The sequence below is a fragment of the Stenotrophomonas sp. Ker107b genome (assembly GCF_053847245.1).
Genome location: NZ_JBSPHX010000002.1, coordinates 166,317 through 281,659, shown reverse-complemented (window position 1 = coordinate 281,659; position 115,343 = coordinate 166,317). Strand labels below are relative to the sequence as shown.

At 67.1% G+C, this 115,343-nt stretch carries 95 protein-coding genes and 2 pseudogenes (2 of these 97 cut by a window edge); 61 read left to right on the top strand and 36 right to left on the bottom strand.

Going from position 1 to position 115,343, the window contains the following annotated elements; genetic code table 11:
* The 8 genes and pseudogenes from ACWV8V_RS11255 to ACWV8V_RS11220 form a co-directional block, all read left to right on the top strand.
* Positions 1-364, top strand: partial view of a ShlB/FhaC/HecB family hemolysin secretion/activation protein gene (locus ACWV8V_RS11255; protein ID WP_455899767.1) — the end only. It extends 1,358 nt beyond the left edge of the window; 364 of the gene's 1,722 nt are visible here — the last part of the coding sequence; its start codon lies off the left edge, out of view; its stop codon occupies positions 362-364.
* Between the two features lie 37 nt (positions 365-401).
* The gene (locus tag ACWV8V_RS11250; RefSeq protein WP_455899766.1) at positions 402-12,245 is read left to right on the top strand and encodes a hemagglutinin repeat-containing protein; all 11,844 of its coding nucleotides are present in this window, start codon (positions 402-404) and stop codon (positions 12,243-12,245) included.
* Positions 12,246-12,248: 3 nt separating this feature from the next.
* Entirely contained in the window at positions 12,249-13,085 is an 837-nt protein-coding gene (locus tag ACWV8V_RS11245; RefSeq protein WP_293979392.1) for an Imm49 family immunity protein, read from the top strand.
* A gap of 45 nt (positions 13,086-13,130) precedes the next feature.
* Positions 13,131-13,421, top strand: a complete 291-nt coding sequence (locus ACWV8V_RS11240; RefSeq protein ID WP_293979390.1) for a hypothetical protein — start codon at positions 13,131-13,133, stop codon at positions 13,419-13,421.
* Positions 13,422-13,665: 244 nt separating this feature from the next.
* Positions 13,666-14,298 carry a hypothetical protein gene (locus ACWV8V_RS11235; RefSeq protein WP_455899765.1) on the top strand — a complete coding sequence of 211 codons (633 nt, stop codon included), beginning with the start codon at positions 13,666-13,668 and terminating at the stop codon, positions 14,296-14,298.
* A gap of 273 nt (positions 14,299-14,571) precedes the next feature.
* Positions 14,572-15,417 carry a hypothetical protein gene (locus ACWV8V_RS11230; protein ID WP_455899764.1) on the top strand — a complete coding sequence of 282 codons (846 nt, stop codon included), beginning with the start codon at positions 14,572-14,574 and terminating at the stop codon, positions 15,415-15,417.
* 784 nt (positions 15,418-16,201) lie between these two features.
* On the top strand, positions 16,202-16,963 hold the full coding sequence (locus tag ACWV8V_RS11225; protein ID WP_455899763.1) for a hypothetical protein: 762 nt from the start codon (positions 16,202-16,204) through the stop codon (positions 16,961-16,963).
* A gap of 81 nt (positions 16,964-17,044) precedes the next feature.
* A pseudogene (locus ACWV8V_RS11220) lies at positions 17,045-17,206 on the top strand (helix-turn-helix domain-containing protein); the annotation flags it as partial.
* Between the two features lie 36 nt (positions 17,207-17,242).
* Here ACWV8V_RS11220 and ACWV8V_RS11215 read toward each other — a convergent pair.
* Positions 17,243-17,416, bottom strand: coding sequence for a hypothetical protein (locus ACWV8V_RS11215; RefSeq protein WP_455899762.1), 174 nt, complete (start codon positions 17,414-17,416; stop codon positions 17,243-17,245).
* A 72-nt stretch (positions 17,417-17,488) separates the two neighbouring features.
* Between ACWV8V_RS11215 and ACWV8V_RS11210 the strand changes: the two genes are divergently transcribed.
* From ACWV8V_RS11210 to ACWV8V_RS11190, 5 genes are all read left to right on the top strand, one after another.
* Positions 17,489-18,373 carry a hypothetical protein gene (locus tag ACWV8V_RS11210; RefSeq protein WP_455899761.1) on the top strand — a complete coding sequence of 295 codons (885 nt, stop codon included), beginning with the start codon at positions 17,489-17,491 and terminating at the stop codon, positions 18,371-18,373.
* Between the two features lie 66 nt (positions 18,374-18,439).
* The gene (mutM, locus tag ACWV8V_RS11205; RefSeq protein ID WP_455899760.1) at positions 18,440-19,252 is read left to right on the top strand and encodes a bifunctional DNA-formamidopyrimidine glycosylase/DNA-(apurinic or apyrimidinic site) lyase; all 813 of its coding nucleotides are present in this window, start codon (positions 18,440-18,442) and stop codon (positions 19,250-19,252) included.
* A gap of 65 nt (positions 19,253-19,317) precedes the next feature.
* Positions 19,318-19,881: an ECF-type sigma factor gene (locus ACWV8V_RS11200; RefSeq protein ID WP_123730990.1), complete on the top strand. Its 564-nt coding sequence runs from the start codon at positions 19,318-19,320 to the stop codon at positions 19,879-19,881.
* A gap of 30 nt (positions 19,882-19,911) precedes the next feature.
* Positions 19,912-22,788 carry a protein kinase domain-containing protein gene (locus tag ACWV8V_RS11195; RefSeq protein ID WP_455899759.1) on the top strand — a complete coding sequence of 959 codons (2,877 nt, stop codon included), beginning with the start codon at positions 19,912-19,914 and terminating at the stop codon, positions 22,786-22,788.
* A 48-nt stretch (positions 22,789-22,836) separates the two neighbouring features.
* A complete protein-coding gene (locus ACWV8V_RS11190) occupies positions 22,837-24,438 on the top strand; it encodes a glucan biosynthesis protein (protein ID WP_346468099.1) in 1,602 nt (533 codons plus the stop codon).
* Here ACWV8V_RS11190 and ACWV8V_RS11185 read toward each other — a convergent pair whose 3' ends face one another.
* Positions 24,439-25,059 carry a thymidine kinase gene (locus ACWV8V_RS11185; protein WP_123730993.1) on the bottom strand — a complete coding sequence of 207 codons (621 nt, stop codon included), beginning with the start codon at positions 25,057-25,059 and terminating at the stop codon, positions 24,439-24,441.
* Between the two features lie 130 nt (positions 25,060-25,189).
* On the opposite strand from ACWV8V_RS11185, the gene ACWV8V_RS11180 reads away from it, so the two are divergent.
* Entirely contained in the window at positions 25,190-27,166 is a 1,977-nt protein-coding gene (locus tag ACWV8V_RS11180) for a UvrD-helicase domain-containing protein (RefSeq protein WP_259260667.1), read from the top strand.
* Positions 27,167-27,239: 73 nt separating this feature from the next.
* Positions 27,240-27,773 (top strand): GNAT family N-acetyltransferase, encoded by a 534-nt coding sequence (locus ACWV8V_RS11175; RefSeq protein WP_455899758.1) that lies wholly within the window; start codon positions 27,240-27,242, stop codon positions 27,771-27,773.
* 55 nt (positions 27,774-27,828) lie between these two features.
* Here the strand turns inward: ACWV8V_RS11175 and ACWV8V_RS11170 are convergent, their stop codons facing one another.
* Positions 27,829-28,497 (bottom strand): YceH family protein, encoded by a 669-nt coding sequence (locus ACWV8V_RS11170; protein WP_259260665.1) that lies wholly within the window; start codon positions 28,495-28,497, stop codon positions 27,829-27,831.
* A 111-nt stretch (positions 28,498-28,608) separates the two neighbouring features.
* Here ACWV8V_RS11170 and ACWV8V_RS11165 point away from each other — a divergent pair, with 111 nt between their 5' ends.
* On the top strand, positions 28,609-29,532 hold the full coding sequence (locus tag ACWV8V_RS11165) for a 5'-nucleotidase, lipoprotein e(P4) family (protein ID WP_455899757.1): 924 nt from the start codon (positions 28,609-28,611) through the stop codon (positions 29,530-29,532).
* The gene (gene pyrF / locus ACWV8V_RS11160; protein ID WP_455899756.1) at positions 29,529-30,254 is read left to right on the top strand and encodes an orotidine-5'-phosphate decarboxylase; all 726 of its coding nucleotides are present in this window, start codon (positions 29,529-29,531) and stop codon (positions 30,252-30,254) included. The genes ACWV8V_RS11165 and pyrF overlap by 4 nt, the downstream gene beginning before the upstream one ends.
* Positions 30,255-30,279: 25 nt before the next feature.
* Here the strand turns inward: pyrF and ACWV8V_RS11155 are convergent, their stop codons facing one another.
* On the bottom strand, positions 30,280-30,405 hold the full coding sequence (locus ACWV8V_RS11155) for a hypothetical protein (RefSeq protein WP_259260662.1): 126 nt from the start codon (positions 30,403-30,405) through the stop codon (positions 30,280-30,282).
* On the opposite strand from ACWV8V_RS11155, the gene ACWV8V_RS11150 reads away from it, so the two are divergent.
* On the top strand, positions 30,404-31,372 hold the full coding sequence (locus tag ACWV8V_RS11150) for a hypothetical protein (protein ID WP_259260660.1): 969 nt from the start codon (positions 30,404-30,406) through the stop codon (positions 31,370-31,372). The two genes, ACWV8V_RS11155 and ACWV8V_RS11150, sit on opposite strands and share 2 nt — an antisense overlap.
* On the top strand, positions 31,372-34,086 hold the full coding sequence (plsB, locus tag ACWV8V_RS11145) for a glycerol-3-phosphate 1-O-acyltransferase PlsB (protein WP_455899755.1): 2,715 nt from the start codon (positions 31,372-31,374) through the stop codon (positions 34,084-34,086). The genes ACWV8V_RS11150 and plsB overlap by 1 nt, the downstream gene beginning before the upstream one ends.
* 57 nt (positions 34,087-34,143) lie before the next feature.
* Here plsB and ACWV8V_RS11140 read toward each other — a convergent pair whose 3' ends face one another.
* Complete coding sequence (locus tag ACWV8V_RS11140; RefSeq protein ID WP_429000540.1) at positions 34,144-34,338, bottom strand: YdcH family protein; 195 nt, start codon at positions 34,336-34,338, stop codon at positions 34,144-34,146.
* A 105-nt stretch (positions 34,339-34,443) separates the two neighbouring features.
* Between ACWV8V_RS11140 and ttcA the strand changes: the two genes are divergently transcribed.
* The 3 genes from ttcA to ACWV8V_RS11125 are packed head-to-tail and all read left to right on the top strand — an operon-like array spanning position 34,444 to position 37,154.
* Positions 34,444-35,352, top strand: coding sequence for a tRNA 2-thiocytidine(32) synthetase TtcA (gene ttcA / locus ACWV8V_RS11135; RefSeq protein ID WP_259260657.1), 909 nt, complete (start codon positions 34,444-34,446; stop codon positions 35,350-35,352).
* Between the two features lie 50 nt (positions 35,353-35,402).
* Complete coding sequence (locus tag ACWV8V_RS11130) at positions 35,403-36,308, top strand: recombination-associated protein RdgC (RefSeq protein WP_121043899.1); 906 nt, start codon at positions 35,403-35,405, stop codon at positions 36,306-36,308.
* A 57-nt stretch (positions 36,309-36,365) separates the two neighbouring features.
* On the top strand, positions 36,366-37,154 hold the full coding sequence (locus tag ACWV8V_RS11125) for a M48 family metallopeptidase (protein WP_455899754.1): 789 nt from the start codon (positions 36,366-36,368) through the stop codon (positions 37,152-37,154).
* Positions 37,155-37,191: 37 nt separating this feature from the next.
* Here the strand turns inward: ACWV8V_RS11125 and ACWV8V_RS11120 are convergent, their stop codons facing one another.
* Positions 37,192-38,064 (bottom strand): methylglyoxal synthase, encoded by an 873-nt coding sequence (locus ACWV8V_RS11120; RefSeq protein WP_259260650.1) that lies wholly within the window; start codon positions 38,062-38,064, stop codon positions 37,192-37,194.
* A gap of 173 nt (positions 38,065-38,237) precedes the next feature.
* Here ACWV8V_RS11120 and ACWV8V_RS11115 point away from each other — a divergent pair, with 173 nt between their 5' ends.
* Positions 38,238-38,534 carry a hypothetical protein gene (locus ACWV8V_RS11115; protein ID WP_455899753.1) on the top strand — a complete coding sequence of 99 codons (297 nt, stop codon included), beginning with the start codon at positions 38,238-38,240 and terminating at the stop codon, positions 38,532-38,534.
* 26 nt (positions 38,535-38,560) lie between these two features.
* Here the strand turns inward: ACWV8V_RS11115 and ACWV8V_RS11110 are convergent, their stop codons facing one another.
* The 3 genes from ACWV8V_RS11110 to ACWV8V_RS11100 form a co-directional block, all read right to left on the bottom strand.
* On the bottom strand, positions 38,561-40,006 hold the full coding sequence (locus tag ACWV8V_RS11110) for an FAD-dependent oxidoreductase (RefSeq protein WP_259260647.1): 1,446 nt from the start codon (positions 40,004-40,006) through the stop codon (positions 38,561-38,563).
* A gap of 90 nt (positions 40,007-40,096) precedes the next feature.
* Complete coding sequence (gene gltB, locus ACWV8V_RS11105) at positions 40,097-44,551, bottom strand: glutamate synthase large subunit (protein WP_455899752.1); 4,455 nt, start codon at positions 44,549-44,551, stop codon at positions 40,097-40,099.
* A gap of 171 nt (positions 44,552-44,722) precedes the next feature.
* Complete coding sequence (locus ACWV8V_RS11100) at positions 44,723-45,124, bottom strand: I78 family peptidase inhibitor (protein ID WP_123731007.1); 402 nt, start codon at positions 45,122-45,124, stop codon at positions 44,723-44,725.
* Positions 45,125-45,259: 135 nt separating this feature from the next.
* Between ACWV8V_RS11100 and ACWV8V_RS11095 the strand changes: the two genes are divergently transcribed.
* Positions 45,260-46,324, top strand: a complete 1,065-nt coding sequence (locus ACWV8V_RS11095; RefSeq protein WP_346471625.1) for a DNA topoisomerase IB — start codon at positions 45,260-45,262, stop codon at positions 46,322-46,324.
* 9 nt (positions 46,325-46,333) lie between these two features.
* Here the strand turns inward: ACWV8V_RS11095 and ACWV8V_RS11090 are convergent, their stop codons facing one another.
* Positions 46,334-46,675, bottom strand: a complete 342-nt coding sequence (locus ACWV8V_RS11090) for a hypothetical protein (RefSeq protein WP_123731009.1) — start codon at positions 46,673-46,675, stop codon at positions 46,334-46,336.
* A gap of 216 nt (positions 46,676-46,891) precedes the next feature.
* Here ACWV8V_RS11090 and ACWV8V_RS11085 point away from each other — a divergent pair, with 216 nt between their 5' ends.
* The 3 genes from ACWV8V_RS11085 to ACWV8V_RS11075 all read left to right on the top strand — a co-directional run bounded on the left by ACWV8V_RS11085 (position 46,892) and on the right by ACWV8V_RS11075 (position 50,540).
* On the top strand, positions 46,892-48,013 hold the full coding sequence (locus ACWV8V_RS11085) for an SDR family oxidoreductase (RefSeq protein WP_455899751.1): 1,122 nt from the start codon (positions 46,892-46,894) through the stop codon (positions 48,011-48,013).
* A 271-nt stretch (positions 48,014-48,284) separates the two neighbouring features.
* A complete protein-coding gene (locus ACWV8V_RS11080; RefSeq protein WP_346468083.1) occupies positions 48,285-48,671 on the top strand; it encodes a BlaI/MecI/CopY family transcriptional regulator in 387 nt (128 codons plus the stop codon).
* A 3-nt stretch (positions 48,672-48,674) separates the two neighbouring features.
* Positions 48,675-50,540: a M56 family metallopeptidase gene (locus tag ACWV8V_RS11075; RefSeq protein WP_455899750.1), complete on the top strand. Its 1,866-nt coding sequence runs from the start codon at positions 48,675-48,677 to the stop codon at positions 50,538-50,540.
* 5 nt (positions 50,541-50,545) lie between these two features.
* Here ACWV8V_RS11075 and ACWV8V_RS11070 read toward each other — a convergent pair whose 3' ends face one another.
* From ACWV8V_RS11070 to ACWV8V_RS11060, 3 genes are read right to left on the bottom strand one after another with little or no spacing between them, the layout of a single operon-like run.
* Positions 50,546-50,881, bottom strand: a complete 336-nt coding sequence (locus ACWV8V_RS11070) for an I78 family peptidase inhibitor (RefSeq protein WP_259260643.1) — start codon at positions 50,879-50,881, stop codon at positions 50,546-50,548.
* A 48-nt stretch (positions 50,882-50,929) separates the two neighbouring features.
* The gene (locus ACWV8V_RS11065; RefSeq protein WP_455899749.1) at positions 50,930-52,024 is read right to left on the bottom strand and encodes a ribonuclease H-like domain-containing protein; all 1,095 of its coding nucleotides are present in this window, start codon (positions 52,022-52,024) and stop codon (positions 50,930-50,932) included.
* Positions 52,021-54,501 carry a DEAD/DEAH box helicase gene (locus ACWV8V_RS11060; RefSeq protein WP_455899748.1) on the bottom strand — a complete coding sequence of 827 codons (2,481 nt, stop codon included), beginning with the start codon at positions 54,499-54,501 and terminating at the stop codon, positions 52,021-52,023. Before ACWV8V_RS11060 ends, ACWV8V_RS11065 begins: the two co-directional genes overlap by 4 nt.
* Positions 54,502-54,687: 186 nt before the next feature.
* On the opposite strand from ACWV8V_RS11060, the gene ACWV8V_RS11055 reads away from it, so the two are divergent.
* Positions 54,688-55,170: a hypothetical protein gene (locus tag ACWV8V_RS11055; RefSeq protein ID WP_455899747.1), complete on the top strand. Its 483-nt coding sequence runs from the start codon at positions 54,688-54,690 to the stop codon at positions 55,168-55,170.
* Between the two features lie 54 nt (positions 55,171-55,224).
* Here the strand turns inward: ACWV8V_RS11055 and ACWV8V_RS11050 are convergent, their stop codons facing one another.
* The 9 genes from ACWV8V_RS11050 to ACWV8V_RS11010 form a co-directional block, all read right to left on the bottom strand.
* The gene (locus ACWV8V_RS11050; protein WP_455899746.1) at positions 55,225-57,042 is read right to left on the bottom strand and encodes a hypothetical protein; all 1,818 of its coding nucleotides are present in this window, start codon (positions 57,040-57,042) and stop codon (positions 55,225-55,227) included.
* On the bottom strand, positions 57,039-59,216 hold the full coding sequence (locus ACWV8V_RS11045; protein ID WP_455899745.1) for a hypothetical protein: 2,178 nt from the start codon (positions 59,214-59,216) through the stop codon (positions 57,039-57,041). The genes ACWV8V_RS11050 and ACWV8V_RS11045 overlap by 4 nt, the downstream gene beginning before the upstream one ends.
* Entirely contained in the window at positions 59,213-60,331 is a 1,119-nt protein-coding gene (locus tag ACWV8V_RS11040) for a BatA domain-containing protein (protein WP_455899744.1), read from the bottom strand. Before ACWV8V_RS11040 ends, ACWV8V_RS11045 begins: the two co-directional genes overlap by 4 nt.
* Positions 60,328-61,224, bottom strand: a complete 897-nt coding sequence (locus ACWV8V_RS11035) for a DUF58 domain-containing protein (RefSeq protein WP_455899743.1) — start codon at positions 61,222-61,224, stop codon at positions 60,328-60,330. The genes ACWV8V_RS11040 and ACWV8V_RS11035 overlap by 4 nt, the downstream gene beginning before the upstream one ends.
* Before the next feature lie 10 nt (positions 61,225-61,234).
* Positions 61,235-62,218 (bottom strand): AAA family ATPase, encoded by a 984-nt coding sequence (locus tag ACWV8V_RS11030; protein ID WP_455899742.1) that lies wholly within the window; start codon positions 62,216-62,218, stop codon positions 61,235-61,237.
* Positions 62,219-62,281: 63 nt separating this feature from the next.
* The gene (locus tag ACWV8V_RS11025; protein ID WP_455899741.1) at positions 62,282-62,983 is read right to left on the bottom strand and encodes a DUF4159 domain-containing protein; all 702 of its coding nucleotides are present in this window, start codon (positions 62,981-62,983) and stop codon (positions 62,282-62,284) included.
* Positions 62,984-63,050: 67 nt separating this feature from the next.
* Positions 63,051-64,385, bottom strand: coding sequence for a TldD/PmbA family protein (locus ACWV8V_RS11020; RefSeq protein WP_455899740.1), 1,335 nt, complete (start codon positions 64,383-64,385; stop codon positions 63,051-63,053).
* A gap of 20 nt (positions 64,386-64,405) precedes the next feature.
* Positions 64,406-66,040, bottom strand: coding sequence for a TldD/PmbA family protein (locus ACWV8V_RS11015; protein WP_455899739.1), 1,635 nt, complete (start codon positions 66,038-66,040; stop codon positions 64,406-64,408).
* A 132-nt stretch (positions 66,041-66,172) separates the two neighbouring features.
* Positions 66,173-67,801 (bottom strand): TldD/PmbA family protein, encoded by a 1,629-nt coding sequence (locus tag ACWV8V_RS11010; RefSeq protein ID WP_455899738.1) that lies wholly within the window; start codon positions 67,799-67,801, stop codon positions 66,173-66,175.
* Positions 67,802-67,945: 144 nt separating this feature from the next.
* Between ACWV8V_RS11010 and ACWV8V_RS11005 the strand changes: the two genes are divergently transcribed.
* From ACWV8V_RS11005 to ACWV8V_RS10995, 3 genes are all read left to right on the top strand, one after another.
* Positions 67,946-68,569, top strand: coding sequence for a DUF938 domain-containing protein (locus ACWV8V_RS11005; RefSeq protein ID WP_455899737.1), 624 nt, complete (start codon positions 67,946-67,948; stop codon positions 68,567-68,569).
* Between the two features lie 92 nt (positions 68,570-68,661).
* Positions 68,662-69,300 carry a tetratricopeptide repeat protein gene (locus ACWV8V_RS11000; RefSeq protein ID WP_259260621.1) on the top strand — a complete coding sequence of 213 codons (639 nt, stop codon included), beginning with the start codon at positions 68,662-68,664 and terminating at the stop codon, positions 69,298-69,300.
* Between the two features lie 110 nt (positions 69,301-69,410).
* Positions 69,411-70,328 (top strand): AEC family transporter, encoded by a 918-nt coding sequence (locus tag ACWV8V_RS10995; RefSeq protein WP_455899736.1) that lies wholly within the window; start codon positions 69,411-69,413, stop codon positions 70,326-70,328.
* A gap of 10 nt (positions 70,329-70,338) precedes the next feature.
* Here the strand turns inward: ACWV8V_RS10995 and ACWV8V_RS10990 are convergent, their stop codons facing one another.
* Entirely contained in the window at positions 70,339-71,823 is a 1,485-nt protein-coding gene (locus ACWV8V_RS10990) for an AAA family ATPase (RefSeq protein ID WP_259260619.1), read from the bottom strand.
* Between the two features lie 132 nt (positions 71,824-71,955).
* Here ACWV8V_RS10990 and ACWV8V_RS10985 point away from each other — a divergent pair, with 132 nt between their 5' ends.
* From ACWV8V_RS10985 to ACWV8V_RS10945, 9 genes are all read left to right on the top strand, one after another.
* On the top strand, positions 71,956-72,588 hold the full coding sequence (locus ACWV8V_RS10985) for a ParA family protein (protein ID WP_123731026.1): 633 nt from the start codon (positions 71,956-71,958) through the stop codon (positions 72,586-72,588).
* A 13-nt stretch (positions 72,589-72,601) separates the two neighbouring features.
* A complete protein-coding gene (locus tag ACWV8V_RS10980) occupies positions 72,602-73,078 on the top strand; it encodes a SixA phosphatase family protein (RefSeq protein WP_123731027.1) in 477 nt (158 codons plus the stop codon).
* A gap of 42 nt (positions 73,079-73,120) precedes the next feature.
* Positions 73,121-73,678 (top strand): YceI family protein, encoded by a 558-nt coding sequence (locus ACWV8V_RS10975; protein WP_259260786.1) that lies wholly within the window; start codon positions 73,121-73,123, stop codon positions 73,676-73,678.
* Complete coding sequence (locus ACWV8V_RS10970) at positions 73,675-75,720, top strand: phospholipase D-like domain-containing protein (protein ID WP_259260617.1); 2,046 nt, start codon at positions 73,675-73,677, stop codon at positions 75,718-75,720. The genes ACWV8V_RS10975 and ACWV8V_RS10970 overlap by 4 nt, the downstream gene beginning before the upstream one ends.
* A gap of 19 nt (positions 75,721-75,739) precedes the next feature.
* Entirely contained in the window at positions 75,740-76,177 is a 438-nt protein-coding gene (locus ACWV8V_RS10965; protein WP_346468063.1) for a hotdog fold thioesterase, read from the top strand.
* Between the two features lie 181 nt (positions 76,178-76,358).
* Complete coding sequence (locus ACWV8V_RS10960) at positions 76,359-77,150, top strand: lysophospholipid acyltransferase family protein (protein WP_265309910.1); 792 nt, start codon at positions 76,359-76,361, stop codon at positions 77,148-77,150.
* Positions 77,151-77,207: 57 nt separating this feature from the next.
* On the top strand, positions 77,208-78,203 hold the full coding sequence (locus tag ACWV8V_RS10955; RefSeq protein WP_259260785.1) for a YheT family hydrolase: 996 nt from the start codon (positions 77,208-77,210) through the stop codon (positions 78,201-78,203).
* A 62-nt stretch (positions 78,204-78,265) separates the two neighbouring features.
* Positions 78,266-80,335 carry a tetratricopeptide repeat protein gene (locus tag ACWV8V_RS10950; RefSeq protein ID WP_259260614.1) on the top strand — a complete coding sequence of 690 codons (2,070 nt, stop codon included), beginning with the start codon at positions 78,266-78,268 and terminating at the stop codon, positions 80,333-80,335.
* 10 nt (positions 80,336-80,345) lie between these two features.
* Entirely contained in the window at positions 80,346-80,957 is a 612-nt protein-coding gene (locus ACWV8V_RS10945) for a YbhB/YbcL family Raf kinase inhibitor-like protein (protein WP_455899735.1), read from the top strand.
* A 135-nt stretch (positions 80,958-81,092) separates the two neighbouring features.
* Here ACWV8V_RS10945 and ACWV8V_RS10940 read toward each other — a convergent pair whose 3' ends face one another.
* Entirely contained in the window at positions 81,093-81,917 is an 825-nt protein-coding gene (locus tag ACWV8V_RS10940; RefSeq protein ID WP_455899734.1) for a DUF4377 domain-containing protein, read from the bottom strand.
* A gap of 71 nt (positions 81,918-81,988) precedes the next feature.
* Positions 81,989-82,783: an undecaprenyl-diphosphate phosphatase gene (locus tag ACWV8V_RS10935; RefSeq protein ID WP_123731036.1), complete on the bottom strand. Its 795-nt coding sequence runs from the start codon at positions 82,781-82,783 to the stop codon at positions 81,989-81,991.
* A gap of 277 nt (positions 82,784-83,060) precedes the next feature.
* Here ACWV8V_RS10935 and glnA point away from each other — a divergent pair, with 277 nt between their 5' ends.
* The 3 genes from glnA (at position 83,061) to ACWV8V_RS10920 (ending at position 86,600) form a co-directional block, all read left to right on the top strand.
* The gene (gene glnA / locus ACWV8V_RS10930) at positions 83,061-84,470 is read left to right on the top strand and encodes a type I glutamate--ammonia ligase (protein ID WP_123731037.1); all 1,410 of its coding nucleotides are present in this window, start codon (positions 83,061-83,063) and stop codon (positions 84,468-84,470) included.
* A gap of 339 nt (positions 84,471-84,809) precedes the next feature.
* Positions 84,810-85,148: a P-II family nitrogen regulator gene (locus tag ACWV8V_RS10925; RefSeq protein WP_019184907.1), complete on the top strand. Its 339-nt coding sequence runs from the start codon at positions 84,810-84,812 to the stop codon at positions 85,146-85,148.
* Positions 85,149-85,166: 18 nt separating this feature from the next.
* Complete coding sequence (locus tag ACWV8V_RS10920; RefSeq protein ID WP_455899733.1) at positions 85,167-86,600, top strand: ammonium transporter; 1,434 nt, start codon at positions 85,167-85,169, stop codon at positions 86,598-86,600.
* A gap of 122 nt (positions 86,601-86,722) precedes the next feature.
* Here the strand turns inward: ACWV8V_RS10920 and ACWV8V_RS10915 are convergent, their stop codons facing one another.
* The gene (locus tag ACWV8V_RS10915) at positions 86,723-88,174 is read right to left on the bottom strand and encodes a hypothetical protein (RefSeq protein ID WP_455899732.1); all 1,452 of its coding nucleotides are present in this window, start codon (positions 88,172-88,174) and stop codon (positions 86,723-86,725) included.
* Between the two features lie 297 nt (positions 88,175-88,471).
* Here ACWV8V_RS10915 and ACWV8V_RS10910 point away from each other — a divergent pair, with 297 nt between their 5' ends.
* The 9 genes and pseudogenes from ACWV8V_RS10910 to ACWV8V_RS10870 all read left to right on the top strand — a co-directional run bounded on the left by ACWV8V_RS10910 (position 88,472) and on the right by ACWV8V_RS10870 (position 95,477).
* Positions 88,472-89,218 carry an N-acetylmuramoyl-L-alanine amidase gene (locus ACWV8V_RS10910; RefSeq protein ID WP_455900122.1) on the top strand — a complete coding sequence of 249 codons (747 nt, stop codon included), beginning with the start codon at positions 88,472-88,474 and terminating at the stop codon, positions 89,216-89,218.
* Positions 89,215-90,390, top strand: coding sequence for a murein transglycosylase A (mltA, locus tag ACWV8V_RS10905; protein ID WP_455899731.1), 1,176 nt, complete (start codon positions 89,215-89,217; stop codon positions 90,388-90,390). The genes ACWV8V_RS10910 and mltA overlap by 4 nt, the downstream gene beginning before the upstream one ends.
* 5 nt (positions 90,391-90,395) lie before the next feature.
* A complete protein-coding gene (locus ACWV8V_RS10900) occupies positions 90,396-90,695 on the top strand; it encodes an immunity 53 family protein (RefSeq protein ID WP_455899730.1) in 300 nt (99 codons plus the stop codon).
* 22 nt (positions 90,696-90,717) lie between these two features.
* Positions 90,718-91,067 (top strand): annotated as a pseudogene (locus ACWV8V_RS10895) (VOC family protein).
* Between the two features lie 82 nt (positions 91,068-91,149).
* Positions 91,150-91,554, top strand: coding sequence for a hypothetical protein (locus ACWV8V_RS10890; RefSeq protein ID WP_455899729.1), 405 nt, complete (start codon positions 91,150-91,152; stop codon positions 91,552-91,554).
* Positions 91,555-91,636: 82 nt separating this feature from the next.
* A complete protein-coding gene (locus ACWV8V_RS10885; protein ID WP_455899728.1) occupies positions 91,637-92,695 on the top strand; it encodes a two-component system sensor histidine kinase NtrB in 1,059 nt (352 codons plus the stop codon).
* On the top strand, positions 92,688-94,139 hold the full coding sequence (gene ntrC / locus ACWV8V_RS10880) for a nitrogen regulation protein NR(I) (RefSeq protein WP_346468055.1): 1,452 nt from the start codon (positions 92,688-92,690) through the stop codon (positions 94,137-94,139). Before ACWV8V_RS10885 ends, ntrC begins: the two co-directional genes overlap by 8 nt.
* A gap of 94 nt (positions 94,140-94,233) precedes the next feature.
* A complete protein-coding gene (locus ACWV8V_RS10875; protein ID WP_455899727.1) occupies positions 94,234-94,800 on the top strand; it encodes a superoxide dismutase family protein in 567 nt (188 codons plus the stop codon).
* 53 nt (positions 94,801-94,853) lie between these two features.
* Positions 94,854-95,477, top strand: coding sequence for a superoxide dismutase family protein (locus ACWV8V_RS10870; protein WP_455899726.1), 624 nt, complete (start codon positions 94,854-94,856; stop codon positions 95,475-95,477).
* A 102-nt stretch (positions 95,478-95,579) separates the two neighbouring features.
* Here the strand turns inward: ACWV8V_RS10870 and ACWV8V_RS10865 are convergent, their stop codons facing one another.
* Positions 95,580-96,467: a hypothetical protein gene (locus ACWV8V_RS10865; protein WP_259260599.1), complete on the bottom strand. Its 888-nt coding sequence runs from the start codon at positions 96,465-96,467 to the stop codon at positions 95,580-95,582.
* A 92-nt stretch (positions 96,468-96,559) separates the two neighbouring features.
* On the opposite strand from ACWV8V_RS10865, the gene ACWV8V_RS10860 reads away from it, so the two are divergent.
* Complete coding sequence (locus ACWV8V_RS10860; protein ID WP_123731054.1) at positions 96,560-97,855, top strand: acetyl-CoA C-acetyltransferase; 1,296 nt, start codon at positions 96,560-96,562, stop codon at positions 97,853-97,855.
* Positions 97,856-98,031: 176 nt separating this feature from the next.
* On the opposite strand, the gene ACWV8V_RS10855 is transcribed toward ACWV8V_RS10860, so the two are convergent.
* The 3 genes from ACWV8V_RS10855 to ACWV8V_RS10845 all read right to left on the bottom strand — a co-directional run bounded on the left by ACWV8V_RS10855 (position 98,032) and on the right by ACWV8V_RS10845 (position 101,263).
* Positions 98,032-99,396 (bottom strand): heme biosynthesis HemY N-terminal domain-containing protein, encoded by a 1,365-nt coding sequence (locus ACWV8V_RS10855; protein WP_455899725.1) that lies wholly within the window; start codon positions 99,394-99,396, stop codon positions 98,032-98,034.
* A gap of 3 nt (positions 99,397-99,399) precedes the next feature.
* Positions 99,400-100,377 (bottom strand): uroporphyrinogen-III C-methyltransferase, encoded by a 978-nt coding sequence (locus tag ACWV8V_RS10850; RefSeq protein WP_123731056.1) that lies wholly within the window; start codon positions 100,375-100,377, stop codon positions 99,400-99,402.
* A 109-nt stretch (positions 100,378-100,486) separates the two neighbouring features.
* On the bottom strand, positions 100,487-101,263 hold the full coding sequence (locus ACWV8V_RS10845; protein WP_259260596.1) for a uroporphyrinogen-III synthase: 777 nt from the start codon (positions 101,261-101,263) through the stop codon (positions 100,487-100,489).
* A 43-nt stretch (positions 101,264-101,306) separates the two neighbouring features.
* On the opposite strand from ACWV8V_RS10845, the gene ACWV8V_RS10840 reads away from it, so the two are divergent.
* The 5 genes from ACWV8V_RS10840 (at position 101,307) to ACWV8V_RS10820 (ending at position 104,421) form a co-directional block, all read left to right on the top strand.
* Entirely contained in the window at positions 101,307-101,777 is a 471-nt protein-coding gene (locus ACWV8V_RS10840) for a YiiD C-terminal domain-containing protein (RefSeq protein ID WP_259260595.1), read from the top strand.
* 30 nt (positions 101,778-101,807) lie between these two features.
* Positions 101,808-102,242 (top strand): hypothetical protein, encoded by a 435-nt coding sequence (locus ACWV8V_RS10835; RefSeq protein ID WP_259260594.1) that lies wholly within the window; start codon positions 101,808-101,810, stop codon positions 102,240-102,242.
* Positions 102,243-102,320: 78 nt separating this feature from the next.
* The gene (locus ACWV8V_RS10830; RefSeq protein WP_088434820.1) at positions 102,321-102,758 is read left to right on the top strand and encodes a rhodanese-like domain-containing protein; all 438 of its coding nucleotides are present in this window, start codon (positions 102,321-102,323) and stop codon (positions 102,756-102,758) included.
* Positions 102,759-102,862: 104 nt separating this feature from the next.
* Positions 102,863-103,378: a protein-export chaperone SecB gene (secB, locus tag ACWV8V_RS10825; protein ID WP_019184891.1), complete on the top strand. Its 516-nt coding sequence runs from the start codon at positions 102,863-102,865 to the stop codon at positions 103,376-103,378.
* A gap of 17 nt (positions 103,379-103,395) precedes the next feature.
* Positions 103,396-104,421 (top strand): NAD(P)H-dependent glycerol-3-phosphate dehydrogenase, encoded by a 1,026-nt coding sequence (locus tag ACWV8V_RS10820; protein ID WP_259260593.1) that lies wholly within the window; start codon positions 103,396-103,398, stop codon positions 104,419-104,421.
* 686 nt (positions 104,422-105,107) lie between these two features.
* Here ACWV8V_RS10820 and ACWV8V_RS10815 read toward each other — a convergent pair.
* Positions 105,108-105,680 carry an OmpO family porin gene (locus ACWV8V_RS10815; protein WP_123731060.1) on the bottom strand — a complete coding sequence of 191 codons (573 nt, stop codon included), beginning with the start codon at positions 105,678-105,680 and terminating at the stop codon, positions 105,108-105,110.
* A gap of 276 nt (positions 105,681-105,956) precedes the next feature.
* Positions 105,957-106,595, bottom strand: a complete 639-nt coding sequence (locus ACWV8V_RS10810) for a response regulator (protein WP_455899724.1) — start codon at positions 106,593-106,595, stop codon at positions 105,957-105,959.
* Between the two features lie 74 nt (positions 106,596-106,669).
* Here ACWV8V_RS10810 and ACWV8V_RS10805 point away from each other — a divergent pair, with 74 nt between their 5' ends.
* Positions 106,670-110,242, top strand: coding sequence for an ATP-binding protein (locus tag ACWV8V_RS10805; protein ID WP_455899723.1), 3,573 nt, complete (start codon positions 106,670-106,672; stop codon positions 110,240-110,242).
* A 21-nt stretch (positions 110,243-110,263) separates the two neighbouring features.
* Here ACWV8V_RS10805 and ACWV8V_RS10800 read toward each other — a convergent pair whose 3' ends face one another.
* A complete protein-coding gene (locus ACWV8V_RS10800) occupies positions 110,264-110,653 on the bottom strand; it encodes a c-type cytochrome (protein WP_259260590.1) in 390 nt (129 codons plus the stop codon).
* 98 nt (positions 110,654-110,751) lie between these two features.
* Entirely contained in the window at positions 110,752-112,428 is a 1,677-nt protein-coding gene (locus ACWV8V_RS10795) for an electron transfer flavoprotein-ubiquinone oxidoreductase (RefSeq protein WP_259260589.1), read from the bottom strand.
* Positions 112,429-112,703: 275 nt separating this feature from the next.
* On the opposite strand from ACWV8V_RS10795, the gene ACWV8V_RS10790 reads away from it, so the two are divergent.
* Positions 112,704-113,867, top strand: coding sequence for an acyl-CoA dehydrogenase family protein (locus ACWV8V_RS10790; protein WP_259260588.1), 1,164 nt, complete (start codon positions 112,704-112,706; stop codon positions 113,865-113,867).
* Position 113,868: 1 nt separating this feature from the next.
* Here ACWV8V_RS10790 and trmL read toward each other — a convergent pair whose 3' ends face one another.
* Together trmL and ACWV8V_RS10780 are read right to left on the bottom strand one after the other, a co-directional pair.
* A complete protein-coding gene (gene trmL / locus ACWV8V_RS10785) occupies positions 113,869-114,348 on the bottom strand; it encodes a tRNA (uridine(34)/cytosine(34)/5-carboxymethylaminomethyluridine(34)-2'-O)-methyltransferase TrmL (RefSeq protein WP_123731066.1) in 480 nt (159 codons plus the stop codon).
* Between the two features lie 43 nt (positions 114,349-114,391).
* Entirely contained in the window at positions 114,392-114,883 is a 492-nt protein-coding gene (locus ACWV8V_RS10780; protein WP_259260587.1) for an XAC0231 family protein, read from the bottom strand.
* Between the two features lie 342 nt (positions 114,884-115,225).
* On the opposite strand from ACWV8V_RS10780, the gene ACWV8V_RS10775 reads away from it, so the two are divergent.
* A protein-coding gene (locus ACWV8V_RS10775) for a M16 family metallopeptidase (RefSeq protein ID WP_455899722.1) crosses the window boundary here: on the top strand, positions 115,226-115,343 show its start. Its footprint extends 2,771 nt past the window's final position; 118 of the gene's 2,889 nt are visible here — the first part of the coding sequence; its start codon is at positions 115,226-115,228; its stop codon lies off the right edge, out of view.

The following is a 115,343-nucleotide window of genomic DNA, read 5'->3' as shown; positions in this document are numbered from 1 at the left end:
GTGGACCTCCGACCCGCTGTACGGCGCCGAATTCATCAGCATTGGTGGCCGCTACACCGTCAACGGCTTCGACGGCGAAGTGATGATGGGTGGGGCGACCGGTGGCTACTGGCGCAACAGTCTCAACTTCAGCCTGCACCGCCGCTTCTCGCCTTACGTCGGCGTGGATGTGGGCCATATCGCCAGCAATGCGGTGCAGGGAATCGCCGGTGGCGACATGGTCGGTGCCCACGTAGGCGTTCGAGGCCAGGCGCTCAGCCTGGACTGGGATGTCTTTGTTGGTTTTCCGCTGGAAGCGCCACGTGCGATCCGCGCGCAGAGCGATGCGCGGGTAGTCGGGTTCCGGCTCGCAACACAGTTCTGAAAACGAAGTACCTCGCCTTACACATGGATGACCTGTCATGAAGACCCGCCTCGTTGACGTCCGTCGCACTGTTGCCCGTCCCATCTCCAGCTCCCGCTGGCGGATCGGCCTGCTGGCCGCCGTAGTGACCGTCGTTTTCGGCGGGCCCTTCAGCTCGTTCGCACAGGTGCAGCCGCAGGCCGGCAGCCAGGCACGGCAGGAGCAGGCGGCCAACGGCGTCCCGGTGGTCCAGATCGCCGCGCCGAACGCCGCCGGTGTCTCGCACAACCAGTACGAGCAGTACAACGTGGGGCGGCAGGGACAGGTACTCAACAACAGCGCGACCACCACACAGACCCAGCTGGCCGGCTATATCCAGGGCAACGCCAACCTGCAGCCTGGGCAAGCGGCGCGGCTGATCCTCAACGAAGTCACTTCCAGCAATCGTTCGTTGCTGCAGGGCCACGTGGAAGTGGCCGGCGCGGCCGCGCAGGTGATCATCGCCAATCCGAACGGCATCACCTGCGACGGCTGCGGCTTCATCAACACCACCCGTGGCGTGCTTACCACCGGCACGCCGCTGTTCGGCGGCGACGGGAGCCTGTCGGCGTTCCAGGTTGGCCGCGGCAGCATCCGCATCGAAGGCGCGGGGCTGGATGCAGACAACCTGCAGCGTATCGACCTGCTTGCGCGCGCCGTGGAAATCAACGCCGGCCTGTGGGCCAAGGACGCCAACGTGGTGGTGGGTGCCAACCACATCGACTACGACAGCCTTGCCACGCGCGCGATCCAGGGCGACGGTGCGGCACAGGGCTTCGGCCTGGACGTCGCCGCGCTGGGCGGCATGTATGCCGGCAAGATCCGCCTGGTGGGAACCGAGGCCGGCGTCGGCGTGCGCAGTGCGGGCGCACTGGTCGCCACGGGCGGCGACTTCGTCCTCACCAGCGCGGGTGACGTGCAGCTGACCGGTCGCACGGCGGCGGCAGGCAACATCATCGTCGACAGCGCTGGCACCCTCGCCGCCACGGGCGCGACGCAGGCCGGTGCGGACATGCGGCTGAGCGGTCGCGACGTACAGCTTGCGGGGACCGCATACGCGGCAGGCGTGCTCGATGCCCGCGCATCGCAGACCCTGGACGCCTCGGGCAACCTCCTTGCCGGGCGCCTGCAACTGGCTGCCGATGGCAACCTGCGACTGGCCGGGCAGGCCGAAAGTCGCGGCGACATCGACCTGCGCGCGGGTCAGCAGCTGCAAAATGCCGGGCAGGTGATTGCCGCAAACCAGTTGCAGGCGCGTGCCGCCAGCATCGTGCAGCAGCAGGGCGCGCGACTGGCGGCGCAGGGCGCGCTGCAGTTGCAGGCGAATGGCCACATCGACAACGCCGGCGTGGTGATTGGCAGCACCGGCACTCGCATCGAGGCCGGCAGCCTGGCCAACCGGGGACAGCTCTACGGCCAACGGGACGCCACGCTGGCGGTCAGTGGTCGGATCGACAACAGCGGGCTGATCGGCGCCGCGCAGACCTTGACCGTCACCGCCGGGGAGCTGCAGCAGGCCGCATCGGCCGAGCTTTCCGCCGGCACCGACGTCACCCTGGATGTTACCGGTGAGCTCGCCAACGCCGGCCAGCTCATCGCAGAGCGCGCATTGACCGCCCGGGCAGACCGCCTGACCAACACCGGCACCACGGCCGCCAGTGACACCCGCCTGACCGTGGGTGCACTCGACAACCGCGGCCTCGTGCTGGCCTCCGGCACGCTGGACATCGACGCCTCGCGCCGCATCGACAACGCGGCCGCCGCGCGCCTGCGCGCCGGCCAGACGATCAACCTGCGTGCCGCGCAGCTGGACAACGCTGGCGAGATCATCAGCGACGGCGACCTGCGCATCCGTGCGGACACCATCGCCAACCGGCAGCGGCTGGAAGCAGCGCAGCAGCTCCAACTCGATGCGCGCACCCTCACCCAGACTCGGGATGGCCTGGCGCTGGGTCGCCAGCTGACGGCCACCACCACCGGCCAGCTGGATAACGCCGGGCGTCTGCACGCCACCGAGCGCATGACGCTCAGCGCGGGCACCCTGGACAACACCGGTACCGTCTACAGCACCCGTTACCTGCGCCTGGACAGCAGCGGCACGCTGCGCAATGCCGGCATCATTGCCAGCGACGCAGCGGTCACGCTGCGTGCGCAGGCGCTGGAAAATCTCGCCAACGGCGACATTTCCAGCGCGGACCTGCTCGACATCGACGTGCTGCAGGCCGCCAGCAACGCTGGCAACCTTTACGCACGGCGCGCGCTGGAACTGCGTGCCGCGCGCATCGACAACAGCGGCGCCGTCTACAGTGCAGGACGTGCCGACTTGGTGGCCAACGACGTGCTGACCAACCAAGGCAGCCTGGTGTCCGTGCAGACGCTGGACGTGCAGGCTGCCTCGCTGGACAGCAGCGGCGATCTCGGCAGCGAGCAGTCCGACGTGCGCCTGACCACCACCGGTGATCTGGCCCTGACCGGCAAGACCATCGCCGCCGGACAGCTCAACGCCGAGGCGGGCGGCACGTTGCGCCAGAGTGGCAAAGCCTACGCTGCCACCGGCGTGACCCTGCGCGCCCAGCGTGACCTGCAGTTGGCGGGCAACCTGGACAGCAGCGCGGACATCACCCTGCATGCCGGCCAAGCACTTACCAGCGACGGCGATGTATACGCTACCGGTGGGATCAGCGCGGATGCGGGCACCGTCCTGCGCAACACCGGCAGCATGCAGGCCGCCGCTGTCACCCTGCAGTCCGCTGCGGTTGAGAACCGTGGCCGACTGCTGGCCAGCGGCAACGTCACCGTCAGTGGCGACACCGTCGACAACAGCGGCCAGATCGTGGGCGGCCTTGCGGCAAATGGCGTCTTGGGCAGCACCGGCCAGGTCAGCCTGACCGCGAACACCCTGCTGTTGCAATCCGGCAAAGTGCACGCCGGCCAGCGCGTGGCGCTGCAAGGCAGTGGCTTGGACCTGCGCAATGGCCTGGTGTGGTCGGGCGGCGAGCTGGTGGCACGCGCCACCGGCGGCACGCTGGACAACAGCAACGGCACCCTGGTCGCTACAGGCACGCTGCAGTTGGAAACCACCGGCGAACTGATCAACCAGCGCGGCTCGTTGCAGGCAGCGCGCCTTGGCATCCTGGCCGCAGCGCTGGACAACCGCGCCGGCGAGCTGATCCAGACCGGCAACGACGCATTGACGCTCGCCTTCACCGGTGCGCTGCGCAATGACGGTGGCCGCATTGCCGCCAACGCAACTGACCTGACCTTGGAGGTGGCGACCCTCCTCAACAACGGCGGGCGCATCGAGCACGCCGGCACCGGCACCGCGACCGTGCGCGCTGGCGCGCTGGGCAACACCAACGGCGGCCTGATTGTCGGCAACGGCGCCGTGTTGGTCGATGTCTCCGGCGACTTGACCAATACCACCGGCAGCCAGATCAGTGCCGGCCGCGGCGCCGACATCCGCGCGCGCCAGATCGACAACAGCGGCGGCCGCATCGATGCCGTCGGCAACCTGCAGCTGCGCGCCACCGAAGCCCTCCAGAACGTGGCCGGCACGCTGGCCCAGCGTCAGGCAGGCACCCTGCAGATCCAGGCGGCCAGCGTGGACAACCGCACCGGCCTGATCGGTGCCGAGGGCAATGCAAGCGTCATCACGGCCAGCCTGGGCAACCAGGGCGGCAACCTGTATGCCAAGCAGAACCTGACGCTGGACATCAACGGCGACCTGCGCAATGGCGGCGGTCTGCTGTATGCCGGCGGTCAACTGCAGCTGGACGCCGAGGGCGTGCTCGACAACCAGAGCGGCAGCATCGAAGCCTACGCAGCGGCCGGCATCACGGCGGGTGCGGTGGACAACCGCATCGGTCGCCTGGTGGTGGATGGCAGCAACACGCTGACCGTCACCACCGGCGGTGCGCTCGACAACAGCGATGGTGTGCTCGGCAGCACCCAAGGCAACATCGCGCTCAGCGCCGCCACCGTCAACAACCAGCGCGGCAAGCTGGTCGCGGGCCAGAGCGCCACCCTGCAGACCACCCAGCTGGACAACCGCAGCGGGCGCGTCCACGCCGGCGCCGACCTGACCTTGGACAACGCATCGGCCACCGTCCTCAATGGCGCAGGCGAGCTTTCCGCAGGCAATCTGTTCACCCTGCGCGCTGCCAGTCTGGACAACACCGGAGGCCGCCTGATTACCCGCAGCAGCACGCTATACCTTGGGGCGCTGAACAACGGCAATGGCGAAATCAGTGCCTACCAGCAGTTGTGGGCACAGCTGCAGACCTTCCAGGGCAACAATGGCCGCCTGTTCGGCGGCGCCGACCTGGAACTGCACCTGGCCGGGGACTACCTGCACCAGAACGCACAGCAGCTGCAGAGCAACGGGCGCCTGGCGCTGAACGTTGCGGGCACGCTGACCAACCAGGGCCGCATCGAGACCAGCGGCACCCTGGAGCTCAATGCCGCGCAGATCGACAACACTGCGGCGGGCACCATCAGCGCCGGCAACAGTGCCGGTACCGCAAGCGCGTCGCTGACCGCCAGCCAGGGCATCAACAATGCCGGCCGCATCGACGGGGACCGTGTGCAGGCCACCAGCAGCTGGTTCACCAACACCGGCACGGTGATGGGTGACCAGGTCACGCTGAGCGCCGGCACTGTCACCAACGGTCGCGAACTGGGCAGCACCGTGCCCGTGCGCGACTACAACGAAGGCCTGCTTGCCACCACCGGTACGTTGGCCATCAACGCCGACGTCTTCAACAACCTCGACGGCGAGCTGTACAGCATCGGCGACATCCGCATCGGCGGCCGCTGGGGCGGCAATGCGCAGGCGATCGTGAACCGCTCGGGCCGCATCCAGGCCGAGCGCGACCTGGTGCTGCTGGCGCTGGGCGTGCGCAACGAACGGCGCGTGATGCAGTACGAGCGCAAGACCTATACGGCGGCCGACCAGGCCGGCGATCCGGACGCTGGCGAGTTCTGGGAAGAGGGGGTTCCCAACGAGTTGCGGACGCAGTACTGCGAAGTCAGGGGATCGCGCTGCTTTATCTGGCGCCCGCACGGCACCACCCACACTGACACCGTGCTGGAAGGCACGCGGATCATTGCGGCAAGTGCTGCCAGCCAGCTCCTGTCCGGTCGCGACATGCTGATCAGCGGCGGCAGCGTCGACAACATCTACTCTGCGATCGCGGCGGGCACCAACCTGTCCATCAATGGCCGGGGGTCCTCCAACAGCGACAACCCGGCCGATTGGGCCGGCGTAGTGAACAACGTTGGCCTGACCGCCACCAAGACCATTCGCCGCGTGTCCACCGCGGAAATCGAATACCAGACGTGCCCGGACCGTACGACAGGCGTGACCTGCCAGGAAGAGCCAACCTGGGCGGTGGTGGAGCTGGGCACCAGCACCATCACCAAGGAAGTGGCACTGCCTGGCGGCAACGCCAGCATCACCGCAGGGCGCAACGTCACCATCGAGGCGCGCGACGTCAACAATACCGTGGTCAACACCGGTAACGGCGGCGCAGCGGCCGACATCGGCGGCTGGAACGGCGTGGGCGCGTATGTGCCCACCCTCGGCAACGGCAGCCAGGCCGGCGCGGCCACCGGCAACGCCGGCGCACCGGACCCGGTGACCGGCATTGCCACCGGCCCGGCCATCGGCACGGTCGGCGGCAACGGCCAGGGCCCGAACGTCGGCGCACCGGCACCGGGCACCAGCGGCGTGGTCAAGCCGCCGCAGGTAGTGGGCACCGCGCAGAATCCGCTGCCGGGCCTGCTGGCGCCGGACAGTGGCCTGTACACCGTGAACCCGGGCAACCAGCGTTGGCTGGTGGAAACCGATCCGCGCTTCGCCAATTACGGCCAGTGGCTGGGCTCGGACTACATGTTCGCCAAGCTCAACCTCAACCCGGACCAGCGCCTGAAGCGCCTTGGCGACGACTTCTACGAACAGCGCCTGGTGCTGGAACAGATCACCGGCCTGACCGGCCGCAAGTACCTCGATGCCGACCTCGACAACGGCATGGACCAGTACCGCGCCATGATGGATGGCGGCGTGTCCGAAGCCGGCCGCCTGCAGCTCACCGTCGGTATCGCACTGTCGGCCGAGCAGATGGCCGCGCTGGACGAAGACATCGTCTGGATGGTGGCCCAGAACGTCGGCGGCCAGCAGGTGCTGGTGCCGGTGGTGTACCTGAGCCAGGCCACCGCCGACCGCCTGCAGCTGGGCGGCGCGGCGATTGCCGGCGAGAGCGTGGACATCCGCGCCAACAACGTGAACAACCAGGGCATGGTCACGGCGGATTATCGGCTGTCAGTCGACGCCGGCAGCCTGCTGAACGACCGTGGCGCGATGACCTCCGGCGGCAGCCTACGGGTGTCTGCGGTTGAAGACATCATCAACAAGGATGGCCTGATCCAGGGCGGCAGCATCAGCCTGGTCGCCGGCCGCGACCTGCAGAGCGTGGCCAGCCTCGGCGTGGCACGCATCGAATCCACGGGTGGCCTGGAGCTGGTCGCCGGCCGTGACCTGTCGCTGGTGGGCGCTCAGACCAGCGCCAAGGGCAATGCCGCACTGCAGGCCGGGCGCGATCTCAACCTCACCACTCAGCAGAGCGGCGCCAACGGCGAGCTGTTCAACCGCACCACGCTGGATGTGGGTGGCAGCCTGGGCCTGCAGGCCGGCAACAACCTCACCCTTACCGCGGTGCAAGTGAAGGCCGGCAACGGTCTGAGCGCGGTAGCTGGCAACGACATCAACCTCAACGTGCTCAGCACCGAGCAGACCAGCCGCTACAAGAACACCGAGAGCACACGCCAGACCCTTCAGACCAGCGGCCTGGAAGCGGGCGGCAGCATGGCGCTGCAGGCCGGCCAAGACGTCAACCTCAACGCGGCCAACCTGACCGCCGGCAACGCGCTGGCCGTGGTGGCCGGGCGAGACCTCAACGTGGGCGAGGTCACCACCACCGACACCAGCTCGACCGACATCCGTCGCAAGCGCTATTCCCAGCAGACGCAGACGCTGGACCAGACCGTCCACGGCAGCACGATCAAGGCCGGCGGCGACATCGCGCTGGTTGCAGGCCAGGACGCCACGCTCACCTCGGCCGGCGTGTACAGCGATGGCGGTACCGTTGCCGTGTCCGCGGGACGCGACGTGGTACTGGCCACCGCCGATGAGGAGCACACGTTCGAGCAGGACACCTGGAAAAAGAAGAAGAAGACCTTCTCCAGCACCACCACCACCACCCGCGAAACGTCGTCGGACACCTACGCGGTAGGCACCACGCTCAGCGGCGACGGCGTGCAGATCGCGGCAGGCCGCGACATCAGCGCCACCGGCGTGCAGATCGGCGCCACCGGCGACGTGCTCCTGGCGGCCAACCGCGATATCACCGTGGAAGCGGCCACCGAGCAGCACAGCGAGTCGTTCGACCAGAGCAGGAACAAGTCGGGCCTGTTCGGCGGCGGCGGTGCCAGCGGCTTCGGTGGCATCGGCATCACCGCCGGCAGCCAGAAGGGCAGCACGTCCACCTCGCTGGAGCAGACCACGCGTTCCGGCAGCATGATTGGCAGCCTGGAAGGCAATGTCAGCATGATCGCGGGTGGCGACGTCACCCTCAGTGGCAGCGACGTGCTGGCCGGCCGTGCGGCCGACGACGTGCTGGGCTTGGGCGGCAACATCGCCATCCAGGGCAAGAACGTCACCATCAATCCAGCCGAGGAAACCGAGCACTACCGGGCAAGCCAGAGCAGCCGCAGCAGTGGCGTGTCCGCCGCGCTCACCGGCACACCCATCGACACCATCCGCAACCTTCAGCAGGTCAGCAATGGCTCCGGCAGCACCGCGGACAAGGCCGGTGGCTACATCAAGGAACTGGGCGCGGCCTCGCTGACCCTGCCCGGCATCAACGTCGGCTATGGCAGCAGCAAGAGCCAGGGCAGCGTTGCGGTGGACACTACCACCCAGCGCGGCAGCAGCCTCAATGCCGCTGGCAACGTCAGCATCCGTGCCACCGAAGGCGACATCACCGTGGCCGGCAGCTCCATCGCCGCCGGCGGCACCGCCACCCTCGATGCCCAGCGCCACGTGATGCTGCTCACCAGCATCGACACCCAGAACAACGAGCAGAGCGGCTCGTCCAGCACCAAGCAGTACGGTGCCAGCTCCATCTCGCTGGGCGACATGTTCCGCCACATCCAGGGCGGGCCGAACAGCAGCGGCGTGCGCATGTCGCCGTACAACAGCGGCAACAGCGACGGCAGCAGCACCCAGCAAGTGATCGGCCAGACCGGCAGCTCCATCAACGCCGACAAGATCAACCTCGTCAGCCGCGAAGGCGACATCACCCTGCAGGGCGCGCAGGTTGCCGCCGAGAACGCACTCAACGTGCTGGCCCAGAAGGGCGGCATCGAACTGCTGCCGGGTGAGATCACCCGGACCTGGCAGGAAACCCAGCGCAGCAAGCAGATTGGTGATCTCGGTGGCGACGGTTACACCGGCAGTACCGGCGTGCGCAATGAATACCATGACGTCAACGGTCGGCAGACTGACCAGAACAGCGTCCGCACCAGCCTGACCAGCAACAAGGGCGACATCAGCCTGGTCGCCAAGGAAGACCTGGTCGCGCGCGGTGCGGATATCGCCGCAGGCAATGACGTCACCCTGGTCGGCCGCAATGTCATCCTTGACGCTGCTACCGATACCCTCACCCAGGCCGAGCGCCACCGCGTGAACCAGGCCGGCGGCACCATTGCCCTGTCCGGGTATGGCGTGCAGGCCGCGCAGGCGGCCGAGTCGGCGCAGCGCGCCTCTCAAGCCGGCGACGACCGCCTGGCGGCGCTCTATGCGGCGCAGGCCGGCTACGCCGCCAAGGACGCCATGCAGGGCACCGGCGCAGCGGTGAAGGTCACCGCCAGCGTGGGCAGCAGCAGCGCCTCCAGCAGCAGCACCCTGCACCAGTCCATCGAACAGGGCAGCACGGTATCGGCCGGGCGCAACGTCACCGTCGTTGCCACCGGCGACGGCACTACTGGTGCGGATGGCTACGCAGCGAACGGCGACATCACCCTGCGCGGCGCGCAGATCAGCGCCGGCAACAACGCCAGCTTCGATGCCGCCCGCGACATCAACTTCCTGTCCAGCCAGAGCAGCAACCAGCAGGATGGCACCAGCAAGAGCGGCAGCGGCAGCGTTGGCGTGGGCTTCGGCCTGGGTGGCTCGCAGAATGGCTTCACCATCGAACTGGCTGCGTCTGCCGCGCAGGGCCAGATGCAGGGCAACGGCACCACCCACCAGGCAACCCAGGTGGAGGCGGGCAACCAGCTGTCACTGACCAGCGGCCGTGACACCACCCTGCAGGGTGCCCAGGCCATGGGCGACAGCGTGCTGGCCGACATCGGCCGCGACCTGACCCTGACCAGCAGCCAGGACCGCCAGTACTACGACCAGAAGGATCAGAACGGCGGCTTCGGCGTCTCGCTGTGCATTCCGCCGCTGTGCTTCGGCGCCAGCAGCGGCAGCGTGAGCTACGGCCAGACCGACATCCACAACAACTACAACAGCACCACCCAGCAGACCGGTATCGCGGCGGGTGCGGGCGGCTACCAGATCAATGTGGGCAACCACACGCAGCTGGATGGCGCGGTCATTGCCAGCACCGCTGACCCGTCGAAGAACCTACTTTCTACCGAGAGTCTGGGGGTGACGGATCTTTCCAACCAAGCCAACTACAGAGGCGGGAGCTTTGGCGGCTCGGTCGGATTCAGTGGGTCGATTGGTGATCAGAGCAATGGAGGCGCGAATGCGGGCGCACCGAACGAAACGCGTTGGAGTGGTCCGATTCCCGGTCCGAGCCTGGGTGTTCCAACGGGTGACTCGGCTAGCAGTGTGACCCGCAGCGACATTTCTGCCGGTACGGTCGTGGTGCGAAATGGCGATACCTCTGCTCTGACAGGCTTGGATCGCACTGCCACGGATCTGCAGCAGGAAGGTCTTGCGAACAAGTTTGATGCGGAGAAAGTGCAGCGCGACCTGATCGCGGCGCAAATCGCGAAGGAAGTGGCGTTCCGCGCGGCGGGCGATCTTGCAGAAGAAATGACGAGCAAGTATCGCGACGCCCAGGTGAGTGCAGCAGCTGCAGAGCGCGTGCTGAAAAGCGAAGGCGCTACGGAAGCGGACCGTGCCGCCGCGAGCGAGCTGTTGCGGCAGGCAAACGAAGTCATTGCCTCCAACCAGGGCCAGTATGACCTCTGGAAGGATGGTGGAACGGCCAAGTCAATCCTGCATGCAGTGACTGGCCTTGTGGTCGCGGGCGCCGGAAATGGCGACCTGCTCTCCGGAGCCTTGGGGGCAGGTGCAGCCGAGCTGGGACGGCCTCTTACGGACTCGGAATCGGCATGGGTCCGCGAGCTCGTCAGCGCCGCGATCGGGGCGCTTGTTGGCGGCGAAACCGGATCAGCGACTGCACTGGCTGGAGAGCAGTTCAACCGCCAGCTCCATCCGAACGAAGTGCAGTGGATCAAGGACAACGCGATTGCCTATGCGGAGATCTGCGGGTGCTCAGTGCAGGAAGCGGAGAAGCGCCTGTTTGCCGAGGCAGCACGAACGGTGGACAAGGAATGGAGCGATCTGTTCGACAAGGTGGGGGTGAAATCGGATGCGGACGCCTATGTGTTCCTCATCGAGGGCGCGATCCGAACCGGCGCGGGGGTAAATCGGCCAGGTGAGAGCCTGTTTGCGGCATCGCAAACGGCTTTTGAGAACCAGGATATCTACAAAGGCCTGATGACAAAGAATCCGCAGCTGCTCGCGAGCTTCGCGTCGTCCATGCTGTTGGTTGCCAGCGATTCGAAGGATGACAAGGCAGTTGAGTATGCTCTTTCGCAGCTGAGGCGCTACACGAATGATCGAGATTCCTTCCCTTGCGATGGAATGAACGATTGCGAACAGATGCACATGATGCGCCAGATGCTGAACGGCGACATGACCATCGATGAGTACAACTCGCATACAACCCAGCGGGGCGGCATCGGGACGGCTGCCGGTGTTCTGGTTGGCGGCGTGCTTCTGGCACCGGAAGTAATTGCCACGATTCGTGGAATCTGTATGAGATCGCCGGGCGCTTGCCAGAACGCGTACGCATTCGCCGCTGATGTGGCGGCAGGCGATGCACTGGGCGGCGCCTCCATTGGCGCAGGCTTCACGGCTGGGACCTCGGCGGCCGCAAAGGCCGAAGATCTCGCGGAGATTCTGACCAAGAAGTTTGGTGACGATGCTGCTAAGTCCGCAGCGAAAGCAGCAGAAGAGGCTGCTGAAAGTCGCGTCGCGCAGAATACTATTGCAGAAGCTCTCTCGTCCCCAGCGCAGGTGCCCACGGACAAGGGTTTCTTGAGCCGGACAAAAGTCTGCGATAACGGATGCGCCCTCTCTGTTACAGACGCCGCCGAGCAGGCCCTGGTCAAGAAGATCATTGACCATGGGGATCAAAGCGGTGTCCTGACAGAGGAGCTAGTGGAGCTTGTTGCGAAGCGCGAGGGCCTTGTATCGCTTCCTGGCACAAAGGTCGGGAGCAACAATGGGTTCGACCATGTTTTGCAGGATCCGGAGGGCATCACGACTGTCATCATTGACTCGAAGCAGATATACAATGGATCCATTCAACTTGGATCCAGCAACGCAGGCGTTCAGTTGTCAGATGCTTGGATTCTGGACGTTTTGAGTAGAATGGGCCCGGGGGCCACATCGAACGCGGTGCGCACCGCCATGGCGAACGGAACATTGAAGATCGCAGTAGCTGGCGTAAACAAGACTTCCGGTGAATTGGTTATGGTCACGCTTAGTCGATGGAAATGAATAATGAAAGATGACAACAATATGGCGAGCTTCGAAGCCGGAATCGAGCGTCTAAAGCTGTTTCTTGATCCCAACATTGGCCTCGACGCTGATGCGTACATTGCACACATCGAGAAGGGCACCGGTGATCCCTACATCTGTAAGGCGCTGCTGCACGAATACGCAATGGTGAGAGCCCTGCTGGCATGGTTTGAAGGCGGAGATATCAATGGGCTTAAGCAGTGGGCGTACGTATCGGGCAAGTTGAAGCGCATCACGTACCAACATGACCCGAAGGGCGTGTACTTCACTCCGGTGTACCTGATGCCACTGCTCTCCAACGAGCCATCTCTCATCGATTGGTTCGGCAAATTCGCCTATCCATTCTCGTTGGAGAGTGGCAGCCCTGCTTCTACTCGCCTCAACAATCCCCGGATGGATGAGTACTACCACTACAACACGTGGCTGGCACTTCGCGGCGACTGGAAGCCGCTCGCAGAGCGCTGCCGCGAATTCCTCAGCGACGTCCCGGCAAAACAGGCGGCGTATCAGGCAGATAGCCGTTTCCACCTTTCGCTGACGGAGGGCGATGTGGGTGGGATGGAGTCGGCGCTGGCCGAGCTCGTTGAACCGAAGCTGATGCGGCGTCGTCAACGCGAGGAGAGCGGCTACAGCCAACACTTGATCTGCACGTTTGCCATCGTCTACGCAAAAATCGCTTGGCGGCATGGATTCCAGGTCAACGTTGACTCGCCATTCGTTCCGAAGGAGTGGCTGCCCATCGCGCCGCTACCGAAGTACGAAGATGTGTTTGCGTTCATGGCGAAATCTGACGACTCGATACCCGTAGCACGCACCTGATGAACTTGATCGTGAGGCCAATGCGCCTCTACCAAGGAGCAACAGATGTCAGTCATCCGCTCGGGTCGCAGTCGCAGTGTTCTTGTCATTGCCCTGGTCATCTGTAGTCTCTCCGGCTGCGTGACGCTTTCCGGTACGTACGTCGTATCGGCCACCGATGCAGAGGGGCGTGAGCTGTCTTCCAACCTGCGCATGACCGCCGATGGAAGCCGCATCTACACGGCGCGCAATGCGCTATGTGCGGCCCACCCTGGTGCGGTGGTGCACATCAAGGACCTGCAGACGGGTGAAGAGCTGCGCTCGGAGGGCCCTTACACCTGCAATCCGGCGAAATGACGCGCGAGGTGGCTAAGGGTCACGGCCCCGATCAAGCTCAAGGTCACGGCGGACTACGGGAGCTTTGCCTATTGGGACGACGAGTGCCCGACTGGGCCCATCGATCCTGCACCGCTGCCACTGACGCCCGGGTTGGCCGAGGATGTGCAGCGGTTGGTGGACCTCCTCGAATCCATGCTCAACTGGGACGTTCCGCCTGAAAATCGACCCCAACCTGCTTCCAGCGCTACCCGAAAAGACCTGGATGAACGACCTACTCAATGATTGGCTAATGTTCTCCAAGGGTTTGCGCGAATTTGACAAATCGCACTTCCTTGGACTATTCAAACAAGAGCTTGATCAAGATCAGCTGCGCTCCATCTTCAGTGACGGCGCAGCGGGTACGGAGCTGCATCGTAGGACGAAGGAGGTGCTCGATGCTTCAAAATTGGATGATTACCTCTACTTCCAACCAAAAAGCCCCGATGATGCCGTGGTTCTACTGTCAGCCGCCAAGGCGTGGCTGGAAGAACTCGCTGCCTTCTGCAGCGAGCGAGGAAATGCAAGACTTCAAGGCATAGCGGAAGGAGCGCGCGTAGTCATCCGCGACCGGCGATCTTTTCAGCTTCCAAAAGACCCAGATTCGCCAGCGGGATGGATGCTTGCATTCATAGGCGATGAAGTGGACTTCGCCCTTGGAGATGTCGATCCTGTGATCGATGCGCTGATGGAAACGCTGTATGGGATCGCGGGCGATTACTATCTCTGTTGGTACGTCATCGAGGTGATGATTGAGCTCCCTCTGACCTTCGCGCCCTATCTATCCATCTGGCGCAATGGTGCTCGACCAGTGTTCGCTGAGGATGAGTTAGTACTTCTTGTTGAGGTTGATGGTTGAAAACTATTTCGCGAACATGGTGGCTGGCAATGAGTGAAGTAGTGACTCGGCATGGGGCTCGGCTTCTGACCTTCGTGCCTGCGCCGGAAGATTGAATGCGCCGTAACCGTCGAATAGTACAGATTTTGGGTTCCGGCTGACGTTCATTCCCAGTGCGCCAAACAGCTCGGGTTTGGTGCGAGGCTCGTGGTTTCGAGCAATCGCGAGAGTCAAGTACTCGCCCACGGTAGACAGGACAACTAGAGAGGCGGAATCGGTTAATGAAAGTCGGTGATGACGAACGTGAAGAGCGCTGACTACCTCAGTGACATAAGAGGCGCGATTGAGCTGCTGCGCCATCGGATGCAGCCGGGCCAGTTCTTTGACTCGGAATCCTGTCTTCGTTTCATCGAGACAAATACCGGTGACCCGTACGCCTGCAAAGAGCGTCTACACATGTATGCAATCGCTAAGGCGATGCTCTCGTGGTTCGAGGGGCAAGACCTGGAAGGGATGAAGCAGTGGTCGTACGTTGCAGCAAAGATCAGGCGCATCCTGTTTCAGGAGCGTCCAGCAAAAGACTGCCGGACGCCCATGTATCTGACGCCTTTGCTTTCCGACAACGTGGACCTCGTCGAGTGGTTCTCGCGTTTCGACTATCCATTTACGCCCGGAAGTGGCCCGCTATCTGGGAAACGGCGTAACAATCCAAAAATGGATGAGTACTACCACTACAACACCCTGCTGGCGTTGCGTGGTGATTGGGAGACTTTGGTCCCGCGCTGCGAGGTATTTCTGGGGGATGTGCCTGCCAAGCTTGGAAGTTACCAAGCTGACTCTCGCTTTCACATGGCGCTAGCGGAAGGGGACGTCGCCCGCATGGAAGCCTCCCTGGACGAGTTGGTCGAGCCAAAGCTGATGAAGCGTCGGCAGGAAGAGGAAAGCGGTACCACCGGGCCATTTATATGCACGTTCGCTATTGTCTACGCAAAGATTGCATGGCTTCACGGTCACCGGGTGCAGGTGTCATCTCCATACGTGCCGAAGGAGTGGCTGCCCATTGCGCCGCTGCCGAAGTACGAGGATACGTTTGCGTTCATGGCGCAATCTGACGACTCGATGCCGATAGGACGCACGTGATTGCGGGAGCGCGCTTGGGGCAGATATAGTGCTGCGCAACATGACCGATTAATTTAACGATCTTGAAAAGGGGCTTGGGGGGGCGGCTGGCGCGAAAAGGGCAGCGCGAAACACCGGGCCTCAATCCCTAGATGAACGATTTGCTAAAAGACTGGATCCTATTTTTCAGAAGGAAAGCGTGACTTTGAAAAGTCGCACTTCCTTGGGCTGCTTAAGAATAAGCTTAATGAAAAACAACTGCTATCTGTCTTTGCTGGAATTCCGTCCGGGGCAACGCTGTATCAGAGAACTAAGAATGTTCTCGATTCTTCCAGCCTAGATAGCTATCTCTACTTCCAGCCCAAGAGCGACGCTAATCGTCTACTCTTCTGCGGCCAAGACATGGCTGGAGGAGCTTTCCGGGTATTGTGTCGAGCGGGGAAATTCAAAACTTCACGGGATAGTGGCAGGCTCACGTGTTGTCGTCCAGGATCGTAAATCATTCCAGATGCCTATAAGTTCGGACACCCCAGCCGGATGGATGCTCTCATCTGTAGGCGATGAAGTTGATTATGCTCTTGTGGATGTAGGCCCAGTAATTGATGGTCTTATGGAGGCGCTTTACGGAATTGCGGCTGACTACTATCTCTGTTGGTACGTAATGATGCCCATGATTCCGCTTTCGCTGAACTTTGATCCGTACTTCTCCATCTGGAGCCAAGGCGCCCGACCGGTGCTGACGGAAGATGCCTTGGTGCTACTTGTTGAGACTGATGGGGGGCTGTAGACCAGCATGGCTATCCTAATGAAGACATACGTCAAAATTGCGCTTCGTAGCCGCATCGATACCAAGCCACAGGAGGTTGGAAGGGCGTTGCTAAACGTTCTCTCCTTGGGCGACGGGCTTCTGTATCCGCAGCAGGTGTCCCACAACCCAGATAGATTCAAGGATGATTTTGAAGGCGCTGATGCCTTGGATGTCTGGTGGAGCGAGGTGGCGCAGATGCGAGTTGAGGGTGCTGTCTCTGATTTCAGCCTTGACTTTGCGTGGAGGCGAAAGGACGCAGTGAAGTCGACTGGCTACGTTTGCCATACGATGCGAAACAACCGGGGAGCAGTGTTGCCTGGGACGGTTAGCCTTACGGCCCAGTGGAGTCCGAAGATAGAATGGATTGAAGTCTTTCGCGCGCTCATTGGCGTCTTTCCCCCTCGTTTGGCGATGCTCCATCTTTTCACTTCTCCGGAAATTGGGCGGCCGAGTCCATGGTCGTCTTTCGAAGCGGGATCGTTTGGGGCAGCTTTGAATCCAGATATCACCAATATCGCGTGGGCTATGTACTACGGAGATGAGTTCGCAGATGAAGGAGATCGTCAGAAGATGCGCGAACGGGGATTTTCTGTAGACGAGCAGTCCAATGGATACCTCGTCACCGTGACCAAAAGGTTGGAAGATGTGAAGAGTGATTTCGATTCCTTCTCCCGTCGCCGCGCAGAGCTCAAGACGTTGTACCGCCCCGGAAGATTTCGGATTGAGGAAGAGCCCATGCTTGAGCGCGATGTCACCTGATCAAAAGAGGGCGGCGTCAAGAATCAAGTGCTTGGACTCGACTTCCAAGTGCAATACCCCGCAATTACGTAGGGTGGCCGCATGGGAAAGCAGCCCAGTCATTTGAGTTCCGAAGAGCGTGCCGTGCTTCAGATCGAGCGCGGTAACGGTGCGAGCATCCGCTCCATCGCGCGCCGCCTCGGCCGTAGTGCATCCACGTTGGCGCGTGAAACGGCTCGGCAGCATGGATCTGTCTACGCTGCCAGGGTCGTCCTCTAGTGGCGCAACGACAGGAGGTGCTCAACTTTCATGACCGTCCGCCGCTGGTATAAGATCGCCCGCCGGCGAACATGCCGGTACGCGCACGACTGCCTGAAAACAGGCAGAAGACAGGATGATCCCGGCACGCCGGTCGATCAGCGTGTTCTGCAGGCTCGGCATGTTGACTGCGATGGATCGCAGCAGGAAGAACATGGACGTGGATGCAGGGCCGTTGCACCGATGGGCGTCCACGGGTCTCGCCAAGGACGACCCAGGAACGACACCATGAAAACCCAGTACACCCTCCTCACCGCGATGCTGCTCGGCGGCATCGTCATCAGCACGCAGACCATGGCCAGCGAGCCGGTATCCGTCGATCCCCCCGAGCTTGCCGTGGACGACAGCGAACTTCCCTCCGATGCGATTGCCGTGGCCGCTGATGCAAGCGCCACAGACGATGCCGCTGTCGCCCCTGCAGCACCGGCATGGGAGCATCTGATCCCCATCACCGCGCAGCTGCAGACCGACTCCGGCGGTCAACCCATCGGCGCCAAGTCCCTGCGCCTGGTGCAGCGCTCCACCACGGCCAAGGTGGCCGGCGCGCAGGTCGCGCTGTCGCTGCTGTCTGGCAGGATCGCCGGCAGCTCCTTCGGCAAAGGACAGTTGAAAGGCACCCGCATCGAGAGCGTCGTGCATCCCGCGTTCGGCCCAATGCAGGCGCAGGTGCGCACCCGCCTGGACGACTACTTCAAAGCACACCCTGGCGCTGTGCCTACCGAGGAGAAGCCGGTGCAGGCCACGCTGGGCGACTTCATCCTGGTCTACCAGGAACTGGATGATTCGCAGACCCTGTATGAACTGCGTCAATCGCTGAGCCTGGGCTTCCCGTACCGGCGCAAGCTGCCCACCATGCGCCTCACCGGTGGCGAAGGTGCCCAGTGCAACGTCACCGAGCCGGTCGCCGCCCCGCTGGAGGCCTGGCAGGCCGATGACTATGCGATGGTGAAGCAGACCGTACAACGCTATGCCGACGACTGCCTGGTCCAGTTTGTCGCCACACTGCCTACGCTGTTCCCGGACAAGCACCCGGTGACGGTGAACGCGCCGAGCGATACCGCCGAACCGGCCGACGCAGGCAACCCCGCGGTGCCGGAGGACGCGCAGGCCTGAAGGGAAGCGCACCGTGTTGCGGTGGGTCGTAGTCGGCCCTCCGCAGCCCGGCGCTAGAATCCCCCCATGCCCGAGCTCCCCGAAGTAGAAACCACCCGCCGCGGCCTTTCCCCGCACCTGGAAGGCCGCAGTGTCCACGGCGTGATCCTCCGCCGCCCCGACCTGCGCTGGCCGATTCCGCCGGAGATCAGCGCGCTGCTCCCCGGGCAGGCCATCCAGGGCGTGCGCCGCCGCGCCAAGTACCTGCTGCTTGATACCGCCATTGGCAGCGCGCTGCTTCACCTGGGCATGTCCGGCAGCCTGCGGGTGCTGCCCGGCGACACCCCGGTGCGGGCGCACGACCACGTGGACATCAGCCTGGACAACGGCCGCCTGCTGCGCTTCAACGACCCGCGCCGCTTCGGCAGCCTGCTCTGGCAGCCGGCCGGGGAAACCCATGAGCTGCTGGCAGCGCTGGGGCCCGAGCCGCTGGATGACGCCTTCGATGGCGACTACCTGTTCGCCCGCAGCCGTGGCCGCAGCGCCTCGGTGAAGACCTTCCTGATGGACCAGGGCATCGTGGTGGGCGTGGGCAACATCTACGCCGCCGAAAGCCTGTTCATGGCCGGGATCAACCCGCTGCGCGAGGCCGGCAAGATCTCCCGCGCGCGTTACCAGCGCCTGGCCGATGCGGTGAAACAGATCCTGGCCTACGCCATCACCCGCGGCGGCACCACCCTGCGCGATTTCATCAACCCGGACGGGGCGCCGGGCTATTTCGAGCAGGAGCTGCTGGTCTACGGGCGTGAAGGCGAGCCCTGCCGCCAGTGCGGGCGGCTGCTCCGCCACGCCACCATCGGCCAGCGGGCCAGCGTCTGGTGCGGTCACTGCCAGCGTTGAGCCGTCGCGCGGCCATCGCCCACCGGGCGGTATAGTCCGCCCAACGTCACCGGCGGGGGTGTGCGATGGACCAGGGACCGGATATCACCGTATGGCTCGATTCGGCCCGGGCGGGCGACCGCGCCGCGCTCGACCGGGTCCTGACCCTGCTCTATCACGAGCTGCACAGCATGGCCCGCCGGCAGCTTGCCGGGCAGCAGGGGCGCACCCTGGATGCCACCTCGCTGGTGCACGAGTCCTACCTGAAGCTGCTCGGCTCCCGGGGCGCGGCCCGCTTTGAGGATCGCGCCCACTTCTTCGCCTACGCCGCCTCGGCGATGCGCAGCGTGGTGGTCGATTACGCACGCAACCGGCTCGCCCGCAAACGCGGCGGTGATCTCAAGCGGGTGGAGCTGCCGGAGAACAGCAGCAGCGGCGTGCGTCTGGATGAAGACCTGCTGGCGCTGGATGTGGCGCTGGCCCGGCTGCATGCGGTGGATGCACACCTGGCCAAGGTGGTGGAACTGCGGTATTTCGCCGGCCTGTCCGAGCAGGAGATTGCCGATCTATGCCAACGCTCGGAGCGCAGCATCCGCCGCGACTGGCAGAAGGCGCGCATGTTCCTGCTGGCTTCGGTCGGGGAGCCCTGAAAAGCCACGCATCGTCCGGGGAGAGGACCGATGGAGGCGTCACGCTGGCGGCAGTTGTCCTGCCTGCTGGATCAATTGCTGGAACTGCCCGAACCGGCGCGAGAGCAGCGGCTGCTGCGCCTGCGCGCCGACGATCCGGGTCTGGCCGAGGATGTGGAGCGCCTGCTCGCCCATGAGCGGGACAGCCATGAATTCCTGGCGCAGCCCCTGTGGACCGCGCCGCCGGAAGACAGCCGGGCAGGCACCCGGGTCGGCCCCTACCGGCTGTTGCGGGCGCTCGGCGAAGGCGGGATGGGTGAGGTGTGGCTGGCCGAGCGCGCCGATGGCCTGTACGAACGCCAGGTCGCCCTGAAGCTGTTGCGCAGCGGCTACGCCGATCCCGGCCTGCGCCAGCGCTTCAGCCGCGAACGCGAAATTCTGGCGCGGCTGCAGCACCCGAACCTGGCCCAGCTGTTGGATGCCGGTGTGGACCTGGACGGCCAGCCCTATCTGGCGCTGGCGTATGTCGAAGGCGAGCCGATCACCGAGCACTGCCAGCGCCTGGCACTGCCGCTGGAGCGGCGCCTGCAGCTGATGCTGCAGGTCTGCGCGGTGGTCAGCCACGCCCACGCCAACCTGATCGTGCACCGCGATCTGAAGCCGTCCAACATCCTGGTGACGGCGGAGGGCGAGGTGAAGCTGCTGGATTTCGGCATCGCCAAGCTGCTCGACGATGACCACGGCAAGCCGCCCGCGCACCCGCCCACGGAAGCACGCGCGTTCACCCTGCACTACGCGGCGCCGGAGCAGGTGCGCGGCGAGCCGGTCTCCACGCTGACCGATGTGTACTCGCTGGGGGTGGTGCTGTTCGAGGTGATTACCGGGCAGAAGCCGTATCGCCTGCGCCGGCACAGCGATGCCGAGTGGGAGCGCTCGATCCTGGAGGTGCAGGCGCCGCGCGCCTCGGCCGTCATGGCGCGCGTGGCCGGCGCCGGTGGCGAACAGGCCGGGGCGGCCAGACGCTTGTCGCGGCGCCTGCGTGGCGATCTGGATACGATCCTGCTCAAGGCCCTGCAGAAGGAGCCGGCGCAGCGTTACGCCTCGGTGGAAGCGATGGCGCAGGACCTGCGCCGGTTCCTCGAAGGCCGCCCGATCCATGCCCGCCCGCAGCACGTGGGCTACCGGCTGCGCAAATACCTGGGCCGGCATCGCTGGGGCGTGGCGTTGGGCACCATGGCAGTGCTGGCGCTGCTCGCACTGGCGCTCACCGCGCTGTGGCAGATGCAGCAAGCCCGGCGCGAGGTCGCGCGTGCGCAGGCCATGCAGGATTTCACCGTAGGCCTGTTCGACCGCGCCGCGGGGGTGCGCCACGGTAGCTTCGATCTGCGCCAGCTGCTGGCCACCGGTCAGCAACGCGGTGAGGCGGAACTGCGCGATCAACCGCTGTCGTTGGCCGAGCTGGAAGGCGTGATCGGCCGGTTGCGGATCGGTATGGGCGACTACCAGCTGGCGCTGCAGACGCTGGACCGCCAGCGCGCGCTGCTGGAGGAGGCCGGCGAGGTGCCGCCGACCCTGCAGCTGGAAGCGGTGACCCAGCGCGGCCGTGCGCTGCGCATGCTCGGCCGCTCCCGCGACTGCGTGACCCACCTCACCCCGATGCAGGCGCTGGCCGCCGAGTACCGCCTGCGGCTGCCGGCGGCCGTGGCCGAGTACCACACCCAGTTGGGGCGTTGCCAACAGCTGTTGGGCTACCGCGATGAGGCGCGCGGGGCGTTCGAGCAGGCGCTGGTGCTGCGCCGCGATGTGCTGCGCGATACCGCCGGCACCTCGGAGAGCCTCGCCGACCTTGCCGCACTGGACGGTGACGATGGCCGCGCGCCTGCTGCCCTGGCCGGTTACCGGCAAGCGCTGCAGCTGCTGCAGGCCGGTGACACGGTGCGCTACCCCCAGTTGATCGCGCTGCGTCGGCACATGGGCGAGACCCTGGCTGCGCAGGGCGATCTGGAGGCGGCCGAGCAGGCCCTGCAGCTTGCCGCCCATGATGCCGTGGGGCTGTATGGGCCCGATCACCCGGAGACCCTGTCGATCCGCCGCCTGCGCGCGTTGCTGGCGATGCAGCGCGGCGAACTGGCGCAGGCGCAGGTCCAACTCCAGCAGGTCCATCAGCTGACCCGACAGGCCTTGGGCGAGCAGCACCGTGATACCGGATTGACCTGGCATGCGTTGGGGCGGCTGGCGCTGGAGCAGGGCGACAGCGCAACGGCGATCGATGACTTTGCCCGGGCCGTGGCGATCTGGCGCCAGCCCGATTGCGTGGGGCTGCTGCCGCAGGGGCTGTACGACCTGGGCGAAGCGTTGGCACACGCGGGCCGCTGGCAGGCGGCGCTGGGTGCGTTGCATGAGGGCCGGCAATGGCAGGCCGCGCAGCGTGGTGATGACGATGCGGCCGTGCAGCAGGCTGATCGGCGCATGGCCGAGCTGGTCAGTGCCCACGGCGACCCCCATCAGGCCGGGGAGCAACTGGCTGCGCTGATGCGGCGGGTGGACCAAGCCGGGCCTGCCAGTGCGGGTCTGCACCGCGCGCTGCAGCTGGCCTGGGCCCGAAACCTGGGCCGCATGGGCCAGACCGTGGAAGCGCGACGTGCGCTGGCGCCCCTGCTGGTGGGAGACGCCGCCGACCTGGACAGCCGCGCGCTGCGCTGGCGCGCCCGTGCGGCGATGGCCGAACTGGACTGTGGCACCGCACCCGTGCGTGCACGCGCCGCGCTGGAGCAGCTTCAGCAGGAGCTGCAGGCGCAGTGGCCGCAGGGCGGACAGCTGCGACAGGAGCTCGGGCAGATCCTTGAGCGCTGTGCGCCGGCGACGGTTGCGGGCACCCCGTCACCCACGCTGGCTGAACGCCGCCCCGCATTCACCTCGGCGAATTAACGTCTGCGTGCCTATGATGGCCGGCCCTCCCTTGCCATCGCTGCCTGCATGCAACGACGCGACTTCCTCCGCAATGCCTCCGTGGCCCTGGCCGCCTTCGGCCTGCCTGCACTGCCGGCGTGTGCCGCGCAGGGCAACCAGGTCGGCCTGCGCCGGCTGGGCGAGCCCCAGCCGTTCGATTTCGCTTCGCTGAAAGGGCAGGCGCGCGCGCTGTCCCAGGCCGCCTACCAGAGCCACAAGCGCACCCTGCCGGGTCCGGTCGAAGCGCTGAGCTGGGACCAGTACCAGTCGATCCAGTACCGCCAGGATCATGCGCTGTGGGCTGACCAGCCCGGTCGCTACCAGGCCAAGTTCTTCCACCTCGGCCTGTACTTCCATTCGCCGGTGCGGATGTTCGACGTGACCGACGGCAAGGCGCAGGAACTGGCCTACGACGGCGCGGCGTTCGACTACGGCAAGAGCGGCCTGAAGGGCAGCCACCTGCCGGCCGATCTCGGCTTCGCCGGCTTCCGGCTCAACACGCGCAAGGACACCGATCGCGACTTCGCCGCGTTCCTGGGTGCCAGCTATTTCCGCGCCGTCGGCAAGGAAGGTCAGTACGGCCAATCCGCGCGCGGCCTGGCGATCGATACCGGCATGGGCAAGCCCGAAGAATTCCCGGATTTCATCGCCTATTACCTGGAGCAGCCGGCGGCCGACTCCAACACGCTGGTGGTGTACGCCCTGCTGGATTCGCCCAGCACCACCGGCGCCTACCGCTTCGCGATCACCAACGGTGACGTGCTGCTGATGGACATCGACTGCGCGCTGTACCCGCGCAAAGCGATCGAGCGGCTCGGCATCGCCCCGTGCACCAGCATGTACCAGGTGGGCGAGAACGACCGCCGCATGGCCTGGGACTGGCGCCCGGAGATCCACGATACCGATGGCCTGTCGATGTGGACCGGTGCCGGTGAATGGATCTGGCGCCCGCTGTGCAACCCGCACAACCTGCGCTTCAACATGTTCGTGGACAACAACCCGCGCGGCTTCGGCCTGCTCCAGCGCGACCGCAACTTCGATCACTACCAGGACGACGGCGTCTTCTACGAGAAGCGCCCGTGCCTGTGGGTGGAACCGAAGGGGCAGTGGGGCAAGGGTTCGGTACAGTTGGTCGAAATCCCCACCGTGGACGAAACCTTCGACAACATCGTGGCGTTCTGGAATCCGGAGGCCAAGCCGCAGCCCGGCCAGGAGCTGCTGCTCGGCTACCGCCTGTACTGGGGCGCCGAGCCGCCGGCGCGCACGCCGCTGGCGCACTGCGTGGCCAGCCGTACCGGCTTGGGCGGGGTGATCGGCAAGAAGCGCGAGTACTTCTCGTGGCGCTTCGCGGTCGATTTCGAAGGCGGCGAACTGGCCGCGCTGATCGACAAGGGCGAGGTGGACGCCGTGGTCCAGGTCAGCCGCGGCCGTACCGAGATCGTCTCGGCGCGTCCGCTGCGCGAGATCAAGGGCTACCGCGCCATGTTCGATCTGGTACCGCCGGATGACGCCACCGAGCAGATCGACATCCGCCTGTACCTGCGCAGCGGCGGCAAGACCCTCACCGAAACCTGGCTGTACCAGTACAGCCCGCCGCCGAAGGGCGCGCCGGAGCGCACGTTGTATTGATCACAGCGGCAATGGGGCCTGCATCGGGTCGATGCGGCCCTCACCGCGCGTGATCTTCTTGAACTCCGCGCGGCTCACCGACACGTAGCGCTCGTTGCCCCCGATCTCCACCTGCGGGCCGTCCTGCACCGCGTGGCCGTGCTCGTCCACGCGCACGGTCATCGTGGCCTTCTTGCCGCTATGGCAGATCGTCTTGATCTCCTGCATCTCGTCGGCCCAGGCCAGCAGGTACTGGCTGCCTTCAAACAGCTCGCCGCGGAAATCGGTGCGCAGGCCGTAGCAGAGCACCGGAATGCGCATCTGATCGACCACCTCGCTGAGCTGCCAGACCTGGCTGCGGGTCAGGAACTGCGCTTCATCGACCAGCACGCAGCCCAGCGGGCCGTGCGTGTCGATGTCATCGGCAATCAGCTGCTGCAGGTCGGTGTCCTGCTGGAACGCGATCCCGTCGGCCTTCAGGCCGATCCGCGAGGCGACCACGCCGCGCCCGGCGCGATCGTCCAGCCGTGGGGTCAGGATGGCCACGCGCATGCCCCGCTCGCGGTAGTTGTGCGCCGACTGCAGCAGCGTCGTGGTCTTGCCGGCGTTCATCGCCGAATAATAGAAGTAGAGCTTGGCCATCGGCCAATTCTAGACGCCCAGCCACGCCCTGTGGGCTGTCAGGGCGGAGGCCGGACGCTTTCGTCCGCTGCCGGAGATCTCCACGCCCCGGCTCGACGGCCCGGTACAATGCCCCTCCCCTGGAGATGGCATGCACGGTCTCAATCCTCCCCAACACGCGGCAGTGATGCACTGCGAAGGTCCTCTGCTGGTGCTTGCGGGCGCGGGCAGCGGCAAGACGCGCGTGATCGTGGAGAAGATCGGCCAGCTGATCGCCAGCAAGCGCTACCCGGCGCGGCGGATCGCGGCGATCACCTTCACCAACAAATCGGCCAAGGAAATGCGTGAGCGCGTGGCCAAGCGCCTGCGCGGTGGCGACGCCGATGAAGTGACGATCTGCACCTTCCACGCGCTGGGGCTGAAGTTCCTGCAGATTGAACATGCGGCCGTCGGGCTCAAGCGCGGGTTTTCGATCTTCGATGCCGACGATTCGACCGCGCAGGTCAAGGACCTGATGTACGGGGCCAAGCCGGATGACATCGAGGACGTAAAGAACCTCATCTCGCGCGCCAAGAACGCCGGCCTCTCCCCCGAGCAGGCGATGGCTGCGGCGCGCAGTACCCGCGAGAAGGAAGCGGCCAGTGTCTATGAGCGCTATCAGCTGCGCCTGACCGCGTTCAACGCGGTGGATTTCGATGATCTGATCCGCCTGCCGGTGCAGGTGCTGGAAGAGAATCCGGAGATCGCCATCGCCTGGCGCGAGCGCATCGGCTACCTGCTGGTCGACGAATGCCAGGACACCAACGATGCGCAGTACCGGCTGCTCAAGCAGCTGGCCGGCAGCAAGGGCAACTTCACCTGCGTGGGCGATGACGATCAGTCGATCTACGCCTGGCGCGGTGCGAACCCGGAAAACCTGCAGCAGATGGCGCGCGACTATCCCGCGCTGGAAATCATCAAGCTGGAGCAGAACTACCGCTGCTCCAACCGCGTGCTGCGCGCGGCCAATGCGCTGATCGCCAATAATCCGCACGAGCATCTGAAGAAGCTGTGGAGCGACCAGGCCGACGGCGAGCGCATCCGCGTGTGGGAGTGCCGCAACAGCGAGCACGAAGCGGAAAAGGTCGCGGCGGAAATCTCCTTCCTGGCCACCTCGAAGAAGATTCCGTGGAGCGATTTCTGCATCCTGTTCCGCGGCAATTTCCAGTCGCGGCCGCTGGAAAAGGCGCTGCAGCTGGTACGCGCGCCGTATCACATCACCGGCGGCACCGCGTTCCTGGAACGGCAGGAGGTCAAGGACACGCTGTCCTGGCTGCGCCTGTTGGTGAATCCGGACGACGATACCGCTTTCATGCGCGCGGTGCAGTCGCCCAAGCGCGAAGTGGGCGCCGGTACGCTGGCCAAGCTGGCCGAGCTGGCGTCGGAAAAGGATCTGCCGATGGCGCATGCGGCCGAAGCGATCGGTGCGCTCTCGCAGTTGCCACCGCGCGCGGCCAATGGGCTGAGCCGCTTCACCGATATCCTGCGCGACCTGCGCGCGGAGATGCCCAAGCTCAGCTCCGGCGATCTGGTGCGCAAGCTGGTGAAGGATTCCGGGCTGGTCTCGGACCTGCGCAGTGCGTGCAAGGAAGAGTCCGTCTACCAGCGCCGCCTTGGCAACCTGGAAGAACTGGCGCAGTGGTTCGAAGGCGGCCCGCGGGGGGCCTCCACGGCGGATCTGGCCGCGCAGCTGGCGTTGCTCTCGCGCAATGACAAGGACGATGGCGGCAACCAGGTGCGGATGATGACCATGCACGCCTCCAAGGGCCTGGAATTCCCGTACGTGTTCATCATCGGCTGCGAGGACGGGGTCCTGCCGCACCAGGTCAGCCTGGACGAAGGCAACCTGCAGGAAGAGCGGCGCCTGCTGTACGTGGGCATCACCCGCGCCAAGGTGCAGTTGTGGATGAGCTACAGCAAGCTCACCCGCAAGTTCGGCGAGCACGTGCGGCTCAAGCCGAGCCGTTTCTTCGATGAGATACCCGCCGAGGAAATGCAGCGCGATGGTGCAGATCCGGTCGCCGATGCCGCGCGCAAGAAAGAGCGTGCCAGCGCGGGTCTGGCCGCGATCCAGGCACTGTTCGACTGAGCATCGCCGGGTAGCGCCACCCCATGGGTGGCTCTACGGCACAATCGGCCTATCACCCTTCACCGGTACCCGCATGTCCGCCGTGATCCAGACCGACCGCCTGCACCTGCGCCTGATCGACCCCGACCATGACGCCGCCGACATGCTGGCCCTGCTCAACGAGCCGGGCTTCATCCGCAACATCGCCGACCGCGGCGTACGCACCCTGGAGCAGGCGCGCGACTACACCGCCGAGCGCGTGCTGGGTAGCTACACGCTCAACGGCTTCGGCATGTACGCCGTCATCCGTCGCGAAGATGGTGCATGGCTGGGCAACGCCGGCCTGGTGCGCCGCGCCGGGCTGCCGGCACCGGATATCGGCTATGCACTGCTGTCGCAGTACGAAGGCCACGGCTACGCGTTCGAGGCCGCGCGCGGGGTGATGCATTACGCGCGCGATGCGCTCGGCCATGCCGATCTGTACGGCATCGTCTCGCCGGACAACGTGCGCTCGGCCGCGCTGCTGCGCAAGCTGGGCATGGAGGATCGCGGCGATCTGCTGCTGCCACCACCGCATGGCGGCGATGTCGTGCTGCTGTTCGCCACCCCGTGCGCGCCGGCCGTCTGACCCGGTATAACCACGCCGCCCGACCCGGAAGAGCCACGCCATGCGTGGCTGCAGTTCAGCCCCCCAACTGCGCGCGCAACGCCGCCAGCTGTTCCTGCAGCTCGGCCACGGTGGCCTCCAGCTGCTGCACACGGGACTCCAGCGCCGGATTGGCACCGCCGCCGCCAGCGCTGCTCGGTGCAGACCTGTACTGCTCGGCCAAGGCCTGCACGTCCACCGGGCCGGCCAGCAGGTGCATGTAGCGGTCTTCGCGCTGGCCACTGGCGCGTGGCAGCTGGACCGCCATCTCGCGCTGGATCATGCGCTCCAGGTGGTGACGCAGTTCTTCCACGTCCTGGAAGCGGACCAGGCGCTCGCTGCGGGTCAGCAGCTCATTGAGGGTCTGCGGGCCGCGCAGCAGCAACAGGCCCAGGATCGCCAGCTGCTGGCGGGTCAGGTCCAGCGCGGCACCGGCGCGGTGCTCGTAGCGCTCGGCGCGCGAGGAGTACTGCTGGCGCGCCAGGCCCAGGGTCTCCAGCTGGCGCAGCGCGTGGTGCACATCGCCGGCCGACAGGGCCATGACCGGCTCGCGGGCGGTCTTCTGGTTGGCGGCCACCTGGGCGGCGTTGACCGTCAGCGGGTAGGCGTCCGGGGTGGTCGCCTCCTTCTCGATCAGGCAGCCCAACGCGCGGGCCTGGGCCGCGCTGAGCACGGGCAGGGCAGGGGTCTGGGTGTCGTCGGTCATGGGGCGCTCCGGGGTGTTTCAGGGGCGTGCAGCATAGCCGAGCCCCGCCTGTGGCATGAATGCCGCGGGACAAGCCGGTAAACTGGCGCGAATCTGTTGCCGGTGAATGCCATGCGTCGTAGTGCTGTTTCCCTGTCCGTGCTTGCCTGCGCCGTGCTGGCGCTGAGTGCCTGCAAGCGCACCGAAACCCCGGCCGATGCCGCCCCGCCGGCGGCCGCTGCCGCTGCGACCGCCCCGGCCGCCACCGGCGATGCCGCCGTGGCCGCCAACGACAACCTCAATGCCGTGCTGTGGATCCAGCGCTCGCAGGAATACCGGGCGATCACCGAGCAGACCTATCGCGCGGCCGCCGATCACCTGGACAAGGCGCTGAAGGAAGCCAACTGGGACGCGCTGGTGCCTGAGGAGCGCGGCAATGCCGCCAAGGGCCTGAAGCCGGCCGTGGTGCTGGACGTCGACGAGACTGTGCTGGACAACTCGCCCTACCAGGCGCGCCTGGTGCGCGATGGCAAGGAATATGACGAGCTGAGCTGGGACCAGTGGGTGGCCGAAAAGAAGGCCAAGGCGATTCCGGGCGTGGTCGATTTCGCCAAGGCCGCCAATGCCAAGGGCGTGACCCTGCTGTACATCTCCAACCGCGCCGTGCATCTCAAGGACGCCACGCTGGCCAACCTGCGCGAGCAGGGCCTGCCGGTGGCCGATGACAGCGTGTTCCTCGGCCTGGGCACCGTGGTGGAAGGCTGCGAGCAGGCTGGCAGCGAGAAGAACTGCCGCCGCCGCCTGGCCGGCCAGCAATACCGCGTGCTGATGCAGTTCGGTGACCAGCTCGGCGACTTCGTGGAAGTCACCGCCAACACCAATGAGGGCCGTGACGCGCTGCTGCAGCAGTACCACGACTGGTTCGGCGAACGCTGGTGGATGCTGCCCAACCCGACCTACGGCGGCTTCGAGCCGGCGCAGTTCAACAACGATTACAGCCAGTCGCGCCAAGCCCGCCACGATGCCAAGCGTGCCGCGCTGGACTACGCACCGTGAGCCGCGCGCCGCTGCCGCTGCGGGACGAGGAGCGCCTGATCTTCGCGCTCGACGTGCCGGGCCGCGCCGACGCGCTGGCCTGGGTCGATCGCCTCGGCGATGCCGTGTCGTTCTACAAGATCGGCATGGAACTGCTGGCCTCCGGCGAGTACTTCGAGGTGCTCGAGGCGCTGGCCGCACGCGACAAGCGGGTGTTCGTCGATCTCAAGTTCTTCGACATCCCGGCCACCGCTGCAGCAGTGATCAAGCGGCTGTCGCAGTGGCCGGTGAGCTACGCCACCATCCATGGCTGGCACCCGGCGATGATGGAGGCCTGCGCGGCGGCCAACGGCAGCGACATGCGCCTGCTGGCGGTGACCGTGCTGACCTCGATGGGCCGCAGTGACCTGGCCCGGATGGGCATCGACCGCGAGCCGGTCGAGGTGGTGGTCGAGCGCGCCTTGGCTGCCCAGGCCGCCGGCATCGACGGGGTGATCGCCTCCGGCCAGGAGGCCGGGCCGATCCGCGCCGCCACCGGCGCCGGGTTCTCGATCGTCTGCCCGGGCATCCGCCCCGGTGGCCCGGTTGGCGATGACCAGAAGCGCACCGTAGGCGTGGCCCAGGCCTTTGCCGACGGCGCCGATGCGATCGTGGTCGGCCGTCCGATCCGCTTGGCCAGCGATCCGCAGGCCGCCGCGCGCGCCATCCAGGCCGAGATGGCCCAGGCGCTCGCCGCGCGCTGAGGCGGTGACGGGGCGGGACGCTCCGTCACACGCGGTTTTTCTGTACATTCAAGGGCTTGCGCACCGAGCGCAGGGCCGGCAGGTCTGCCGGCTTGCCGCTGTCACCGAACAGGCCGCAAGATGCGGACCGGTCCGGGGAGTCCGAATTCATGTCCATGTCGTTGAAGCCGTGGCAGTACCGAGGGCAGGCGTTGGCGCTGGCCCTGTGCGGGTTGGTGCTGCTCAGTGCCTGCAAGGACAAGCAGATCGATCCGGATGCGCCGGCGTCCGAGCCGGTCGCGGCCCTGCAGCAGCTGGCGCAGCGGGTTGCCGACAACGATCTGGTCGGCTACGCCAAGGCAGCGGTGCCGCCCACCCAGTACGCCCGCCTGCAGGGCGCCTGGGGCCAGGGCCACAGCCGTTGGCCGCTGACCGAGCTGCCGCTGGATGGGCAGTTGCTGCCGATGCTGGCCGCACTGTCGCGGCCGGATGCGCCGCAGCGGCTGCAGCGTTCGTTCGATACCCAGATCGCCGGTCAGGCCACCCAGGTCCGTCAGGCGGCCCACTCGATGGGGTTGTTCGGCGAGCAGTACCTGCGCAACCAGAGCGAGTACAGCGACAGCGAGCGCGCCCACTACACACAGGTGGTGAACGCGCTCAGCCGCTGGGCCGCCGCGGCGCCACTGACGGACAAGCAGCGGGCGAAGACGACCATCACCCTGCTCACCGCGACCGCGCGCACTGCGGGGCTGTCCACGGATGCCGAACTGCAGGCCGCGGGCATGGAAGAGAGTCTGCGCCGGCTCGGGCCCTTCATCAAAGCCTTCAAGACAGCCTTGGCCAGTTACGGGCTGTCGTTGGACGGCGCCTTGACCGAGCTGCGCGGCGAGCTGACGTCCGAGCTGGGCGACGATGCTGTGGTGCGTATCCAGTACACGCTGGCCGGCGAACAGATCGACGCTCAGGTGCGGATGACACGGCGCGACGGTCACTGGTACGTGACCCGCACGCTGGAAGACACCGATGCGCTGCTACAGGCCGCCGACGCCGCACAAGCTGAACATGACGCCCGCCAAGCGGCCGAAGCAGAGGCGGCGGCGACGGTCAAGGACGGTGCTTCTGCACCGGCTAAGCCATAATGAAGCCGATGCCGAACCAGAATCCCCTGCCTTTCCCCGGCGAAGAGCCGCCCAAGACGCCGGACGCTACGTCCTCGTCACCCGCTACCGTGCCGTCCGACGGTGCTGCCGCTCCGGTTCCACCGGCCGCTGGCGCGCCCGTGGAGGCCGTTGCCGTGGATGCGGAGCCTGTCACCGTCGTGCCGTCCGCGATCGTGCCCGGCACGCGTCCGCCCAGTGGCCGCCCGCCGTGGTGGGCGCGCCTGCTCGGCCGCCTGGTCGAGCCGTGGCTGTCGCTGAAGATCGAACCCGAACACCCCGGCCAGTACAACGATGGCCGCCCGGTGGTCTACGTGCTGGAGGACTACGGTCTGTCCAACGCGCTGATCCTGGACAAGGCCTGCCGCGAAGCCGGCCTGCCCTCGCCGCTGGTGCCGATCGCCGGCGATCCGACCGGGCGCAAGCGCGCCTACCTCGCCCTGTCGCGCCGGAGCAGCAGCAACTCGCTGATCCCCGAGCAGCGTGGCGCCAAGACCCACTCGGACTCGCTGGCCAAGGTCCTGCAGGCGCATCGCGCCCGCGGCGAGCTGGACGTGCACCTGGTGCCCGTGTCGATCTTCGTCGGCCGCGCGCCGGACAAGCAGAGCGGCTGGTTCGCGGTGCTGTTCTCGGAAAACTGGGCCCTGGTGGGTCGTTTCCGTCGCCTGCTGGCGGTGCTGCTCAACGGCCGCAGCACGATCGTGCGCTTCGCCCCGCCGATCTCGCTGCGCACCACGGTCGATGAGGGGCTGGACCCCGAGCGCACCGTGCGCAAGCTGCAGCGCGTGCTGCGCACCCATTTCCGCCGCATCCGCGAATCGGTGATCGGGCCGGATCTGTCGACCCGCCGCTTGCTGGTGGACAAGGTGCTCGACGCGGACACGGTGCGCGAAGCGATTGCCTCGCAGGCCAAGCGCGACAACTCCAAGCCGGCCGATGCCTGGAAAAAAGCCCACGCCTACGCGTGGGAAATCGCCGCGGACTACTCCAGTCCGGTGGTGCGCTCGGCCAGCTTCATGCTCAGCCATGTCTGGAACCGCATCTACGCCGGCGTGCTGGTCCACCACCTGGACAAGTTCAAGGCGGCCGCGCCCGGGCATGAAGTGGTCTATGTGCCCAGCCACCGCAGCCACATGGATTACCTGCTGCTGTCCTACCTGCTGTACGACCGCGGCATCGTGCCGCCGCACATCGTGGCTGGCATCAACCTGAACCTGCCGGTGGTCGGCACGCTGCTGCGCAAGGGCGGTGCGTTCTTCATCCGCCGCTCGATCCGTGGCAACGCGCTGTACTCGGCGGTGCTCAGCGAATACGTGGCGCAGCTGGTCGCCGGCGGCTACTCGATCGAGTACTTCGTCGAAGGCGGCCGCTCGCGCACCGGGCGCCTGCTGCAGCCCAAGGGCGGCATGATCTCGATGACGCTGCGCGCCTTCCTGCGCCAGCCGCGCAAGCCGGTGCTGTTCCAGCCGGTCTACATCGGCTATGAAAAGCTGATGGAGGGCGGCAGCTATCTGGACGAACTGTCCGGCCGGCCGAAGGAAAAGGAATCGATCTGGTCGCTGTTGTGGTCGATCCCGAAGGTGCTCAAGCAGAACTACGGCCAGGTCGTGGTGAACTTCGGCGAGCCGATCGCGCTCAACGACGTGCTCGCCCAGCGTGCACCGGACTGGAATGGCCAACCGGTCGGCGAGGACGAGAAGCCCTCGTGGTTGTCCGGCACGGTGGATCACCTGGCCGAACGCATCCAGGTGCATATCAACGGTGCGGCCGACGTCAATCCGATCAACCTGCTCGCGCTGGCGCTGCTGTCCACGCCCAAGCATGCGATGGGCGAGGCGGACCTGATCGCGCAGATCGAACTGTGCAAGACCCTGCTGGTCGAGATGCCGTACTCGGACCGGGTGACGGTGACCCCGCACTCGCCGGAGCGGATCATCGCCCACGCCGAGGAGATCAACGTCCTCACCCGCATCAAGCACCCGCTGGGCGACGTGCTCAGCGTCAGTGGCGACACCGCGGTGCTGCTGAGCTACTTCCGCAACAACGTCATCCACCTGTTCACCGCCTCGTCGTGGGTGGCCTGCTGCTTCCAGAACAACCGCCGCATGAGCCGCACCGGGCTGGTCCAGCTGGGTCGCACGGTGTATCCGTTCCTGCAGGCCGAGCTGTTCCTGCCGTGGACCGAAGACGAGTTCGCCCAGCGCATCGAGCAGACCATCAACGTGTTCGTGCGCGAAGGGCTGCTGCAGAACATCAACGATGACGACGGCGGCATCCTGGCGCGCAACACCGGGCAGACCGACGAAGTCTTCCGCCTGCGCGCGATCGGCCATTCGCTGCAGCAGGCGTTCGAGCGCTATTACATCGCGATCTCGGTGCTGGTGAAGAACGGCCCGGGTACGCTGGGCGCGGCGGAGCTGGAAAGCCTGTGCCAGCAGGCTGCGCAGCGCCTCAGCCTGCTCTATGCGCCGGCCGCGCCGGAGTTCTTCGACCGCACGCTGTTCCGCGGCTTCATCCAGAAGCTGCGCGAACTGCGCCTGGTGTGGCCGGATGAAAACAGCAAGCTGCTGTTCGATGCGCGCCTGGACGCGTGGGCGAAGGATGCGAAATTCATCCTCGGCCGCGAACTGCGCCACACCATCGAGCGTGTCAGCCCGGAAGCGGCGAAGCCGGAAGAGCCGGTCAGCACGGATTGACGACGGCACGTCGTCAATCCCAACGCTACGGGTAGAGCCACGCCATGCGTGGCTGGCTCAGGCCGGCTCGTCCGGAATCAACATGTCTTCCAGCTTGGCGATGCAGTCCTTCAGCTGCAGCTTGCGCCGCTTCAGGCGCTTGGCTTCCAGCTCATCGTCGCCATTGGCGGCCATGCGCAGGATCTGGTCATCCAGCGCACGGTGCTCCTGCCGGAGCGTGGCAAGGCGGGCACTGATATCGGTGGGCGTCATGGTTTCCACAAGCTCCGAGCATACACATCCCCGATGACCGCCGGGAGTGAACGCAGTCACTTCCTGGCACCTGTGAGGGTGCGTCCCAGCCGGTAGAATGACAGGATGAGCGCTGTCATCCGCCTGCCTGATCCCGTCCCGCGCGCCCGCGATCCGCGCGCGCCCGGCGGTGTGCAGGACCGGTTGGCGCGGCAGCTGCGCCGCCAGGTCGGCCAGGCCATCGCCGACTTCGGCATGATCGAGGCCGGCGACAAAGTGATGGTGTGCCTGTCCGGTGGCAAGGACAGCTACACCCTGCTCGACATCCTGTTGCAGCTGCAGAAAAAAGCGCCGGTACCGTTCGAGCTGGTCGCGGTGAACCTGGACCAGAAGCAGCCGGGCTTTCCCGAGCACGTGCTGCCGACGTACCTGGCCTCGATCGGTGTGCCGTTCCAGATCATCGAGCAGGACACCTATTCGGTGGTCAGCCGGGTGATTCCGGAAGGCCGCACGATGTGTTCGCTGTGCTCGCGTCTGCGCCGTGGCGCGCTGTACCGGCATGCGGCCGAACACGGCTTCACCAAGATCGCGCTGGGCCACCATCGCGACGACAGCGTGGCCACGTTCTTTCTCAATCTGTTCCACCACGCCAAGCTCTCGGCGATGCCGCCCAAGCTGCGCAGCGACGACGGCCAGCACATCGTGATCCGCCCGCTGGCGTATGTGAGCGAGGCGGACATCAGCGCCTACGCGCAGGCGCGTGCGTTCCCGATCATTCCCTGCACGCTGTGTGGCAGCCAGGACACCCTGCAACGCCGCCAGGTGGAGCAGATGCTGCAGCAGTGGGAACGCGACCAGCCCGGCCGCATCGACCAGATCGCCCGCGCGCTGGGCAACATCCATCCCTCGCAGCTGGCCGATCCGGCCCTGTTTGATTTCATGGCACTGGGGCGCGCTGCGGCGGCCCCGCTGCCCGACCCGCCGGCCTGGACCGGCACTGCCCACGACCCCGGGCACGCCCCCGGCCCGGCCTGAGCCACGCCGGTGCGCCCGCCCTCCCTTTCACGCTCTTACTCTGGACGTCCATGTTCTTTCGCAACCTGACGCTGTTCCGCTTTCCAACCGCTACCGATTTCTCCGACGTCGACACCCTGCTGCCGCAGGTGCTGCTCAAGCCGGTCGGTCCGCTTGAAATGAATTCGCGCGGCTTCATCTCGCCGTTCGGCCGTGAAGAAAAGGCGGTGTTCTCGCACCGCGTCGGCGATGCGCTGTGGCTGACCGTCGGCGGTGAGGACAAGATCCTGCCGGGCGCGGTGGTCAACGATCTGCTCGCGCGCAAGCTCGAGGAAATCGAGGAGAAGGAAGGCCGCAAGCCCGGCGGCCGCGAGCGCAAGCGCATGAAGGACGACCTGCTGCACGAGCTGATGCCGCGCGCCTTCGTGAAGAGCTCGCGTACCGACGCGCTGATCGACCTGACCCACGGGTACGTCGCCGTGGACTGCTCGAGCAGCAAGAAGGGCGAGAACATGATGTCCGACATCCGTGGCCTGCTCGGCAGCTTCCCGGCGATGCCGTTGAACGCCGAAGTGGCGCCGCGCTCGATCCTCACCGGCTGGATCGCCGGCGAAACCCTGCCGACCGGGCTGAGCCTGGGCGAAGAGTGCGAGATGAAGGATCCGGCCGAGGGCGGTGCGGTGGTCAAGTGCCAGCACCAGGAACTGCGCTGCGACGAGATCGACAAGCACCTGGACGCCGGCAAGCAGGTGACCAAGCTGGCCCTGGTCTTCGAGGACAACCTGTCCTTCGTGCTGGGCGACGACCTGATCGTGCGCAAGCTGAAGTTCCTGGATGGCGCGCTGGACCAGCTCGAGCACGCCGACGATGACGGCCGCCGCGCCGAACTGGACGCCCGTTTCGCCCTGCAGAGCGGTGAAGTGCGCCGCCTGTTCCTGCTGCTGGAAGAGGCCTTCAAGCTGAGCAAGGCGGACTGACCGGTTCCGATCAGTCCCCAGTCATGCGCCGGTCACGGCCGGCGCTATGCTGTACCCATGTCCGGATTCCTCCGCCGCCTGATTTCGCCGGCTGTCAGCACGCTGCAGCGCGATACGGTACGGCTGCGCCTGGAGGACGCCGAGATCGATGTCCTGCGCGTGCGCGACCCGCGTGCGCGCCGGATCAAGCTCAGCGTCGATGAGCGCGGCGTACGCCTGACCCTGCCGCCGCGCGCCAGCCTGATGATGGGCGAGCGTTTTCTCGACCAGCATCGCGGCTGGTTGTCCGAACAACTGCGCAGCTACCAGGCCACCAACCTGCCGCCACCGCTGGTGATCGGCGAGGCGGGGGTGCTGCCGCTGCGCGGTGAGCTGCTGCCGCTGCGCTGGGAAACCGGCCGCTACGCGCACATGCACGTGGACGAGCAGGGCGCCTGCCTGCACTGGCCCACGCGCGGCACTGACGCCACGCTGCGCCGCACCCTTCGCGAATTCTACGAAGCACAGACCCGAGCCGATGTCGGCCAGTGGCTGCCGCGTTACCTGCCCGGTCTGCCGCGTGCACCGGCGCGGCTGCGGCTGAAGGTGATGTCCTCGCAATGGGGCTCGCTGGCACCGGATGGCAGCATGGCGCTCGATCTGGCCCTGGTGCTGGGGCGGCCTTCGGCGTTCGAGTACGTGCTGGTGCACGAGCTCTGCCATCTGATCCAGGCCAATCACTCGCCGGCGTTCTGGGCGGAGGTGGAAAAGCGTTTCCCGGCGTGGCATGCCGAGCGGGACTATTTCCAGCTCGAAGGACGGCGGCTCAAGGCGATGCTGCGGCAGCTGCTGACCCCGGCACCGTAACGGCGGCGGCAACGCTCGCTCCTCATCGGTAGTGCCGTCAGTTGCCCACCCGCACCGCGGCCGCCTGCGCCCAGCGCGCCGCCACCCGCGGCGCGGTGATGCACACGGCCTGATCGGTCACGGTGGTGACCGCGCGCTCCAGCAGCTGGATGTCGGCTTCGTGCTGGCGGGCGACGTGCGGGTCTTCGAAGAAGATCGCGCGCTGGCAATGGCCCTCCAGCACGCGGTCGGCGATCTGCGCATCGCCGCCCATCGGGCCACTCTGGTAGCGCGTCACCCATTCCTCGCCCTGCGGCCAGCCGCGGCTCCAGGCCAGCTCGTTGAGGCGCTGGCCGGTGGTGCCGGTGCCGACCCGGCTGCGGAAGCGCGACAGCACCGCGAAGTGTTCATCGGCGAAGGCCAGCATCGCCGGCTTCATCGCGTCATGCGCGATCAGGGCCAGCGTGTGCTGCTCGAAGGCATGCAGGTCATCGGCACCCGGGTCCGGTGCCAGGCCGGCGTGCAGGCGCTCCACCTCGACCCAGTCGCGCGCGGTGGCGACGGTGGAGATGAAGGGCTTGCCGTGGATCACGCACTGGCGCTTGAGCGCGGTCGCTTCCGGAAAGACCGAGGAAGGATCGACCGGGTCCATCAGGTAGATCGCGCCGTCCAGCGTGCGCTCCGGCGTGCCCATCCCGACCACCTCGGCCACCAGCTTCATCAGGCCGCCCTCGCGGCCGTTCGGGTAGCGCCGCAGCGGGGCGAAGTCCTGCAGGAAGCCCAGCCGCTGGATCGCATCGAAGGTGCGCCCGACCGCATGCAGTTCGACGCCCAGTTCGCGCAGGCCGGTGTCGCTGGCGCGCAGCCAGCGGAACAGCGCGGCGTGCTTGTCGTGGTGATGCAGGCGGTTCGCGGCCAGGCCAATGCGCATGGGGGCAGTCCAAAGGGAGTCGTCGCCAGTGTAAGCCGTTCAGGTTGCACCGATGCAAGCTGCCAAACGTGATGCGGCTCACGCGCCTTCACGCATTTTCGTACTTGTTGCATGGTGTCGGCAGGGGCCATATCCGACAGTGGAGGTCGTCCGTCAATCAGGAAACCCCTGCCATGACCCTCCCCCTTTCTTCCGTTGCCGCCTCATCCCAGCCCGTTGTCGCGGATCAGGGCAGTCGCATCCGCGCGCTGGCCGCCGTGCTGCGTGACGCCCCGCAGGCCGATGCCGAGGTCCTGCTGGCCGGGCTCGCGCGCATGCTGGATGCGCATATCGGCCGCGGCCACGATGATGTGGTCAGCAACCGCCGCATCCGCGACCAGCTCGACAACATCGAGCTGCTGATGGCGCTGGAGATCGAGCGGGCCGGCGTGCGTCACACGTCGGTACCGGCGGTAGCGCGCGCCGCGTGAGCGGCGCGCTTGGGTAGGGCACCCCGTTACGCCGAAAGCAGCTGCACGATGCTGCCGGCCGCATCGCGGCCCTCGGCCACGGCCGTCACCACCAGATCCGCACCGCGCACCGCATCGCCACCGGCGAACAGGCGCGGGTGGGCGGTCTGGAACGGCAGGCGACCACTGCCACCGGCCACGATGCGGCCGTTGTTGCCGGCCTCCACACCCTGTTCGGTCAGCCAGGCCGGCGCCGTCGGCGAGAAGCCGAAGGCGATGATCACCACGTCGGCTTCCAGCAGCGATTCACTGCCTTCAATCGGTACCGCGTTCCGGCGGCCTTGGGCATCCGGATCGGACAGGGTCGTCTCGACCACCATCACCCCGATCACTTCGTCATCCGCACCCGCCTCGATCGACAACGGCTGGCGGTTGAACAGGAAGCGCACGCCTTCCTCGCGGGCATTGGCCACTTCGCGCGCCGAGCCCGGCATGTTGGCTTCGTCACGACGGTAGGCGCAGGTCACCTTGGCCGCGCCCAGGCGGATCGCGCTGCGCACACAGTCCATGCCGGTATCGCCACCGCCCAGCACCACCACGCGCTTGCCCTCCAGGTCGGGCAGGGCGATCTGGTCTTCCCAGCCGGCGATCGGCCGGCCGTGGGCATCGCTGCCACTGACGATGCGGCTGTTCTGCACCAGGAACGGCAGTGCCGGCAGCACACCCTTGAGGTCCTGGCCAAGCAGGCCACCATCGGTATAGCGGTACGCGCCGGTGCCGACGAACACCGCGTCGTACTCGGCCAGCAGGTCATCGATGCTCACATCGCGGCCGATCTCCACGCCGAGGCGGAACTGCACGCCCATGCCTTCAAGCACGTTGCGACGGCGGCTGATCACCGATTTGTCCAGCTTGAAACTGGGGATGCCGAACTGCAGCAGCCCGCCGATCTGTTCGTAACGGTCATACACCACGGCCTGGATGCCGGCATGCGCCAGCTTGTCGGCGCAAGACAGCCCGGCCGGGCCGGCGCCGATCACGGCCACGCGCTTGCCGGTGGCTTCCACTGCGCTCATGTCCGGGCGCCAGCCGGTGGCCAGCGCGGTATCGACGATGTACTTCTCCACGGCGCCGATGGTGACCGCGCCGAACTCTTCCAGCGTGCAGCTGCCTTCGCACAGCCGGTCCTGCGGGCACACCCGGCCGCACACCTCCGGCAGCGGGTTGGTCGAGTGGCAGAGCGTGGCCGCTTCGTGGATGCGGTTTTCCTGCACCAGCTGCAGCCACTGCGGGATCGCGTTGTGCACTGGGCACTTCCAGCTGCAGTACGGATTGCCGCAGTCCAGGCAGCGACCGGCCTGGAACTGCGCGTCTTCCTTGCCGAACTTGCCGTACAGCTCGCCCCAGTCGCCAGAGGTGCGCAGTTCGACCGGGATGCGCTGCGGCATCGTCCGGGGCAGATCGAGGAACTGGAAAGCTTGCTTGCGGCTCATGGCTTGCTCTGTGGTGAGGTTGCCGGCCAGCGGCCGGCACTACAACGGTGGGAACACGAGGCCCCGGTCGATACCGGCGCTTCTCCGCGCTTACGCAGCGCGGCGCAGTGAGTCGGTCAGCGATTCGATGCTGGCGGCCTTGGGTTTGACCAGCCAGAACTTGCCGACGTAATCGCGGAACTCATCGAGGATCTGCTGCGCCCAGATGCTGCCGGTCAGTTCGCGATGGCGGCTGATCAGCGTATGCAGGTGCTGGCGATGGTTCTCGAAGCCCTCGGCCGAGATGCGGTGGATGTCGATCAGCTCGTGGTTGTAGCGGTCCACGAAATCACGGTCGATATCCAGCACGTAGGCCAGGCCGCCGGTGAAGCCGGCGCCGAAATTGAGCCCGACCTTGCCCAGCACCAGCACGATGCCGTCCGTCATGTACTCGCAGCAGTGGTCGCCAGCGCCTTCGATCACCGCCAGCGCGCCGGAGTTGCGCACGCCGAAGCGCTCGCCGGCACGGCCTGCGGCGAACAGCTCGCCACCGGTGGCGCCGTACAGGCAGGTGTTGCCGATGATGGCAGTGTTGCGCGCCTCGAAGCGCGCGCCACGCGGCGGTCGCACGACCAGCCGGCCGCCGGCCATGCCCTTGCCGACGTAGTCGTTGGCCTCGCCCTCGACCTCCAGCTGCAGGCCGCCCACGTTGAACGCGCCGAAGCTTTGCCCGGCCGTGCCACGGAAGCGCAGGGTCAGCGGTGCATCGGCCATGCCCTGGTTGCCGTGCGTGCGCGCGATCTCGCCGGACAGGCGGGTACCGATCGAGCGGTCGGTGTTGTGGATCAGGAAGCGGTGTTCGCCGCCGAGCTTGCCGGCGATCGCCGGGGCCAGCAGGCCGTCCATCTGCGTGGCCAGGCTGTCCGGCGATTCATACAGACGCTGCGCGGCGCAGTGGCTGCCGGCGTACTCGGCCGGGTTGAGCAGGCGCGACAGATCCACCTTGACGCCCGGGCGCGGGGAGACCTCCAGCTGCTGCAACAGGTCGGTGCGGCCGACGATCTCCTCCAGCGAGCGCACGCCCAGGTAGGACAGCCAGCCACGCACTTCCTCGGCCAGCAGGCGGAAGAAATTCTCCACGCGCTCGGGCAGGCCGGTGAAGTACTGCGCGCGCAGGCGCTCATCCTGGGTGGCCACGCCGGTGGCACAGTTGTTGAGGTGGCAGATGCGCAGGTACTTGCAGCCCAGCACGATCATCGGCGCGGTGCCGAAGCCGAAACTGTCCGCACCCAGCAGTGCGGCCTTGATCACGTCCAGGCCGGTCTTCAGGCCGCCATCGGTCTGCAGCAGGGTGCGCCCGCGCAGGTCGTTGGCCACCAGTGCCTGGTGCGATTCGGCCACGCCCAGCTCCCACGGCACGCCCGCATAGCGGATCGAGCTGACCGGGCTGGCACCGGTGCCGCCGTCATGGCCGGACACGGTGATCAGATCGGCACCGGCCTTCACCACGCCCGCGGCGATGGTGCCGACACCGGCATGGCTGACCAGCTTCACCGAGACCAGTGCGGTCGGGTTGACCTGCTTGAGGTCGTAGATCAGCTGGGCCAGATCTTCGATGGAGTAGATGTCGTGGTGCGGCGGCGGCGAGATCAGGCCGATGCCCGGCTTGGCATAGCGCAGCCGCGCGATCAGTTCGTTGACCTTGTGCCCGGGCAGCTGGCCGCCTTCGCCGGGCTTGGCGCCCTGCGCGACCTTGATCTGCAGCACCTCGGCATTGACCAGGTACTCGGCGGTGACGCCGAAGCGGCCCGAGGCGACCTGCTTGATCTTGCTGCGCTTCTCGGTGCCGTAGCGCACCGGGTCTTCGCCGCCTTCGCCGGAGTTGCTGCGCCCGCCAAGCCGGTTCATGGCGATGGCCAGCGCTTCGTGCGCTTCGGGCGACAGCGCACCGAGGCTGATCGCCGCGGTATCGAAGCGGCGGAACAGGTCTTCGGCCGGTGCCACTTCGTCCAGCGGGGTCGGCGTGGGCGCGGCCTTGAGCTGCAGCAGGTCGCGCAGCGCCGACACCGGGCGGCCGTGCACGGCCTCGCAGTAGCGCTGCCAGTCCGCGGCATCACCACTGCGCGCGGCGCGCTGCAGGGTCATGACCACGTCCGGGTTGTACATGTGGTACTCGCCGCCGTGCACGTACTTCAGTACGCCACCCACATCCGGCCGCAGCAGGTCATTCCAGGCGCGCACGGTGAGTTCGCGGGCTTCGTCGTCCAGGCGCGCAAAGCCGACCCCGGCCACGCGCGAGGCGGTGTCCGGGAAGCACAGGTCGACCACCTCGTCATCCAGCCCGACGATCTCGAACAGCTGCGCGCCGCGGTAACTGGCCACGGTACAGATGCCCATCTTGGAGATGATCTTGGACAGACCCTTGTAGATGCCCTTGCGGTAGCGGCGGCCGATCTGCGACTGCTCGCCACCCTTGCTCAGCTGCAGGATGCCGCGCCGGCCCAGATCGAACAGGGTCTGGTAGGCCAGGTACGGGTACACCGCGGTGGCACCGAAGCCGAGCAGGCAGGCCATGTGGTGCGGATCGCGCGCGGTGCCGGTTTCCAGGATCAGGTTGACGTCGCAGCGCAGCCCCGCGTTGGAGAGGTGGTGATGCACCGCACTGGTGGCCAGCAGCGCATGCACCATCGGCCGGTCGGCGACCGGGTAACGGTCGCTCAGCAGCAGCATGACGATGCCTTCGCGTGCAGCGGCTTCGGCCTCGGCGCAGATGCGCTCGATGCCGGCCTTCAGGCCCTCGTCCAGGCTGTAGGACAGATCGATCAGCCGGTTCTTGTCGGCGTACTGCTCCATCTTGATCAGCTGGCGCAGCTTGCGCTGGCTGAGCACCGGCGAGTTGAGGATGACGTGGTTCACCGTCTCCGCACCGGCATGGAAGATGTTGGTCTCCTTGCCGAGCTGGGTGGACAGCGACATGACGCAGTCTTCGCGCAGCGGATCGATCGGCGGGTTGGTGACCTGCGCGAACGCCTGGCGGAAGTAATCGTAGAGCGGCCGGCTGTGCTGGCTGAGCACCGCCATCGGGGTGTCATCGCCCATCGAGCCGGTGGCTTCCTGCTCGGTCTCGGCCAGCGGGCGCAGGATCTGCTCCACTTCCTCGGTGCTGAGCTGGAACAGCTTGTGATAGCTGCGCAGGGTGCGCTCGTCGAAGGGCTCCTCGACCAGCGACGGATCGATCAGCTCGGTCTGCAGGTAGGTCACACCCTGCTGCAGCCACTGCTTGTACGGCGCGCGGCCCCGGTTGATGCGGTCGATGGCGTCCGAATCGAGCAGGTCGCCCCGCTTGAGGTCGATGGCCATCATCTCGCCCGGGCCGAGCTTGCCCTTGCGCACCACGCGCTCGGCCGGCACTTCCCACACACCGGCTTCGGAGGCGATCAGGAAGTGGCGGTCGGAGGTCAGCATCCAGCGTGCCGGGCGCAGGCCGTTGCGGTCCAGCGTGCAGGCGGCATAGCGCCCGTCGCAGGCCACGATCCCGGCCGGGCCGTCCCACGGCTCGCTGTTGAGGCCGTAGAACTCGTAGAACGCGGCCAGGTCGGGATCCTTGAACTCCAGCGACTGGGTCGCCGGCGGCACCAGGATGCGCAGCGCCTGGATCAGGTCCATGCCGGCGCTGACCATCAGCTCGAGCATGTTGTCCAGGCTCTGCGAGTCCGAACCATGCATGGAGATCACCGGATCGAACTCGCCGATGTCGAAGCGCGGGGTCTTCCACACCTTGCTGCGCGCCTGCGCCCAGCGGCGGTTGCCCTCGATGGTGTTGATCTCGCCGTTGTGGGCGAGCATCCGGAACGGATGCGCCAGCGGCCAGCGCGGCAGCGTGTTGGTGGAGAAGCGCTGATGGAACACGATCGCGCTGGAGGCCAGATCGTTGCGCTGCAGATCCACGTAGAAGCGGCTGAGCTTGTCCGGCAGCACCATGCCCTTGTAGCTGATCGCATTCGGGCTGAGCGTGGTGACGTAGTAATCGGCGTGCTCGCGCAGCTGCTGTTCGCTGCGGCGGCGGGCCAGGAACAGGGCCAGGGTGAAGGCGGCCTCGTCCTGTGCGGCACCGGCGTCGACGAACACCTGCTCGATGTGCGGCAGGGTGTCGCGTGCGAGCTGGCCGCACACGCTGGGATCGGTCGGCACCACGCGCCAGCCGACCGGCTGGCAGCCGGCGTCGCGCAGCTGCTGTTCCAGCGTCTCGCGGCAGGCCTGTGCGGCAGCGGTGTCGTGCGGCAGGAACACCACGCCGGCGGCGAAACGCGCGCCAAGCGTGAGGCCCGCCTCGGCGGCAAGCGCCTTGAGGAACACATCGGGGCGGCGCAGCAACAGGCCGCAGCCGTCACCAGTGATCCCGTCGGCGGCGACGCCACCGCGGTGGGTCATGCGCGAGAGTGCGGCAATGGCCGTGTCGACCAGCAGCCGTGACGGCTGGTCGTCGAGCTGGGCGACCATGCCGAAACCACAGGCATCTCGCTCATCTTGCGGGTCGTAAAGCCCTTGGCGGTTGCGGGGGGCCATCTGTGCCTCGATGCGATGTCAGGTGAGCGGCGACACTCGTCCCCGCTCAGTCCTTGCAGCGCGGGTCGAAGCACCGGATGACCCGACTAGATCACAGTTGTTGCAACGCCGCAATACACGGTTGCAGGCGCAACCAAACCCCTATGTTTCCCGTGTTTTCCCGGCCCCTGTTCAGCCGCAGCGGACGCTGGCGACCACGTTCTTGCCGTCCACTTCGATGTTCAACCGCTCACCCACGAAATCCATCGTGGTCATGTCATTCGGCTTGAGCACGCGCAAGGTGGTAGCGCCGGCATCCTGCTGGGCCTGGCTGCCGATCTGCTCGGTGTAGGGCTGACCGACCAGGCTCTGCACCTGGGTGGCATCGCAGTTGCCGACCGGCGGCGCTTCCAGCGCCTTGCCTGCTTCATCGGTGGGCGCGGCGGCGGCTTCGGCCGCCTTCTGTGCATTGGTGGCGACCGCTTCCTGCTCGTCCATGGGCGGGGCGCTGCACGCACCGAGGACCAGCAGGGCGGGGAACAGGGCGATCAGCCCGAAAGAGCGCCGCAGGCGGCGGGACGACAGAGGCGACATCGATACTCCTGAAAAGCGAGCCAGTAAACGATGGAGGATATCGCCAAGCGCGGTGTGAGGTGTTTGTGTTGCGTTATTGACGCGGTGCCGCACCGGCACCGGCGACACTGCGTTCCCCTGATCCGCGCCGCCTCCATGAGCCCGAGCCGCACCGCCACCCCCGAAGTCGCCGCCGCCCGCCAGGCCGGGCTGCGCTATGTCAGCGATGAACTGCCGGGCATTGCCCGCCGCAAGGCCGGCAAGGGCTTTGCCTACCGCGATGCCGATGGTGCGGCGGTCCGCGATGCCGCCACCCTGGCCCGGATCCGCGCGCTGGCGATCCCGCCGGCCTACACCGATGTGTGGATATGCGCACTGCCCAACGGCCATCTGCAGGCCACTGGGCGTGACGCGCGCGGGCGCAAGCAGTACCGCTACCACGCTGATTGGGCGCGGGTGAGGGGCGATGGCAAGTTCGATCGCATCATTGCCTTTGGTACCGCCCTGCCCACGCTGCGCCGGCGCCTGCGCCGCGATCTGAAGCTGCCCGGCTTCCCGCGCGACAAGGTGCTGGCGATCGTGGTGGCGCTGCTGGCACAGACGCTGGTGCGCGTTGGCAACGAAGTCTATGCACGTGACAACCGCTCTTACGGGCTGACCACGCTACGCAACCGCCACCTCGCGCTGGTCAAGGGCGGCCGGGCGCAGATGCGCTTCCGGGGCAAGTCCGGGCAGGCGCATGAGGTGGATGTGGATGACCGCGAACTGGTCAAGCTGATCCGGGGCTGCCAGCAGCTGCCCGGGCAGGCGCTGTTCCAGTACCGCGATGATGATGGCGCGGTCCAACCGGTGGATTCGGGCATGGTCAACGACTATCTGCACGATGCGATGGGCGAGGATTTCAGCGCCAAGGACTTCCGCACCTGGGGCGGCACGCTGGAGGCGATCCGTCAGCTTGCCGTGACCGAGCTGCCCGAACCTTCCAGTGAGCGCGCGCTGGCGGCATTGCAGAAACAGGTGGTATGCGAGGTGGCCACGCTGCTGGGCAACACACCATCGGTGTGCCGCAAGGCCTACATCGATCCGTGCGTATTCGATGGCTGGCGGGCCGGCTCATTGAAGGCCCTTGCCGGCCTGCGTGGCGAGCGCCAGTGGGAGCTGGCCACGCTGAAAGTACTCAAAGCCGCGCGGCGCACCGTCCGGCGTGCCCGCGCGGGATGAGCGCAGCGATCAGCCGCAGTAGAGGGCTGTGATGTTGTTGGTACGACCGGTTTCGATGGTCAGCCGTTCGCCGCCCTGCTCCGCACCCGGAGTGGGATTGGCCGCGCCACTGGCAGTGGCGCCACTCGCGGCACGCTCGCTGCGCACGACGATCACCTGCAAGCTGTCGCTGTCCACGCGGGCACGCTCGACCGTGGCTTGCGATGCCGCCAGGCCCACGGCGCCGCGGACCTTGTCCACGTGGCACTGGCCGGAAATGACGCCGTCGATCGGCTGGACCTGCGCGATGGGGGTGCTGCTGCAGGCGGACAAAGCAAGGACGGCCACAGCCGCGGACAGGTAACGAAGCATGCGACGCACTCCATGGGAATTACGCTCAGGGTGCATCGGTGGCCGTATGCGGCGCATGAATCTCTACACGGTGCGGGCACGCCCCATTCACCGTCCCTGGCCGCCGGGTTGACCATAGTGGGGCTGCGCATTTCCACGGCGGCCAGCGCCGCGACGAACAGACGAACATGCGCCCGCGTGAGATCCACGCATCTGATCCGGCAACAGGAGTCGAACATGGCCACGGCCAAAACCCGTAAGACCACCAAGACCCCCACCTCCCGCAAGCGTCCGCGTCCGGCGGAGGCGGCTGCGGCGGCGGCCGAACCGCGCACCCGTACCCCAGTCGTCAAAACCGCGACCCGCAAGGCCGCCGCCACCGATCCGCGCGCTGCGCGCGTGGCGGCCCGCCAGCGCCGTCTGCAGGACCAGGAGAAGGCAAAGGATGCGCGTGCGGCGAAGAAGGTCGCCGCGTCCAAGGCCAAGAAGGTTACCCAGGCCGGCACGCGTCGCCAGCCTGAGAAAATGCCGGCCGAGCAGCTGGCCAAACCCGGCAACGAACACGAGATGCAGCTGGCCCCGCGTTTCCTTGCGCCGGACTACCAGGGCAGCGGCAAGCTCAAGGGCAAGCGCGCCATCATCACCGGCGCGGATTCGGGCATCGGCCGCGCGGTGGCCGTGCTGTTCGCCCGCGAAGGGGCGGATGTGGCGGTGCTGCACCTGGATGAAAAGAAGGACGCGAAGATCACCCGCGAGCACGTCGAGAAAGAAGGCGGTCGCTGCGTGGTGATCGCCGGCGACGTGCGCGATCCGGTGTTCTGCAACAAAGCCGTCAAACAGGTCGTCAAGGCGTTTGGCGGTGTCGACATCCTGGTCAACAACGCGGCCTTCCAGCTGCATTGCGATCGCTTGGAAGACCTCGAGGACGAGCACCTGCAGGAAACCCTGCAGACCAACATCGGCGGTTACATCCAGATGGCGCGCGCCGTATTGCCGCACCTGGGCGAAGGCGCGAGCATCATCAACACCGGCTCGGAAACCGGCCTGTTCGGCAGCAAGGCGCTGGTGGACTACTCGGCGACCAAGGGCGCGATCCATGCCTTCACCAAGGCGCTGGCCAGCCAGCTGCTGCCACGCGGCATCCGGGTCAATGCGGTTGCGCCGGGTCCGGTCTGGACCCCGCTCAATCCGGCCGACAAGAAAGCCCCCGATGTGGCCGAGTTCGGCCAGGACAGCGACATGGGCCGGCCAGCGCAGCCGGAAGAAGTGTCGCCGGCCTATGTATTCCTCGCTTCCCCGATCACCGCCAGCTATATCAGCGGCGTGATCCTGCCGGTGATGGGTGGGCCGCGCGGCTGACAGACGGCATCTTGCCGAGATGGACCACCGAGGAACACCTCGGTGGTCCCCATCCGTACCGAGGCCCGATGGCGTGAGCATGCCGCCATGGCCCAGCGCTGTTCGATGTCCATCTCCCTTCTATCTCCCGCCGCAGGTCGTCTACGCAGCCGTGGGCGACTGGCCAGCGGCCGACCGCAGCTGACCGTTCGTCGGCACGGTCCCTCCGACACTTGACGACATCTGTAGTCACTGGCACGGTAGCGACACGTGTAGTCATAGGGAGTGCGCCATGCGCGGCAAGACCATCGGGGACCAGGAACTGGCCCTGCTGCAGTACATCGCGGAACAGGACCGCCCCAGTGTCGGGGAAGTCGCCGCCGGGTTCGGTGAGCCGCGTGGGCTGGCACGCTCCACCGTGCTGACCATGATGGAGCGCCTGCGCGCCAAGTCGTACCTGAGCCGCAAGCAGGTGGACGGCGTCTACCGCTATGTCACCACCAGCGGCCAGGACAGCGTGGTACAGGGTGCGGTGGCCAGCTTCGTGGAGAAGACGCTGCAGGGCTCGGTCTCGCCGTTCGTGGCGTTCATGTCGCACAAGGTGGATGTCAGCGATCAGGAACTGGCCGAGCTGGAAGCGCTGGTCGCACAGTTGCAGTCACGCAAGCGGGAGGGCTGAGCCATGGACACGATGATGAGTGAGCTGTTGATGCGGCTGGGCTGGACCAGCGTGCAGAGTGCGGTGCTGGTGGCGCTGGTATGGGGTGCGTGCCGGCTGCTGCCGCAGTTGCCGGCCGCTACCCGCTGCCGGTTGTGGTGGCTGGTGGCCGCGCAGGCGGTGCTGGGCCTGTTCTGGAGCAGTCCACTGGAACTGGCGGTGTTGCCGGCCCCGGCCGCAGTGACGGCACCGGCGATGGCGCTGCCCGCGTTCGACGCTGCCGTGCAGGCTGCGCCGGTCGCCTACGCGGCGGCCGCGGTCGATACGGCGACGATGGCGTGGTCCTGGCCCTCGCTGCTGCTGGCCCTGTGGGCCGCCGGTGTGCTGCTGATGCTGGTGCACAGCCTGCGTGGCTACCGTGCCAGCCGCGCGCTGGTGCGCAGCGCTACCGAGTGCACCGACGCCGGCCTGCAGCAGGCGCTGCAGTTGGCCGCCGAAGCACATGGCCTGCGGCGCTCGCCGCAGCTGAAACTCTCCGCGCAGATCCGGTCGCCGCAGTTGATCGGCCAGTGGCGGCCGGTGCTGCTGCTGCCGGCCCGCGAGCTGCCGATGATGTCGGCGGATGATCTGGACATGGCGCTGACCCACGAACTGATCCATCTGCAGCGCCGTGACCTGTGGTGGGGGTTGCTGCCAGCGCTGTCGCAGCATCTGTTCTTCTTCCATCCGCTGGTCCACGTGGCGGCCCGCGAATATGCGTTGGCGCGCGAAGAGGCCTGCGATGGTGCGGTGGTGGCCGGGCATGATCACTGCCGCCATGACTACGGTCGCCTGCTGGTGCAGTTGGGCGTGGCGCCACGTCCTGCGGTGGGCGTGGCCAGCGCCTCGCCGAACCTGCGCAGTCTCAAGCGCCGGCTGCTGACGCTGCAGCAGACCCGCAGCATGCCGCGTGTGGCCGCGCTGGCCATCACCGCGCTGTTCGTGGTGATCGGCGTTGCCCCGTTGCGGCTGGTGGCCGCACCGCCGCCGCCGGCCCCGCCCCAGGCACCGGTCGCGCCCAACGCACCGATGCCGCCGACACCTCTGCCCGCACCTGCGGCCCGGCCGGTACCTGCGCCGGTCCCCGCGCCCGAGCCAATGCCGGCACCAGAACCGTTGCCTGCTCCGGAACCGCCCGCCGCGCCCCCTGCGCCGGAACCGCCGAAGGACCTGGATGACGGCATGTCCTTCGTCACCCACGGTCAACTCAACATCACCCGTCAACCCGCGCAGGCGTTCGTGCTGATTGGCGGCGAGAGCAATTTCGTCGATGCGTCCGTCGCCGATCTCAAACAGGCGCGGCGCGATGCCGGCAATGATCAACCGGCGCTGTGGGTGCGCCGGGGCCAGGACCGCTATCTGATCCGCGATCCCGCGGTGCTCAAGGCGCTCGGACACGCCCAGACGGAAGTGGCCGCGCTGGGAACCGCGCAGGCCGAACTGGGCAACCGCCAAGCGGCGATCGGTCAACAGATCGCGGCGGCATCACTGCAGGTCACGTCCGACGCGTTGGCTGCGGTGGATGTCAGCGCGGTGGTCAACAGCGCGATCCGCGATGCCGGTCTGGATGCCGCTGTCGAAGCTGACCGGGCGGCCCGCCAAGGGGCTCGCCAGTCACGTGCAGCGGCGTCCGCAGCCAGCCAAGCCGCACGTGAAGCACGTACCGCCTCTGCCAGGGCGGTGGACGCCCGCCAGATCGCGCTGGTGGCGCGTGAGCAGGCCGAACTGGGCAAGGAACAGGCGCGCCTGGCGCAGCAGCAGAGTGTGGCTTCGGCGCGTGCGGTGCGCAACGTGCGTACCGCGATCGATCAGGCGCTGGCCAGCGGCAAAGCGGAGCGCGTGCGCAACTGATCAACTCACCCGCAGTTGGCGCGCACGATCCTGTTCTGCGCGTCCACTTCGATGCTGAGCCGGTCTTCGCGGAAATCCATGGTCATCGCCATGCCCGGCTTGAGCACGCGGGCATTGCGGGCACCGCTGTCCTTCACCGCCTTCTGGATGACCGCCTCGGTGGCGGTCTGCCCGGTCAGGCCGGTGAGTTTTTCTGGGTCGCACTGGCCGCCACTGCCAGCCACCGCGGGTGGGGCGGTCGAGGTCGGGCTGTCAGGCGGCGTCGCGGCGGTCTTGGCCGGAGTGCTGCAGGCGGCCAGCGGCAGGGCACAGCCCAGGGCGAACAGAAGGTTCAGACGCATGTGGTGGTCCTCCCACGGTAAGTACCCGCAGTGTCCGTGGGCCGGCCTTTACACCGCGTCAATGGCCTGCAGCGCCAAGGTCTCCCGGTCGCGCTGTTCCTCGGCCACCAGCCGCCGCATCAGCAGCGCCAGGGTCACCACGTCCTGGTGGTTGTGCTCGGCCACCCGGCGCAGGTTCACCGCACTGCCACCGCGCAGATAGTTCAGCCACGCGGCCGGCGCTTCCGAGCCGGGCAGGTCATCCTCGCGCACGATCTGCAGCAGCTGGCGTTCGATCGTGGCCAGCCGGCAGTTTTCCCAGGTGCCGCGATAGCGGCGGCGTGTCGGGAACAGCAGATCGACGTGGTCCAGCGGCGTGATCGGGCAGCGCTGCCGGGCCAGCCGATAGCGCGTCTTGAGCAGCGGGGCGTCGTAGCAGCGCCCGTTGTAACTGGAAAACACCGTGCTCGGCTGCAGCCATCCGGCGAACTCGCGCAGCATCGCGGTTTCCGCGGCCATCGTCGTCATCAGCAGCTGGCGGATGCGCAGGCCGTCGCCACGGTCGGGATGGGTATGCCAGTCCGCGGCACCGATCATGAAGGCGCGGGTGCCGGTGCCGCCGGCCAGGCCGGTGGTTTCGGTATCGAAGAACAGCAGGTCCTGCGGCTGCACCTGCTCGCCGTCGCGCTTGGCGAAGGCCAGCGACAACGGTTCGGTCGGAATGGCCTGGGCGACGAACGATTCGATCAGGAACAGGCCCGGCGCGATTTCTTCACCCGGCACATGGCGGTCATTGGCGTTCGCGCGGGGGGTGGCCGTGCTGAGGCCGCGATCGCGCAGGCCGAGCAGACGGCGCAGGCCACCAATCTCGGGCTTGCGCAGCGCGGGCGTAGGAACAGGAACAGCGGGAACTGCCGGTGAGGTCTCGCGTGCGGCCGCGCCGGTCGGCTTGTGGCGGATCTCCTGCTCCACCCAACCGAAGACGGAGGCCGGTGCGGGCGTACGCGCACGCGCATCGTTGGCGGCGGCCGGAAGCGGGACGCTGCCCGTGTCGCCGGGAGCGGATCCGCGCTCAGGGGCGATGGCCGGACCAGAGGCAGGTGCCGCCGTCGCATCACCGGCCTGCCGGCGCAGCAGGCGCAGCTTGTCCAGGCTCAGGCTCACGGCGTCACCACCTCGGCGCTACGGCGCTCCTGCTCTTCAGCAGACGGCAGCGCGGCGCTGTCGAACAGATCCAGCACCTTCAACGCCAGCGCCTTGGGCGTGGTGGCATCGTCCTCCTGGCCGGCCAGCACCGGGCCCACGCAGGCCGGGCAGCCGGCCTTGCAGTCACAGCCCTGCACCAGCTCGCGCGCGCGCAGCAGCAGCTCGGCCTGGCGCAGCCACAGTGGTTCGCTCAGGCCCACACCGCCGGGGAAGTTGTCGTACAGATACACCGTCGGCACGAACTGCTGCTGCAGCTCGATCGCGCTGGCATCGAACTCGGCGCCGCGCAGCTGCCCGCGTCCGCTCTGGTCGGCCACTGCGAACCACGCACCATCACCATTGCCGACGGCCTTCTGCAGATCGCGCGCATCGGCCATCACCGCCACCGTGGCGACGATGTGCAGTGCGTAGGCGGCGCCGAGGAAACCGTCCAGCGCTTCCTGCTTGCTGTCGAACGCGGTCAGCAGCAGCGCCTGCGGCAACTGCCACCACACCGCGGTGGTGTGCAGTTCCTGGTCGGGCAGGTTGACCGGGCCGTAGCCGATGTTCTCGTGGGTGTAATAGCGGATCTTCTTGTAGCCGGCCACGCGGCGCACCACGTGCACCTCGCCATGGTGGGAATCGCCGCGCCCGGCGATGCAGCCATCGAAGCGGTCCAGCACCTTGAGCTTGGTGAAGTCGATGCTGTCGGTGTAGTAGTCCACGTGGGTACGGGTGACGTAGGCCTTGCGGCCTTCCCAATCCAGCCGCTCCACCTGGTAGGGCGTGGACTGCACCATGTGGATGGCGCCTTCGTACAGCGTCAGCGCGGCGGCGGAGTAATCCACCTCGGCGATGATCTGCTGCTTGCCGTCGCTGCGGTCCACCACCACGAAGTTGCCATCGGCGACCGAGCGCAGGCTGACCGCATTGGCCGGGTAGCTGTCGGCGATCCATTCCCAGCGGTCGCCTTCGCGATGCACCACCTCGGTCTCGGCCAGGGCTTCCAGGAACACCAGCGGATCGATCGGGCCGAACGGATCGCCGGCCAGGAACGGCAGCTCGAAGGCGGCGCAGCGGATGTGATCGAACAGGATCAGCGGCTGGTCCGGTGCCGTACGCGCATGCTCGGGCGAGGCTTCGGCGAAGAAGTCCGGATGCCGCACCACGTATTGGTCCAGCGGCTGCGAGCTGGCCACCATCACGCCCAGTGCGGGCTGCTGGCGCCGGCCGGCACGGCCGAAACGCTGCCAGGTCGCGGCGACGCTGCCCGGATAGCCGTTGAGGATGACCACGTCCAGGCTGCCGATATCCACGCCCAGCTCCAGCGCCGAGGTGCTGACGATGCCGTCGATCTGCCCCGCGCGCATCGCCCGTTCGGTCTCCCGCCGCTCCGTGGGCAGGTAGCCGCCGCGGTAGGCACGGATGCGCGCGGGCTTGCGCGGGTCGTGGTCGAAGATGTCCTTGAGGTACTTGGTCAGTACCTCGACCATCAACCGGCTCTGCGCGAAGATCAGGGTCTTCAGCCCGGACTTGATCGCGATGCGGGCGATGCGGTTGCTCTGCGAGCGCGCCGAAGCCCGCAGGCCCAGATCGGCATTGACCACCGGCGGGTTCCACAGCAGCACATGCTTGGGCCCGGTCGGCGCGCCGGATTCGGTGATCGCAGTGACCGGGGCTTCGATCAGCGCCTCGGCATGCGCCTGCGGGTTGCCGATGGTGGCCGAGCACAGAATGAACTGCGGCTCCACCCCATAGAACGCGCAGATCCGTTTGAGCCGGCGCAGCACGTTGGTGACGTGGCTGCCGAACACGCCGCGGTAGGTGTGCACCTCATCGATCACCACGTAGCGCAGGTTCTCGAAGAACTGCGCCCACTTGGTGTGATGCGGCAGGATCGCCTGGTGCAGCATGTCCGGGTTGGAGACCACGATGTCGCCGTGCAGGCGGATCGCCTGGCGCGCATCGCCCGGCGTATCGCCATCGAAGGTGAAGGCTTTGACTCCCAGGTCGCCGGCGCGGTTGAGCTCCAGCAGCTCGGCCACCTGGTCCTGGGCCAGTGCCTTGGTCGGGAACAGGTACAGCGCCTTGGCCTTGCCCTGCATGGCGGCGCTGACCACCGGCAGGGTGTAGCACAGCGACTTGCCGCTGGCGGTCGGGGTCACGATGGCCACGTGCTCGCCCCGCTGGCTGGCCTCCCAGGCCTGCGCCTGGTGGCTGTACAGCTGCTCGATGCCGCGCGCCTTCAGTGCATTGACCAGCGCATCGGGCACATCGGCCGGGATCGGCGCGTACTGGCCCTCGCGGGCGGGAATCGTGAAACTGCCGGTGATGCGGTCGTTGTAGCGGCGCTGCAGGCGCGCGGTCAGCAGCGCACCATCGCGCGAGGGCAGCCCATCGGTGGTGGCGAGGTTGCGCTCGGCGTCCTCGGTGCGCTTGGCGAGTTCGTAAGCCATGGTCACAACGGTCTGCAAAGGACGCTATGGAAACATGACCGCGTCTCAATGTCTGAGACATTGCGCTGCGCCGGGGTGAATCGTTCAGTGCCCCTTGGCGTCCCTTGGACAGGTGCCATAAACGAAATCTGACACCGGCCTCCGTATCCTTGGTGACAGCCCGCTACCAACACGGACGGAGTCGCAGTGGCATTACGTGAATATCAAGGCCTGGCCGTGCTTGCGGGGTGGTTGCTGGCCGCCGCAGCGCAGGCCCAGCAGGCCGGCGCCGTACCCGAGCCGGTGGAACCGCCGCCCGCGACAACGCAGGGGGATGTCACCACGCTGGGCGAGGTGCGCGCCCTCAGGCCCGACGACGAGCCGCTGGATCTGTACCGCTTCAAGAATCCGGTACAGGTGCAGCCCAACCGCTTCAGCCGCACCTGGAGCGAGCCGCCGTCGCCCGAGCAGGTCAGCATGAGCGGTGGCTATCTGATGATGGGCATCAACAAGGGGCTGGCCGCCGCTGCGCAAGGCGTGAACAAACTCACCGGCGGACCGGATCAGATCCAGTCCGCGACGGCCCGCCCACCGCCGGAGCTGACCGACGAAGAGCAGCGTCGCGCGCAGGAGGTGTGCGCGCAGCAGGGTGGCTGCCCGGCGCTGCCGGAGCCCGGCGGAACACCCTGACGGTTACCCCGCTCGCACTGTGGGACTCAACGCTGTGCGCGCGTCAGCCTGCTGTCACCCCCGCCGCCGCTCCAGCCACCACAGCAACCCCGCCGCCAGCACGAAGGCGAGCAGCCACGGCCACCGTGCGCCCGGCGTCTCGACCACGCCAGCCGATGCTGCGGCGGCGCCGGTGGCCAGGCGCTGGGCAGTCGCGTCGCGCAGCTGCTGCCGATACAGCGGTCGAGCGCTGGCCGGATCGAACACGTAGAACGCGTGGCGGCCTTCGCCCTGCTGCAGCTGATGCCAGCCCGGCTGGTTCGGCCAGTAGCCGGCGCAGTGTTCGGCACCGCTGGCCGGGTCAACCCGAAGCAGGATCCGTGTGCCATCCGGCGCGCGCACCTGTGCCGACTCCCGAAGCTGACACAGTGCCACGCGCTCGCCGGCCCAGGGGGTGGGGGTCTCGATGCGTGGTGCATCCGCGGCGGGAAGCGGGCGCGCCACGCTGGCCAGCACGCCGCTCCACAGCTCGGCGTGGCGATCGTCGCGGCCGGCCAGCACCAGCCGATAGCTGTCGGTGATGGGCAGCAGTGCAATGCGGCCACGTCCGAGGGCGCGATAGCCACCGATTGCCATGCCCTTGTCATCGTGCAGCAGGGGTGTCACATCGCTGATCTTCAGGCCCAGCTGCTCCAACACCGGTAGCGCGGCCTGGTGCGAGGCGGTGTCGGCCTCCTCGATGTAGGCGGTGGTGTCCGATGCGGGTCGTTGTGGGCCACGACGTGCCTGCAGCAACGCGGGGTCGACATCGGCCGGCAGTGACAGGGGCACCGCTTGGTTGCCGCCGGTGACGGCCAGTCCCCAACTACGCAGCGTCTGGCGGGCGCCGTCGCCGAGCGGGCCGCCGGTGCGGACGAGCACGCCCAACCCGTTGCGGATCGCCTGCTGCAGCGTGCTGCGCTGCGTGGCCGACAGCGCGGCCAGACTGCGCTCGTCCAGCAGCACCACATCGGCCTGCGCCACCGTGGCTGCCGTGAGCGCGATCGGTGCATCGCCGAGTGATACCCCACCGCCGGCGTTGGCCTGCGCCTGCACGCGCAGCCCGGCATCGGTGGCCCACCGGCGCAGGTACTTCAACTCCGGGCCGGGTGCGCCGGCCAGTATCAGCAGGCGGGTCGCTGCGGCGGTGGCGGTGTCCACGGGCACGGCAAGCGTATCGATCACATGCTGTTCGGCGTCGAGCAGCCGCAGGCCAAACACGCTCTGTCCGGCGACGCGGGCCACACCGCTGAGTTGCATCTTCCCTTCGGCATCTGGCGTAGACCGGTCGATGACCACACCGGCAGGATCCACCAGCTCGGCGCGTGCGTTCGGCACGCCCTGCGCACGCGCGCTGACGGTGAACACCGCACCGGGCGCCGTGACCGGCGGCGGCTGCAGTGCGATCCAGCCCTGTGGTGCGCTGGGCAATTCGATGCGCACGCCACGGGGCAGCGCGGCATCGCGATCGCGGGCCGACAGGCCATCGCCGATCAGCCGAAGGGAGGTGGGACCCGGATGTTGGCGCAACACGGTGGCCAGGTCGGGTGCTGCGAGGGCGTCTGCCACCTTCGTCGCTTCCGGCAGCGCGACCACGGTCTCGCCCGGCGCCGCCGACCAGCGCACCTGATCGGCCGCGCCAGTCAGCACGGTCAGCTGGCCACCGGCCACGCGCTGCATCGGTGGCACCAGGGTCAGGTAGAGCAGCACGGTCACCCCGGCCTGCAACAACAGCAGGGTGGCGAACACGCCGCTTGCCCGCGCCGGTCCACGCCACTGCTGCCAGCACAGACGCGCGCTGCTCAGCAGCAGCACGGCAAGCAGCGCGAACAGGATCCAGCGCGGGTCGCTCACGGTGTCGCCTCCAGTGCATCCAGGTAGCGCTGACCCATGGCGTCGGGTGCGCTGCGCCGGGGGACCTGCGGCAGCGGGCGTAGCAGGGCACGCCACAGCTGCGCGCGCAGGGCCTGATGGCAGTCGGCGCAGTCGGGGGTGATGCGCAGTGTTTCAATGGCGGCGGCCAGGCTCAGCGGGTCCGGCAGGCGTGCTTCATTGCGTCGGAGCCACAGGGTCAGCGCGTCCAGATCGGGGGCGCTGGCAGGATCGGCCAGCTGCTGCCAGACCTGCACGATGGCCTGGTCGGGTGCCTCCAGCGCACGCAGTGGCAAGGTGCGGCTGGCCAGGTCGGCGCGATCGCCGCTCATGCGTCGGCTCTCGTCGATCGGCGGCAGTTCCGGGCCGACCCGCGCCAGGTAGATGCGCTCGGCCTGCTGCACTTCCTTGATGAAGCCCAGCGCCTTGTAAGCGTAGGGCAGGGCACGCTCGGGCTGGCCCTGGCGCAGCTCGCCCTCCGACGACCACATCTGATCCAGTGCTGCCTTCAGCGTGGCGCGCGTCTTGGGATCCAGCAGGGTGGCGGCCTCGGCGTGGTCGTGGGTATGGCCATACTCGGACAGCACATCGGTGGCACTGCCGAACACCGGTGCGCTGCCGTCGGTCGGCGCGCCGTGGTCGTGATCATCATGGCCGGCCTGCGCCTGGGCATGCTCACCATCGTGATCATGATCATGATCATGATCGTCATCGTGCGCGGCCGCCGGTGTGTCACTGGTCGGCAGGGCATCGCTGGTCGGCGGCGGCTTGGCCCCGCCTTCGCTCTCCTCGCCGAGGAACTGGCCATAGCGCAGGCGCAGGATGCGCTGGTCCACGCCGATCGCATCGGCGCGTTTGATGAACTCCTCTGCCGGCAACTGGCGGCGCTGTTTGATCAGGGCTTCAGCGTCGATGATGATCTGGCGCTGGCTGCGGAAATACGCTGGCAGGGTCTTCTTGACCATGCCCTCCATGTCGGTGCCCTGGATCTCCGCGGCGCTGGGCAGGCGCAGGATCACGCTGCTGCTCTGGGTGCTCTGCGCGGTGGGCGTGTGGGTATCGCGCACCGTCAGCTGCGCGATCACATCGTTGCCTTCGGTGGCGCCCAGCGCAGCGAGATCGAGCGTGCGGGCGAAGCGCCGCTGCGTCGCCGGTCCGGTGCCGGTCAGGCCGAACGTCTGCTCGCGGAAGGTGATGTTCTCGCCGCTGCCTTGGGCCAATGTGACCTTCAACTGCGCGGTGGCGACCACACCATAGTCGTCGGTAGCCTCGAACTGCAGCGGCCACTGACGTTGGCCGGGCGTACCCAGCACGAGACTGCGGTCGGGCGCGATCACGCGCACCACAGGCGGGCGATCGGGCACCACATCGAGCCGGTACAGGCGGGTGTCGCGCAGGGCAGGCTCGGTGACCACGCGATACAGCGCCGGACGCGTGGCAGTCCACTGCGCGGTCCATTGCTCGCCGTCACGCGCCAGCGCGATGCGCTGGCCATCGTGGAACTGCAGGGTCGCGGTCTGCGGCTGCGCTGAGAAACGCAGTGACCAGTGCAGGCGGCTGTCCTGCGGGACCTTGCCGTCCAGCGCGCTCTGCACACGCGCGGCCTGCCCGGTGTAGGCCGGGGCGGTGATCTCCAGCCGGGCGGAACGCAGCTGCGGTGGTTGCGCAGGTGTGGCCGGCGGTGCCGCCGTGCCCGGGAACAGTGGCGTCGCGTTCTGGCCGCGTGGCCAGCCCAGCGCAAGCGCGATCATCACCACCGACGTGATCACCGAGGCCAGCACCCACCGGCCCGGCCAGCGCGGCCGCAGTTCGGGCATGCGCGACTGCAGGGCGGCGGCGACATGTACGCGCTGCCGCTGCTGCAACGGGTTCAATGCCGCCGGTATGGCAAACAGCAGGTCGGCACTGTCCTGCACGGCCGGGTGGTCGTCCAACCGGCGGACCAGCCATTGGCGATCCAGACGACGTGCGCGCCAGGTTGCCACGCCGACGCTGATCAGCAACGTCAACAGCAGGACCACCGTAGCCGCGTTGAAGCCGGCCAGCCGCCACGCCACCGCGCTGATCGCCAACGCGACCGGCACCGCGAGCATGGTGGTGATCCACCACTGGCGCCGACGCGCGCGCTGCCAGGCGTCCTGGATGGCAGCGTTCATGCGCGTGCTCCGCGGCGCGGCGAGGTCGCCATCGCCCGTTCCAGCGCGAACAGCAGCACGATCAGCGCCAGCAGCCATGGGCTCAGCTCACGCGGTGCGCGAAGCGGTGCGACAGCGCCATGCAACGGTGACTGTGTGGCCGCAGGTGCGAGGGTAGGTGCGGCCGGTGCCGCGATGACCGCCAGCAATTGGCGCGGGAAGCCGGGATCGCGCAACGCCGGCAGCTCCGTCGGTGACAGCGCTGCGCTGAAGCGCAGCAGACGACCGCTGCCTTCCTGCCGTTGTTCCAGCACCACTGCACCCTCTGCATCGCGCAGGACGGGCATCCAGCGGGCCCCCGCAGCACCGGGCGTGACCAGCACACTGCCGCCCTGTTGCACCCACGTCTGCCAAGCGGTGGGCAACGGCCCAGTGGCAAGCCACACGCCGAGCTGGCCATCGTCCGGGGCGGTGCCCGCGGCGCGTGCAGGCGACAGGGGGTGGTTCGACCATGCGCGCTGGATCGCTGCCAGCACCCGCTGCTCGGCGTCGGCGATGCCGGCGCCGACCTGCACCTCAGGAAGCGTCGCGGTGCGCGCGCTGCCCGGCGCCAACGGCACCGGCCGCCAGTTCACGGCACGCGACAGGCGCGGGCGCTCGCCATCCAGCCCGGGCATCGGGTCAGGCACGTACACCGTCAGCGGTGCGCCGGCGGGCAGGCGCTGGTCCAGCTCGCGCAGCAGGCTGGCCAGCGGTTGATGGGGCGCCGGTGCGCCGTCGGCCAGCGCAGGGAAGCCAGGCGCCAGCCATCGCCAGTCGCCTTCGGCATCCTGGCCACGCAGCGCCGCCCCGTCGAGACCGGGGGCGACCACCGTGACCGCGTGGGTATCGGCCGCGCCCCCGTGCAGCACCGGCCGCGCCAGCAGCAGGGCCAGCGCGGCAAGCAACAGCAACCGCACCAACAGCAGCGGCCACGCATCGAAACGGATCTTCTGACGCGGCCGGATCCGGGCCTGCAGCCAGCGCAGCGCGGCGAAGTCGAGTGGCGCGTACTGGTGGCGCCGCGCCAGGTGGATCAGCAGCGGCACCAGCCAGGCCGCCAGTGCCAGCAGCCCGAGTGGATACAGCAGGCTCACGCGCCGCCTCCGGCACCAAGCAGCGCACGCAGCGGCTGGTCCAGCGGCTGGTCGAGATAGCCGGTCGCATGCACGATGCCGCTGCTCTGCAGTCGCGCTTGCAACGCGCGCTGCGCGGTATCGAAACGGGCCAGGTATTCGGCACGGATCGCACGGCCATCGCCCAGGAGTTCTTCACCGGTCTCCGGATCGCGGAAGCGGTGGCCCTCGGTGAACGGGAAGTCGCGCTCTTCGGCGGTCAGCAGCTGCAGGTGCAGCACCTCGCGACGAGCGGTCGCCAGCCGTTCCAGCAGCACGATGCCGCCCTCGTCAAAACCGTCGCCCAGTGCGACCAGCAGGTCGCCGGCCTGCACCCGCTCCCAGACCGGGGCCAGCGAGGTCTCCGGCGGCCAGCTGCCATTCGCCTGCAGCTGGCGCAGCAGCAGGTGCACGCGGTCGCGATGGCGCGGGCCGTGCCCAGCGGGGACCAATTGCACGCCCTCGCCGCTGATGGCGATCACACCGAAGCGGTCGCCCTGCTGCAGGGCCAATTCCACCAGACAGGCGGCGGTCGCGCAGGCGTGGTCCAGCCGCGACCAGTCCGGTCGCGCCCGGTCGCGCTGGCCCGCCGAGGCGGTCGCATCGATCAGCACCCACGCCGTGATCGGGCTCTCGCGCTCGGATTCGCGTACGAAGAACCGGTCCGAGCGCGCGTAGAGCTTCCAGTCGATCTGGCGCAGCTCATCACCGGGTTCGTAGGCACGGTACTGCGCGAACTCCAGCCCGGCACCGCGGCTGCGGCTGGCGTGCTGGCCGATCCCGTGCGCACCGCGCGCACGGCGTGGCAGCAGCCGCAGCGCCTTGAGGCGGCTGCGGACATCGGCGGGGATCGCGATCGGTGCGTTGCGGCTCACGGCGTGTGGATCACCCCGGGAACGGCACGGCCTGCAGCAGCGCGGCGACCACGTCGTCGGCGCTCTTCTGCTCGGCTTCGGCGGCAAACGACAGCAGCAGCCGGTGACGCATCACCGGCGCGGCCAGCGCCTGCACGTCCTCGCGGGTGGCCGCGAAACGACCCTGCAGCAGCGCGCGCGCCTTGGCCGCCAACACCAGCGACTGCCCGGCGCGTGGGCCGGCGCCCCACTTGATCCACTGGTTCACCGCCGCCGGTGCGTCGCTGCCCGGGCGGCTGGCCCGCACCAGGCGCGTGATCCAGGTGAGGACGTCTTCGCTGATGTGGACCTCGCGCACGGCAGCCTGCAGCGCCAAGACCTCGTCAGCCTCCATCACCTTGGGGACGCTGCCACTGGCGCTGCCGGTGGTCTGCAGCAGGATGTCGCGCTCTTCCTGCTCGGTGGGGTAGTCCACCCGTACGTGCAGCAGGAAGCGGTCGAGCTGGGCTTCCGGCAGCGGGTAGGTGCCGGCCTGTTCGATCGGGTTCTGCGTGGCCAGCACGAAGAACGGTGCGGGCAGCGTATAGGTGGTGCCGGCGTAGCTGACGGTGCGCTCCTGCATCGCCTCCAGCAGTGCGGCCTGGGTCTTGGGCGGGGTGCGGTTGAGCTCGTCGGCCAGCAGCAGGTTCGTGAAGATCGGGCCCTTCTGAAACCGGAAGTGGCGGTGCCCGGTGCCGTGGTCTTCTTCCAGCAGCGCGGTGCCGAGGATGTCGCTGGGCATCAGGTCAGGCGTGAACTGCACGCGCCGGAACTGCAGCTCCAGCGCGTGCCCGAGCGAGCGCACGAGCAGGGTCTTGCCCAGACCGGGCGCGCCTTCGAGCAGGCAGTGGCCGCCGGCCAGCAGGCCGATCAGCAGCTGCTCGACCACCGCGTGCTGGCCGACCACGGCCTGGGCCAGCGCGCCGCGCAGCTGCTGCAGTTTGGGAAGAAGGGCATCAAGGCGGTCGGTCGTCATAAGGCACTCGCAGAAAATCGGTGTAGAGCCACGCCATGCGTGGCTGAAAATGCAGGAAGGAACCTAACTGTTCAACGCATACATCACGATGTTGACCGCGAAGCGGGTGTTGTCTTCGGCCAGGAAGCGCTTGTTGCGCCAGTCGTAGTCCCACTCGCACCCGTAATCTTTGTTGCTGTAGAGCACGCCCAGGCGGCCGTCGATCTGGATGCCCTTGAGGTAATCGTGGACCAGATCATCGCCCCAGCCATTGAGCTCGAACCCGGTGGCCGGCGGGCCCTCGGGAAAGCGGAAGAAACTGCGGTACAGCGCGTGGGTGTTGGGCAGCTTGTTCAGCGCCTTGGGCCCGAACAGCTTGGCCATCTGTGCTTCGAAGGACTTCGCGAACAGACCATCGATATCGTGGTTGCAGTCATCGACGAACACGAAGCCGCCGTTGCGCACGTAACGCACGAAGTTCTGCCGCTCGGCGGCGTTGAACTCGACCAGCTTGTGCCCGGCCAGGTAGCAGAACGGCGCCTCCAGCATGCGCGGATCGGACAGTGCGACCACATGTTCGGTCGGGTCCACGCGCAGGGAGGTGTAATCGATCAGCGAGGTGATCACGTTGGATGGCATGCGCGCATCCACGTCCCAGTCGCCGGAGTCGTACTTGAGGCGGGTGAACCAGAAGTCATATCGCCCGGCCTGGGCGCGCGCCGGCGCGGGCAATGCCGCGAAGGCGGCACTGCCCAGCATCAGGCGCAGGAACTGTGCGCGGTTCATCGCCACGCACGTTCCCGGGCGTCACCGGTCAGGCGAAGAGACGGCCAGTGGCCGTCACGACCGTTCATCAGACCGCGTCGGACAACGAGGTGAAGGTGAAATCGCGCAGCTTCATCGGCGGAATCATCATCACCAGGCTGGACTCGTCACCGGCCACACGCACCGGCTTGCCCAGTTCTTCGATGTTGTTGAGCATGATCACCGGCGACTCGTTGAAGCGGAAGTTCTTCACCGGGTGCTTGATCTGGCCGTTTTCGATGTAGAAGGTGCCATCGCGGGTCAGGCCGGTCAGCAGCACGGTCTGCGGATCGACCATGCGGATGTACCAGGTGCGCGTGACCAGGATGCCCTTCTGGGTGCCCCGGACCAGCTCGGCGGTGCTCTTGTCGCCACCGGCCATCAGCAGGTTGCCCGGCCGCGCGTTGGCGGTCTTGCCCTGCTTCTGCGCCCAGAAGCGCGAGTAGTTGAGGTTGGCGATCTTGCCGTCCTTGATGATGTCCAGCTTCTCGCGCGGCTGACCTTCGTTGTCCCACGGCAGCACGGCCGCGTCCGGGTGCCACGGGTCGGCCACCATGGTCACGCGCGGGTCGTAGACCTGTTCGCCGAGCTTGTTGCCACCGCCCTTCTTGGAAAGGAAGCTGCGGCCTTCATCGGCCGAGCGCGCATCGAAGAAGTTCATCATGAAGCTGATCAGGCCGGCCGCGGCTGCCGGCTCCAGGATCACGGTGTACTTGCCCGGCTCCAACGCCTTGGCTTCGGCCGATTCGGTGGCCTTGCGCATGGCGATGCGGATGTCCTGGTCGGCCTTGAAATCGGCGGCATCCTTGAGGTTGCGGCCGACCCAGCCCGAGCCGCGGCCATCTTCGGTGCGCACGGTGCAGGTGTAATCGAAGTTGGTGCCGCGCTGGTAACCGAAGTTGCCGTTGCTGTTGGCCGTGGCCTGGAAGCTCTGGCCGTCCTCCAGGAAGCCGGCGGCGATCAGGCCGTTGCCACGGCAGGGCGCGATCGAGTCGGCGGCGACCTTGGCGCGGAACGCCGGGTCGATCGCCGCGGTGGATTCGCTGAAGGTCGGGCTGGACCGGTAGGTCTGCTTGCCGATCGCCGGCAGGAACTCCGGGTTCTCCGGGGCCAGGCGGGCCAGATCTTCGGCACGGCGCACCACGCGTTCCAGCGCGGCGTCGTCGAACTCGTTGATCGAGGCGGTGCCGACCCGCTTGCCGAAGGCGACCGTGACGGCCAGTTCGGTGTTGTCGACGATGCCGCTGGTGGAGACGTTGTTGAGCGCGAAACGGATGTTGCCGTCGATCGAGCCGGCCAGCACGGCGGTGCACTCATCGGCCTTGGAGAGCGCGATGACCTTGTCGAGGATGGCCTTGGCCTGGGCTTCGGTGAAGATACTCATGGATTGGGGCTCCTGACCGGTCAGCCGAGGCTGCGCGCGGTGTTGATGACGTTGATGCCGTTGAAGCGCGCGGTGGACGAACCGTGCGAGACCGCCGAGACCTGGCCGGGCTGGCCCTTGCCGTCGAAGAACGAACCGCCCAGGCGGTAGTCGCTTTCATCGGCCACGGCGGTGCAGGCGTTCCAGAACTCCGGCGTGCGGATCTGGTAGGCCACGTCCTCGAGCATGCGGGTGATCTGGCCGTTCTTGATTTCATAGAACAGCTGGCCACCGAACTGCGCGTTGTAGCGCTGCTGATCGATGGAGAACGAGCCGTCGCCGATGATGTAGATGCCGTTCTCGACATCCTTGATCATGTCGGCCACGCTCAATCTGGTCTTGCCCGGCGCCATCGAGACATTGGCCATGCGCTGGAACTGCACGCTGGACCAGGAATCGGCATAGCAGCAGCCGTCGGACTCGGTCTTGCCCAGGATATGGGCCTGGTCGCGGATGGTCTGGTAATCCACCAGTTTGCCTTCGCTGATCAGGTCCCAGCGTTTGGTCTTGACGCCTTCATCGTCGTAGCCGACCGCACCGAGGCTGCCCGGCTGGGTCTTGTCGGCGAAGATGTTGACCTTGTCGCTGCCGTACTGGAAATGCTGCTCGCGCTTGTCCAGCGTGGCGAAGCTGGTGCCGGCGTAGTTGGCTTCGTAGCCGAGCACGCGGTCCAGTTCCAGCGGGTGGCCGACCGACTCGTGGATGGTCAGCCAGGTGTGCGAGGGATCCAGGATCAGGTCGTACTTGCCCGGCTTCACCGACGGTGCCTTGAGCTTCTCCTGCGCCTGCTTGGCCGCGGCGATCGCATCGGCCTTCATGTCATAGGAGTTGCGGTAGTTGACCACGCCGTTGGGCGAGACCGCCTTGCCGGTGCCGACGCCATCAAGGTACTCGTAGCCCAGGCCCATCGGCGAGGACAGCCCGGAGCGGGTGCGGAACTTGCCGGTGCTCTTGTCGATCGCGGTGACCGTCATCGGTGCCCAGATGCGGTGCACGTCCTGGTCGATGTAGGAGCCATCGGTGGAGGCGAAGTACTTCTGCTCGTTGACCAGGAACAGCATCGAGTTGACGAAGCTGGCGCCGGCGCCCATCGCGCCTGCATTGACGTCCAGCAGCAGCTCGACCTTCTCCTTGATCGGCACGTCCATCGCGTTCTTGCGGATCGGCGTGCGCCAGGACACCTCACCCACGCCGGGTGCGGCGGCCAGCTGCACCGGGGCGGTCTGTACCCCGGCGTTGGCCTTGGCGATCGCGGCGGCCTGCTGCGCGGCACGCGCCACATCGGTGGTGCCCAGCTGGTTGGTGGCGGCAAAGCCCCAGGCGCCGTTGACGATCACGCGGATGCCCACACCGGTCGATTCGGTGTTCACCACGTTCTGGACCTTGTCCTCGCGGGTGATCACGTACTGGCGCAGGTAGCGGCCGATACGCACGTCGCAGTAGGTCGCACCGGCCTGGCGCGCGGCGGCCAGGGCGGCATCGGCCAAGCGCTTTTTCAGCGCCGGATCGAGTGCGCTCTGCAGTTGTTCGGCGGCAATGACCTTGCCGAAGAACGACGGCACGATCAGTCCGCCAGCGGTAAGCCCGGTCAGGGCGAGAAAGTCACGTCTTTGCAAGGCAGCTCTCCACGTCGGTGTGGGGGTGGCAGGGAAACAGCGACATCAGGGCGACCGCCGCGGCGGCACAGCCGATTCTTGCGGCCGTACGGGCGCCGCGGTAGTGACATTCGGCACGGAGTGGGAACAGGCTCATCCCAGGCTGCGTGCGGTGTTGATGATGTTGATGCCATCAAAGCGCGTGGTCGATGAGCCATGCGAGACCGCCGAGACCTGGCCCGGCTGGCCCTTGCCATCGAAGAACGAACCGCCGAAGCGGAAATCGCGCTCGTCGCAGATCGCGCTGCAGGCATTCCAGAACTCCGGCGTCCGGATCTGGTAGGCGGCGTCCTCGACCATGCCGGTGATCTCACCGTTCTTGATCTGGTAGTACAGCTGGCCGCCAAACTGCGCGTTGAAGCGCTGCTGGTCGATTGAATAGGAGCCACGGCCGTGGATGTAGATGCCGTTCTCCACGTTCTTGATCATGTCGGCCACGCTCAGCGGGGTCCTGCCCGGCGCCAGCGACACGTTGGCCATGCGCTGGAACTGCACGCTGGACCACGAATCGGCGTAGCTGCAGCCGTGACTCTCCTTCTCGCCAAGGAGATGCACCTCGTCGCGGGTGGCCTGGTAGTTGACCAGGATGCCGTCCTTGACCAGGTCCCAGCGCTTGGTTTTCACGCCTTCATCGTCGTAGCCCACCGCGCCCAGGCTGCCCGGAGCGGTCTTGTCGGCGAAGAAGTTGACGATGTCGCTGCCCCAGCGGAAGCCCGCATCGCGCTTGTCCAGCGTGGCGAAACTGGTGCCGGCATAGTTGGCTTCATAGCCGAGCACACGGTCCAGCTCCAGCGGGTGGCCGACGTTCTCATGGATGGTCAGGAACAGGTTGGACGGGTCCAGCACCAGATCGTACTTGCCCGGCTTGACCGACGGCGCTTTGAGCTTTTCGCGGGCCTGCCGGGCCGCGGCGATCGCATCTTCCACCGGGTCATAGGAGTCGCGGTAGGCCACCACGCCACCGGGCAGCGCGATCTTGCCGCGCGCCTCGCCATCCAGGAAGTCGTAGCCCATGCCCATCGGCGAGGACAGCCCGGCGCGGGTGCGGAACTTGCCGCTGGCCTTGTCGATCGCGGTGGCGGTGAAGGGCAGCCAGATGCGGTGTACGTCCTGGTCGATGAAGGAGCCGTCGCTGGAGGCGAAGAACTTCTGCTCGTTGACCAGGAACAGGGTGGAGTTGATGAAGTCGGCGCCGGCATTGAGCGCGGCTGCGTTCAGCGACAGCAGCATGTCGACCTTGTCCTTGATCGGCACCGCCATCGCGTTCTTGCGGATCGGGGTCTTCCAGCTCACATCGCCCACCCCGGTGACCGGGGCCAGCTGCACGGGACGGGTCTGGATGCCGGCGTTGGCGCGGGCGATTGCCGCGGCCTGTTCGACGGTGGCCAGCACCGCGGCCGGGGTCTGCAGATGGGTCGCGGCAAAGCCCCACGCGCCGTTGACGATCACCCGGATGCCGATGCCCGAGGACTCGCTGTTGGTGACGTTCTGGACGTTGGCCTCGCGGGTGATGACCGCCTGGTTGAGATAGCGGCCGATGCGGACATCGCAGTAACTGGCGCCGGCGCGCTTGGCGGCGGCGAGCGCAGCCTCGGCCAGCGCCTTCTGGCGGCCGACATCGCCCGGTTCGAGCAGTTGCTCGGCGGCGATCAGCCGACCGTGCGGCAGTACCAGACCAGCCAGGCCCATTCCAGACAGCGCTAGGAACTCACGACGTTGCACAGCTCACATCCCCCAAGGACGGCCGACGGCGCGAGGGCCGGCGGCGTTGGACAAGCCTTCGACTTTCAACGCCATGACAGGGTGGCACAAGTGACTGCGGTCATGGTTGGATGGACATCGATTCCCTGCCGATGTGACATTCCCATGAGTGAGATGCGCTGGTCCGAGGCCTGTGAGCGCAACCGCGCACCGATCCTGGCGGTGCTTCAGCGCCACCTTGCCCCGCGCGAGCGGGTGCTGGAGATCGGCAGTGGCACCGGCCAGCACGCGGAGCACTTCGCGCGGGCACTGCCGCACCTGCAGTGGCAGGCGAGCGACCATCCGGATCATCTGCCCGGAATCGCCGCGCGGCTGCAGGCCGCCGGCCTGCCCAACACCCCGGCGCCGTGGCCCTTGCAGGCGGTGCTGTCGCCGACGCCGGGGCTGGGGCCGTTGCCCGCCGCGCCGCTGGCGTTCGATGCGGTGTTCAGTGCCAACACGCTGCACATCATGAGCTGGGCGCATGTCCAGGCATTGTTCGCCGGGTTGCCGGCGGTCATGGCCGCCGATGCGCTGCTGTGTGTCTACGGCCCCTTCAACGAGCAGGGGACCTTCAGCAGCGAGAGCAACCGCCAGTTCGATGGCTGGCTGAAAGCACGCGATCCGGCCTCGGGCATCCGCGATGCCGACGCGGTGGATGCGCTGGCGGCCGGGGTGGGCCTGGTGCTGATCGAGGATGCTGCGATGCCGGCCAACAACCGGCTGCGGGTCTGGCGGCGCACCCGCTAGGCCCGACCGTTGGTCGGCGGCGCTTGGTGCCGGGCGCGCGCTGCGGTTAGGATCAGGAGGGGAGGTTGTTGTGACAACCTGGGGGAGTTTGCATGGCAGTTGCAAGACAGATGCTGGCCAGCCTGGCGCTGGCCGTAGGGGCTTGTGTGTTCAACGCGTCGGCGCAATCGCTGCCGGCGGTGCAGGAGTTCTACTTCGACAATGACGCGGCCGCCACGCCGATGGTCGCGGTGGCGGGCAGCAGTGGGGACCTGGTCGACCAGCTGATGAAGCAGCGCGAGCGCGGCCGCAAGACGCTGGAGGCGACCGTGCAGTTGGCGGGTGTGGCGATCGCGCAGGGGCGGCCGGAACTGGGGCGCAGCCTGTACGAGCAGGCGACGGCGGCGGCCACGGCCACCTCGGTGCAGGGCCGTTCGGTCCGCTGGAACTACGGCTGGGACCTGTTCCGGCTGGGCGAGCCCGAGGCGGCGCTGGCGCACTGGTCGGCGGCCCAAGGCGGGCTGCGTGGCAACCCGTCGTGGGTGCCACCTACGTATGCCCTGGCCTTGTGGACGCTGGGCCGCAAGAATGAAGCGGTGCAGTGGTATGCCGCGGCGGTACGCACCGAGCCGCAACAGTGGAGCGGAACGGACCGCTACGCCGCCTTGTTGCCGGGCTGGCGCGACAGCGAACGCAGTACGCTCGCCGAGATCCAGCAGGCGTGGGCGGAAAAGCCGCCGGCCTGGCCGTGATCGCGCGGGCCTGCCCGGGTAAGCGGGCAGGCCCGGCCCATGCCGCGAAAGGGCCATGCTTCGACCATCGTCGGGGCGGCGGTGGCGGCCGAGTGGGCTAGGCTGTCGCGATGGCCTTCGATGCATTCGCGCTGATCCTGACCATGCTCGGCCTGGGCATGGCCTTCTCGCGCCTGCGCGCGCTGCCGGACAACACCGCCGATGTGCTCAACCGCATCGTGCTGTACGTGTGCCTGCCGGCGGCGGTGCTGATCTACGTCCCCCGGCTGCATCTGGATGTCAGCCTGATCGGGCTGGTCGCCACCCCGTGGCTGTTGATGCTGTGCACGCTCGCCTTGGTGAGCCTGGCGACGCGCATCTTCGGCTTCGCCCGCGATGTGCATGCCGTGCTGTTGATCTGCGTGGCGCTGGCCAACTCCAGCTTCATCGGTTACCCGATGGTGCGCGCGCTGCTCGGTGATCATGCGCTGCCCTATGCGGTGGTCTACGACCAGTTCGGCACCTTCGTGCTGCTGTCCACCTTCGGTCTGTATGTGATCGCGCGCTACAGCGGTGACACCCCGCCGACCGCCACGCAGATCCTGCTGCGGATCGCGAAGTTCCCGCCGTTGTGGGCGTTGCTGTTCGCGCTGACCCTGATGCCTGAGCCGCCGCCGCGCTGGATCGGCACCGGGCTGAAGCAGCTCGCCGATGCGATGCTGCCCCTGGTGATGCTGGCGGTGGGGTTCTCCATCCAGCTGCGCCTGCCACGGGATGAGCTCACGCCGCTGGGCGTCGGGTTGCTGCTCAAGCTGCTGGTGATGCCGGCGCTGGCGCTGCCCATATCGTGGGCGTTCGGGTTGCAGGGCGCGGTGCTGCAGGCCAATGTGCTGGAGTCGGCGATGCCGACCATGATCACCGCCGCCGCGCTGGCGATGTCACATCGCCTCGCCCCGCGCCTGGCGGCCGCGCTGGTTGGCTACGGCATCCTGCTGTCGCTGGTGACGCTGCCGGCGTGGGTGTGGGTGTTGCACCGCCTGGCGGGATGACGCGCGCGGATCATTCGTCCGCGCTGACGGTGCGCCCGCGCGCCCACTCACGCAGCGCGGTGACCTGTTCGGCCATCAGCACCGACAACGGCCGGCTGCTGCGGATCTCCTGCATCAGCAGGTCGGTATCCAGCACGCGCGACTCGGCATGCGCGGCATACAGCCCGGAGACCACCGCCTGCTCGATCTCCGCACCCGAGAAGCCATCCGCCGCCGCCGCCAACGCCGGCAGCGCGAAGTCGTCGGCGTTGAGCTGGCGCTTGCCCAGGTGCAGGCGCAGCAGCTCCACCCGGGTGTTGGCATCGGGCAGATCGACGAAGAAGATCTCGTCGAAGCGGCCCTTGCGCAGCAGCTCGGCCGGCAGTTCATGCACCTGGTTGGCGGTGGCGACGATGAACACGGTGCTCTTGCGCTCGGCCAGCCAGGTCAACAGGTGGCCCAGCACGCGGCGCGACACACCGCCGTCTTCGCCGCCACTGGCCAGGCCTTTCTCGATCTCATCGATCCACAGCACGCAGGGGGCCAGCTGCTCGGCCGAGGCGAGTGCGTCGCGCAGGTTCTTCTCGGTCTCACCGTGGTACTTGTCGTACAGGCTGCCGAAATCCAGCCGCAGCAGCGGCACGCCAAATCCGGCCGCGGTCGCCTTGGCCAGCATCGATTTGCCACAGCCCTGCACGCCGAGCAGCAGCATGCCCTTGGGCGGGTCCAGGCCGGCCGGGCCGGCACCGCCCAGGAACACCGGGCGACGCTGGTTGACCCAGCGCTTGAGCCGGTTGGCGCCAGCCACGTCGGCAAAGCGGGTGGTGTCGTATTCGAAGTGCAGGTGGCCGGCGCGGTTGAGCAGCTCGAACTTGAGCCGGGCCAGCTGCGGCAGGTCGTCCTGGCTGAGCGCGCCGTCGGCGAAGATCAGCTGCCGCGCGATCCGCCGCGCATCGACCAGGCTCAGCCCGCGCAGGTTGTGCAGGATCTTCTGCACGGCCTCGTTGTCCACTTCCACGCGCCGCCCGCCGTTCTCGCGCGCATAGGCTTCGGCTTCCTCGCGCAGCATCTTCAACAGGGCATTGAGGTCGGGCAGGCGCGGGTTGAACCGGGTGGCCAGCGCTTCCAGCTCGGCAGGCAGCTCGACCTTGGCCCCGATCAGTACCAGCACGTGGGCCTCGCAATGCCGCCGCTGGATCAGATCGCGCAGCGCGCGCTGGTGGCTGGCATAGCCCAGGTACGGGTGAAAATCGAGCAGCAGGTAGATGCCGCGCTGCTCGGCCTGGCGGATCATCTGCAGGGCTGCGCTGGCATCGGGTGGACCGACCGGGTCGTCCTCGCGGTCCATGTCGATCCGGCGCAGGCCCTCGGTGATCGACCAGCGGTGCAGGGCCCGCCAGACATGCATCAGGGTCTGTCGGAACAGCTCCACCACGCGGCCTTCATCCTGGGTCTCGATGATGATCAGCGGGGTGTTGGCGCGGATCAACGCGCTCAGGTCCTGTAGTTCGCTCATGCCGGCGGTCAATCCCTTGGAACCATCCACGATAGCAAAGCCGCGGCCGCCGGTTCTGGTTCAGCGCTGCGACTATCTCCGTCACAGGCGCCGGTGTAGGCTGCGGGAACGTTTCCCGGAAGCGAGGCTTGCATGAAGACGATCCTGGTGGCCGGTTCCAAGGGCGGGGTGGGCAAGACCACCGTCGCCACCCACCTGGCGGCGCATTCGGCATTGGCAGGCAAACGGACCGTGCTGGCCGATGCCGATCCACAAGGCTCCAGCACCCGCTGGGCGCAACGCCGTTCGGTTCTGGAAAGTGCCGTGCTGCCGATCGACGTGTATCGCAAAAAGAGCTGGGAACGACTGGTTCCCGAGGGCACCGACGAGGTCATCATCGATGCCCCGGCCGGTGCGATGGCCGACGATATTCCCCATTTCCTGGACGCGGCCGACGCCGTCGTGGTGCCGGTGCTGCCCTCCGCGCTGGACATCGAAGCCATCGTCGGCTTCCTCAACAGCCTGTCCAAAGTCCCCCGCGTACATAACCGCCGCCTGCCGGTCGGCCTGGTGCTCAACCGCACCAAGCCCTGGACGCAGACCTCGCAGCAGGCGATACAGATGTTGGCCGAATGGCCGTACGAGGTCGTCGCACAGTTGCGCGACAGCCAAAGCTATGTGGTGATGGTCGGGCTGGGCCGGAGTCTGTTCGACTACCGCTCGGCCCAGGTGCGCGAGCACCAGAGTGACTGGGAGCCGCTGTTGAAGTGGCTGAAGAACGCCTGACACGAGAGATCCCATGCGAGAACTGATACTGCTGCGTCACGCCCATGCCGAAGCCGCCAGCACCGGCCAGGCCGATCTGGACCGCCCGCTGTCGCCGGTCGGTCTGGCCGAAGCCGAGGCCGCCGGCCGCTGGCTCAAGGAAAACAACCTGCTGCCCGACTGCGTGTTGTGCTCGCCGTCGCGGCGGACCCGCGAAACCCTCGAAGCCGTGCTGGGCATCACCGGCTTCGTCGAGAAGCGGCTGGAAGATGCCGTCTACGATGCCACCCCGGGCACCCTGATGGGGTTGATCGATGCGCGTCGCGATGTCGACCGCCTGCTGGTGGTCGGCCACAACCCGGGCCTGGAACAGTTGGTCGCCCTGATGAGTGAAGGCACCAGCAGCGACTACCGCGGCATGCCGCCCGGCGGGATCGCGGTGCTGGCGTTCGATCGTGATGCTGCCATCGAACCCGGTGTCGCCAGCCTGACCGCATTCTGGTGGCCATAACCCGTGTGGGCAGTCCGCGCGGCGTGGGTCGGGCTGCTGCTGATGGCAGGGGCGGCGCATGCCGCCCCGCCGTCGTCCGTACCGGCACCGACCAGCCATGCGCTGGCCTTCGACACGGCCAAGTCGCGCTTCGGGTTTGAGATCCGGACCCGGCTGGGGCAACGCATGGAGGGGGTATTCCCCCGCTTCGAAGGCAACATCGAGGTGCTCTCCGATGGTCGCCACCAGGTGCACCTGCGGATGTTCACCCGCTATGTCGAGATTCCCGGCAAACCCCGCTACACCGGCTGGATGCGGGGCGAGGAGTTCTTCGACTCGGCCCGCTATCCGGTGGTCGAGTTCGACTCGCTGCCCTACTGGCCGGAGGTGGTGGACAAGGGCGGTGCCATTGAAGGCCGCCTGATCCTGCGCGGGGTCAGCCACCCGGAGACCCTGCGGGTGGAACCGCCGGAGTGTGCCCGGGCCGGGTATGATTGCGACGTCGTCAGCCGCGGTACCGTCCAACGTGGCCGGTATGGAATGGACAGCTGGCAGCTTGCCTTGAGTGATCGAGTGACCTTTGTATTGCGTGCGCGTCTGAGCGAGGCGCCGAAACCGTGAATCCATTGCTGCGTCTGTTGGTGCTGGCAACCCTGTTGCTGGGCAGCGGCTGTGCCTCGCTGTCCAACGCCGAGCGCGACCGTGCCGCTGGCATCGCCGTGCAGGCGCGCTCGACCGTGGTTGACTGCACCCAGGCGGACCGCTGCGCGCTGGATTCACCCCTGCGTGCTTTGGGCGGCCGTGCGTTCGCCGAATCCCACGCCGGCCAGCCGCGCCACTACGCCACCATCCTGGACGAAGGCGAAGTCGCCCTCGTCGCGCGCTTGAACCTGATCCGCAGTGCCACGCGCAGCATCGACCTGCAGACCTATATCTTCGACAAGGACGACAGCGCCCGGCTGGTGCTGGACGAGCTGCAGGCGGCCGCTCGCCGCGGGGTCAAGGTCCGGCTGCTGATCGACCAGCTCTCGGCGATCTCCGATCTGGAAATCCTCGGGGCCCTGTCCGGCAGCCATGCGAACTTCGAGCTGCGCGTCTACAACCCCACGTTCGGCAAGGCGCGCCTGAACTACTTCGATTACGCCGCCAGCGTGGTCTGTTGTTTCCGCCGCTTCAACCAGCGCATGCACAACAAGCTGCTGGTGGTGGACGATGCGCTCGGCGTGGTCGGCGGACGCAACTACCAGGACGACTATTACGACTGGGACAGCGAATACAACTTCCGCGACCGCGACGTGATCGTGGCCGGCCCGGAAGTGCGCGAGATGGCCGCCAACTTCGATGCGTTCTGGCGCGCGCCGCGCAGCGTGCCAGCCGAACGCCTCAATGACGTTGGCCGCACCCTGCTGCGCCAGGGCGTCCCGCCCATGCCGCCGGCCGACGTCCGGCGGCCGGAGCGACTCGAACGGGTCAGCGAAGAGGCCAACGACCCCGACTACGTCCGCCGCACCTTCGTCGATACCGCCCTGCCGGTGGCCTCGGTGCAGTACGTAGCGGATCTGCCGCGCAAGCACCGCCGCGAACGGGCCAGCCAGCCGGCCAACGGCCAGCACGTGACCGAGCCGCAGCTGGATTCGCTGATTGCCAGCGCGCAGACCGAGGTGCTGCTGCAAACGCCGTACCTGGTGCTGTCCAAGCCGGCCCAGCGCCTGTTCCGCGACCTGCGCAAACGCGAACATGCACCGCGTGTGGTGGTGTCCACCAACAGCCTGGCGGCCACCGACAACCCGATCGTCTACGCGCTGTCCTACAAGTACAAACGCCGCAACCTGCGCGAGCTGGGCTTCAACGTGTACGAGTTCAAGCCGTTCCCGCTGGATGCGCCGGTGGACTACCGCAACCTGTTGCCCGCGCCGCTGGGCACCGAAGCATCGTCTTCGCCGGGCCGGCGCAGCAGCCTGCTGGGCGGCAGTGCGGCCGGCAGCAATGCGCGCAGCAGCGGCAGCGACAGCCGCCGCGACGACGCCGCCGGCAGCGATCCACGCGTCACCCGCCAGCCCACGCCGGGCCCCTCCGCGCGGCGGCGCATGGATGGCAGCGTGGTCGAGCGCCGCGTGCTGCGTGCTGAAACCCGCCCCTCTTTCCTCGGTACCAAGGCGGTCAACAAGCCGCTGCCGGTCACCCGCACGGGCGCGCGCATGGGCCTGCATGCCAAATCGCTGGTGGTGGACCGTCGCATCGGGGTGATCGGGACGCACAACTTCGACCCGCGCAGCGAGAACTACAACACCGAGGGCGCGGTGATCATCGATGACCCGGTGTTCGCCGAGGCGCTGGCACAGAGCATCCTGCGCGACATCCACCCGCAGAACTCATGGGTGGTGGCGCCGCGCGCCAAGCCGCCGGTGCTGTCCGGATTGAACTACAGCGTCGGCAAGGCCTCCGAAGCGTTGCCCGTGCTCGATTTCTGGCCATGGCGCTACGCCACCGATTACGAATTCCAGCCGGGCCCGGCGTGCCCCGAGCCGCTGCGGCGGCAGGACCCGGCGTTCCACACCTGCTACGTCGCGGTGGGCGACTTCCCCGAGGTGAATGTCGGGCCGAAGTGGTTGCTGGTGCGCATGCTGACCGCCTTCGGTGCCGGGCTGGTTCCGATTCTGTAATCCTCCACGGAGAAGCTGCATGCCCCAGGTATTCCGCGACGCGGTGTCCCTCGAGACACTCAACGACCTTGGTCGCAACACACTCATCGAGCACCTGGGCATTGTATTCACGGCCGTGGGCGAGGACTGGATCAGCGCGACCATGCCGGTCGACGAACGTACCCGCCAGCCGTACGGCATCCTGCATGGCGGTGCGTCGGTGGTGCTGGCCGAGACGCTCGGCAGCAGTGCCGGCAACCTGTGTGTGGATACCAGCGCGCAGGTCTGCGTCGGGCTGGAGATCAATGCCAACCATATCCGCGCCGTGCGCGCCGGCACCGTCACCGGCACCGCGCGTGCGGTGCACGTCGGCCGCAGCACCCAGGTCTGGGACATCCGTATCGAAGATGAGGCCGGCAAGCTGGTCTGCACCTCGCGGCTGACGCTGGCCGTGGTTCCGGCGGTCCGGCCGGGCTGATCGGCGGCATGGCATGGACGCTGTGTTGCACCGGTCATGACAGTGCGCCGGCGCATGTCGCCCGGGTGGCTGTGCCGTGCAGGGGCACCGGCTTGACCGCGTGCGGCGAGTGGCGTGCCGCTGTCATGGAATTGTCCGGATTCCGCTGGCAGAGCCTGCGGCGCTCGGGTATCGTTCGCGGATGAATTCCCCCACTCCGGCCTCACGTGGCGGCGTGGCGCGTGTGTGCCGTTACCTGTACCGCGTACCGCTGCTGCTGGTCCACCTGTTGCTGTTCCTGCCGATGCTGCTGATCGCCATGCTGCCGCCGTGGGGGCGTATGCGTGTGGGCGAGCGTACGTTCGAGCATGCGGCGGTCAACGCCTGGTCGGCCGGCCTGATGTGGATCTTCGGCTTCCGGCTGCACCGGATCGGCACACCGCTGCCGGGCGCGGTGCTGTTCGTGGCCAACCACGTCAGCTGGGTCGACATCTCGATGCTGCACAGCCAGCGGATGATGGGCTTCGTGGCCAAGCAGGAGATCGCCGGGTGGCCGGTGGTCGGTTGGCTGGCGGCCCGCGGGCAGACGATCTTCCATCAGCGTGGCAGCACGGAATCGCTGGGGGGCGTGATGCAGGAAATGGTGGTGCGCCTGCGCGAGGGCAAAGCCGTTGGCGTGTTCCCGGAAGGGCGTACCCGCGGTGGGCACGAAGTGGGCCCGTTCCACGCGCGCATCTTCCAGGCCGCCGTCGAGACCCAGGTGCCGATCCAGCCGGTGGCACTGCGCTATGGCGTGCGCGGTGACGCACAGACCATCGTCGCGTTCGGCCCGAAAGAGAGCTTCTTCGCCAACTTCCTGCGCCTGCTGGGCGAGCCGGCGCGGCGGGCCGAGGTGCACTTCCTCGCGCCTATTGGTACTCACGATCTGGAAGGCCGTCGGCGCATCGCGGAAACCTCGCGCGCGCGCATCCTGGCGGCCATGTCCGCCGAGTAACCCGGTGCTGTTCCTTCACGCGCCAGCGTCGCAGCCGGGAGCAGGCTCGCGCCCATGTTGACCGCTGCCGACTATCAACCGCCGCGTTGGCTGCGCAATCCCCACCTGCAGTCGATGCTCAGCTCCAGCCGCATGCGCATGCAGCGCGGCCTGGTGTTGCTTGCGGCCACCGGCGCGCACACCGACGAACTCATCCTCGATGGTGGCGAAGGCGTCCGCCTGCAGGGCTGGCACAGCTATATCCAGGGCCGTCAGCCGATCGGCATGGCGCTGCTGCTGCACGGCTGGGAAGGCAGCGCCGAATCCAGCTACATGCGCATGACGGCGGCGCGGCTGCTCGAAGAAGGCTATGACGTGGTGCGGCTGAACTTCCGCGATCACGGCAACACCCATCACCTCAATCCTGGCATCTTCCACTCCAACCGCATCGATGAAGTGGTGCACGCCGCCGGCGACATCGCCCGGCGTTGGCCCGAGCTGCCGCTGGTCGCGGCCGGCTATTCGCTGGGCGGCAACTTCGTGTTGCGGCTGGCCCTGCGTGCACCGTCGGCCGGGGTACCGTTGCGCCGGGTCGCCTCGGTCTGCCCGGTGCTGGACCCGGCCATCACGATGGAGAGCATCGAGAACGGCCCGGCGATGTACGACTGGTACTTCCGCCGCAAGTGGGCTGGCTCGCTGCGCCGCAAGCGCGACCTGTTCCCCGAGCTGAGCGACTGGGACGACCGCGTGCTCAAGCTGGACATCCGCGCGTTGACCGCCTGGCTGGTCGAACACCACACCGATTTCGGCTCGCTGCAGGCCTACTTCGATGGCTACTCCATCGCCGGCGACCGGCTGGCCGGGCTGCAGGTACCGGCCGACATCCTCATGGCCCAGGACGATCCGGTGATCCCCGTCGCGACGTTCAACGGCTGGCGCCTGCCGGCCCATGCCCACCTGGAAATCGCCCCGTGGGGCGGCCATTGCGGCTTCCTGGAGAACTGGCGCGGCGATGGCTTCTCTGAGCGCTGGGTGGCCCAGCGGCTGGGGATCGAGGCGAACGCGCCCGCCTGATCGGCCGTTCTGGCGGGCCGGCCCCGCTACAATCGGGGTTTGACCCTCGAGTTCGGACCGTCATGCAAGACCAGATTCTTCAAGCCCTGCGCCGCAATGCGGTGGACGACGCCGTGCAACTGGCGCGCGAATGGACCACGGCCGAGCCGGAGCAGCCGCAGGCGCACCGCTGGCTGTCGCTGTCGCTGCAGCAGCAGGGCCAGTTCGACGACGCGCTGACCAGCCTGCAGCAGGCACTGACCCTCGCCCCGGACAATGCCGATCTGCACCTGCAGCAGGCTGGCCTGCTGTTGGCCCTGCGCCAGTTCGATGCCGCCGGCTCGGCGCTGGACCGCACCGCCGAACTCAATCCCAATGAACTGTCCGCCTATGTGATGCAGGCGCACCTGGCGCTGGCCCGCAATGACGTCGATGAAGCCGACCGGCTGACCCGCCTGGCCACGCGTGTGGATGCAGACCATCCCGAACTGGCGGCCTTGACCGGCATGGTGGCGCTGCGCCGGGGCGAGGTGGATCGCGCGCTGTCGCTGCTGTCGGCCGCCAGCGAAGCCCTGCCGGGTGATTCGCGGGTGCTCTACGCCCTCGGCTTTGCTTACCTGGGCAAGGACATGCTCGCCTTCGCCGAGCAGGCGTTCCGCCGCGTGCTCGAGTTGAACCCGAGCGTCACTTCGCTGCAGGGCTTGATCGTGCAGCTGGCGCTTCGCCAGGGCCACGTGGATGTGGCCGCCGAGATGATGCGCCACGTGCTGGCCACCCCGGCCGGTGATACCCCGGCGATGCGCCGTCTGGCCGGCGAGCTGGAACTGCAGGCCGGGCAACCGCTGCAGGCGCTCGAGCAGCTGCTGCCGGTGCTGGCGCAGTGGCCTGCCGATCGCCACACCCTGCAGCTGCTGCTGATGGCCTGGCAACGCCTGGGCCGCGAACAGCAGGCCCGCGAAACGCTGGATGCGACGCTGGCCGATCACCCCCAGGTGCATGACCTGTGGATGGCGCGCCTGACCGTGGAGCCGGTCGGTGGGCCGGAAGCGGTTGCCGTGGGCGAGCGTTGGCTGGAGGCCATGCCCGAGCACCTGCCGGCGCTGGAAACCCGCCTGCGCCTGCACGACATGAACAATGAGGACGACGCGGCCGAAGCCGTGGCCGAGCGGATCGTGACCCTCGAACCGGGCCGTGCCAGTGGCGAAATGCGGCTGGTCGACGGCCTGCTCAAGCGCGATCCCCCGGCCGCCATCGCCCGCGTGCAGGCGCTGCACGATGGCGCGCCGGACGCGGCCAAGCCGTCGCTGCGCGCGTGGCTGGGCTCGGTCCAGGACCGTGCTGGCCAGTACCGTGAGGCGATCCGGACGTGGGTCGAACTGCATGCCGCCGAAGCACCGCAGCGTCTGCCGCTGCCGCCCCAGGCCAAGGCGCCGCTGAGCTGGCCGGACCTGGCGCCCCTGCCGGAGGGCAATCCGATCGCACCGATCTTCGTCTGGGGTGCCCCGGGCTCGGGCGTGGAGCGCGTGGTCGCGGCCATGGCCGCCGCCAGCCCGGTGGTGCGCGGGGATCGGTTTGGTGCGACCCCGCCCAACGATGCCTTCCAGAGCTATCACACGCTGCAGGACCTCTCGACCGGCAAGCTCACTGCCGAGGCGCTTGTTGAACAATGGCGCAGCCAGCTGCCGGCGCGCGGCGTTCCCGAAGGGGCGGTGATCGACTGGCTGCTGTGGTGGGACAACGCATTGCTGTGGGCGTTGCGCCCGCAGCTGCCGGAGGGCCGCCTGATCATCGCGCTGCGCGACCCGCGCGACATGCTGCTGGAGTGGATCGCCTTCGGTGCACCGGCACCGTTCGCGCTGAACTCTGTGCACGAAGCCGCCGAATGGCTGGCGCGCTCGCTCGCCCAGATCGCGACCCTGCACGAGCAGGACCTGTACCCGAACGCGCTGGTGCGCATCGACGACATCGGCCACGACGCCGTCGCCATGGCCGAGCACCTGGGCGAACTGTTCGGCATGCGCTTTCCGCCGGCGCCCTCGCTGGGGCCGGCACGCATGGCACCGGGCCATTGGCGCGACTACCGCGATGAGATGGGCCCGGCCTTCGCGCTGCTGACCTCGGTCGCGGTGCGCCTGGGCTACCCGGAAGAGTGAGGACACGCACATGCAGCTGAGCAGTGACAGCATCACCAACGGGCAGCCGATCGCGGCCACGTTCGCGGCCGGCAACGCCGAGGGCTTCGCGCCCAACCGCAACCCGCAGCTGGCCTGGCACGACGTGCCGGCCGGTACCCGTTCGTTCGCGTTGTTGTGCATCGATCCGGATGTGCCGACCGTGCAGGAGACGGTGGGCCGCCAGGACTGCACGGTGCCACGCGATCAGCCGCGTGCGCACTTCGCGCACTGGGCGATGGCCGATATCCCGGCCGATGTGCGCGAGCTCGCCGCGGGCAGCTGCAGCGACGGCTTCACCGTACGCGGCAAGACCCAGCCGGCGGGCCCGGCAGGCAGTCGTCAGGGCCTGAACGATTTCACCGGCTGGTTTGCCGGCAATCCGGACATGGCCGGCCAGTACCTGGGCTATGACGGCCCGTACCCGCCGTTCAACGACGAACGCGTGCATCGCTATTTCTTCCGCGTGTTCGCGCTGGACGTGGCGCAGCTGGCGCTGCCCGATCCGTTCACTGCGGCGGACGTGCTGCGCGCGATGCACGGGCACGTGCTGGCCGAAGCCTCGCTGCATGGCACCTACACGTTGAATCCGGCGCTGGCCTGAGGTGAGGTGCCGACCATGGGTCGGCGCGCGCCCCGGTAGGTACCGACCGTTGGTCGGTACTGCGCTATCGGGAGCCGGCCAGCGGCCGGCACTACAGAATGAAGAAGGGCGGCCCGTGGCCGCCCTTCTGCGTTCTTACTTTTTCTCGTTCGCGGACTCGACCACCATGTCCAGCACGTAGGCGTTGGACGAGGCATCGGCCGGCGGGTTGGCGATTTTGTAGCGCTTCACGCGCACCACGTTGCGCACGCCGTCTTCGTGGGTATAGCCCTCGATGACGTCGTAGAAGTTCTCCCACTCGCCCGGCTCACCCTGCTTGATGCCGTTGGCGTCGTAGCGGATCTCACGGGTCTGCAGGCACTGCTTGTCGCGGATCATCGGGTGCGGGCACGGCTTGGTCTGCGCGGCCACTTCCAGGAACACCGTTTCGCCTTCGCCGCCGTAGCGGGTTTCAGCGGTCGGTTCCGGGGTGAACACCAGCACATCACCGTTGGCGGTACGCAGGGTCAGCTGGCCGGCATCGCCCAGTTCGGTCTTGAGCGCGCCTTCCAGGCGGCTGCCGACGGCCTGGTCCAGCGCCATCAGGTTGTTGTCCGTGCAGGCCATCATGGTCGAGGCCATCGGCGAAATGGTCAGCGAACCATCGGCCAGCGTGTACCCGCCGCCCATGCGGTTGCAGGTGTTGCTGATCGCGATGCGGTCATCCTTGAAGTCCAGCGTGACCGGCGTGTCGGCACGGGCGAACAGCGCATCGATGCGGTTGCCGCTGGCATCGGTGGCCGAATCCAGACGCCAATGGCTGCCCTGCAGGCGCTGCACGTCCAGACGGGCCACAGCGGCCTGGTCGGCGGCGGCGGTCGGGGCCGGGGCGAGGTCATCGCGGCCGGCCGGGGCGGTGGAGGGGTTGCTGCAGGCGGCCATCAGGGCCAGCGGCAGGATCAGCATCAGGGTGCGTTTCATGTACATCTCCTTGGGAACCTGGGGAAAAACGCCGGCGCATCCACAACGGGGTTGTGCCGGCGCCGGGCCGTTCAGTTGCCAGCCGGCAACCAGAGCAGCAACGCCGCGCCCAGGGCAATGCGGTAGAACGCGAACGCCGTGAACCGGTGCGACTTGATGTAGCCCAGCAACCACTTCACTACGATGAAGCCGGTGACGACCGCGGCAAGGAAGGCCACGCCCACATCGGTCCAGTTCTCGCTGGCCAGCTTGCCGTCCTTGGCCAGTTCCAGGAAGGCATAGCCGCTGGCGGCGAACATGGTCGGGATTCCCACCAGGAACACGAACTCGGTGGCCTTCGCGCGGCGGCTCAGGCCGAACAGCATCGCGATGAAGATCGCCGCAGCCGAACGCGAGGTCCCCGGGAACACACCGGCCACCACCTGCGCCACGCCGACCAGGATGGCGACCTTCCAGGTCACCTCATCGCGCTCGGGCAGGCGCGCGGTGTAGGCCTCCACCAGGAGCATCCAGAGGCCGCCGATGATCAGCGCCCAGGCCACCGGGGTGACCGTCTCGGGCAGCTCCCAGCCGGCCAGGCGGACCGGCAGGCCCACCACGGCGGTGACCAGGAAGGCGGTGCCGAGCTTGAGCACGTAATCGCGGTTGGCGCGCTCATGCAGGCCGGTCGCCAGGGACCACAGCCGCTGCCGGAACACCAGCGTGATCGCCAGGATCGCGCCGGCCTGGATGATGATGTTGAAGAAGTCCGAGCGTGCGCCCAGCCAGTGCTGGGCGATCAGCAGGTGGCCGGTGCTGGAGATCGGCAGGAATTCGGTGAGGCCTTCAAGAATGCCCAGAAGGAGGGCGGAGAGCAGGTCGGACATCGGCGGTACTGGAGCTCGCGGAGGGGTGGAATCGGGCAGCGGCGACAGCCGGACGCTGTGGCCAACGTCGCCTGTCGACGGCCCGTGGGCGTAAAGCATAGAGCATCCCGCATTGCACCAAAGGTGTGCGTGGTGCAGCGTTTGCACTGCTTTGGTGCGTCCGTCCATGCGCCGCGCGGCGCGCCAGGCCAGTGAAATCAAGGATTTGTGAACGCTGAAAAGTTGGCACGGGGTTTGCTTTATCTACTTACGCAATCACCCATCTGAGGTTTCACCGATGTCCGTGGAAAATGTTGAGAAGCTGATCAAGGACAACCAGATCGAGTTCATCGACCTGCGTTTCGTCGATATGCGTGGTATCGAGCAGCACGTCACCTTCCCGGTCAGCATCGTGGAGCCGTCGCTGTTTGAAGAAGGCAAGATGTTCGATGGCAGCTCGATCGCCGGCTGGAAGGGCATCAACGAATCGGACATGGTCCTGCTGCCGGATCCGTCCAGCGCCTACATCGACCCGTTCTACGCCGACCCTACCCTGGTCATCAGCTGCGACATCCTCGATCCGGCCACCATGCAGCCGTACGGCCGTTGCCCGCGCGGCATCGCCAAGCGCGCCGAGGCCTATCTGAAGTCCTCCGGCATCGCCGAGCAGGCCTTCTTCGGCCCGGAGCCGGAGTTCTTCATCTTCGATTCGGTCCGCTTCGCCAATGACATGGGCCACACCTTCTTCAAGATCGATTCCGAAGAAGCGGCCTGGAGCACCGGTGACAAGTACGACGGCGCCAACAGCGGCTACCGTCCCGCCGTGAAGGGCGGCTACTTCCCGGTCCCGCCGACCGATTCGCTGCACGACCTGCGTGCGGAAATGTGCAAGACGCTGGAACAGGTCGGCATCGAAGTGGAAGTGCAGCACCACGAAGTGGCCACCGCCGGCCAGTGCGAGATCGGCACCAAGTTCAGCACCCTGGTGCAGAAGGCCGATGAACTGCTGCGCATGAAGCACGTCATCAAGAACGTCGCCCACCGCAACGGCAAGACCGCCACCTTCATGCCCAAGCCGATCGTCGGCGACAACGGCAGCGGCATGCACGTGCACCAGTCGCTTTCCAAGGGCGGCACCAACCTGTTCTCCGGTGACGGCTACGGCGGCCTGAGTCAGCTGGCGCTGTGGTACATCGGCGGCATCTTCAAGCACGCCAAGGCGATCAACGCCTTCGCCAACTCCGGCACCAACAGCTACAAGCGTCTGGTCCCGGGCTTTGAAGCCCCGGTGATGCTGGCCTATTCGGCCCGCAACCGTTCCGCCTCGTGCCGCATTCCGTGGGTGTCCAACCCGAAGGCGCGCCGCATCGAAATGCGCTTCCCCGATCCGATCCAGTCCGGCTACCTGACCTTCACCGTGCTGATGATGGCCGGCCTGGACGGCATCAAGAACCAGATCGACCCGGGCGCACCGAGCGACAAGGATCTGTACGACCTGCCGCCGGAAGAAGAGAAGCTGATCCCGCAGGTCTGCTCCTCGCTGGACCAGGCCCTGGAAGCGCTGGACAAGGACCGCGAGTTCCTCAAGGCCGGTGGCGTGATGAGCGACGACTTCATCGACGGCTACATCGCGCTGAAGATGCAGGAAGTCACCCGCTTCCGCGCGGCGACCCACCCGCTCGAATACCAGATGTACTACGCGAACTGAGCAACAGGTGACGATGACGAAGGATATCCCTCCCACCCTTCGTCATCGTCGCCGCCCTTTGCAGCCCTCGCATCCGGGCGGCAACGGGTCCGCAGGACATGTGCTGCAGCTGGGGAGCCGCAGCGCAGGCAACACGTACCACCAGGGGCAAGAGAGACCGGACGCGTCATGGGCCCTTCCTCCCTCCCGCGTCACCGCTGGCGTCGCCCTTCGGGCGTCGGCATCGGCGTGGCCCATGCAACGTTCGGCGCAACGACCGGCGGCCATGTGCAAGTGGCCGCCGGTTGACCTGACATCGGCCCTACGCGGGCCGGTTCCATCCACCATCGGGATATGCGCATGAAACTGATCTCCGCCATCATCCGGCCGTTCAAGCTCGACGAGGTCCGCGAGGCCCTCTCCGACGCTGGCGTGTCGGGCATCACCGTGACTGAAGTCAAAGGCTTCGGGCGCCAGAAGGGCCACACCGAGTTGTATCGCGGCGCGGAGTACGTCGTGGATTTCCTGCCGAAGATCAAGATCGAGACCGTCGTGACCGACGATCGCCTGGAGGCCGTCGTCGAGGCCATCCAGACCGCGGCTGGCACCGGCAAGATCGGCGACGGCAAGATCTTTGTCACCGCGGTCGAACAGGTCGTCCGCATCCGCACCGGCGAAATCGGCGCTGACGCGCTCTAACCCCACTCGGAGCCCACAATGAAGACCTCTTTGTTCACCGGGTGGCAAGCCCGGTTCCATGCCGTGTGCCTGATGATGCTGATCAGCGCGTTGGCCGTTGGTGCGTTCTCCAGCAGCGCGCACGCCCAGGCGCAGGTCACCCCGGCACCGTCGGAGACGGTCGCGGTCGAGCCGTTGCCGACCACGCCGGAGGCCACCGCTGCCCCGGTCGCCGAAGCCGCCGCTGCGGCCACGTTCGATCACGGCGATGTCGCCTGGATGCTCACCTCCACCCTGCTGGTGCTGCTGATGGTGGTGCCGGGCCTGGCCCTGTTCTACGGCGGCCTGGTGCGCTCCAAGAACGTGCTGTCCATCCTCAGCCAGATCCTGGTGGTGTTCTCGCTGGTGCTGATGCTGTGGGTGGCCTACGGCTACAGCGCGGTGTTCAGTGAAGGCAACGCCTTCTTCGGCTCGTTCACCGAGTTCGCCTTCCTCAAGGGCTTCGGCCCGGATACCGTCGGCAACACGCCGATCGCCGGCCTGCCGGATTACCTGTTCGTCGCCTTCCAGTCGACCTTCGCCGGCATCACCACCGCCCTGATCGTCGGCGCGTTCGCCGAGCGCATCAAGTTCAAGGCCGTGCTGCTGTTCTCGGCCCTGTGGTTCACCCTGAGCTACATCCCGATGGCGCACATCGTGTGGGGCGGCGGCTATCTGGGTGAGATGGGCGCGATCGACTTCGCCGGTGGCACCGTGGTCCACATCAATGCCGGCGTGGCGGGCCTGGTGGGCGCGTACTTCGTCGGCAAGCGCATCGGCTACGGCCAGACGGCGCTGAAGCCGCACAACGTGCCGTTCACCTATATCGGCGCGATGCTGCTGTGGGTGGGCTGGTTCGGCTTCAACGCCGGCTCGGCGGCCGCCGCCGACACCGTCGCCTCGCTGGCCTTCATCAACACCATCCTGGCCACCGCCGCCGCGGTGCTGGGCTGGACCCTGGTCGAAGCAGTCAGCAAGGGCAAGCCGTCCGCGCTGGGCGCTGCCTCCGGCGCCGTCGCCGGCCTGGTCGGCATCACCCCGGCCTGCGGCACCGTGGGCCCGCTGGGCGCGATCGTGATCGGCCTGGTCGCCGGCGTGGTCTGCGTCTGGGGCGTCACCGGTCTCAAGCGCCTGCTCAAGGTCGATGACACCGCCGATGTGTTCGGCGTGCACGGCATCGGCGGCATCGTCGGTGCGCTGCTCACCGGTGTGTTCAGCGCGCAATCGCTGGGCGGCACCAAGGCCGACCTGGACATCGGTCATCAGGTCTGGGTGCAGCTGGTCAGCGTCGGCTTCACCATCGTCTGGTGTGCCGTGGCCACCGTGCTGATCCTGCTGGTGGTGCGCATGGTGTTTGGCCTGCGCGTCACCGAAGAAGCCGAGCGCACCGGCCTGGACGTCACCTCGCACGGCGAGTCGGCCTACGAGGCCTGATCCGCGCGCGATACCGCATTAGAAACGAGAGAGAGATGCTTTACCTTTGCCGGCGGCCTTCGGGTCGCCGGTTTTTTGTGGGCGTGAGAAGTACCGCGCGCGGGCGATCAGGCCGAGCAGCCTCAGCCGCCCGGGCTGCCGACGTCGCTGGCGCTGATCGGCTCAAGTATCCACCTGCCTTCCGTATCGACGCTCACGTTTACCGTGAACTCACCCTCCAGACTGTCACTGGCCAGCAGCAGCCGCGTGCCATCGAGCAGGAATTCCTCTGGCTGCAGCACGATGGTGAACACACCGTCGGTCGCACCGCCCACCATCGCGCGGTTGCGAACCAGTAGATAGCCGTCGCCGACGATATAGCCGCCCACGATGGATCCCGTCATGGGGGGGACACCTTCCCCGCGAAACTCACCGGTGAGGTGCGGATTCGTTTCTTTGCGGGCCTCCTCGACGGCCTCCACCAAGCGCGGGTCAGCCACCAGGCGATAAGGCGAGGGAATCAAAAGGCGTGCGGCGCTGGAGCCCATGTAGAGGTCGAGCAGCGGCTGCAGATGTGCGCCGCGCTCACTGTTCAACACCTCGACCAATGCCTGGTTGCTGGCGTCGATCTCAGGGACCGGATCGATATCGCCAGTGACTGGATACAGGGCAAGCAACATATCAAGCGGACTGCGCCCGGCCGCCACATCCATCTGCCAGTGCTGTTGGGTTGTTTCGAGCAGCGCACCTGCAAGGCTGCCCAGCAGATACGTCTGGTACCCATGGCCGCGGGTGAAATTGGGCTGCAATCCAGCATGCCACGGAAAGACGTAACGCAGCGACTGGCGAATCCGTGCATCACGATCGGTTGGGTCAGCGATGTCAGCGGCGGCCAGCAGCTGCAGCTCGGCATACTGCGCCATGCCTTCGATGATCTCCTGGCTCGTCATCTCAGTCACGCTTCCATGGACGTCTGCAAAGGCCTGATACCACCTGGAGGCGTGGCGCAGGTGCTGGCTCTGCTCGGCCGGCTGCGCCAGGGCCCGGTGCATTGCATCGTACAGATGCGCTCGCTGCCTTGACCACGACGCGGTGACGGGGTACTCGGCGAAACCATTGGCGCGCGGTGCGACCCATCGGCTTCTCATCTGGAAGTCATGGAACTTCTCGTGAGTGGCCAGCCGAAAGATCCGACGTGCCGGCTCGGTGTCGCCGGGAAAGATGGGCGATGGTGGGCCGCTCACGGCCGCATCCAGCTGGATGACCACTGCGCGACGCCCCGCGATATCGGCAAAGAAGAACACCCAATCGGGGAACCCAGGTGCCAAGGGGTCAATCACGCTGCGATCCAGTTCGCGTTGGCCGTCAGTCGTCACTTCGACCGCCCGATTCTCGAACAGCAGCACTGCGGATTGCGCATCGAAGTCCGCACCCGGCCAGATATCGGGGGCAAGAGGCCACGATCTGGCTACCATTGCCTGGACCTCGTCCACAATGTTGCCCGGATCGTATGCGTTCGCCGCGGTGGGGTTCGAGGTGACAAGCACGCCTATCCCGACGAGGCACACCATCATGTCTGTCATCCATCCTTTCATGCATTGACTCCTCATTTGGTCCATCGCGTGTTACGACCTCGAACCCGACAGCGGTCGTGCGGACGGGTGATCCAGCGGACTCTGAGGGCTGATGCCTGTGGTCGACAGTCGGGAAAGTCTGAAAGGCCCTGGATAGCGATACACATCCCACATTGAGGTGGGAGAATCTCGATGATCGCAATCAGAAATCCGCTGCCTAGTGGTGTCGTCAATCCACAGCTTGGATGCGGTGTTGGCCGGTTGTCCTCACGGCGGGCGCACTTGCAAGGATGCGCAAGGTGACGTGCAATGCGCACCATGACCCTCAATCGATTCCTAGTGTCGGCGATGGTGCTGGTGTTGTCCGCCTGCGCCAGTACCACCGTCCGCAGCCCGCTTGCTACCTGGGTGCCGTCGCCGAACCACAACGCGCGCGCGCCGGTCGTGATCGTCCTGCACCACACCGATCAGCATTCCGTGCAGGAGAGCCTGGATACGCTGCGTAGCGCCAACAGCGGCGGCAAGGTCAGCTCGCACTATCTGGTCGGCGCCGATGGCCACCTCTACCAGCTGGTGGGCGATGACCGCCGCGCCTGGCATGCCGGTCCCGGGCGCTGGGGCACGATCACCGATCTCAACTCGGCCTCGATCGGCATCGAGATCGACAACGACGGCGACACGCCGTTCGCACCGGCACAGATCGCGGCCTTGATCCGCCTGCTGGATGACCTGTGCACGCGCCTGCGCATTCCGCCCAGCCAGATCATCGCGCATGCCGATCTGGCCCCGTCGCGCAAGCAGGATCCCAGCCGTTTCTTCCCGTGGCAGCAGCTGGCCGAGGCCGGTTTCGGCGTATGGCCGCGTGCGGCGGACGGTCCGGCACCGGTGGGCTTCGATCCCTGGATGGCCCTGCAGGCCTTTGGTTACCCGATGGACAACCGCGCTGCCGCCGTTGGCGCCTTCCATCGCCGCTTCCGCGGCCGTGACGATCTCCCCGCAGATCTCGATGCCGAAGACGCCCGCATCCTGCACTCGCTGCTGCTGCAACAGGAACGCCGCCCATGAAGTTCACGCCCGTCCTCTCCGCACTCAAGCACGCCGCGCTGATGGGCGTGGCGTTGGCGCTGTTGAGTGCCTGCGCGGTCGCGCCGCAGCGCTCGGCATCACCCGCGCCAGTGCAAACCAGCACCTACGCGAAGGCAAACTGGAACGCATTGCCCGCCGTCACGGACGCCGATCTGCAAGCCGGCTTCGCGGCCTGGCGCAGCGCCTGCCCGCGCCTGAAGACGGAGACCAACTGGGCATCCACCTGCGCTGCGGCGGCCAATGTCGCCACCACGCCGGCCGCCATCCGCCAGTTTCTTCAGGCGAATCTCGACGTTTACGCCTTGCGCGCCGGCGGAAACCGGGCCGACGGCCTGATCACCGGCTATTACGAGCCGATCTATGCGGGCAGCCTCACGCGTACCGCCAAGGCATCGGTGCCGGTGTACGGCGTGCCCGACGACATGGTCACCGTCCAGCTCGACAGCCTTTACCCCGAGCTCAAGGGCAAGCGCCTGCGCGGCCGCGTGGAAGGGCGCGTGCTCAAGCCGTATGACGATGCCGCGCGGATCGCCGCGAACGGCGTCAAAGCACCGGTACTGGCCTGGCTGACCAGCCCGATGGACCTGCAGTTCCTGCAGATCCAAGGCTCCGGTCGCGTCCAGCTGGCCGATGGTCGTCAACTGCGGATCGCCTACGCCGACCAGAACGGCCATCCCTACCGCCCGATCGGCCGCTGGCTGGTGGAGCAGGGCGAACTGAAGCAGGCCGACGTGAGCATGGCCGCCATCCGCGCCTGGGCCGATGCCCATCCCGCGCGCGTGCCTGAGCTGCTGGCCAGCAACCCCAGCTATGTGTTCTTCACCCGTGGCCCGGACAGCGATGACGGCCCGCGCGGCTCGTTGAACGTGCCGCTGACCGCCGGCTACAGCGTCGCCGTGGACCGCAACGTCGTGCCGCTGGGCAGCCTGCTGTGGCTGTCCACCACGCGCCCGGACGGTACCGCGCTGGTGCGCCCGGTCGCCGCGCAGGACACCGGCGGTGCCATCACCGGTGAAGTACGCGCGGACCTGTTCTGGGGCACCGGCGATGTCGCCGGCGAGCTGGCCGGGCACATGAAGCAGAAGGGCACGATCTGGATGCTGTGGCCCAAGGGTGTGGCGTTGCCGAAGGCACCGGACAAAAGCGAGTGACGCCGATGGATGAACTTCAGCGACTCCAGCAGTGGTATCGACGGCAGTGCAACGGTGACTGGGAGCATTCTTTTGGGGTCACTATCGATACGCTTGATAACCCCGGCTGGCAGGTCAGCATTGATCTCATCGAGACCGAGCTTGAGCACAGGCCTTTTGCATCGATCCGTCGTGGGCACTCGGAAGATGATGCGGACTGGATCATCTGCAAGCTTGAGAAGTCACAGTTCGTCGCCAGTGGCGGCGCCGGCAACTTGACTGAGCTGCTGAGTATATTTCTCAGCTGGGCTGAAGCTCGGAAATAGCGACTGACTGCCGGGAGGGCTCATGAAGGTCAAACGCATCATCGCCAACATCGCCGCGTCCTACCCCGCCGCCGCGGACAGTTTCTATCGGGACATCCTCGGCCTGGAACTGGTCATGGATCACGGCTGGATCCGCACGTACGCCGGGTCAGCCGACATGAACGTCCAAGTGAGTGTCGCGGCCGAGGGCGGATCCGGTACCGAGGTTCCCGATCTTTCCATCGAGGTGGACGACGTGGACGAAGCGCTCCGACGGGTCCAGGCGGCGAACTTGCCCATCGCGTATGGCCCAGCCAACGAACCATGGGGCGTCCGCCGGTTCCATGTCCGGATCCGTTGGGCCAGCTGGTAAATATCCTGGAGCATGTCTAGGTACAGACTGACCATGCACACAACTTCTCTAGATGTCGCAGACGACGCAACGGCCTGCGCTTTCTTCCGGATTGGACTGGTCTTGGGCGTGCTGGATGAGGAGGCCAGCCGGGAATGGGCGTACGCCCGGATCGAAGCACGCGATACGCCGGCCATCGAGATCATCGAAATCGCCACCGCGCATGACCGCAATGCAGCTCTGGATGCGCTGCAAGCCGTTACGGCCCATGCCGATTGGCCAGCCGCCGGCCGCTGGCTGCTGGAGGACTTGCTGGTGCAGTTCCAGTCCGGTCAGCGCTCGGCGTTGGACACGTGCCGGACTGCCATGCGGGTGGCGCATGCGACGCAGCTTCCGGAGGATGTCTACTATGCGTTCGATGGTCTCGAAGACGAGTTGGTGCTTTTGGCCAATGGGATCTACGGAACAGTTGCCGGGCTCGAGGCGGACTTGGTAGACGCGCTGAAGCAGCACTCCGCCACCGTTTGATTGGACCTGAATCTTTCGGCGATGGCCTCCGTTCGCCGTCGTTCCACGCTCAACTCACCCCGTTTTGCACTACATTGGTGCAATGACCACCACGCTCCTGCCCCCCGCCCTCGACGCCCTCGGCACCCCGGTCGCCTGGGCCGGCGCCAGCGGCCGTGTGGTGGGCTGCAATCCCGCCTTCGCCCGCTGGCTGGGCGTGAGCGTGCGCCGCCTGCTGGGCCAGCCGCTGGCCTCGCTGGAGGCACAGGGCGACGCCTTGGCCCACTTCCTGGCCCGCGATGAGCGTGACGCCCTGCGCCTGCACCGGCTGGCCTTGGCGCTGCCGGGCGATGCACCCCGTTTTGCCGAGGGGTGGCTCAGCCGCTGGGACGAGGGCGGCTGGCTGCTGGAGGCGCATCCGGTCGATGAATTCCCGGGGTTGGACCCCACCCAGGCGCTGCCCAGCGCGCTCAGTGCCGCGCTCAAGGGCCTGGCGCATGAGCTGCGCAATCCGCTGGCGGGATTGAAGGGCGCGGCCCAGCTGCTGGCACGCCGCAACGCGCAACGCGATCCGGACGAGCGTGAACTGATCGAGCTGATCGGCTCGGAGATCGAACGCCTGAACGGCCTGCTCGAGCAACTGTTGTCGCCCGCGCCGGCCGCGCCGCATGCGCCCCTCAACATCCACGCATCGTTGGAGCGCGTCCTGCGCCTGGCCGAGAGCGAGGGCGGCTGGGCGGTCCGGATACAGCGCGATTACGACCCCAGCATTCCCGAGTTCGATGGCGATGCGGACCGGCTCACCCAGGCGGTGTGGAACCTGGTCCGCAATGCGATCCAGGCCGGTGCGGGCACCGTCACCCTGCGCACGCGTGTGGAGCACGGCGTACGCATCACCGATCAGCTGCATCCGCTGGCGCTGCGGCTGGAAATCGCCGATGACGGCCGTGGCGTGCCCGAAGACCTGGCCGAGCATCTGTTCCTGCCGCTGGTCAGCGGCCGCGCCGAAGGCACCGGGTTGGGCCTGGCGCTGGCCCAGCAGGTCGCGCGCGAGCACCGCGGCACCCTGACCTACCGCTCGCGCCCGGGCCATACCGTTTTCACCGTGCTGCTGCCGATCGGGCAGGGCACCCCCGCCGAGGACACTGCCGCCCATGGCTGACCAGGTCGACACCACCGCCCAGCGTGTCTGGGTGGTCGACGATGACCGCGCGGTGCGCTTCGTGCTGTGCACCGCGCTGCGCGAGGCCGGCTACCGCGTCGAAGGGTTCGACGGCGCGGCTGCCGCCTTGGCGATGCTGGCCGAGCAGGCGCCGCCGGATCTGCTGTTCACCGATGTCCGCATGCCCGGTGATGATGGTCTGGTCCTGCTGGACAAGCTGAAGGCAGCGCATCCGCAGCTGCCGGTGATCGTGATGTCGGCCTATACCGATGTGGCGAGCACGGCCGGTGCCTTCCGCGGCGGTGCACAGGAGTTCCTGTCCAAGCCCTTCGATCTGGATGACGCGGTCGCGCTGGCGCAGCGGGTGCTGCCCGCGCCGGATGTCACTCTGGCCGAGCCGAGCGAGACTGCCAGCACGACCCCGCCCGACCAACGCCCGCAGCTGGTCGGTGATACGCCGGCGATGCGAGCGTTGTTCCGCGCGATCGGCCGCTTGGCGCAGGCGCCGCTGTCGGTGCTGATCAATGGCGAGACCGGCACCGGCAAGGAGCTGGTCGCGCATGCGCTGCACCACGAGTCGCCGCGCGTGCAGGGTCCCTTCGTCGCGCTCAATACCGCGGCGATTCCGTCCGAACTGCTGGAGAGCGAGTTGTTCGGCCACGAGGCGGGTGCGTTCACCGGTGCACAGCGTCGCCATATCGGCCGCTTCGAACAGGCCAACGGCGGCACCTTGTTCCTGGATGAAATCGGCGACATGCCGTTACCGCTGCAGACGCGCCTGCTGCGCGTGCTGGCCGAGGGCGAGTTCTTCCGCGTGGGCGGGCGTGAGCTGATCCGCGTGGATGTGCGCGTGATCGCCGCGACCCATCAGGATCTGGAAACGCTGGTCGCGCAGGGGCGCTTCCGTGCCGATCTGCTGCACCGGCTGGATGTGGTGCGGCTGCGGTTGCCGCCGCTGCGTGAGCGTCGTGACGATGTCGCGCAGCTGGCCGAAACCTTCCTTGTGGCGGCCGCGCACAAACTCGATACACCGCCCAAGCGCCTGACCGCAGCAGCACTGCAGGCGCTGCGCGAACACGATTGGCCCGGCAACGTGCGTGAGCTGGAGAACGTGTGCTGGCGCATGGCCGCGCTTGCCGCCGCCGACAGCATCGGCGTGGCCGACGTGGACAGCGCACTGCATCGCGGTGCCGGCGCACCGCGCTCGCGCAGTGCCGGTGATCCGGGGCAGTGGGAAACGCTGCTTTCGGCGTGGGCGCGCCAGCGTCTGGCCGAAGGGGCTGAAGGCCTGCACGCGCAGGTGCGCGACCGGGTCGACCAGGCGCTGCTCGAAGCGGCCCTGCAGATCACCCATGGCCGCCGTGCCGAAGCCGCCGCGCGGCTGGGCATGGGCCGCAACACCCTCACCCGCAAGCTCGGCGCCGGCCGCCGTCGCGGCGGATGAACCGCATGTCCACATCGCGTGTGCGCCATGTCCGGGCCGCTTTCATGGCCCGTGGACGAGCACACGGTTAGTTTGTAACCAAGGAGTCTTTCCCATGCGCAGTTCCCCTGTCGTCCTCGCTGCGGCGATCGCGGTCGGTCTGGCCGCCTGCGGCAGCACACCGCCGCCGCGCCCCGTCGCCCCCGTCGTACCGGTGGTCAGTACCGCGCAGATGGCCGAGGCAAACCTGTCGCCGGCGTCGGCCAGTCTGGTCAGTGGGCGCTTGGCGCTGGTCCCGGATGCCCGTGGCGTGCACATCACCGGTGTCATCGGTGGTCTGCAGCCGCTGCAGGTGGCCGGGTTCCACGTCCATGAGCGCGGCGACTGCAGTGCGGTTGATGCCAGCAGCGCCGGTGCGCATTTCAATCCCGCCGGGCAACCGCATGGCCGCAACAGTGCCGGTGCGCATCACGCCGGTGACATGGACAACCTGCGCGCCGATGCGCAGGGCCGCGTCAACGTCGACATCCGCCTGCCAGCGGTTACCCTTGGCGGCGGTGCAGCCACCGATATCGCCGGACGTGCCCTGATCGTGCACGCCAACGCCGACGATTACCGCAGCCAGCCGGCCGGCAACGCCGGCGCCCGAATTGCCTGCGGCGTCATCCGGGTCGTGCGCTGATCGCGCAGTCCTACGACGTCGTTTCTTCCAACGCTACCCGCAAGGAGATTCACATGCGCCTGATCCACACCACGCTGTTCGCTGCCATCGCCGCGCTCGGCCTGACCGCCTGCAACAAGCCGGCCGACACCACCCCGGCTGCCGAAGCGACAGCAGCCCAGCCGACGGCCGAAGCGACCCCGGAAGCCCCGCCGGCAATGACCAGCGAAGCCCATGCCAACCACACCGCCAGTGCCGATCTCGCCGCCACCCAGGGCAACGACGTCAAAGGCAACGTGACCTTCAGCATCGTCGACGGCAAGGTCCACGTGAAGGGCCAGGTCAGCGGCCTGAAGCCGAACAGCGAGCACGGCTTCCACATCCATGAGAAGGGCGACTGCAGTGCGCCGGACGGCGCCAGCGCCGGCGGCCACTTCAACCCGGGCCAGCAGGACCACGGCAGCGTGGCCAGCGAACCGCATCACGGCGGCGACATGCCCAACATCAAGGCTGATGCCCAGGGCAACGCCGTGGTCGACGCCCCGGTCTCGACCAACGTCAACATCGGCAAGGGCGATGATTTCGACATCATTGGCCGCGGCCTGATCGTCCATGCCGACGCGGACGACTACAAGACCCAGCCGACCGGCAATGCCGGTGCACGCCTGGCGTGTGCGGTGATCAAAGCGGCCCCGTAATCCGGGCCGTGTGTGACGAAAAACGCCGGCGAACGCCGGCGTTTTTTTTTAATAACGGGGACGGAGGTAGTTAAGCCGCCGGCTTAACTACCTCCGTCCCTATTAACGCGACAGCAATTCGCGCGCGTCCTGCCCGGCCTCGCAGTGCACGAACAGCACCGGCAGGCCGTGCGCTTCGAGCACGGCGGCCATCTGCCGCTGGCGGATCAGGTACTGGTCGTAGATGCCCTGCAGGCGATCACAGTCGCCGGTGCCGTGGTTGTAGTACGCACACCAGCCGGCGGGATCGAACAGCGCCATACGCACTTCGCCATCAGCGTATCGAAGCAGCGGCTCCGGCGCGGCATCCAGCCACTCTTCCACGTGCGGTGCCATCAGCGCGGTTTCGATCAGCGGCCACAGAATCGCCAGGCCCTGGTTGTCGTACTGCATCGACATCATCGCGGCGAGGTCATTCACCGTGAAATAGCGGGCGTGCTCGATCTGCGCGCCGAAGGCGTTCTGCGCCTGCAGCGCGGTATCGGCCTGCGCCATGCCCTGGGCCAGCAGCACCTCTTCCAGTGCTTCGGCCACGGCCTGGGTCTGGACGACTTCGGTGCCGGTCAGCAGGAACGGGACGACCCGCAGGCCGCCACCGGTAAGGCTGGCATCGGCCTGGAAGGGCAGCGGGACATCGCCGTCGGCGCCGGCACCAAAAGCCAGCACGCGCGGGCCCTGGTTGCGGCCCGGGGCGCGCATCTGCAGTTCTTCCAGGCGCCGGTGCACCGGCCAGCCCGGGCGCAGGATTTCAGCCGGATCGAAATGGGCGCCGGCGAACACGAAGTCCAGCCCGCTGACGCCGGGCACCAGCTTGGCCAGATCGCGGCCGACGCGCTCGGCCAGTTCACCAGCCTGTTCGGAGGACAGCGCGGCATGGCGCGGGGCGTCGCCGCCGGCCAGTTCCAATGCCAGTACGCCAATGGCATTCATGCCGTGGTCGGGTTTGCTCATGGTTTCACGGTTGGCCCATCACAGGGCGGCAGCTACACTTGGCCCCATTATGCCTGCTCCTTCGTGCAGGCCATGTTGCAGACACCCCTCCCATGCCAGGTATCTCCATGCCCAACGCCCGTCCCGTCGCCATCCTCGGCGGCGTCCGCATTCCGTTCTGTCGCCAGAACACGGCTTATTCGGACGTCGGCAACCTCGGCATGTCGGTGCGTACCCTCGGTGCGCTGGTCGAACGCTTCGGCCTGCACGGCCAGCAGTTGGGCGAAGTGGCGATGGGCGCTGTGATCAAGCACTCCAGCGACTGGAACCTCGGCCGCGAAGCCACGCTGTCCTCGGGCCTGTCTCCGCTGACCCCCGGCATCACCATGCAGCGCGCCTGCGGCACCTCGCTGGACACGATCATCGCGGTGGCCAACAAGATCGCGCTGGGCCAGATCGACTCGGGCATCGGCGGCGGCTCGGATACCACCTCCGATGTGCCGATCGTGTACGGCAAGAAGCTGCGCGCGCGCCTGCTGGCGGCCAACCGGGCCAAGAGCACCGGCGACAAGCTCAAGGCACTGACCCGCGGCTTCAAGCTGAGCGAGCTCAAGCCGGAATTCCCGGGCGTGGCCGAGCCGCGCACCGGCAAGAGCATGGGCGACCACTGCGAAGACATGGCCAAGGAGTGGAACATCTCCCGCGACTCGCAGGACGAGTGGGCAGTGTCCTCGCACAAGAAGCTGGCCGCCGCCTATGAGCGCGGTTTCTTCACCGATCTGATCGCGCCGTTCCGCGGCGTGGAGCGCGACAACATCCTGCGCGCCGATACCTCGCTGGAAAAGCTGGCCACGCTGAAGCCGGCCTTCGACAAGGTCTCCGGCCGCGGCACGCTGACCGCCGCCAACTCCACCCCGCTCACCGATGGCGCCTCGGCGGTGCTGCTGGCCAGCGAAGAATGGGCGCGTGCGCATGGCCATGAGCCGCTGGCGTACCTGCGCGATTCGCAGGTGGCGGCCGTTGATTTCGTGCATGGCGAAGGCCTGCTGATGGCGCCGACCATCGCCGTGCCGGAGATGCTCAAGCGCAACGGCCTGACCCTGCAGGATTTCGATATCTACGAGATCCACGAAGCGTTCGCCGCCCAGGTGCTGTGCACGCTGCGCGCCTGGGAAAGCGAAGACTACTGCCGCAACCGCCTCGGCCTGGATGCACCACTGGGCAGGATCGACCCGGCCAAGATCAACCCGCTGGGCTCTTCGCTCGCCACCGGCCACCCGTTCGCGGCGACCGGCGCCCGCGTGATCGCCACGGCAGCCAAGCAGCTGGCCGAACGCGGCGGTGGCCGCGCGCTGGTCTCGATCTGCACCGCCGGCGGCATGGGCGTGGTGGCGATCGTCGAGCGCTGATCGCCCTGCGGCAGTGAACGAAGAAGGCCGCCCAAGGGCGGCCTTCTTTTTTGTATCTGGCGGAGGTGTGCACCCTTCGGCTCTGGTGGTGCCGGCCGCTGGCCGGCTCCTCCACCCCCTCTCACGGACTCCGCGTCGCCGGCCAGCGGCCGGCACTACCGGGTAACGCGCTGCCTTTACGGCAGACGCGAATTGCCGAACTCGTCGCGTTCCACGTGCAGGCGATCTTCTTCGACAGGCAGGCGACCCTGTTCGACATGCAGGCGATCCTGCACCGGGGCCGGTTCGCCCATCAGTGATTGCTCTTCGATGGTGGCGCGCTCGGGCACGATCGGATCCAGCGGAGTGGTGGCCGTTGCACGGGCCAGCGCCACGCTGTCATCCCCACGCTGCTGGCGCAGGGCATTGGCGAAGCACTGCGAGGCCAGCGCGGTCTCGCCGCGATCCAGGAACACCTCGCCCAACGCTTCCCACGCGGCCGGGCCGGCGCCGGCGGCAATCGCGCGGTGCAGATAGTCCTCGGCCAGGGTGTGCTGGCGCTGACGCGCGGCAATGCGTCCCAACGCCAGCAGCAATGCGGGGCTGGAAGGCTGCATGGTCAACCAGCGCTGCAGGTTGGCCTGGCGCGTGGCCAGCTTTTCGACCGGCATCTGGCCGTAAAGCGTCACCACCGATTCGTCCCAGCGCGTGTCCAGGGCCTGTTCGAGGTTGAGCAGGGCCGGTTCGTCCCAGTCCAGCGCCACTGCGCGCAGCGCATAGGCGGAGACGACATCGGGATCGCTGCGCAATGCCTTCGGCGTGGCTTCCCACTGGGTGGCCAGCGCGTTGACGTCGCCGGCTTCCAGCAGCGACTGTGCGGCCAGGCGGATTTCCAGCTCCGCCACGGCGGCATCTGGCAGGACCTTCTGCTTGCGCAGCGCGCCCAGCTGGCCATAGGCCTCATGCGCGCGATCGGCACGCGCCAGCGCTTCGGTACGCAGCCACAGGCCGCGCGGCGGCAGCGGCTGGATCGCGGCAACGTCCAGCACGTTGATCGCATCGACCGGGCGTTCCTGCGCCAGCAGGCGTTCGGCCAGCAGCAGGGCATGGCTGGTGGCGTCTTCGGTGGCGAGGCGCTGCAGGTACTGATTGACCGCCGCATCGTCATCGCGCGCCTGCGCACTGCGCACTGCGGTCACCATGGCGACCGCACTCACTTCCTTGTCTTCAGCAGCACTGGTCAGCAGCTTTTCCGCACGCTGCCAGTGGCCGTGTTCGTGTGCCTGCAGGCCTTCAGTGAGGCGGGCGCGGCCCTGCTTGCGGCGGTAGCGGCCCCAGGCACGGAACGGCGAGGCCAGCAGGCTCCACAGCAACCACAGCACCAGCAGGCCGACCAGCACCATCAGCGCGACCTGGGGCACGGTGGAGCGGTAGTCGGTGCCGCCATAGCGGTAGATCACTTCACCAAACTGGCGCAGCTGCTCGGTGCCGAGCCACTGCGAGGCGATCACGCCCAGGGCGACGGCCAGCAGCAGGACCACTAGAGATTGAAACGGCTTCATCGATTAACTCCCAGTGCGCATCGTGCGCAGTTGCTGCAGGGTGCTGCCCAGTTCGGGCAACGATGGACGCAGCTCACGGGCGCGTAGTTGATGCAGTTCAGCACGACGCTCGCGCAGAGCAGGTGAATCCGGCCACAGCCGCGGCAGCCACAGCGCCACCCGGTCCAGCGCCTGGGCGTAACCGGCCTGGTCGCCGCGCTCCACGGCGGCGCGCGCCAGGGTCAGCTCCAGTTGCAGCGAATCCCAGGCGGCCACACGCTCGGCCTCGGTCAAGGGGCCCTGCAGGCGGGTGGGGGTGATGGTCACGAACGGGGCCAGCACCTGGTGCCACCACGGCGTTACCGCGGTGGCGTCGACCGGTGCGTCGATCTGCTCGGGCAGCCCGGTCAATGCCGCGGCGAACTGCGCCAGCGCGGCCTGTGCCTGGGCGCGCGCGCCCGGGCCGAGCGCATCCACGGCGTTGCGCTCCTGCATCAGCGCCTGCCGCAGATTCAGATACTCACTGCCCTGCACGTCGTCCAGCGAGGTCGCCGCCAACGCGTACAGGCGCTTGGCGCCCTCGACGTCATCGGCATAGGCCAGGCGCTGCCCGGCCTGGCTCAGCAGCAGCTCGGCCTCTTCCAGCTGCAGCGCCTGGGCGCCGTGGCGGGTGCTGTCGGCGAGCTTGGCCAGATTCTCTTCCAGCAGAGCATTGCGTTGACTCAGGCCCAGCATTTCATCGCGCAGCACGCGGTTGGTCGCGGCCGCATCCTGCACGCGCTGGGAGGTCGACCGCTGGTCGCGGCGCAGCGCCTCGACGCTGTCCAGCAGGCCCTGCATCTGCAGTTGGCTGTTCTCGGCGCGCAGGCGCTCCTGCGTCTGTCGCGATTGCCATTGCATCCAGCCCCAGGCACCGGCCCCGACCAATACGGCCAGCGCCGCGATCGGCACGATCCAGCGCAGGGGGCGGCTCGAAGAGGGGGGCGATACAGGGTCGTTCATACAGGCATCCTTGTCGCGCGCGCCGGGCAGTCCGCTTGGCTGGCGAGCGACGTGGCGCACAGCATCGCCTGCCGCCCGAGCCCCCTGCAAGGCCGCAGGCCTTCCCTGTTCAGGAAGACGCGGGGTGCATGAGCGCGGCGTGTGCAGCGCTGACCAGCTGCGCCGGCAGCGGGCCGGCGGCCAGCGTCACGTCGAGGAAGCCGGCCGCCTGTGCCTGCGCCACCAGCCGCTCGCTGGCGGCTGCCACAGCTGCCGTGCGCAGGCGGGCCTGCAGGTCCGGGGGGAGCTGCTCCAGCACCAGTGACAAGGCCTCGCCACTGCTCACTGCCAGTGCCCAGGGGGCGGCTGCCTGCCGCAGCCGTTGCAGCGTGCGCGGTGCCAAGGGCAGGGGCCGGCGCGCATACACGTTGGCCCGCAGCAGCTGGGCGCCGCGTTGCTGGAGGATCTGCGCGATCACGCCACGTCCGCCGGGGGCCGTCACCAGCCCGGCACGCAGGCCGCGCAGGTCGGCCAGCGCAGGCAGCGCCAGCAACCCTTCGCTGTCCATCCGCCCCGGCGCGAGCACATCACGGGCGCCCTGCCGCGCCAGGGCGGCGGCCGTCCCTGCGCCGACCGCCAGCCACTGGCCAGCGTGCGGGGCATCCAGGGCGGTCAGTCGCGCTGCGGCATGGACGGCGGCCGGGCTGCTGAAGACGACCCGCTCGGCCGCCAGCGCAGCGGCGAGGTCGGCGCAGGTGGCCGCATCCCTGCGCGCCTGCAGCGCCCACGGTGACAGCGCGATGACGCTGGCGCCGGTGCCCTTGGCCGCACGTCGCACGGGCGCATGCTGGCCACGCGGGCGCAGCGAGATCAGGGTCCAGGGCGCGACTTTCGTTTCGGTGTTCATTGCGGGCATTATGCGAGCCCTTCGATGTGACGTGATCAACCAGATGTCCGCAACCGATTCCCTGTCGGCGCAGTTGTCCGCGCTGCAGCATGTCCTGGATACCATGCCGCCGGTGGCGGCGATGCAGATCCGGGTCCACGATTATCGCGACGGCGTTCTGCACATCCGCGCCCCCCTGGCGGCCAACGTCAACGACAAAGGCAATGCGTTCGGCGGCAGCCTGGCCTCGGCCCTGACCCTGTCCGGTTGGGCGCTGGTGACCCTGCGCCTGCGTCTGGCCGGGTTCGATGCGGATGTCTACGTGGCCGACAGCCACCTCCGCTACCTGGCCCCGGTCTATGGCGACCTGGATGCGCAGGCCCAGGCCGACGCCGAAACCGACTGGGACAGCTTCCTGGCCACCTTCGCCCAGCGCGGCAAGGCGCGCATCAGCCTTACCGCCCGCCAGCCGGGCGAAGGCGACAAGGCCGCCGCAGAGCTGAGCGGCCGTTTCGTGGCGTTCGCCAGGCGGTAGGATGGGCGCCTTGCCTATTGGGGAATTCGCATGCGCCGTACGCTCCAGATCCTGCTGATCGCCTTGTTCGCGCTGACCAGCGTGACCGCGCTCGCCGCCGAGCAGAAGACCACCAGGAAGCAGCGCAAGGCGCTGGAGGAAACCCAGATCAAGTACGACGCCACGATGCGCTGGGGCACCGTCGAGGACGCCTTGCCGTACCTGGATCCGGAATACGCCAAGGCCCACCCGCTGACCGATCTGGAGCTGCGCCGCTTCGAGCAGGTGAAAATCTCCAGCTATCGCGCCAGCGACAACGTGCCCATGCCCGACGGCCGGGTGGGGCGCACGGCCGAGGTGCGGGTGATCAACAACAACACCCAGTCCGAACGGACCGTGCGGGTGCGGGAGATCTGGCGCTGGGATGCCGAGGACAAGCGCTGGCTCCAGGCCAACGGCCTGCCGGACCTCTGGCAGGACCGCTGAGGCCTGCCAGCACGGGGCTGGACGCCGATTCGCCTGCATGTGCGACAATCGGCGCCCGCTTATCGACCCGTGATCTTAGTGAATTACGAAGAGTTGCTGGCCTTTGCCGGCCGAAACCCGATGTTGTCGATGGCCCTGGTCGGCCTGACCGTGGCCATCATCGTGACCGAAGTCCGCCGACTGTTCCGCGGCTTCAAGTCGCTCAAGCCGGCTGAACTGACCCAGCTGATGAATGCCGGTGGCGCCATCGTGGTCGATCTGTCCTCGAGCAGCGATTTCGAGAAGGGCCATATCGCCGGCAGCCGCAACGTGCAGCCGAGCCAGTTCGGTCCGGAGCACAAGCTGGTGGCCAAGGCCCAGCAGAGCCCCGTCGTGCTGGTATGCCGTACCGGCAATGCCTCCGAGACCGCTGCCAAGGCGCTGAAGAAGGCTGGTTTCACCCAGGTCAACGTGCTCGACGGTGGCATCCCGGCGTGGCAGCAGGCCGAGTTGCCGCTGGTCAAGGGGCGCAACTGATTCCCGTCGGATTGCTGCGCATGCCTTGTGCGTGGCGCACAGCGCCCCCATCGCAGGGCATGTAACAATCCGTTTTTACAGCATTCATTTTGGAGCAACAGGAAATGTCCGAAGAGAACACCAACGGCGCGGTCGCGCCGGTCGACGCCGCCACCGGTCCCTCGTTCACCGTCGAGAAGATCTACGTCAAGGACGTTTCGTTCGAATCGCCGAACGCTCCGGCCGTCTTCAATGACGCCGTGCAGCCGGAACTGCAGCTCAACCTGAACCAGCGCGTGCAGCGCCTGGGCGAGAGCGCCTTCGAAGTCGTGCTGGCCGTGACCCTGACCTGCAAGGCCGGCGAGAAGACCGCCTACGTGGCCGAAGTACAGCAGGCCGGCGTGTTCGGCCTGGTCGGCCTGGACCCGCAGTCGATCGACGTGCTGCTCGGCACCCAGTGCCCGAACATCCTGTTCCCGTACGTGCGTTCGCTGGTGAGTGAGCTGATCCAGGCCGGCGGCTTCCCGCCGTTCTTCCTGCAGCCGATCAACTTCGAAGGCCTGTACGCCGAAACCCTGCGCCAGCGTCAGGAACAGGGCGAGACCTCGCTCGCTGATTCCGAGCCGGCCGGCAACGCCTGATCGGCGCTGCAGTACGGATGAGCAACCACGCAGACAAAATCGCGGTTCTCGGCGCCGGCTCCTGGGGCACCGCCCTGGCGAGCCTGCTCGCGCGGCACGGTCATCCGACCGTGTTGTGGGGGCGCGATGCGGCGATGGTCGAGGCCATCGACCAGCGCCACGAGAACACCCGTTATCTGCCGGGCATTCCGCTGCCCGAGTCGCTGCGCGCGACCACCGATCTGGCCGCTGCCGTCAAGGACGCTGCCTGGATCCTGGTGGTGGTGCCCTCGCACGCCTTCGGTGAAACCGTGCGTGCGCTGGCGCCACTGCGACCGGCCGATGCCGGCGTGGCGTGGGCGACCAAGGGCTTCGAACCCGGCTCCGGTCGGTTCCTGCACGAAGTGGCGCGTGAGGTCCTTGGGTCGGACGTGCCGCTGGCGGTGGTGACCGGTCCGTCGTTCGCCAAGGAAGTCACCCAGGGCCTGCCGACTGCGATCACCGTGCACGGTGACGCGCCGGACTTCGCCCAGCAGGTGGCCGATGCCATGCACGGTCCGGCGTTCCGCGCCTACACCGGCGATGACATGGTCGGTGCCGAGCTCGGCGGTGCGATGAAGAACGTGCTGGCCGTGGCCACCGGCGTCGCCGATGGCATGCAGCTGGGGCTCAACGCCCGTGCCGGCCTGATCACCCGTGGCCTCAACGAGATGCTGCGGCTTGCCGCGGCGATCGGTGCCAAGCCGGAAACCCTGATGGGGTTGGCCGGTCTGGGCGATCTGGTGCTGACCTGCACCGGCGATCTCTCGCGCAACCGGCGCCTGGGCCTGGCCCTGGGCCGTGGCCAGACGTTGACCGATGCGGTCCGTGAGATCGGCCAGGTGGTCGAGTCGGTGCAGACTGCTGATGAGGTGATGCGCCAGGCGCGCCGTCACGGCATCGACCTGCCCATCTCAGACCGCGTGCGCGCGGTGCTGCACGGTGAGCAGACGCCGGAAGAGGGATTGCGTGCGCTGTTGGCACGCGAGCAGAAGCCGGAGTATCCGGACACGCTGTTCAAGTGAGGCACGAAAAACCCCGGCAAGCGCCGGGGTTTTTTTTTGGTTCTTCGTCTACTGCAGAGGGACCTGTCATCCCATGTGCCGCAGTAGATGACGCACGCCGTACGCGTGTGGCCCGGGAGCCTGGGCGTTCCTGTCTCCGCTCAGATATGCCGCAAGCGTGAGGGCCCCGTAGCGGCCGGTAGGCCCCAAGGCAAATGTCCCCCGGCCGCCGCTTGGCAGCGACGCCCTCCTCCTTGATTTTGCCCAGGGGCCCACCGGCCTCTACGGTGCTCGCGCGTGGCACGCTTACGGCAAGGCACCGGAACTTGCTGCGGTCGCTGGTGTTATGGACACGATGGGACGCGCTGCGCTTGTGGGCGAAATAAAGGAGGAGGGGTCGGCCGCAGGCCGGCGCCGGGGGACATTCGCCGGCAAGCGTAGCGTGGCCCATCGCTCGACCCACCGGACGTGGAGTAGCTCGAGCGTGCTTCCTGCTTGTCGCGCGAATGAAGGAAGCACCTTCTCTGTCAGCGGGGTTACCGCCAGAACGAAACAACCCGGCGCAGGGCCGGGTTGTTTCGTGGCGTACCGACGAGGGTGTCGCCAGGTGCTGCATATAAGTGAAGCCCGGCGTGAGCCGGGCTTCATGGCGCAGGGGAGAGAGACCGCGCCATCCAACAACGTACCGCGGTATTGCGTATCGCGTATTACCAGGTAAAGCGCGGACCGACGAACCATTCCTTGTCGCCGCCCTTGGCCAGCTTCACTTCGCCGGCCAGGCCCCAGTTCTGGTTGAGCTTGGCCTGGGCGCCGACGCGGCCGTAGAACTCGCCGTCCGGATTGATGCCGTGCTTCTTGCTGTAATCCTCGTAACCGGCCATCACGTAGCCTTCGAAGTTCGGGGTGAACGCGCTGCGCACGCCGACTTCGGTCGAGTAGCCGTTGAAGTCCAGGCCGCGCTTCGGATCGAACTTCTGGTAGGCAACGCGGGCGACCAGATCGGTGGTCGGGGCGATGCCGTAGTTATAGCCGACACCGACCTTCCACTGGTCCACATCGTTGCTGCCGCGCTTGGTTTCCTGCGCGTTGTAGTCACCGAAGATGTGGAAGTTCGGCGCCACGGCGACCGAGCCCTTCACCGCCCAACCATCAGCGTCGCCGCCCTTGGCATCGGTGTTCACGTAGCCGCCTTCAACATAGTTGTACGACAGACCGTCGGTTGCCGACGCAGCGAACGGCAGTGCAGCCAGCAGACCCAGAGCAAGCAGGGAAGTCTTCATTTTCGGGGACACCTTTTTATTTTTTGGTTTTGTCCGCCAGCAGAGGGAGGGGGAAATCGCTGCTGGCGACAGGTGTGAATTATCCGTTAGTCACCCGAATTAGCCCTGAATATCAAACTGAGCAGTACATAAATGCAGCGGCATTCCAGGGAACTCTTTGTGTGCGATCTGTTAGGCACGCGCGCAACACATCACGCACGACGGATCGCCATCGCGATGCGGTACATCGCGAGTGCATCGAAGCAGGCAGAGGTGCCGTCCGCAGGACGGCGGCGATCAGCGTTCGCCGTCGCGCAGGTAATCGAACAGCTCGGCGTCACCCTTCAGGCCGAGCTTCAACATCGCATCGCCTTTCTGGCGGCTGATGGTGCTCACGCTCTTGTGCAGATGGATGGCGATCTCCTTGACCGTCATGCCACTGCCCAGCAGACGCAGCACTTCCAGCTCGCGCGGCGAGAGCGGCTTGGCTTCCCCTTCTTCCACGCTGTTCGTGCCGATCGCGTCAATGCGCTCTTTCAGCGTGAGGCTGATGTAGGGCATGCCGCGCTGCACGGTCTGGATCGCCTGCGGCAGTTCGTCCATCGACGAGGTCTTGTCGACCAGGCCGAGCACACCCGTGGCGACCACCATGCGCAGGATCGCCAGGTTGTTGGAGACGCTGAGCATCAGCACCGGCAACGTGGGGAAACGCCGCCGGATCATGGCGATCATCGCAAAGCCATCGGCCTGCTGGCCGCCGGGCATGGAGTAATCGGTGACCAGGACATCGCACGGGTGATCGGACAGCGCGGTCATCAATTCGGCGACAGTACTGGCCTCGGCCACCACCTGGCCAACGCCGCTGGATTCGATCGCGGCCTTCGTGCCGATCCGTACGACCGGATGGTCGTCGGCAATGATAATGCGCAGGGTCATGGACTAGTATTGCCTGTAAGGCAGCCGTCGGGCCGTGCCGGGGTGGGGACAACATTCTACGGAGATCAGGCAGCATGCGTATCCGCGTCGTTCGCTGGCTGGTGCTGCTCGTGCTTGCAATGGCAGCGGGCGTGTCGGTATCCGCCGCCAACCCCCTCGCCTTGTCGCCCCGGCAGAGCGAGTGGCTTGGCAAGCACCCTACCATCATCCTGGGTATGTACGACAGCGGCTGGCCGCCGTTCGAATCCATGCACGAGGGCAAGCCGGTCGGCCTGGGCTATGACTACCTGAGCCTGCTCACGCAGCAGCTGGGTGTGCAGGTGAAGGTGCGGATGTACCGCGACTGGACCGAGGTGCTGGATGCAGCATGCCGCGGCGAAGTTGATGTGGTGATGAACATCACCCTTACCGCCGACCGCACCCGCTGCATGGTCTATACCCGTCCCTACGCCGATGCGCCGCTGGCGCTGGTCGGTCGCCCCGGTGATACCCGGGCCTCGGCCGATCCGGACCTGCGCGGGCTGCGTGTGGTCACCGAGCGCGAGTTTGTCACCAGCGAAGAAGTCCGCGCGCGCTTTCCCGTTGCCCGCCGCGTGAGCGCTGCAAACACCACGGCCGCGCTGGCCATGGTCGGCAAGGGCGAAGCCGATGTGTATATCGGCAATGCCTATGTAGCCACGTCGCTGATCGCCGAGCGAGGGCTCACGGATGTCGCGTTGCTGCGCCCCAGCGACCTGCCGCCGGAGCGTCTGCACTTCGGGGTGCCCAACGCCAAGCAACCCTTGGCCGAAGCGCTGGATCTGGGGTTGGCGGCGCTGGCGGACACCGAACGCGCGCGCCTGAAGCGGCGTTGGCTGCAGACGCCGGAATGGTCGGCGCAGTCGCAGATGATCCTGGGCAATGCCGAAAAGCGTGTATTGGCGACACCACTGCGGCTGGCGTTCGCGCCGAATGCGGCACCGCTGGCGTTCATCGACGGCGCCGACCAGCCCAGTGGCGTGGCGGCCGAATACCTGCGCCTGCTGCGGAACGTGGGTGCCCAGCTCACCCGCGTGCCGGCGCATGACTGGTTCGAGGCGCGCGAACAACTGCGCCGTGGCGAGGTCGATGCCATCATGGGTATCCCCAATGACTCCACGTACCTGGGTGACGACTGGGTATTCAGCCAGCCCTTCATCACTGTGCCCAACGTGATCGTGACCGCCAGCGGCAGCCGCTCGGTGCTGGGCGTGCGCGATCTGGACGGGCGCAGCATCCTGCTGAGCGATCCGGACCGGTTGCGGAGCTACATCCTGCAGCAGGCGCCCAACGCGCGCATCGTGCCTGCGCGCAGCACCGAACTGGCACTGGCACGGTTGGCCCATGGCGATGCCGATGCCTATATCGGCAATCTGGCGATCATCGATCGGATCGTGCGCGATCGCTATCCCGCCCAGTTGCACGTGGCCGCACCGGCAGGGTTCAGTGATCGGTTGTCGCTGGCGGTCAAACGACGGTACGCGCCACTGGCGACCACGTTCGACCGCATGCTGGTCAACATGAGCGCGCGTGAGCACGAGGCGATCCGCAGTGACTGGCTTTCGGCCGAATACCGCAGTGACCTGGACTGGCGCGGCATTGCGCGCTGGGCGGTGCCGCTGGCGCTGGTCCTGTTGACGGCGCTGCTGGTGCACGGTTGGGGATACTGGCGGTTGCGCAATGAAGTGGCGATGCGCCGGCGGGTCGAGCAGCGCTTGGCCGAAGTCACCGACAACCTGCCGGCGATCGTCTACCAGGGCCGGCGCGAGCGCGATGGCCGCTTGTCGCTGCCGTATATCGCCGGCGATACGGACGCCCTGTTCGGGGTCACCGCAGCCGAGGCCATGGCTGACGAAAGCGCCTTGATGGACCGCATCGACGAGCGCGACCGCCCCGGTGTGCGCCAGGCCATGGAACGCGCCGCGCGCGACTTCACTCCGCTGGACATGGAGTTCCGCACCTCCCCACATGGCACGCTGCGCTGGGTGCGCGCGCGTGCGCTGCCTTACGATGCCGAAGACGGCGCGCTGCTGTGGAGCGGCTACTGGGTTGATGTCACCGAGGCGCGCGCGCAGGCCGATGCGCTTGCGTTGGCCAAGGCCGCGGCCGAGCGCGCCACCGCTGCCAAATCCGAGTTCCTGGCCACGATGAGCCACGAGATCCGCACGCCGATGTCCGGGGTACTCGGCATGGTCGAGGTGCTCTCGCACACCGCGCTGGATGGGGAACAGCGCCGCATCATCAGCGTGATCGAAGACTCGGCGCAGATGCTGCGGCAGATCCTCGATGACCTGCTGGACTACTCCAAGATCGAGGCTGGCGCGCTGACTCTGCAGGCACATCCGGTGGCGCTGCGCGCATTGCTCGGCAACGTGCAGCAGCTGCTTGCACCGCAGGCAGTGGCCAAGGGACTGGACCTGCAGATCCAGATCGACGACGAGGTCGCGGACATGCATCTGGCGGACGGTATGCGCCTGCGCCAGATCGCGTTCAACCTGCTCAGCAACGCGATCAAGTTCACCCACGCCGGTGAGGTCGACATCGCACTGACGGTGCTCGGCACTGATAGCGATGGCGCGCAGCAGCTGCGGCTGGCGGTGCGCGATACCGGCATCGGTATTTCGCCGGCGCAGCGCGAGCATCTGTTCGCCCCGTTCGCGCAGGCCGATGCAGCGACCAGCCGCCAGTACGGGGGCACCGGCCTGGGCCTGAGCATCTGCCAGCGCCTGGTCGCCCTGATGCACGGCACGCTGACGCTGCACAGCGTGCCCGGCGAGGGGACCTGCGTGGAGGTGCTGCTGACGGTGCCCACGGTGCCGTTTGAGGAACAGCCCGGCGCCGCCGAAGAACAGGCGCAGGCCCTGCCCTTGCCGGCCGCGCTGCTGCAGCGGCGGGTGTTGATCGTCGAGGACCATCCCACCAACCAGGCACTGATGGGCTGGCGCATGCAGCAGCTGGGGCTGCCGCACGTGCTGGCCGAGAACGGCGAACAGGCGTTGGCGCTGCTGGCGCGCACCCGCTTCGATCTGGTCCTCACCGATTGCCGGATGCCGGTGATGGATGGCTATGCCATGACGCGCCGCATCCGCGAACAGGAGCGCGACCGCGGCAGCGCGCGGCTGCCGGTGATCGCCCTGACCGCCAGTGCCATGGAGGACGATCTGCAGCGCTGCCGCGAGGCCGGCATGGATGATCTGCTGGCCAAGCCGGTGGCCTTGGCCGCCTTGCGCCATGCACTGCTGCAGTGGCTGCCGGATGGAGATCGGCTTGCCTCTGCCGCCGCGCAGGCCCCGGGCGCAAGCGACGCACCGCCGGATCGGGCGGCACTCGTGCGCCGCTTCGGCTCGGCGCATGTTGCCGGGGTGTTGATCGAGAGCCTTTGCACCGCGTCCGCCGACGATCTGGTGCAGCTGCAGGCGGCCTTGGAGGCGCAGGCGGGGCCCGCGCTCGTGGATGTGCTGCACCGGCTGGTGGGCGGGCTGGCGACACTCGGTGCGGACACGCTGGCGGCCCGCGCGCGCGGCCTGATGGACAGCATCGACGAAGACGGGGTAGCAGCGCACGCCGGCGCGATCAGCGCGTTCGATGCGGCGCTGCGCGCCTACCTGGTGCAGCTGCAGGCGTCCTGAGGCGCTCTACCAGCGACGAGGTCAGCGTTGCTGCTGCAGGTACTCGATCACCTGACGGCGGCGCTCCGGATCGGCGGTGGTGTTGACCATGCGGGTGCCCGGCACCACCTGCGTGGGCGAGCGCAGGAACGCATCCAGGGTCTGCTCGTTCCAGGTCAGCCCGGCCTCGCGCATGGCGTTGGAGTACGGGTAACCGGTGACACTGCCCGCGCGCCGGCCGATCACCCCGTGCAGGTTCGGGCCGAAGCGGTGCACGCCGCCGGGGCTGACCGTGTGGCAGCCGGCGCAGATCGCAAACGCGCGCCGCAGCTCCTGCTGATGGGCCTGCTCCGGCGTCTGCGGGGCGCGCGAACACGCCGCCAGCAGCAGGCAGACCAGCAACGGCACTATCGATCGGAAAGCAGGGGCCATGGCGCAGCGGTCACGTCCAACAGGACGCTCAGGATAGCGAGCGCGGCGGTGACTGCCGCGCCCGATGACCTGCGACCGGTGGTCGCAGGCCATGCCGATCACATGCCCGAGTAGTTTGGACCGCCACCGCCCTGCGGGGTCACCCACACGATGTTCTGGGTCGGGTCCTTGATGTCGCAGGTCTTGCAGTGCACGCAGTTCTGCGCGTTGATCTGCAGCTGCTCATGCCCATCGCTGCCGACGAACTCGTACACGCCCGCCGGGCAGTAACGCGCTTCCGGCCCGGCGTATTCGCTCAGGTTGATCCGCACCGGCACGCTGGCGTCCTTGAGCGTCAGGTGGCTGGGCTGGTCTTCGGCGTGGTTGGTGCTGCTCAGGAACACCGAGCTGAGGCGGTCGAAGGTGAGCACGCCATCGGGCTTGGGATACGTGATCTTCGCGTGCTTCGACGCCGGCTCCAGGCAGGCGTGGTCCGGGGTGCTGTGGCGCAGCGTCCACGGCGGATTGCGGATGCCGAGCTTGGGCAGCAGCCACTGCTCGATGCCGGTCATCAACGTGGCCACGGTCTGGCCCTTCTTGAACCACTGCTTGAAGTTCTTGGCCTGCTGCAGCTCGGCATGCAGCCAGCTGGTCTCGAACGCCTGCGGATAGGCGCTCAACTCATCGTGCTGACGATCGGCGGCGAGCGCATCGAAGGCCGCATCGGCGGCGAGCATGCCGGTCTTGATCGCGGCATGGCTGCCCTTGATCCGGCTGACGTTGAGGTAGCCGGCCTCGCAGCCGACCAGCGCGCCACCCGGGAACACGGTCTTGGGCAGCGACATCAAACCACCGGCGGTGATCGCGCGCGCGCCGTAGCCGATGCGCTTGCCCCCTTCCAGGTGCTTGCGGATGTCCGGGTGCGTCTTGAAGCGCTGGAACTCTTCGAACGGGCTCAGCCACGGATTCTTGTAGTCCAGGCCGACCACATAGCCGATCGACACCTTGCCACCCTCGGCGTGGTACAGGAACGCGCCACCGTAAGTGTCGTTGTCCAGCGGCCAACCGGCGGCGTGCACCACCAGGCCCGGTTCGTGCTTGGCCGGATCGATCTGCCACAGTTCCTTGATGCCGATGCCATAGGCCTGCGGATCCTTGCCGGCATCCAGCTGGAAGCGGGCGATCAGCTGGCGGCCGAGATGCCCGCGCGAGCCTTCGGCGAAGATCGTGTACTTGGCGTGCAGCGCCATGCCGCGCTCGAACGCCGGGCCGGGCTGACCGTTCTTCTCGATGCCCATATCGCCGGTGGCCACGCCGATCACCGCGCCATCATCGCTGTACAGCACTTCCGCCGCCGGGAAGCCGGGGAAGATCGCCACCTCCAGCGCTTCGGCCTGCTGCGCCAGCCAGCGGGTGACCTCGCCCAGGCTGACGATATAGTTGCCTTCGTTGTGGAAGCACTCCGGCAGCAATGCGTTGGGCGTGCTGCGCGACCCCGTCTCATTGAGGAACAGGAACTCGTCGCGGGTGACCTTCTGCTTCAGCGGTGCGCCGCGCTCGGCCCAGTCCGGGAACAGTTCGGTCAACGCGCGTGGGTCCATCACCGCGCCGGACAGGATGTGCGCGCCGGGTTCAGACCCCTTCTCCAGGATGCACACCGACAGCTCGCGGCCGGCCTCGATGGCGCGCTGGCGCAGCCGGATCGCCGTGGCCAGGCCAGCGGGGCCGCCACCGACGATCACCACATCGAATTCCATCACTTCACGCGGGGGCAGGACGTTGATTGCTTCGCTCATGGGGCTGCGTAACTCTTGGGTAGTGCCGCGGGGTGAACGGGCGGCGGTTGCCTGGGAATCGCGCGTGTCACACCACGGCGAAACGGTGGATCAGTGCGCCAGAGTACCGGCACGACGCATTTAAGCCTAGATCGCCGACGATGACAGCGGTGTCGGCGCGCGATCGGCGTCGATATGCTGCGACGCAGCAATTGGGCGCGGCATCCCGTCTCTTGGCCCCTTCCCGCGCAGCGACCACAATGGGGCCCTGTTCCACCGCCACCTGCCGGGATGCCATGTCACTCAATCCGTTCGATCTGTTCGATATCCGTTCGCTGCTGAGCGAGGAGGAGCGCGCGGTGCAGGCGACGGTGGCGCGCTTCACCGATACCCGGGTGCTGCCGATCATCGGTGATGCCTTTGATGAAGGCCGCTTTCCCGACGAACTGATCCCCGAGATCGCTGCCCTGGGTCTGCTTGGCTCCAGCCTGCCTGAGCAGTACGGCGGCGGTGGATTGAACGCGGTGAGCTACGGCTTGATCTGCCAGGAACTGGAGCGCGGCGATTCGGGCCTGCGCAGTTTTGTTTCGGTGCAGAGCTCGCTGTGCATGTACCCGATCTACGCCTACGGCAGCGAAGAACAGCGCCTGCGCTGGTTGCCCGACATGGCCACCGGCAAGGTGATCGGCTGCTTCGGCCTGACCGAAGCGCATGGCGGCTCCGATCCGGCGGCGATGAAGACCCGCGCGGTGCGTGATGGTGGTGACTGGCTGATCAACGGCAGCAAGATGTGGATCACCAGTGGGCCGGTGGCGGACATCGCGATCATCTGGGCGCACACCGAAGACGGCATCCAGGGCTTCGTGCTCGAGAAGGGCATGGCCGGCTTCAGCACGCAGGAGATCAAGCACAAGATGAGCCTGCGCGCCTCGCTCACCGGTGCGCTGTTCTTCGACAATGTGCGCGTGCCCGACCGTAACCGCCTTCCCAACGTGCAGGGCCTGAAGGGCCCGCTGGGCTGCTTGAACCAGGCACGCTACGGCATCAGCTGGGGCCCGATCGGTGCCGCGGTGGCCTGCCTGGACGAAGCGCTGGCTTACACCAAGCAGCGGGTACTGTTCGGCCGGCCGGTGGCGGCCACGCAGAGTGCGCAGATCAAGCTGGCCGACATGGCGCGGAGGATCACCACGGGCCAGTTGCTGGCCTTGCAGCTGGGCCGGCTGAAGGATGCGGGCCAGCTGCAGCCGCAGCAGGTGAGCCTGGCCAAGTGGAACAACTGCCGCATGGCGATCGACATCGCGCGCGAGTGCCGCGATCTGCTCGGCGGCGCGGGCATCACTACCGAGCACGTGGCGATCCGGCATGCGCTCAATCTGGAATCGGTGATCACCTACGAAGGTACCGAGACCGTGCACCAGCTGGTGATCGGGCGCGAGCTCACGGGCATCAACGCTTTCTGAGTCATTCCCCGCCGGCAAACCCGTTCTGGCGCCACGCCTCGTACATCACCACCGCAACGGTGTTGGACAGGTTGAGGCTGCGGTTGTCCGGTCGCATCGGCAGGCGCAGGCGGCGGCCGTGGGGCAGGCTGTCGAGCAGGTCCTGGGGCAGGCCACGGGTTTCCGGGCCAAACAGGAAGGCATCGCCATCTTCAAAGTGCTGGGTGTCGTAACGCACGCTGCCGCGGGTACTCAGCGCGAACAAGCGCTTGGGCGCAATCACCTGCAGGGCGGTCTCCAGATCTGGATGGACCTGCAGTCGGGCGTATTCGTGATAGTCCAGGCCGGCGCGCTTGAGCTGCTTGTCGCTCAGGTCGAAACCGAGCGGCTCGATCAGGTGCAGCCGCGCGCCGGTGTTGGCGCAGAGGCGGATCACATTGCCGGTGTTCGGCGGGATTTCGGGTTGGAACAGGACGACATGGAACGTGGGCGTGGCAGTCATCGGCGAAGTGTACGCCGTGGCTGCAGGGGGCTGCAGCGACGGCTTACTGGCGGATCAGGGTCGAGGCAGCGGTCGAGGCGGCGGCCGCTGCGGTTTCCAGGGCCAGGGCCTGCAGATCGGCCGGCGACGGACGCACCTGCAGGGTGGGCAGGTTGATGATCACTTCGTTGGCCACCGCGGTGGCGGCAGCGGTGAAGGTGGCGACGTAGCCGCGGGCGGTGGTCTGTTCGGCAGCCAGGGCCTGGCGCTGTTCGGCGGTCGGGCGCACTTCAACGGCGGCCAACGTGGTGACGCGGCGGTTGGCGGTCAGTTCGGCGCGGTAATCGGCGATCAGGCCAGCGGTCGGGCGGACTTCCACGACGGCCAGGGTCGGGATGCTGCTGGTGCGCTCAACCTCGGCCTGGGCGATCTGGTCGGCGGACGGGCGGACCTGCACGGCGTCCAGGGTGACGATGGCGGGGGCGGCCTGCACCGACGAAGCAAACGCGGAACCGGCGGCAAAGGCGATGGCGATGGCGAGAGTCTTGGTGTTCATGGCGAGGTCCTGTTTAGTGTTGGTGAGAAGTGGTGTGGTAGTAATGTAGTACACCGATTCTGGGCTTGCAAGAACAATTTGAACGTTCTTGTTTTTGTTCAGCACCCAGTCAGTTTCGGTTTGATCCTTGCTTCCCTTGCCCAGTACCACGCAGGACGCGTGCCAAGTTTTATCCGTTGATTCCAAAGGGTTTTTGTTGATCCGCGAGTGTCCGCTGTCCGGACAGATGTCCGCGGGATCGCGTCGCGGCTGTCCGTCAGGGCCCCAATGACTGTTGGCCGATGCCTTTTGCCCGGGCGGCGCGCTAGCATCCGGCTTCACTTTCATGACCAAGGAACCGGAATGACCGTCCAACTTCGACCGCGTGCTGCGCTGCTGGCTGTCGCGCTCTCCGCCGCACTGGGCTCACTGGCGCCCGCACCGGTCCTGGCCAAGCCGGCCACGGTGGCCAAGGTCGACA

Bases quoted from the DNA above. Each gene is read 5' to 3' on its own strand.
- ACWV8V_RS10885 (WP_455899728.1), top strand. From the start codon at position 91,637: ATGACCACCACGCTCCTGCCCCCCGCCCTCGACGCCCTCGGCACCCCG.
- ACWV8V_RS10860 (WP_123731054.1), top strand. From the start codon at position 96,560: ATGCCAGGTATCTCCATGCCCAACGCCCGTCCCGTCGCCATCCTCGGC.
- ACWV8V_RS11190 (WP_346468099.1), top strand. From the start codon at position 22,837: ATGCAACGACGCGACTTCCTCCGCAATGCCTCCGTGGCCCTGGCCGCC.
- ACWV8V_RS10965 (WP_346468063.1), top strand. From the start codon at position 75,740: ATGCCCCAGGTATTCCGCGACGCGGTGTCCCTCGAGACACTCAACGAC.
- mutM (WP_455899760.1), top strand. From the start codon at position 18,440: ATGCCCGAGCTCCCCGAAGTAGAAACCACCCGCCGCGGCCTTTCCCCG.
- ACWV8V_RS11185 (WP_123730993.1), bottom strand. From the start codon at position 25,059: ATGGCCAAGCTCTACTTCTATTATTCGGCGATGAACGCCGGCAAGACC.
- ACWV8V_RS11170 (WP_259260665.1), bottom strand. From the start codon at position 28,497: ATGACCGACGACACCCAGACCCCTGCCCTGCCCGTGCTCAGCGCGGCC.
- ACWV8V_RS10940 (WP_455899734.1), bottom strand. From the start codon at position 81,917: ATGAAACGCACCCTGATGCTGATCCTGCCGCTGGCCCTGATGGCCGCC.
- ACWV8V_RS11130 (WP_121043899.1), top strand. From the start codon at position 35,403: ATGTTCTTTCGCAACCTGACGCTGTTCCGCTTTCCAACCGCTACCGAT.
- ACWV8V_RS10995 (WP_455899736.1), top strand. From the start codon at position 69,411: ATGGCCTTCGATGCATTCGCGCTGATCCTGACCATGCTCGGCCTGGGC.
- ACWV8V_RS11100 (WP_123731007.1), bottom strand. From the start codon at position 45,124: ATGTCGCCTCTGTCGTCCCGCCGCCTGCGGCGCTCTTTCGGGCTGATC.
- ACWV8V_RS11020 (WP_455899740.1), bottom strand. From the start codon at position 64,385: ATGAGTATCTTCACCGAAGCCCAGGCCAAGGCCATCCTCGACAAGGTC.
- trmL (WP_123731066.1), bottom strand. From the start codon at position 114,348: ATGACTGCCACGCCCACGTTCCATGTCGTCCTGTTCCAACCCGAAATC.
- ACWV8V_RS10975 (WP_259260786.1), top strand. From the start codon at position 73,121: ATGGCAGGGGCGGCGCATGCCGCCCCGCCGTCGTCCGTACCGGCACCG.
- ACWV8V_RS11215 (WP_455899762.1), bottom strand. From the start codon at position 17,416: ATGTTCTTCCTGCTGCGATCCATCGCAGTCAACATGCCGAGCCTGCAG.
- ACWV8V_RS11080 (WP_346468083.1), top strand. From the start codon at position 48,285: ATGCGCGGCAAGACCATCGGGGACCAGGAACTGGCCCTGCTGCAGTAC.
- ACWV8V_RS10900 (WP_455899730.1), top strand. From the start codon at position 90,396: ATGGATGAACTTCAGCGACTCCAGCAGTGGTATCGACGGCAGTGCAAC.
- ACWV8V_RS11120 (WP_259260650.1), bottom strand. From the start codon at position 38,064: ATGCGCATTGGCCTGGCCGCGAACCGCCTGCATCACCACGACAAGCAC.
- ACWV8V_RS10915 (WP_455899732.1), bottom strand. From the start codon at position 88,174: ATGAAAGGATGGATGACAGACATGATGGTGTGCCTCGTCGGGATAGGC.
- ACWV8V_RS10835 (WP_259260594.1), top strand. From the start codon at position 101,808: ATGCGCCGTACGCTCCAGATCCTGCTGATCGCCTTGTTCGCGCTGACC.
- ACWV8V_RS11150 (WP_259260660.1), top strand. From the start codon at position 30,404: ATGTCCATGTCGTTGAAGCCGTGGCAGTACCGAGGGCAGGCGTTGGCG.
- ACWV8V_RS11095 (WP_346471625.1), top strand. From the start codon at position 45,260: ATGAGCCCGAGCCGCACCGCCACCCCCGAAGTCGCCGCCGCCCGCCAG.
- ACWV8V_RS11115 (WP_455899753.1), top strand. From the start codon at position 38,238: ATGACCCTCCCCCTTTCTTCCGTTGCCGCCTCATCCCAGCCCGTTGTC.
- ACWV8V_RS11225 (WP_455899763.1), top strand. From the start codon at position 16,202: ATGAAGACATACGTCAAAATTGCGCTTCGTAGCCGCATCGATACCAAG.
- ACWV8V_RS10790 (WP_259260588.1), top strand. From the start codon at position 112,704: ATGTCACTCAATCCGTTCGATCTGTTCGATATCCGTTCGCTGCTGAGC.
- ACWV8V_RS11085 (WP_455899751.1), top strand. From the start codon at position 46,892: ATGGCCACGGCCAAAACCCGTAAGACCACCAAGACCCCCACCTCCCGC.
- ACWV8V_RS11210 (WP_455899761.1), top strand. From the start codon at position 17,489: ATGAAAACCCAGTACACCCTCCTCACCGCGATGCTGCTCGGCGGCATC.
- ACWV8V_RS11200 (WP_123730990.1), top strand. From the start codon at position 19,318: ATGGACCAGGGACCGGATATCACCGTATGGCTCGATTCGGCCCGGGCG.
- ACWV8V_RS11025 (WP_455899741.1), bottom strand. From the start codon at position 62,983: ATGAACCGCGCACAGTTCCTGCGCCTGATGCTGGGCAGTGCCGCCTTC.
- ACWV8V_RS11195 (WP_455899759.1), top strand. From the start codon at position 19,912: ATGGAGGCGTCACGCTGGCGGCAGTTGTCCTGCCTGCTGGATCAATTG.
- ACWV8V_RS11140 (WP_429000540.1), bottom strand. From the start codon at position 34,338: ATGACGCCCACCGATATCAGTGCCCGCCTTGCCACGCTCCGGCAGGAG.
- ACWV8V_RS11125 (WP_455899754.1), top strand. From the start codon at position 36,366: ATGTCCGGATTCCTCCGCCGCCTGATTTCGCCGGCTGTCAGCACGCTG.
- ACWV8V_RS10815 (WP_123731060.1), bottom strand. From the start codon at position 105,680: ATGAAGACTTCCCTGCTTGCTCTGGGTCTGCTGGCTGCACTGCCGTTC.
- ACWV8V_RS10840 (WP_259260595.1), top strand. From the start codon at position 101,307: ATGTCCGCAACCGATTCCCTGTCGGCGCAGTTGTCCGCGCTGCAGCAT.
- ntrC (WP_346468055.1), top strand. From the start codon at position 92,688: ATGGCTGACCAGGTCGACACCACCGCCCAGCGTGTCTGGGTGGTCGAC.
- ACWV8V_RS10985 (WP_123731026.1), top strand. From the start codon at position 71,956: ATGAAGACGATCCTGGTGGCCGGTTCCAAGGGCGGGGTGGGCAAGACC.
- ACWV8V_RS11165 (WP_455899757.1), top strand. From the start codon at position 28,609: ATGCGTCGTAGTGCTGTTTCCCTGTCCGTGCTTGCCTGCGCCGTGCTG.
- ACWV8V_RS10925 (WP_019184907.1), top strand. From the start codon at position 84,810: ATGAAACTGATCTCCGCCATCATCCGGCCGTTCAAGCTCGACGAGGTC.
- ACWV8V_RS11075 (WP_455899750.1), top strand. From the start codon at position 48,675: ATGGACACGATGATGAGTGAGCTGTTGATGCGGCTGGGCTGGACCAGC.
- ACWV8V_RS11245 (WP_293979392.1), top strand. From the start codon at position 12,249: ATGAAAGATGACAACAATATGGCGAGCTTCGAAGCCGGAATCGAGCGT.
- ACWV8V_RS10845 (WP_259260596.1), bottom strand. From the start codon at position 101,263: ATGAACACCGAAACGAAAGTCGCGCCCTGGACCCTGATCTCGCTGCGC.
- ACWV8V_RS10875 (WP_455899727.1), top strand. From the start codon at position 94,234: ATGCGCAGTTCCCCTGTCGTCCTCGCTGCGGCGATCGCGGTCGGTCTG.
- ACWV8V_RS10945 (WP_455899735.1), top strand. From the start codon at position 80,346: ATGCAGCTGAGCAGTGACAGCATCACCAACGGGCAGCCGATCGCGGCC.
- ACWV8V_RS11005 (WP_455899737.1), top strand. From the start codon at position 67,946: ATGAGTGAGATGCGCTGGTCCGAGGCCTGTGAGCGCAACCGCGCACCG.
- ACWV8V_RS10920 (WP_455899733.1), top strand. From the start codon at position 85,167: ATGAAGACCTCTTTGTTCACCGGGTGGCAAGCCCGGTTCCATGCCGTG.
- ACWV8V_RS10800 (WP_259260590.1), bottom strand. From the start codon at position 110,653: ATGGCCCCTGCTTTCCGATCGATAGTGCCGTTGCTGGTCTGCCTGCTG.
- gltB (WP_455899752.1), bottom strand. From the start codon at position 44,551: ATGGCCCCCCGCAACCGCCAAGGGCTTTACGACCCGCAAGATGAGCGA.
- ACWV8V_RS11240 (WP_293979390.1), top strand. From the start codon at position 13,131: ATGTCAGTCATCCGCTCGGGTCGCAGTCGCAGTGTTCTTGTCATTGCC.
- ACWV8V_RS10865 (WP_259260599.1), bottom strand. From the start codon at position 96,467: ATGAGCAAACCCGACCACGGCATGAATGCCATTGGCGTACTGGCATTG.
- ACWV8V_RS10950 (WP_259260614.1), top strand. From the start codon at position 78,266: ATGCAAGACCAGATTCTTCAAGCCCTGCGCCGCAATGCGGTGGACGAC.
- ACWV8V_RS10855 (WP_455899725.1), bottom strand. From the start codon at position 99,396: ATGAAGCCGTTTCAATCTCTAGTGGTCCTGCTGCTGGCCGTCGCCCTG.
- ACWV8V_RS10980 (WP_123731027.1), top strand. From the start codon at position 72,602: ATGCGAGAACTGATACTGCTGCGTCACGCCCATGCCGAAGCCGCCAGC.
- glnA (WP_123731037.1), top strand. From the start codon at position 83,061: ATGTCCGTGGAAAATGTTGAGAAGCTGATCAAGGACAACCAGATCGAG.
- ACWV8V_RS11175 (WP_455899758.1), top strand. From the start codon at position 27,240: ATGTCCGCCGTGATCCAGACCGACCGCCTGCACCTGCGCCTGATCGAC.
- ACWV8V_RS11230 (WP_455899764.1), top strand. From the start codon at position 14,572: ATGACGAACGTGAAGAGCGCTGACTACCTCAGTGACATAAGAGGCGCG.
- ACWV8V_RS10780 (WP_259260587.1), bottom strand. From the start codon at position 114,883: ATGAACACCAAGACTCTCGCCATCGCCATCGCCTTTGCCGCCGGTTCC.
- secB (WP_019184891.1), top strand. From the start codon at position 102,863: ATGTCCGAAGAGAACACCAACGGCGCGGTCGCGCCGGTCGACGCCGCC.
- ACWV8V_RS11090 (WP_123731009.1), bottom strand. From the start codon at position 46,675: ATGCTTCGTTACCTGTCCGCGGCTGTGGCCGTCCTTGCTTTGTCCGCC.
- ACWV8V_RS10820 (WP_259260593.1), top strand. From the start codon at position 103,396: ATGAGCAACCACGCAGACAAAATCGCGGTTCTCGGCGCCGGCTCCTGG.
- ACWV8V_RS11070 (WP_259260643.1), bottom strand. From the start codon at position 50,881: ATGCGTCTGAACCTTCTGTTCGCCCTGGGCTGTGCCCTGCCGCTGGCC.
- ACWV8V_RS10990 (WP_259260619.1), bottom strand. From the start codon at position 71,823: ATGAGCGAACTACAGGACCTGAGCGCGTTGATCCGCGCCAACACCCCG.
- ACWV8V_RS11155 (WP_259260662.1), bottom strand. From the start codon at position 30,405: ATGAATTCGGACTCCCCGGACCGGTCCGCATCTTGCGGCCTGTTCGGT.
- ACWV8V_RS11000 (WP_259260621.1), top strand. From the start codon at position 68,662: ATGGCAGTTGCAAGACAGATGCTGGCCAGCCTGGCGCTGGCCGTAGGG.
- ACWV8V_RS10850 (WP_123731056.1), bottom strand. From the start codon at position 100,377: ATGAACGACCCTGTATCGCCCCCCTCTTCGAGCCGCCCCCTGCGCTGG.
- ACWV8V_RS10805 (WP_455899723.1), top strand. From the start codon at position 106,670: ATGCGTATCCGCGTCGTTCGCTGGCTGGTGCTGCTCGTGCTTGCAATG.
- ACWV8V_RS10910 (WP_455900122.1), top strand. From the start codon at position 88,472: ATGACCCTCAATCGATTCCTAGTGTCGGCGATGGTGCTGGTGTTGTCC.
- ACWV8V_RS11110 (WP_259260647.1), bottom strand. From the start codon at position 40,006: ATGAGCCGCAAGCAAGCTTTCCAGTTCCTCGATCTGCCCCGGACGATG.
- ACWV8V_RS11030 (WP_455899742.1), bottom strand. From the start codon at position 62,218: ATGACGACCGACCGCCTTGATGCCCTTCTTCCCAAACTGCAGCAGCTG.
- ACWV8V_RS10795 (WP_259260589.1), bottom strand. From the start codon at position 112,428: ATGAGCGAAGCAATCAACGTCCTGCCCCCGCGTGAAGTGATGGAATTC.
- ACWV8V_RS11235 (WP_455899765.1), top strand. From the start codon at position 13,666: ATGAACGACCTACTCAATGATTGGCTAATGTTCTCCAAGGGTTTGCGC.
- ACWV8V_RS10960 (WP_265309910.1), top strand. From the start codon at position 76,359: ATGAATTCCCCCACTCCGGCCTCACGTGGCGGCGTGGCGCGTGTGTGC.
- ACWV8V_RS11180 (WP_259260667.1), top strand. From the start codon at position 25,190: ATGCACGGTCTCAATCCTCCCCAACACGCGGCAGTGATGCACTGCGAA.
- mltA (WP_455899731.1), top strand. From the start codon at position 89,215: ATGAAGTTCACGCCCGTCCTCTCCGCACTCAAGCACGCCGCGCTGATG.
- ACWV8V_RS11045 (WP_455899745.1), bottom strand. From the start codon at position 59,216: ATGAACGCTGCCATCCAGGACGCCTGGCAGCGCGCGCGTCGGCGCCAG.
- ACWV8V_RS11060 (WP_455899748.1), bottom strand. From the start codon at position 54,501: ATGGCTTACGAACTCGCCAAGCGCACCGAGGACGCCGAGCGCAACCTC.
- ttcA (WP_259260657.1), top strand. From the start codon at position 34,444: ATGAGCGCTGTCATCCGCCTGCCTGATCCCGTCCCGCGCGCCCGCGAT.
- plsB (WP_455899755.1), top strand. From the start codon at position 31,372: ATGAAGCCGATGCCGAACCAGAATCCCCTGCCTTTCCCCGGCGAAGAG.
- ACWV8V_RS10810 (WP_455899724.1), bottom strand. From the start codon at position 106,595: ATGACCCTGCGCATTATCATTGCCGACGACCATCCGGTCGTACGGATC.
- ACWV8V_RS10935 (WP_123731036.1), bottom strand. From the start codon at position 82,783: ATGTCCGACCTGCTCTCCGCCCTCCTTCTGGGCATTCTTGAAGGCCTC.
- ACWV8V_RS11250 (WP_455899766.1), top strand. From the start codon at position 402: ATGAAGACCCGCCTCGTTGACGTCCGTCGCACTGTTGCCCGTCCCATC.
- ACWV8V_RS10870 (WP_455899726.1), top strand. From the start codon at position 94,854: ATGCGCCTGATCCACACCACGCTGTTCGCTGCCATCGCCGCGCTCGGC.